The sequence below is a fragment of the Labrenzia sp. OB1 genome, assembly GCF_001624695.1.
Taxonomy (GTDB): domain Bacteria; phylum Pseudomonadota; class Alphaproteobacteria; order Rhizobiales; family Stappiaceae; genus Roseibium.
On sequence record NZ_JSEP01000005.1, the window covers coordinates 224,245 to 330,125 of the forward strand.

94 protein-coding genes, 1 tRNA gene and 2 pseudogenes (1 of these 97 running past the window's edge) are annotated in these 105,881 nt (G+C 60.1%); 63 read left to right on the forward strand and 34 right to left on the reverse strand.

The annotated features are described in order from the left end of the window. Positions 1–97 carry the start of a PAS-domain containing protein gene (locus OA90_RS09070; RefSeq protein ID WP_208986047.1) on the reverse strand. 1,859 nt of this gene lie to the left of the window's left edge, so the window shows 97 of its 1,956 coding nt (coding positions 1–97); the start codon lies at positions 95–97; its stop codon lies beyond the left edge, outside the window. 287 nt (positions 98–384) lie between these two features. Further along, on the reverse strand, positions 385–1,194 hold the full coding sequence (locus OA90_RS09075) for a class I SAM-dependent methyltransferase (RefSeq protein WP_068409625.1): 810 nt from the start codon (positions 1,192–1,194) through the stop codon (positions 385–387). A gap of 189 nt (positions 1,195–1,383) precedes the next feature. Here OA90_RS09075 and OA90_RS09080 point away from each other — a divergent pair, with 189 nt between their 5' ends. The 4 genes from OA90_RS09080 (at position 1,384) to OA90_RS09095 (ending at position 5,358) form a co-directional block, all read left to right on the forward strand. Further along, a complete protein-coding gene (locus OA90_RS09080; RefSeq protein WP_244274573.1) occupies positions 1,384–2,457 on the forward strand; it encodes an ABC transporter substrate-binding protein in 1,074 nt (357 codons plus the stop codon). Position 2,458: 1 nt separating this feature from the next. Further along, positions 2,459–3,523 (forward strand): iron ABC transporter permease, encoded by a 1,065-nt coding sequence (locus OA90_RS09085; protein WP_068409628.1) that lies wholly within the window; start codon positions 2,459–2,461, stop codon positions 3,521–3,523. After that, on the forward strand, positions 3,517–4,287 hold the full coding sequence (locus tag OA90_RS09090; protein WP_068409630.1) for an ABC transporter ATP-binding protein: 771 nt from the start codon (positions 3,517–3,519) through the stop codon (positions 4,285–4,287). The genes OA90_RS09085 and OA90_RS09090 overlap by 7 nt, the downstream gene beginning before the upstream one ends. Positions 4,288–4,440: 153 nt before the next feature. Next, a complete protein-coding gene (locus OA90_RS09095; RefSeq protein ID WP_208986048.1) occupies positions 4,441–5,358 on the forward strand; it encodes an alpha/beta fold hydrolase in 918 nt (305 codons plus the stop codon). Between the two features lie 36 nt (positions 5,359–5,394). Here the strand turns inward: OA90_RS09095 and OA90_RS09100 are convergent, their stop codons facing one another. Then, entirely contained in the window at positions 5,395–6,033 is a 639-nt protein-coding gene (locus tag OA90_RS09100; protein ID WP_068409631.1) for a VOC family protein, read from the reverse strand. A gap of 152 nt (positions 6,034–6,185) precedes the next feature. Between OA90_RS09100 and OA90_RS09105 the strand changes: the two genes are divergently transcribed. The 11 genes from OA90_RS09105 (at position 6,186) to OA90_RS09155 (ending at position 19,373) form a co-directional block, all read left to right on the forward strand. Continuing rightward, positions 6,186–7,193 (forward strand): LLM class flavin-dependent oxidoreductase, encoded by a 1,008-nt coding sequence (locus OA90_RS09105; RefSeq protein WP_068409632.1) that lies wholly within the window; start codon positions 6,186–6,188, stop codon positions 7,191–7,193. A 715-nt stretch (positions 7,194–7,908) separates the two neighbouring features. Then, the gene (locus tag OA90_RS09110) at positions 7,909–9,894 is read left to right on the forward strand and encodes an AMP-binding protein (protein WP_068409633.1); all 1,986 of its coding nucleotides are present in this window, start codon (positions 7,909–7,911) and stop codon (positions 9,892–9,894) included. Then, positions 9,891–10,718 (forward strand): ABC transporter ATP-binding protein, encoded by an 828-nt coding sequence (locus OA90_RS09115; RefSeq protein ID WP_068409634.1) that lies wholly within the window; start codon positions 9,891–9,893, stop codon positions 10,716–10,718. The genes OA90_RS09110 and OA90_RS09115 overlap by 4 nt, the downstream gene beginning before the upstream one ends. A 16-nt stretch (positions 10,719–10,734) precedes the next feature. Next, the gene (locus tag OA90_RS09120) at positions 10,735–11,688 is read left to right on the forward strand and encodes a branched-chain amino acid ABC transporter permease (protein ID WP_068409636.1); all 954 of its coding nucleotides are present in this window, start codon (positions 10,735–10,737) and stop codon (positions 11,686–11,688) included. Positions 11,689–11,698: 10 nt separating this feature from the next. Further along, entirely contained in the window at positions 11,699–12,775 is a 1,077-nt protein-coding gene (locus OA90_RS09125; RefSeq protein WP_068409638.1) for a branched-chain amino acid ABC transporter permease, read from the forward strand. 119 nt (positions 12,776–12,894) lie between these two features. Continuing rightward, positions 12,895–14,226: an ABC transporter substrate-binding protein gene (locus tag OA90_RS09130; RefSeq protein ID WP_068409640.1), complete on the forward strand. Its 1,332-nt coding sequence runs from the start codon at positions 12,895–12,897 to the stop codon at positions 14,224–14,226. 61 nt (positions 14,227–14,287) lie between these two features. After that, on the forward strand, positions 14,288–15,142 hold the full coding sequence (locus tag OA90_RS09135; protein WP_068409642.1) for an ABC transporter ATP-binding protein: 855 nt from the start codon (positions 14,288–14,290) through the stop codon (positions 15,140–15,142). 30 nt (positions 15,143–15,172) lie between these two features. After that, positions 15,173–16,411 carry an AMP-binding protein gene (locus OA90_RS09140; protein WP_068409644.1) on the forward strand — a complete coding sequence of 413 codons (1,239 nt, stop codon included), beginning with the start codon at positions 15,173–15,175 and terminating at the stop codon, positions 16,409–16,411. Between the two features lie 205 nt (positions 16,412–16,616). Next, the gene (gene hemH / locus OA90_RS09145) at positions 16,617–17,708 is read left to right on the forward strand and encodes a ferrochelatase (protein WP_068409645.1); all 1,092 of its coding nucleotides are present in this window, start codon (positions 16,617–16,619) and stop codon (positions 17,706–17,708) included. A gap of 226 nt (positions 17,709–17,934) precedes the next feature. Beyond that, positions 17,935–18,921, forward strand: coding sequence for an SPFH domain-containing protein (locus tag OA90_RS09150; RefSeq protein WP_068409647.1), 987 nt, complete (start codon positions 17,935–17,937; stop codon positions 18,919–18,921). After that, on the forward strand, positions 18,918–19,373 hold the full coding sequence (locus tag OA90_RS09155; protein WP_082836929.1) for an NfeD family protein: 456 nt from the start codon (positions 18,918–18,920) through the stop codon (positions 19,371–19,373). The genes OA90_RS09150 and OA90_RS09155 overlap by 4 nt, the downstream gene beginning before the upstream one ends. A 30-nt stretch (positions 19,374–19,403) precedes the next feature. On the opposite strand, the gene OA90_RS09160 is transcribed toward OA90_RS09155, so the two are convergent. The 3 genes from OA90_RS09160 to OA90_RS09170 all read right to left on the reverse strand — a co-directional run bounded on the left by OA90_RS09160 (position 19,404) and on the right by OA90_RS09170 (position 22,270). Next, complete coding sequence (locus tag OA90_RS09160) at positions 19,404–20,258, reverse strand: flagellar motor protein MotB (RefSeq protein ID WP_068409648.1); 855 nt, start codon at positions 20,256–20,258, stop codon at positions 19,404–19,406. Positions 20,259–20,323: 65 nt separating this feature from the next. Continuing rightward, entirely contained in the window at positions 20,324–21,091 is a 768-nt protein-coding gene (locus tag OA90_RS09165) for a MotA/TolQ/ExbB proton channel family protein (RefSeq protein ID WP_068409650.1), read from the reverse strand. Between the two features lie 171 nt (positions 21,092–21,262). Further along, positions 21,263–22,270, reverse strand: a complete 1,008-nt coding sequence (locus tag OA90_RS09170; RefSeq protein WP_068409652.1) for a KpsF/GutQ family sugar-phosphate isomerase — start codon at positions 22,268–22,270, stop codon at positions 21,263–21,265. 192 nt (positions 22,271–22,462) lie between these two features. Here OA90_RS09170 and OA90_RS09175 point away from each other — a divergent pair, with 192 nt between their 5' ends. The 5 genes from OA90_RS09175 to OA90_RS09195 all read left to right on the forward strand — a co-directional run bounded on the left by OA90_RS09175 (position 22,463) and on the right by OA90_RS09195 (position 30,513). Further along, complete coding sequence (locus OA90_RS09175) at positions 22,463–23,929, forward strand: outer membrane beta-barrel protein (RefSeq protein ID WP_068409654.1); 1,467 nt, start codon at positions 22,463–22,465, stop codon at positions 23,927–23,929. 166 nt (positions 23,930–24,095) lie between these two features. Next, positions 24,096–25,277 (forward strand): lytic murein transglycosylase, encoded by a 1,182-nt coding sequence (locus tag OA90_RS09180; RefSeq protein WP_068409657.1) that lies wholly within the window; start codon positions 24,096–24,098, stop codon positions 25,275–25,277. Between the two features lie 36 nt (positions 25,278–25,313). After that, positions 25,314–26,498, forward strand: a complete 1,185-nt coding sequence (locus OA90_RS09185; RefSeq protein WP_068409659.1) for a DUF459 domain-containing protein — start codon at positions 25,314–25,316, stop codon at positions 26,496–26,498. A gap of 311 nt (positions 26,499–26,809) precedes the next feature. Continuing rightward, positions 26,810–28,555, forward strand: coding sequence for a sigma-54-dependent Fis family transcriptional regulator (locus OA90_RS09190; RefSeq protein ID WP_068409662.1), 1,746 nt, complete (start codon positions 26,810–26,812; stop codon positions 28,553–28,555). Positions 28,556–28,713: 158 nt separating this feature from the next. Beyond that, positions 28,714–30,513, forward strand: a complete 1,800-nt coding sequence (locus tag OA90_RS09195; protein ID WP_068409664.1) for an NAD(P)/FAD-dependent oxidoreductase — start codon at positions 28,714–28,716, stop codon at positions 30,511–30,513. Between the two features lie 284 nt (positions 30,514–30,797). Here the strand turns inward: OA90_RS09195 and OA90_RS09200 are convergent, their stop codons facing one another. Beyond that, positions 30,798–32,228, reverse strand: coding sequence for a glutamate synthase subunit beta (locus OA90_RS09200; protein ID WP_068409665.1), 1,431 nt, complete (start codon positions 32,226–32,228; stop codon positions 30,798–30,800). Between the two features lie 86 nt (positions 32,229–32,314). After that, the gene (gene gltB, locus OA90_RS09205) at positions 32,315–37,042 is read right to left on the reverse strand and encodes a glutamate synthase large subunit (protein WP_156510439.1); all 4,728 of its coding nucleotides are present in this window, start codon (positions 37,040–37,042) and stop codon (positions 32,315–32,317) included. Between the two features lie 607 nt (positions 37,043–37,649). Here gltB and OA90_RS09210 point away from each other — a divergent pair. From OA90_RS09210 to OA90_RS09230, 5 genes are all read left to right on the forward strand, one after another. Beyond that, complete coding sequence (locus OA90_RS09210; protein ID WP_068409666.1) at positions 37,650–37,949, forward strand: DUF2282 domain-containing protein; 300 nt, start codon at positions 37,650–37,652, stop codon at positions 37,947–37,949. Between the two features lie 69 nt (positions 37,950–38,018). Continuing rightward, positions 38,019–38,915, forward strand: a complete 897-nt coding sequence (locus tag OA90_RS09215; RefSeq protein ID WP_068409667.1) for a DUF692 domain-containing protein — start codon at positions 38,019–38,021, stop codon at positions 38,913–38,915. Between the two features lie 2 nt (positions 38,916–38,917). Further along, positions 38,918–39,730, forward strand: a complete 813-nt coding sequence (locus tag OA90_RS09220; RefSeq protein ID WP_082836931.1) for a DNA-binding domain-containing protein — start codon at positions 38,918–38,920, stop codon at positions 39,728–39,730. A gap of 37 nt (positions 39,731–39,767) precedes the next feature. Then, a complete protein-coding gene (locus OA90_RS09225; protein WP_068409668.1) occupies positions 39,768–40,352 on the forward strand; it encodes a DoxX family membrane protein in 585 nt (194 codons plus the stop codon). A 178-nt stretch (positions 40,353–40,530) separates the two neighbouring features. Then, the gene (locus OA90_RS09230) at positions 40,531–41,589 is read left to right on the forward strand and encodes a low specificity L-threonine aldolase (RefSeq protein WP_068409669.1); all 1,059 of its coding nucleotides are present in this window, start codon (positions 40,531–40,533) and stop codon (positions 41,587–41,589) included. 90 nt (positions 41,590–41,679) lie between these two features. On the opposite strand, the gene OA90_RS09235 is transcribed toward OA90_RS09230, so the two are convergent. Further along, positions 41,680–42,126 carry an Hsp20 family protein gene (locus OA90_RS09235; RefSeq protein WP_068409671.1) on the reverse strand — a complete coding sequence of 149 codons (447 nt, stop codon included), beginning with the start codon at positions 42,124–42,126 and terminating at the stop codon, positions 41,680–41,682. 271 nt (positions 42,127–42,397) lie between these two features. On the opposite strand from OA90_RS09235, the gene OA90_RS09240 reads away from it, so the two are divergent. Then, the gene (locus OA90_RS09240; protein ID WP_068409672.1) at positions 42,398–42,811 is read left to right on the forward strand and encodes a hypothetical protein; all 414 of its coding nucleotides are present in this window, start codon (positions 42,398–42,400) and stop codon (positions 42,809–42,811) included. 112 nt (positions 42,812–42,923) lie between these two features. Next, on the forward strand, positions 42,924–44,012 hold the full coding sequence (locus OA90_RS09245) for an alpha/beta hydrolase (protein WP_208986049.1): 1,089 nt from the start codon (positions 42,924–42,926) through the stop codon (positions 44,010–44,012). 17 nt (positions 44,013–44,029) lie between these two features. On the opposite strand, the gene hisN is transcribed toward OA90_RS09245, so the two are convergent. Together hisN and OA90_RS09255 are read right to left on the reverse strand one after the other, a co-directional pair. Further along, on the reverse strand, positions 44,030–44,833 hold the full coding sequence (hisN, locus tag OA90_RS09250) for a histidinol-phosphatase (protein ID WP_068409674.1): 804 nt from the start codon (positions 44,831–44,833) through the stop codon (positions 44,030–44,032). Positions 44,834–45,099: 266 nt separating this feature from the next. After that, positions 45,100–45,963, reverse strand: a complete 864-nt coding sequence (locus tag OA90_RS09255; protein WP_244274581.1) for an N-formylglutamate amidohydrolase — start codon at positions 45,961–45,963, stop codon at positions 45,100–45,102. A gap of 564 nt (positions 45,964–46,527) precedes the next feature. On the opposite strand from OA90_RS09255, the gene OA90_RS09260 reads away from it, so the two are divergent. The 4 genes from OA90_RS09260 (at position 46,528) to OA90_RS09275 (ending at position 48,197) form a co-directional block, all read left to right on the forward strand. Further along, on the forward strand, positions 46,528–46,887 hold the full coding sequence (locus OA90_RS09260; RefSeq protein ID WP_068409675.1) for a response regulator: 360 nt from the start codon (positions 46,528–46,530) through the stop codon (positions 46,885–46,887). A 136-nt stretch (positions 46,888–47,023) separates the two neighbouring features. Then, positions 47,024–47,098 (forward strand) — tRNA-Val (locus OA90_RS09265). Positions 47,099–47,246: 148 nt separating this feature from the next. Beyond that, positions 47,247–47,372, forward strand: coding sequence for a type B 50S ribosomal protein L36 (gene ykgO / locus OA90_RS09270; protein ID WP_006932207.1), 126 nt, complete (start codon positions 47,247–47,249; stop codon positions 47,370–47,372). Positions 47,373–47,564: 192 nt separating this feature from the next. Next, positions 47,565–48,197, forward strand: a complete 633-nt coding sequence (locus OA90_RS09275) for a hypothetical protein (RefSeq protein WP_208986050.1) — start codon at positions 47,565–47,567, stop codon at positions 48,195–48,197. 91 nt (positions 48,198–48,288) lie between these two features. Here the strand turns inward: OA90_RS09275 and pyk are convergent, their stop codons facing one another. Together pyk and OA90_RS09285 are read right to left on the reverse strand one after the other, a co-directional pair. After that, positions 48,289–49,725, reverse strand: a complete 1,437-nt coding sequence (gene pyk / locus OA90_RS09280; RefSeq protein ID WP_068409678.1) for a pyruvate kinase — start codon at positions 49,723–49,725, stop codon at positions 48,289–48,291. Continuing rightward, complete coding sequence (locus OA90_RS09285; protein ID WP_208986051.1) at positions 49,722–50,210, reverse strand: DUF1036 domain-containing protein; 489 nt, start codon at positions 50,208–50,210, stop codon at positions 49,722–49,724. The genes pyk and OA90_RS09285 overlap by 4 nt, the downstream gene beginning before the upstream one ends. Positions 50,211–50,621: 411 nt before the next feature. Here OA90_RS09285 and OA90_RS09290 point away from each other — a divergent pair, with 411 nt between their 5' ends. From OA90_RS09290 to OA90_RS09300, 3 genes are all read left to right on the forward strand, one after another. After that, positions 50,622–51,431: an N-formylglutamate amidohydrolase gene (locus OA90_RS09290; RefSeq protein ID WP_068409679.1), complete on the forward strand. Its 810-nt coding sequence runs from the start codon at positions 50,622–50,624 to the stop codon at positions 51,429–51,431. 38 nt (positions 51,432–51,469) lie between these two features. Then, positions 51,470–51,766: a DUF1244 domain-containing protein gene (locus OA90_RS09295; RefSeq protein WP_068409680.1), complete on the forward strand. Its 297-nt coding sequence runs from the start codon at positions 51,470–51,472 to the stop codon at positions 51,764–51,766. A gap of 176 nt (positions 51,767–51,942) precedes the next feature. Next, the gene (locus tag OA90_RS09300; RefSeq protein ID WP_068409682.1) at positions 51,943–52,209 is read left to right on the forward strand and encodes a DUF2312 domain-containing protein; all 267 of its coding nucleotides are present in this window, start codon (positions 51,943–51,945) and stop codon (positions 52,207–52,209) included. A gap of 83 nt (positions 52,210–52,292) precedes the next feature. On the opposite strand, the gene OA90_RS09305 is transcribed toward OA90_RS09300, so the two are convergent. Continuing rightward, positions 52,293–54,107: a DUF882 domain-containing protein gene (locus OA90_RS09305; RefSeq protein WP_068409684.1), complete on the reverse strand. Its 1,815-nt coding sequence runs from the start codon at positions 54,105–54,107 to the stop codon at positions 52,293–52,295. A gap of 310 nt (positions 54,108–54,417) precedes the next feature. Continuing rightward, complete coding sequence (locus OA90_RS09310) at positions 54,418–55,977, reverse strand: sigma-54 dependent transcriptional regulator (RefSeq protein WP_156510441.1); 1,560 nt, start codon at positions 55,975–55,977, stop codon at positions 54,418–54,420. Between the two features lie 189 nt (positions 55,978–56,166). Here OA90_RS09310 and OA90_RS09315 point away from each other — a divergent pair, with 189 nt between their 5' ends. The 5 genes from OA90_RS09315 (at position 56,167) to OA90_RS09335 (ending at position 61,676) form a co-directional block, all read left to right on the forward strand. Beyond that, positions 56,167–57,996 carry a M3 family oligoendopeptidase gene (locus OA90_RS09315; RefSeq protein WP_068409685.1) on the forward strand — a complete coding sequence of 610 codons (1,830 nt, stop codon included), beginning with the start codon at positions 56,167–56,169 and terminating at the stop codon, positions 57,994–57,996. Between the two features lie 19 nt (positions 57,997–58,015). Beyond that, positions 58,016–58,924 (forward strand): DUF3445 domain-containing protein, encoded by a 909-nt coding sequence (locus tag OA90_RS09320; RefSeq protein WP_068409687.1) that lies wholly within the window; start codon positions 58,016–58,018, stop codon positions 58,922–58,924. A 79-nt stretch (positions 58,925–59,003) separates the two neighbouring features. Next, positions 59,004–60,383 (forward strand): AarF/ABC1/UbiB kinase family protein, encoded by a 1,380-nt coding sequence (locus OA90_RS09325; protein ID WP_068409689.1) that lies wholly within the window; start codon positions 59,004–59,006, stop codon positions 60,381–60,383. A gap of 253 nt (positions 60,384–60,636) precedes the next feature. Then, positions 60,637–60,918 carry an aa3-type cytochrome c oxidase subunit IV gene (locus OA90_RS09330; protein ID WP_082836932.1) on the forward strand — a complete coding sequence of 94 codons (282 nt, stop codon included), beginning with the start codon at positions 60,637–60,639 and terminating at the stop codon, positions 60,916–60,918. An 86-nt stretch (positions 60,919–61,004) separates the two neighbouring features. After that, positions 61,005–61,676, forward strand: coding sequence for an RluA family pseudouridine synthase (locus OA90_RS09335; RefSeq protein WP_068409693.1), 672 nt, complete (start codon positions 61,005–61,007; stop codon positions 61,674–61,676). 46 nt (positions 61,677–61,722) lie between these two features. On the opposite strand, the gene OA90_RS09340 is transcribed toward OA90_RS09335, so the two are convergent. Both OA90_RS09340 and rpsU read right to left on the reverse strand, forming a co-directional pair. After that, positions 61,723–62,577, reverse strand: coding sequence for a tetratricopeptide repeat protein (locus tag OA90_RS09340; protein ID WP_208986053.1), 855 nt, complete (start codon positions 62,575–62,577; stop codon positions 61,723–61,725). A 168-nt stretch (positions 62,578–62,745) separates the two neighbouring features. Next, positions 62,746–62,976, reverse strand: coding sequence for a 30S ribosomal protein S21 (gene rpsU, locus OA90_RS09345; protein ID WP_068409696.1), 231 nt, complete (start codon positions 62,974–62,976; stop codon positions 62,746–62,748). A 391-nt stretch (positions 62,977–63,367) separates the two neighbouring features. Here rpsU and OA90_RS09350 point away from each other — a divergent pair, with 391 nt between their 5' ends. Then, positions 63,368–64,765, forward strand: coding sequence for an MATE family efflux transporter (locus OA90_RS09350; RefSeq protein WP_068409698.1), 1,398 nt, complete (start codon positions 63,368–63,370; stop codon positions 64,763–64,765). A 5-nt stretch (positions 64,766–64,770) separates the two neighbouring features. Here OA90_RS09350 and OA90_RS09355 read toward each other — a convergent pair whose 3' ends face one another. From OA90_RS09355 to OA90_RS09365, 3 genes are all read right to left on the reverse strand, one after another. After that, on the reverse strand, positions 64,771–65,865 hold the full coding sequence (locus OA90_RS09355; RefSeq protein WP_068409704.1) for a 5-(carboxyamino)imidazole ribonucleotide synthase: 1,095 nt from the start codon (positions 65,863–65,865) through the stop codon (positions 64,771–64,773). 28 nt (positions 65,866–65,893) lie between these two features. Continuing rightward, positions 65,894–66,388: a 5-(carboxyamino)imidazole ribonucleotide mutase gene (purE, locus tag OA90_RS09360; RefSeq protein WP_068409884.1), complete on the reverse strand. Its 495-nt coding sequence runs from the start codon at positions 66,386–66,388 to the stop codon at positions 65,894–65,896. Positions 66,389–66,576: 188 nt separating this feature from the next. Beyond that, positions 66,577–66,783 (reverse strand): DUF465 domain-containing protein, encoded by a 207-nt coding sequence (locus OA90_RS09365; protein WP_068409705.1) that lies wholly within the window; start codon positions 66,781–66,783, stop codon positions 66,577–66,579. A 457-nt stretch (positions 66,784–67,240) separates the two neighbouring features. Here OA90_RS09365 and OA90_RS09370 point away from each other — a divergent pair, with 457 nt between their 5' ends. After that, the gene (locus OA90_RS09370; RefSeq protein ID WP_068409706.1) at positions 67,241–67,423 is read left to right on the forward strand and encodes a DUF465 domain-containing protein; all 183 of its coding nucleotides are present in this window, start codon (positions 67,241–67,243) and stop codon (positions 67,421–67,423) included. Positions 67,424–67,617: 194 nt separating this feature from the next. Here OA90_RS09370 and OA90_RS09375 read toward each other — a convergent pair whose 3' ends face one another. Then, positions 67,618–69,252 (reverse strand): acyl-CoA synthetase, encoded by a 1,635-nt coding sequence (locus OA90_RS09375; RefSeq protein WP_068409707.1) that lies wholly within the window; start codon positions 69,250–69,252, stop codon positions 67,618–67,620. Positions 69,253–69,330: 78 nt separating this feature from the next. Next, positions 69,331–70,095, reverse strand: a complete 765-nt coding sequence (locus tag OA90_RS09380; RefSeq protein ID WP_068409710.1) for a sulfite exporter TauE/SafE family protein — start codon at positions 70,093–70,095, stop codon at positions 69,331–69,333. Between the two features lie 206 nt (positions 70,096–70,301). On the opposite strand from OA90_RS09380, the gene OA90_RS09385 reads away from it, so the two are divergent. Together OA90_RS09385 and OA90_RS09390 are read left to right on the forward strand one after the other, a co-directional pair. Continuing rightward, a complete protein-coding gene (locus OA90_RS09385; protein WP_068409886.1) occupies positions 70,302–72,209 on the forward strand; it encodes a propionyl-CoA synthetase in 1,908 nt (635 codons plus the stop codon). Positions 72,210–72,345: 136 nt separating this feature from the next. Then, entirely contained in the window at positions 72,346–73,137 is a 792-nt protein-coding gene (locus OA90_RS09390; RefSeq protein WP_068409889.1) for an SDR family NAD(P)-dependent oxidoreductase, read from the forward strand. 15 nt (positions 73,138–73,152) lie between these two features. Here OA90_RS09390 and OA90_RS09395 read toward each other — a convergent pair whose 3' ends face one another. Then, positions 73,153–74,955 (reverse strand): ABC transporter transmembrane domain-containing protein, encoded by a 1,803-nt coding sequence (locus OA90_RS09395; RefSeq protein ID WP_244274575.1) that lies wholly within the window; start codon positions 74,953–74,955, stop codon positions 73,153–73,155. A 322-nt stretch (positions 74,956–75,277) separates the two neighbouring features. Here OA90_RS09395 and rpmE point away from each other — a divergent pair, with 322 nt between their 5' ends. Further along, positions 75,278–75,502, forward strand: a complete 225-nt coding sequence (rpmE, locus tag OA90_RS09400; protein ID WP_008196026.1) for a 50S ribosomal protein L31 — start codon at positions 75,278–75,280, stop codon at positions 75,500–75,502. A gap of 175 nt (positions 75,503–75,677) precedes the next feature. Here the strand turns inward: rpmE and OA90_RS09405 are convergent, their stop codons facing one another. Continuing rightward, on the reverse strand, positions 75,678–76,208 hold the full coding sequence (locus OA90_RS09405) for a DUF1465 family protein (RefSeq protein ID WP_068409897.1): 531 nt from the start codon (positions 76,206–76,208) through the stop codon (positions 75,678–75,680). Positions 76,209–76,635: 427 nt separating this feature from the next. Continuing rightward, the gene (locus tag OA90_RS09410; protein WP_068409711.1) at positions 76,636–76,833 is read right to left on the reverse strand and encodes a DUF1192 domain-containing protein; all 198 of its coding nucleotides are present in this window, start codon (positions 76,831–76,833) and stop codon (positions 76,636–76,638) included. A 149-nt stretch (positions 76,834–76,982) separates the two neighbouring features. On the opposite strand from OA90_RS09410, the gene OA90_RS09415 reads away from it, so the two are divergent. The 4 genes and pseudogenes from OA90_RS09415 to OA90_RS09430 all read left to right on the forward strand — a co-directional run bounded on the left by OA90_RS09415 (position 76,983) and on the right by OA90_RS09430 (position 82,048). After that, positions 76,983–77,987: an NAD(P)H-quinone oxidoreductase gene (locus tag OA90_RS09415; RefSeq protein ID WP_068409713.1), complete on the forward strand. Its 1,005-nt coding sequence runs from the start codon at positions 76,983–76,985 to the stop codon at positions 77,985–77,987. Positions 77,988–78,140: 153 nt separating this feature from the next. Then, positions 78,141–78,821, forward strand: a pseudogene (locus OA90_RS09420) (cell cycle transcriptional regulator TrcR); the annotation flags it as partial. A gap of 337 nt (positions 78,822–79,158) precedes the next feature. Next, positions 79,159–80,115, forward strand: coding sequence for a TAXI family TRAP transporter solute-binding subunit (locus OA90_RS09425; protein WP_068409717.1), 957 nt, complete (start codon positions 79,159–79,161; stop codon positions 80,113–80,115). A 139-nt stretch (positions 80,116–80,254) separates the two neighbouring features. Further along, positions 80,255–82,048, forward strand: a complete 1,794-nt coding sequence (locus OA90_RS09430) for a TRAP transporter fused permease subunit (RefSeq protein WP_208986055.1) — start codon at positions 80,255–80,257, stop codon at positions 82,046–82,048. A gap of 156 nt (positions 82,049–82,204) precedes the next feature. On the opposite strand, the gene OA90_RS09435 is transcribed toward OA90_RS09430, so the two are convergent. After that, on the reverse strand, positions 82,205–82,681 hold the full coding sequence (locus tag OA90_RS09435) for an Lrp/AsnC family transcriptional regulator (protein WP_068409719.1): 477 nt from the start codon (positions 82,679–82,681) through the stop codon (positions 82,205–82,207). A gap of 87 nt (positions 82,682–82,768) precedes the next feature. Between OA90_RS09435 and OA90_RS09440 the strand changes: the two genes are divergently transcribed. From OA90_RS09440 to OA90_RS09485, 10 genes are all read left to right on the forward strand, one after another. Continuing rightward, complete coding sequence (locus OA90_RS09440) at positions 82,769–84,274, forward strand: aminotransferase class V-fold PLP-dependent enzyme (protein ID WP_068409721.1); 1,506 nt, start codon at positions 82,769–82,771, stop codon at positions 84,272–84,274. Between the two features lies 1 nt (position 84,275). Next, positions 84,276–85,586: an MFS transporter gene (locus OA90_RS09445; protein WP_068409723.1), complete on the forward strand. Its 1,311-nt coding sequence runs from the start codon at positions 84,276–84,278 to the stop codon at positions 85,584–85,586. A 32-nt stretch (positions 85,587–85,618) separates the two neighbouring features. Continuing rightward, positions 85,619–87,106: an NAD(P)/FAD-dependent oxidoreductase gene (locus OA90_RS09450; protein ID WP_068409724.1), complete on the forward strand. Its 1,488-nt coding sequence runs from the start codon at positions 85,619–85,621 to the stop codon at positions 87,104–87,106. Beyond that, positions 87,103–87,600, forward strand: coding sequence for a hypothetical protein (locus OA90_RS09455; RefSeq protein WP_068409725.1), 498 nt, complete (start codon positions 87,103–87,105; stop codon positions 87,598–87,600). Before OA90_RS09450 ends, OA90_RS09455 begins: the two co-directional genes overlap by 4 nt. Continuing rightward, positions 87,597–88,181, forward strand: a complete 585-nt coding sequence (locus OA90_RS09460; RefSeq protein WP_068409727.1) for a peroxidase-related enzyme — start codon at positions 87,597–87,599, stop codon at positions 88,179–88,181. Before OA90_RS09455 ends, OA90_RS09460 begins: the two co-directional genes overlap by 4 nt. A 14-nt stretch (positions 88,182–88,195) precedes the next feature. Next, complete coding sequence (locus tag OA90_RS09465; RefSeq protein WP_208986058.1) at positions 88,196–89,290, forward strand: NAD/NADP-dependent octopine/nopaline dehydrogenase family protein; 1,095 nt, start codon at positions 88,196–88,198, stop codon at positions 89,288–89,290. Between the two features lie 76 nt (positions 89,291–89,366). Beyond that, positions 89,367–90,473: an extracellular solute-binding protein gene (locus OA90_RS09470; RefSeq protein ID WP_068409728.1), complete on the forward strand. Its 1,107-nt coding sequence runs from the start codon at positions 89,367–89,369 to the stop codon at positions 90,471–90,473. A gap of 307 nt (positions 90,474–90,780) precedes the next feature. Beyond that, positions 90,781–91,788 carry an ABC transporter permease gene (locus OA90_RS09475; protein WP_068409729.1) on the forward strand — a complete coding sequence of 336 codons (1,008 nt, stop codon included), beginning with the start codon at positions 90,781–90,783 and terminating at the stop codon, positions 91,786–91,788. Beyond that, positions 91,785–92,579, forward strand: a complete 795-nt coding sequence (locus OA90_RS09480; protein WP_068409731.1) for an ABC transporter permease — start codon at positions 91,785–91,787, stop codon at positions 92,577–92,579. Before OA90_RS09475 ends, OA90_RS09480 begins: the two co-directional genes overlap by 4 nt. After that, the gene (locus OA90_RS09485) at positions 92,576–93,682 is read left to right on the forward strand and encodes an ABC transporter ATP-binding protein (RefSeq protein ID WP_068409735.1); all 1,107 of its coding nucleotides are present in this window, start codon (positions 92,576–92,578) and stop codon (positions 93,680–93,682) included. The genes OA90_RS09480 and OA90_RS09485 overlap by 4 nt, the downstream gene beginning before the upstream one ends. 163 nt (positions 93,683–93,845) lie before the next feature. On the opposite strand, the gene OA90_RS09490 is transcribed toward OA90_RS09485, so the two are convergent. From OA90_RS09490 to OA90_RS09510, 4 genes are all read right to left on the reverse strand, one after another. Further along, positions 93,846–94,880 carry a peptidoglycan -binding protein gene (locus tag OA90_RS09490; protein WP_068409736.1) on the reverse strand — a complete coding sequence of 345 codons (1,035 nt, stop codon included), beginning with the start codon at positions 94,878–94,880 and terminating at the stop codon, positions 93,846–93,848. Between the two features lie 4 nt (positions 94,881–94,884). Beyond that, complete coding sequence (locus OA90_RS09495) at positions 94,885–95,874, reverse strand: flagellar motor protein MotA (RefSeq protein ID WP_068409737.1); 990 nt, start codon at positions 95,872–95,874, stop codon at positions 94,885–94,887. A gap of 339 nt (positions 95,875–96,213) precedes the next feature. Beyond that, entirely contained in the window at positions 96,214–96,843 is a 630-nt protein-coding gene (locus OA90_RS09505) for a tetratricopeptide repeat protein (protein ID WP_068409741.1), read from the reverse strand. Positions 96,844–97,124: 281 nt separating this feature from the next. After that, positions 97,125–98,168 (reverse strand): quinone oxidoreductase, encoded by a 1,044-nt coding sequence (locus OA90_RS09510; RefSeq protein WP_199823653.1) that lies wholly within the window; start codon positions 98,166–98,168, stop codon positions 97,125–97,127. Positions 98,169–98,207: 39 nt separating this feature from the next. Between OA90_RS09510 and OA90_RS09515 the strand changes: the two genes are divergently transcribed. Continuing rightward, positions 98,208–99,047, forward strand: a complete 840-nt coding sequence (locus OA90_RS09515) for a LysR family transcriptional regulator (RefSeq protein ID WP_068409746.1) — start codon at positions 98,208–98,210, stop codon at positions 99,045–99,047. Between the two features lie 95 nt (positions 99,048–99,142). Here OA90_RS09515 and OA90_RS09520 read toward each other — a convergent pair. From OA90_RS09520 to OA90_RS09530, 3 genes and pseudogenes are all read right to left on the reverse strand, one after another. Beyond that, positions 99,143–100,078 (reverse strand): annotated as a pseudogene (locus OA90_RS09520) (glutathione S-transferase family protein). A 56-nt stretch (positions 100,079–100,134) separates the two neighbouring features. Next, positions 100,135–100,773 (reverse strand): isochorismatase family protein, encoded by a 639-nt coding sequence (locus OA90_RS09525; RefSeq protein ID WP_068409747.1) that lies wholly within the window; start codon positions 100,771–100,773, stop codon positions 100,135–100,137. Between the two features lie 31 nt (positions 100,774–100,804). Next, the gene (locus OA90_RS09530; RefSeq protein WP_068409749.1) at positions 100,805–101,497 is read right to left on the reverse strand and encodes a pirin family protein; all 693 of its coding nucleotides are present in this window, start codon (positions 101,495–101,497) and stop codon (positions 100,805–100,807) included. Positions 101,498–101,594: 97 nt separating this feature from the next. Here OA90_RS09530 and OA90_RS09535 point away from each other — a divergent pair, with 97 nt between their 5' ends. The 4 genes from OA90_RS09535 (at position 101,595) to OA90_RS09550 (ending at position 105,644) form a co-directional block, all read left to right on the forward strand. Then, positions 101,595–102,491, forward strand: coding sequence for a LysR family transcriptional regulator (locus OA90_RS09535; protein WP_068409750.1), 897 nt, complete (start codon positions 101,595–101,597; stop codon positions 102,489–102,491). Positions 102,492–102,870: 379 nt separating this feature from the next. Next, complete coding sequence (locus OA90_RS09540; protein WP_156510443.1) at positions 102,871–104,013, forward strand: DUF418 domain-containing protein; 1,143 nt, start codon at positions 102,871–102,873, stop codon at positions 104,011–104,013. A 211-nt stretch (positions 104,014–104,224) separates the two neighbouring features. Further along, complete coding sequence (locus tag OA90_RS09545) at positions 104,225–104,887, forward strand: GntR family transcriptional regulator (protein WP_068409754.1); 663 nt, start codon at positions 104,225–104,227, stop codon at positions 104,885–104,887. A gap of 190 nt (positions 104,888–105,077) precedes the next feature. Beyond that, positions 105,078–105,644 carry an aminotransferase class V-fold PLP-dependent enzyme gene (locus tag OA90_RS09550; protein WP_068409755.1) on the forward strand — a complete coding sequence of 189 codons (567 nt, stop codon included), beginning with the start codon at positions 105,078–105,080 and terminating at the stop codon, positions 105,642–105,644. On the opposite strand, the gene OA90_RS27975 is transcribed toward OA90_RS09550, so the two are convergent. After that, positions 105,604–105,881: transposase (locus OA90_RS27975; RefSeq protein ID WP_199823654.1), on the reverse strand; the 278-nt coding region annotated here is incomplete at its 5' end. The two genes, OA90_RS09550 and OA90_RS27975, sit on opposite strands and share 41 nt — an antisense overlap.

Genomic DNA, 105,881 nt, shown 5'->3' on the forward strand with positions numbered 1-105,881 from the left:
GGTTCCAGGCGACCAGCCGCATGTCCGTATCGAAGACCGAAAAGCCCTGATTGATGTGATCGAGCGCGGCCTGCATCAGATCAAGCTGCGTCTTCAACTGCTGTGTTTCCTCCATGGGGGGAGACTAGAACAAAAGGACGGTCGACTGAACAGGTTTGGCATAGTCCGAATGGAGGGGCATGGTTGGCTGCGGAAAGCGTGGGATTGAAAGACCATTCGCGCCGGGCCGGATGTCCCAGCCGGAGCTTCTTACCTGCAGGTCCTCCGCCCCGGCCTTGAGCAGGAGCGCCTGTAATACCCGGAGGGTCCCGGCTCAAGGCCTGGACGGCGGCGTTGTTCAATATCAAGGGCTGAACAGATGAGGGTGTGAGCAGTGCTGATCGGTTACACGGGCTTTTCCGCGCAGATCGCATAGCGGTGCTGGGCCGCCCGTTCCAGACCTTTCAGGAACGGGAAGTCGCGCGCTTGCGCCTTTTTCACAGCAATCAGATTTCTGTCGATTCTGATGTTGGAGAACCCTGCTTCGGCCAGAAGGTCTGCCACTGCTTCCGCGCGGGCGCCTTTGCTGAAATACACCCGCGACAGGATACTGCGATGCATGTCTCTCATGTCCGGCGAACCGCCGGCCGTCTGGACCGGGTTTGGCGAAGACAATTTTTCCAGGATACGGGACAGCCCGGCCATGAGCCTTGAGACCAGACCTGCGTTGACGAAGTCCCCGTCGACGACCAGCAACCTGCCGCCCGGTTTGAGCACCCGGTACCACTCGCGAAAAGCGGCGTGAGGGTCGACCAGCGTCCAGACAAGATGTCTGCAGGCGACAACATCATAGCTGTCCGCAGGCTCCAGGGTCCGTTCGGCGTCGCCCATCAGGAAATGGATCGGGCGCTGCCGTGCCTGCGCCTTGGCTCGGGCACGCTCCAGCATCGGCTCCGCCCAGTCCATTCCTGTCACCGTGAACTGGAGCTCATCGAGCAGGTGGGAGATGACGCCAGTGCCGCAGGCAAGATCGAGAGCCCTGCGGCCGCCTCCCGGTCCCAGGTGGCGCTGAAACAGACCGTGCCAGGCGTTTCTCTCCTTCTCGGAGAAGATTTCGTGGCCGGGTTGGGTGTCGAAGGTTTCCGCCCGCTTGCCCCAGTATTTCCTGATCTCTTCCCTTAGATCGAAATTCGCCAGCGTCCCCGTGCCGCTCATGTCTGGGTTGGCCCTGTATGACTTGGAATCGTTCCAGAAGATAGAACTTGACTCATATACTCAGGAAAAATAGGAGAAAACAAGAGTATAAAACTCAAGTTAAATTCCAGATCCGAGGCAGATGTGAGATACGAAAACGTTTTTGCGGCTACCGCAATGTTGGCTGCAGTTCTTTTCCCGGCGGAGCTTATGGCCGCGGACACCGTGACGGTGACCGATATTGCCGGACGGACCGTCGAGGTTCAGGCTCCGGTGGAGAAAGTCATTCTCGGCGAAGGACGCCAGATCTATTTCACCGCTGCGCTGGATAGCGAAGAGCCCTTCAAACGTGTCGTCGGCTGGCGGGACGATTTCGAGAAGGCCGACAATGACGGCTATCACCAGTACCTGGAGAAATTTCCGCAGATGGCCGACCTGCCGACTTTCGGCGGCATGAAGAACGGCACGTTCGACATCGAACAGGCGGTTGCCCTCGAGCCGGATGTCATCATCCTGAACATCGATGCCAAGGAAGCGACGGAAGACGGCGGTTACATCGAGAAGCTGGCGAAAGTCGGCATTCCGGTCGTTTATGTCGACTTCCGTGACAAGCCGATGGAAAACACCGAGCCGTCCATGCGCCTGATCGGCAAGATCTTCGGCGAGGAACAGAAGGCCGAGGACTTCATCGCGTTCCGCGCCGCCGAGATTGAAAAGGTGACGGGCAAGCTGGCGGAACAGAGCGATCTGACTCGCCCGGTCGTGTTCATGGAGCGGGCCGGAGGCTATTCCGATGACTGCTGCATGTCCTTCGGAAACGAGAACTTCGGCAAGATGGTGGAAATCGCCGGTGGCGTGAACTTGGCTGGAGACATCATTCCCGGCACCTTCGGCACCGTGAATCCGGAGCAGGTCATCGCGGCCAACCCGGACCACGTCATCGTAACCGGCGCCAACTGGGAACTTTATGTACCCGGCGGCAACTGGGTGGGTGTCGGCAGCGGTGCGGATCCGGAGGTTTCGGCCACGAAACTGGCCAATCTCATGGAGCGTCCCGGCTTTACGGGCGTCAAGGCGGTGCAGGACAACAATGTTCATGCCATCTGGCACCAGTTCTACAACAGCCCCTACCAGTTCGTCGCGATCCAGCAGATCGCCAAGTGGCTGCACCCGGAACTGTTTGCCGATCTTGATCCGGATGCGACCTTCAAGGAGCTGCATGAACGCTTCCTGCCGGTCGAATATCGGCCCGGCTATTTCGTGTCGCTGAAAACAGACGGCTGACATGCCAGTGACCGACACGGTTACAGCAGGGACGGGGCGCGGTCTTTACCGCGCCCTTGCCTTTCGGCGGATTGTTCTGATCTGCGGCCTGTTCGCGGCGCTGGCAACCACCTTCTGCATCGATCTGGCGCTCGGGCCGGCGCGCTACCCGCTGGAGGAAGTGCTCTCGGCGCTGTTTTTCCCGTCGGAGGCCGCGCTTCAGACGCGCGTGGTTATCTGGGACATCCGTATGCCGATCGCGCTGATGGCGGTGTCCGTCGGCGGTTGCCTGTCGCTGGCCGGTGCGCAGATGCAAACCATCCTTGCCAACCCGCTCGCCAGTCCGTTCACGCTCGGCATTTCCGCCGCGGCCGGCTTCGGCGCCGCGCTCGGATTGGTGGCGGGCGTCGCGATTTTTCCGGCTGCCGTGCAGTATATGGTGCCGATCAACGCCTTCATCATGGCGATGGCTGCCTCGCTGTTCATCTATGCCTTTTCCACCTTCCGGGGTGTGAGCGTGCAGACCATCGTGCTGCTTGGCATCGCCCTGGTGTTCACGTTCAACGCGCTGCTGTCGCTGCTGGAATACCTTGCCTCCGAACAGGCGCTGGCGGCTGTGATCTTCTGGACCATGGGCTCGCTTACCAAGGCGACCTGGACCAAGGTCGCAGCCACCTTCGCGGTGCTGATCGTCTGTGTGCCGTTCTTCGCCCGCCATTCCTGGGCGCTGACGGCCCTGCGGCTCGGTGACGTCAAGGCGGCAAGTTTCGGCGTCAACATCCGCTCGCTGCGCCTGAAGACCCTGATCGGTGTCAGTCTGCTGGCGGCCATTCCGGTGTCCTTCGTCGGCACCATCGGTTTCGTCGGCCTTGTCGGGCCGCATGTCGCGCGCATGCTGGTCGGCGAGGATCAGCGTTTCTTTCTGCCCGCGGCGATCCTGTGCGGATCGCTGATGCTGTCGGCAACGTCGGTGGTCTCCAAGATGCTGCTGCCGGGCGCGGTTCTGCCCATCGGTGTGATTACGGCGCTGGTCGGTGTGCCGTTCTTTTTCGCGCTCATCTTCGCCGACAGGAAAAACTCATGGTAGCGCTCCGCCTTGACGATCTCGGCGCGAAATACGGTGCCCGGAACGGTTCCGGGCTGGCCGTCGAAGGCGTCGCCACTCCGGAGCTTGCCGGTGGTGAACTGACCGCGGTGATCGGTCCCAACGCGGCAGGCAAGTCGACCCTGTTCAAGCGCATCGCCGGGCTTTTGAGCGGGCCGGGCATGGTGCATCTGGATGGTGCGGGCTCGGCGCCCCAGGACGCCATCCGCTATATGCCCCAGGACACCAGCGCCAATGCGGTGCTGACGGTCTATGAATCCATTCTGCTTGCGGCCAAGCAGGGCGGCGGCTGGCGGGTGCGCGATCATGAACTGACCGCCATCGATCATCTGCTGACGTCGCTTCAGATCACGGATATCGCCTTTCGCAATCTCGGCGAGTTGTCCGGTGGGCAGCGTCAGCTTGTCTCCATTGCCCAGGCCCTTGTGCGGGACCCGGAAGTTCTTTTGATGGACGAGCCGACGTCGGCGCTGGATCTCTATCGGCAGGTCGAGGTGCTGAGTTATATGCGCGGTCTCGCGCGGCAGAAGAACATGCTCGTGCTGATCGCCCTGCACGACCTCAACCACGCCCTGCGCTACTGCGAGAGCACACTGGTGATCGCAGGTGGCAGGCTGGTCGCGGCCGGCCCCAGCAGAGAGGTGATCACAGCCGACCTGATGCGCGACATCTACAGGGTCGAGGCGCGCATCGAGACCTGCTCGCGCGGTGAGGCGCATATCATTATCGACCGGTCGGCGGCGTGACGAGGCGACTGCAATAGTATCCGCTTCGCGCCAGCTACTTACTTGCAAGAAGGAAAAGCACGTCAAATGGGTCCCCATCTCCTGCAAATGCTCTATCGCAAACATGGCGAAGGCATGCGCCGTTCCGTAAGGAACAGGTGCGCGCTCTGCCTGATGTCATTGCTTCTCCCGATAGCGGCTGCGGCCGAGCCCGTGCATATCCCCGGTCCGCAGGGACATTTCGAGGCGGAAATGATCGCTGTCGAGGGGGCGGATCACGCCGTTGTCATCATCCCCGGATCCGGGCCGACCGACCGGGACGGAAATTCGGCGTCGATGGGGATGATGTCCGACAGCTACAAGATGCTTGCCGAAGACCTGTCCCGCCTCGGCGTGGCCTCTCTGCGCATCGACAAGCGCGGGTTCTTCGGCAGTGCGTCCGCCTTGTCCGATCCGAACGACGTGACCATCAAGGCTTATGCGGAAGATGCCCGGCGTTGGGTCGAAAAGGCGTCCGATCTCGCCCCTTGCGTATGGCTTGCCGGCCACTCGGAAGGCGGCCTTGTCGCGCTGGTGGCGGCCGTGGAACCGCCGGAGGCCCTGTGCGGGCTTGTCCTCATGGCGGCACCGGGACGACCCATCGGGCAACTGATGATCGAGCAGTTCGAAGCCACCCCCGGGGCCGCGCCGATTCTGCCCCAGCTCCGCTCCGTCGTCGCGGACCTGGAAGCAGGCCGTTACCAGGATCCGGAACAGTTATCGCCGATCCTGCGGCCGCTTTTTTCCACCGGATTGCAGCGTTACATGATCGACCTGTTTTCCCATGATCCGGCAGCCATCGCCGCGAAGTGGCAGGGGCCCGCGCTGATCGTTCAGGGCGATGCGGATGTGCAGGTTCGCATGGTGGATGCCGACCTGCTTCAAACCGCGCTGCCACAGGCGCAGCGGCTGGTCCTTTCAGGTGCAACCCATATGCTCAAGGCCGATGTGGCGGGGCAGCCTGCCGCCACTTACACAGACCGCACTCTTCCCCTGCATGAGGATCTTGTGCCGGGCATCGTCCGGTTTCTGGAAGAGTTTTCGAAACCTTAGGGTGGAGAGCGTCAACCATTCGATGCTGTGATCGGGTCAGGTCAGCTCGTTCACACCGGCCGGTGTTTCGATCTGAGCCCGGTAGCGGATTTCGCGGCCTTTCACGATCCTGGGCGGGCGATCGACCGCAAGGACGCGGTAAAGCTTTTCGATGGCGGCGGGATCCGGATGCTCGAGCGTAAGTGTACGAAGGCGTGCGCCCAATTCGGGTATGTCCTCCATCGACGTCGGGTCGTCGCGATGGTCGATCAGCGAAGGCAGGGCGCCGTCGGCGGGAAGCGTTCCGTTTTCGGGGATGGTAAAGGCGAAGGCCGGATTTTCCGGCGGCAAGGGAACCTCGCTGCCGAAGACCGCCCCGTGTGTCGCGACAATCGCTCTCAGATCATTCGTTGCTGCAACCCAGCCCCGCAGCCGCCTGCCTTCGTCCCAGTCCTGTCTCACCGCCTCCTGATCGTCCAGACCGAACCAGCGCGCCCGTCCGGGTGCTCTGCCGTCCGGGTCGAGCGCGACAATTTCCAGATAGACTCCGTTGCCAAGCTGAAGCCGGTGATTGTGGGTGCCCATGTAGTGGTGGCGGGTTCCGAATGGTACGTCGAGAGACAGACAGTCGCGGACATGGGCGACTCCTTCACGAAGTGTCGGGGCAATCACGGTGATGTGGTCAAACTTGAGCATTCGCGGTGGACTCCAGGGCGGCAGGGCAAGGAGATATGACCCCATTGCAATGCCTCTGGCCAGAGCGGAGACCGTTCTGATCTTCAGTAAATGCCGTTCCGGCCCTTGCATTGGCCGCTGCGGATGAATAGCTCCGGAGCAAGGAGCTTTTCATGAAAAATTTCTCACTGCTCGATCTGTCGCCGGTGCCGGAAGGCAAGACTGCCGCCGATGCCCTCGCCAATACGGTCGATCTGGCCCGTGCGGCGGAGAAGGCCGGTTATCATCGCTACTGGCTGGCCGAACATCACAACATGCCCGGCATCGCCAGCGCGGCTACCGCCGTGGTGATCGGCCATGTCGCGGCGGCCACGAGCACCCTGCGCATCGGTGCCGGCGGGATCATGCTGCCCAACCACGCGCCGCTGGTGGTAGCCGAACAGTTCGGCACACTGGCAACGCTCTATCCCGGCCGGATCGATCTCGGCCTGGGCCGCGCGCCGGGCACCGACATGGCAACCGCACGGGCGCTGCGCCGGCACATGGCGCCGGAGGACAGTTTCCCGCAGGATGTGGCGGAACTCATCGGTTATTTCGGCGACGCGGAGGAAGGTTCTTCCGTGCGGGCCATCCCGGGTGAGGGCACTCATGTGCCGGTCTGGATCCTTGGTTCAAGCCTTTACGGCGCGCAGCTTGCCGCCTATCTGGGTCTGCCCTATGCCTTTGCCTCGCATTTCGCCCCGGACATGCTGGAAGAAGCGCTCTCGATCTACCGCTCCTCGTTCCAGCCCTCCGAAACGCTTGCCGAACCCTATGCGATGATGGCGGCAGGCGTCTGCGCGGCGGAGACCGATGAAGAGGCTACCTACCTGCGCTCCTCGCAGATCCTCGCCTTCGCCCGTCTGCGCAACGGCCGCCCCGGCACGCTGCCCCTGCCAACGGATGATCTTTCGACCGAGATCCCCGCGCCGGTGATGGCGCAGGTCAACCACGCCCTGTCCTGTTCCGCGACAGGGTCGCCGGCTACCGTGAGGGACCGGCTGCAGAGCCTGATCGAAACCCACCGGCCGGACGAACTGATGGTGACGGGCATGATGCACGATCCGGCGGCAAGGGTGCGCTCGTTCGAGATCGCGGCGGAGGTCCTGGCGGACTTGCGCGAGGTGTCAAAGGTGGCATGAGCCGGAGGTGCATGCCGCTGGTTTTGCTCGGCTCAGCAAACCGGCTGTCCTGCATGACAAAGACCTGGATTGCTCGAAATCAGCGTCCCATTCAAAATCGCCAAACCATCGGGTTTTTCAACGGAATACCCGCACAGTCGCCCTTGGTGCATCTTGCCGCGAACGACAGCTTTTCAGGCCGACCCGAAAACCAGCAAGCGACCGATCTGAAGTCACGGCGCAGAGGTAGGGTGGACAGGTGTTTGATGTCTGTCCCGGACCGACAACGACCGCCTAGCGGACCTTCGGGAAAGGCCGCTTCGCCGGTTGATGTTCAAACCTGCCTTTCCCCGCGCCTTCTCCTCCCACCCCTTCGCACCCGCAGCGCAATTGCAACAATTCGACATGATTGAAACATACTGCTGCAAATCCGGACCCCTAGCTTCCTGTCGTCGGCCGTGAAACGGGCTGTTGCGCAACTTCCGGCAAATTACCGGTTGAAGGTTGCGGCGGCAGGGCGTTTCATGGGCAGGCAGGAAACGATCCCGGAAAAACCGGGGCACTTTCAGAGATCAACCTGCGGTCATGCAATGGGCGCAGATAAGTTGATCGGGATAAAAACGAGATCAGCCCGCACCTGGTTTCCGGGTGCGCAAAATCTGATCGCACAAGAATGGATGAAGCGTCTGGTCCGTGCTCCTTCGAACGCGGGATGCTTCAGGGGAAGAAACGACATATGGTTGGGTCGGCCAGCGCGTCAGCGCGTGGGGAGGACACCTTTCCGAAAATTCTGCTGCACAACGCGCAGGTGTTCGGGGACCGGACAGCGTTCCGGGAAAAGGATTTCGGGATCTGGCAGAGCTGGACCTGGTCCGAGGTGGCAGAAGAAATCCGCGCATTTTCCATCGGGTTGCAGTCGCTCGGCCTCAAGGCCGGAGACAAGATCGCAATTGTCGGAGCGAACCGGCCGCGGCTCTACTGGGCCATGGTTGCCGCACAGGCGATCGGGGCGGTGCCGGTGCCGGTCTATGCCGACAGCGTCGCGGAAGAAATGGCCTATGTGCTTGGCCATGGGGAAGTCGTCTTCGCGATCGTCGAAGATCAGGAGCAGGTCGACAAGCTCTTGTCCATGTCGGAAGAAGTGCCGTCGCTCAAACACGTGATCTATGACGAGGCGCGCGGCCTGCGCGACTACGATCACAGCCACCTCCACAGCTACGCATCGGTCCAGGACAAGGGGCGCGTCTTGCAAGGCCAGTTCGCGTCTCTCAAGGTCGAGTGGGAACAGGGTTTCGCGACCGGCAAGGGCTCGGACATTGCCGTGATGCTGTATACGTCGGGCACCACCGGCCGCCCCAAGGGCGTCATGCTGTCCTTCGACAATCTCGTGATCTCGGCGCGCAACGGCAATGAGTTCGACCAACTTGACGAGACCGAGGAAGTGCTCGCCTATCTGCCGATGGCCTGGATCGGCGATCATGTGTTTTCGCTCGCCCAGGCCTTCACGGCCGGTTACTGCGTCAACTGCCCGGAAGGCATGGACACGATCGATGTCGACAGGCGCGAGATCGCGCCGACCTATTTTTTCGCGCCGCCGCGGGTCTTCGAGACCATGCTGACGATGATCATGGTCAACATGGAAGATACCGGGAAGGCCAAGCGCGCCATGTTCGATTACTTCATGGGGGTGGCGCGCAAATTTGGCGAGAAGATCCTCAACGGCGAAGACGTTTCGCTAAAAGGCCGGCTGCTGTACCGGCTCGGCGAGTTCTTCGTCTACGCCCCGCTCAAGAACCGTATGGGCCTCACCCGCATGAAGGTCGGCTACACCGCCGGGGAGGCGATCGGGCCGGAGATCTTCCAGTTTTACCGCTCGCTCGGCCTGAATCTGAAACAGCTTTACGGCCAGACGGAAGCCAGCGTCTATATCACCCTGCAGCCGGATGGCGAGATCTTCGCCGACACGGTTGGCAAGCCTGCGCCGGATGTGGAGCTCAAGATCGCCGAAAGCGGCGAGGTCATGTATCGTTCGCCGGGGGTTTTCGTCGGCTATTTCAAGAACGACGCGGCCACCGGGGAAACCAAGACGGCGGATGGCTGGGTGCATACGGGCGATGCCGGCATTATTGCCGACAACGGTCATTTGAAGATCATCGACCGGGCCAAGGACGTCGGCAAGCTGACGGGCGGCGCTCTGTTCGCGCCCAAATATATCGAGAACAAGCTCAAGTTCTTCCCCAACATCAAGGAAGCCGTGGCGTTCGGTCACGAGCGGGACCGGGTCGGGGTGTTCATCAACATCGATCTGACCGCCGTCGGTTCCTGGGCGGAACGCAACAACGTCAATTACGCCTCCTATCAGGAACTGGCCGCGCATCCGGATGTCTACGCGATGATCGAAAGCCATGTGGAACAGGTCAACCGGGACCTGTCGCGCGAGCCGATGATGGCCGGCGCCCAGATCAGGCGTTTCCTGATCCTGCACAAGGAACTGGATGCGGATGACGGTGAACTGACACGGACCCAGAAGGTGCGCCGCAGTTTCATCGCTGAGCGCTACGGGCCCCTGATCGAGGCGCTTTATGATGGCTCGGCCAGCAAGTACGTCAAGACGGAAGTGACCTTCGAGGACGGCCGCAAGGGCGCGATCGAGGCGACGGTCGAGATCCGCGACATGGCTTTCCATGACGCCGGAACGGCCAGCAGGGAGGCCGCCGAATGAACGCTTTTGTTGCCGACGAGGCATTGACGCCGGCGGGCCCTGATGCAAGCGGAGAGCCCGAGGTTCTGCTCAGGGTCGACAACGTGTCGCTGGCCTTCGGCGGAGTGAAGGCGATCACCGATATCTCCTTCGATATCCGCAAGGGCGAGATCCGGGCGATCATCGGGCCAAACGGCGCCGGCAAGACCTCCATGCTCAACGTCATCAACGGCTTCTATCATCCGCAGGAAGGCACCATCACCTGGCGCGGAAAAGTCCGGCGCAAGATGAAGCCTTATGAGGCGGCCAGCCAGGGAATCGCCCGCACCTTCCAGAATGTGGCGCTGTTCAAGGGCATGACGACGCTGGACAACATCATGTCCGGCAGGACCCTGAAAATGCATCGCAACTTTTTCTGGCAGGTCCTGTGGCGCGGTCCGGCGGAGCGCGAGGAGATCGAACACCGCAAGAGGGTCGAGGATATCATCGACTTCCTGGAAATCCAGGCGATCCGCAAGACGCCGGTCGGCCGGCTGCCTTACGGTCTGCAAAAGCGGGTCGAGCTCGGCCGGGCGCTTGCCATGGAGCCGGAGCTGCTGCTGCTCGATGAGCCGATGGCAGGCATGAACCTGGAAGAAAAAGAAGACATGAGCCGTTTCATCATCGATGTGAATCAGGAATTCGGCACCACCATCGCCCTGATCGAACACGACATGGGCGTCGTCATGGATCTTTCCGACCGGGTGGTCGTGCTCGATTACGGCAAGAAGATCGCGGACGGGCCCCCCGAAGAGGTTCAGGCCAGCCAGGCCGTCATCGATGCCTATCTCGGCGTCAGTCACTAACGAAGGGGGTAACGTCATGCTCTACGACATATTCATCGATCCCTTCGTACAAATGTACGACATGCCGGATTTCTTTCTGCAGGTGCTGTGGGAAGGCTTCGTCGCGGGAATTCTCTATGCGTTGATCGCGCTCGGTTTCGTGCTGATTTTCAAGGCGTCCGGCGTCTTCAACTTCGCACAGGGCATCATGGTGGTGTTCGCCGGGCTGACGCTGGTTGGCTTTCACGAAAACGGCGTGCCGGCCTATATGGCCCTGGTCCTGACCGTCATCGTGATGGGCATCCTGGCCTACGGGGTGGAACGGATCGTCATGCGGCCGCTGGTCAACCAGCCGGAGATCATCCTGCTGATGGCGACCATCGGGCTGACCTATTTTCTCGTCGGTTTCGGCGAGTTCGTCTTCGGCGGTGAGCCCAAGCAGATGATCACCGAGGAACTTGGCCTGCCGACCGGCTCGACGGCGTTCGAGATCGGCGAGCGCGGATTGATCATCCTGCAGCATATCGACATCGCGGCGGCCGTTATCGCCGTGATCATGGTGACCGCACTCGGCATCTTCTTCAACAAGACCCGTATCGGTCGGGCGCTCAGGGCCGTGGCCGACGATCACCAGGCGGCATTGTCGGTGGGCATCTCGCTCAACCAGATATGGGCGATCGTCTGGTTCGCCGCAGGGCTGGTGGCGCTGGCGACAGGCATCATGTGGGGCGCGCGTTCCGATGTGTCCTTCGCCCTGGAAATCGTCGCCTTCAAGGCACTGCCGGTGCTGATACTCGGTGGCTTCACATCGATCCCGGGCGCCATCGTCGGCGGCCTGATCATCGGCTTCGGCGAAAAGATCGGCGAGCTTTACTGGGGCGGCCTCGTCGGTGGCGGCATCGAATCCTGGCTCGCCTACATCATCGCCCTGGTCTTCCTTCTGTTCCGGCCGCAGGGCCTGTTCGGCGAACGCATCATCGAGCGGATTTAGAGAGCCTTACATGTTTTATCGCGAAGCCGGACAATTCAAGACGAGCTACAAGGCGGATCAGGCGCTGTTCCCGATCCTGCAGGACCGGATCGGCATTGCCGTCATCCTTATCATTGCCTTTGCGGTCATTCCCGCCTTTGCCAATGATTTCTTCCTGACCTCCATCATGATCCCGTTCCTCGTGTTCGCTCTGGCGGCGATCGGGCTGAACATTCTGACGGGCTATTGCGGACAGCTGTCACTGGGGACAGGGGCCTTCATGGGCGTGGGCGCCTATGCGGCCTACAAGCTGACGTCCATCTTTCCGGATGCCAATGTCATCGTCATGGTGCTGGTGTCGGGGGTCTTCTCCGCCGCCATCGGCGCGGTGTTCGGCCTGCCGAGCCTGCGCATCAAGGGGCTTTATCTGGCCGTGACGACGCTGGCGGCGCAGTTCTTCCTGGAATGGTGCTTCATCCGCATTCCGTGGCTCTACAACTACAATGCCTCCGGCGCGATCGAAGTGCCGCGCCGGGAAATGTTCGGCTTTATCGTCACCGGCGCGGAAGCGCTACCGATCACCCGCTATTTCGTGGTGCTGTGCATCACCGCCGGGATTGCTTTTCTGATGGCGAATGTCCTGCGCGGACGGATCGGCCGCTCGTGGATGATGATCCGCGACATGGATATCGCCGCCGAACTGATGGGTGTGCGGCCTCTGCGAACCAAATTGATGGCCTTTGCGGTGTCGTCCTATATCTGCGGTGTCGCAGGCGCCATGATGGTGTTCTTCTGGCTGAACGCGGCGGAACCGTCTTCCTATTCAATCCGATTGTCCTTCCAGATCCTGTTCATGGTGATTCTGGGCGGACTCGGCAGTCTGGGCGGCGCGTTCATGGGGGCGGCGTTCATCTGGATCCTGCCGGTGCTGCTGAAATTCGTTCCCGGTCTGCTGGGCATCGATATCGCTGCGGAAACCGTCGAACACGCCACCTTCATGATTGTCGGTGCGTTGATCATCTTCTTTCTGATTGTCGAGCCGCACGGGTTTGCGCGGCTCTGGCAGATCGCAAAACAAAAGCTCAGGGTCTGGCCGTTCCCTTACTAGGTCAAGGCCTGGGACTGCCAGTCTTTTCGTAACGCCATCCGGACCCTGGACCAGGCCGGTGAGGAATGGCGCAACAGGTCCGGCGGCGTTTATTGATTGCGCCGTATGGGAGGAAAAACATGAAAGACTTCAAGCAACTCGCGATCGGAGCGGCCGTTGCGCTCGGCGTCGGTCTGACCGGTGTCATGGCGCCGGTGGCCCAGGCGCAAGACAGCAACTACGTACCGCTGCTGACCTACCGCACAGGACCCTATGCCGGGTCCGGCATCCATATTGCCAACGGCATGCATGACTATCTGAAAATGCTGAACGAGCGCGATGGCGGCATCGGTGGTGTCAAGCTTGAGCTGGAAGAATGCGAGACCGGCTACAATGCCCAGAAAGGCGTCGAGTGCTATGAGGCCACCAAGGGCAAGGGCGCTCTTGTCTATAACCCGTATTCCACCGGCATCACGCTGCAGCTGATCCCGAAAGCCAGTGTCGACAAGATCCCGGTCCTGTCGATGGGCTACGGCCTCTCGGCCGCCGCGGACGGCAACGTCTTCCCTTGGGTGTTCAACGTTCCGGATACCTACTGGGATGGCGCGTCGGTGGTGATCAAGTATATCGGCGAGCAGGAAGGCGGACTTGAGAACCTCAAGGGCAAGAAGATCGGCTACATCTTCCTGGATGCCGGCTACGGCCGCGAGCCGATCCCGCTTCTGGAGCAGCTTGCCGAGAAATACGGTTTCGAACTGCTGCAATATGCGGTGCCGGGCGCCGAAATGCAGAACCAGTCCTCTCAGTGGCTGAACGTGCGGCGCGACCGTCCGGACTACATGGTCATGTGGGGCTGGGGCGCGATGAACCCGACCGCCATCAAGGAAGCCGTCAAGATCCGCTTCCCGATGGACAAGTTCATCGGTGTCTGGTGGTCAGCGGGCGACGATGACGCGGCAGCAGGCGGCGAAGGCGCCAAGGGCTACAAGGCGATGAACTTTTCCGGTGTCGGCAGCGACTTCCCGGCACTCGCCGACATCCAGAAGCATGTCATCGACGCGGGCCTCTCCTCCACGGACGCGGCTTCCGTTGGTGGAACGCTCTATAACCGGGGCGTCCTGAACTCCGTCATCATCGCGGAGGGCATTCGCACCGCGCAGGAGCTGACCGGCAAGAAGGTCATCACCGGTGAGGACATGCGGATGGGTCTGGAAGCCCTCGATCTCGACGAGGCCCGCCTCGAAGAGCTGGGTCTGAAAGGCTTCGCCCATCCGATGAAGGTGACCTGCGAAGATCATGCCGGCAGCCATCCGGTCTTCATCCAGCAGTGGAACGGCGAGAAGTGGCAACAGGCGTCCGACTGGATCGAGCCGATGACCGACCTTGTCCGTCCGCTGCTTGAGGCCGCCGCGAAGGAGTACGCGGAGAAGAACGCTCCTTGGCCGGCACGCACCGAACCCTGCCCGAACTGATCGGCAGTCTGCTCCGCCGCGCGTGAAACGCGCGCGGCGGAGCCTCTCAGGAGAGCATGGAATGACACTAGCGGATATCGAACAGAACGGACCTGACACGGCGGCGGAAGCGGCCGAAACGATCCTGACGGTCAACAATATCGAGGTCATCTACGATCACGTCATTCTGGTGCTGAAAGGCGTTTCGCTGACGGTTCCCAAGGGCGGTATCGTGGCACTTCTCGGTGCGAATGGCGCGGGCAAGACAACGACCCTCAAGGCGGTATCCAACCTGCTTGGGGCGGAGCGCGGCGAAGTGACCAAGGGAAAGATCGTGTTCGAGGGGGAGGAAGTCCAGGCGCTTTCGCCCAATGACCTGGTCCGCAGGGGGTGTATCCAGGTGATGGAAGGCCGGCACTGTTTCGGGCATTTGTCCATCGAGGAGAACCTGCTCACCGGAGCCTATACACGCAAGGACGGTTACAGCGCGGTGAAGGCCGACCTTGAGATGGTCTACAATTATTTTCCGCGTCTGCGCGAACGCCGGCAAAGCCAGGCCGGTTACACCTCCGGTGGCGAACAGCAGATGTGCGCGATCGGCCGTGCCCTGATGAGCCGTCCGAAGATGATCCTGCTCGACGAACCCAGCATGGGTCTGGCGCCGCAGCTGGTGGAGGAAATCTTCGAGATTGTCCGTCAGCTCAACAAGAACGAAGGCGTTTCCTTCCTGCTGGCCGAACAGAATACCAACGTCGCGCTGAAATACGCCACCTATGGCTACATTCTGGAATCCGGCCGCATTGTTCTGGACGGCGACGCCAAGGCGCTGCGCGAGAACGAGGACGTGAAAGAATTCTATCTGGGCGTGGGCGGCGAAGGCCGCCGGTCGTTCCGAAACGTCAAACATTACAAGCGGCGGAAGCGCTGGCTGGCCTGATCTATCGGGTTCTTACAGGCGGAGACAACCATGAGCGACACTCAGTTCGACGCGCGCGAGCGGCAGGCACCGGCTCAGCGCGAGCAGGCTCTTTTTGCAAGATTGCCTGACCTGCTGGCCCATGCGGTCGCCAATTCTCCGGCCTGGGCGGCGCAGCTGGACGGTCACGAAATCGGCTCCGTGAAGGACCGGGCGGACCTCGCCAAGTTGCCGATCCTGCGCAAATCCGCGCTTCTGGAAAATCAGCGCGCCAACCCGCCTTTCGGTGGCTTTCTGGCGGGCGATCTCTCTCTCGCCGCCAGGGTGTTCATGTCTCCCGGCCCGATCTGGGAACCGCAGGCTCCCGGGCTTGACCCGTGGAACGGCGCGCGCAGTCTTCACGCGGCAGGATTCCGCAAGGGCGATGTGGTCCTGAATGCGTTTTCCTATCACCTCACGCCAGGCGGCTTCATTCTGGATCACGGGGCGATCGCGCTCGGATGCACGGTGTTTCCGGCCGGGACCGGCAACACGGACACATTGGCGGAAGCCGTGGAGATCCTTGGCCCATCGGGGTTCGTCGGAACACCGGATTATCTCAAGGTGCTTCTGGACCGGGGGCGCGAGCAGGGCCGGAACATGTCTTCCATCCGAAAGGCCCTCGTCTCCGGCGGCGCTCTGTTTCCCTCGCTGCGCGCGGAATACGAAGCGCAGGGCATCGCTGTCGGCCAGTGCTATGCCACGGCGGATCTCGGCGTCATCGCCTATGAGAGCGAAGCCCGGGAGGGGATGGTTGTCAACGAGGACTACATCGTTGAAATCGTCCGTCCGGGAACCGGGGAGCCGGTTGCCGAAGGCGAAGTGGGTGAACTTGTCGTGACCAACTTCAACAGTCTTTACCCGCTGATCCGGTTTGCCACGGGAGACCTTTCCAAGATTATTTCGGGCCAGTCGCCCTGCGGGCGCACGAACATGCGGCTTGCCGGCTGGATGGGCCGCGCGGACCAGCGTACCAAGGTCAAGGGCATGTTCGTCGATCCGGCGCAGATTGCGCAGATCGTGTCGGCGCATCCGGAAATCTACAAGGCGCGTCTTGCGGTGAGCCGGCTGGGAGAAATGGACGCAATGACGCTTGCGGTGGAAACCGACGAGACAGGCAACGGCCTTCCCGAACGGATCGCGGCCACACTGCAGGAAGTGACCCGGTTGAAAGGGGAGGTGCAGCTTGTCTCTCCCGGTGGTCTGCCGAACGACGGCAAGGTGATCGCCGACGAACGGGAATACGGCTGACCAACACTCCCCAAGGCGCGTCTCGAAGGATGAGCGGCAGCTTGACTGCTTGCGGTGCTGCCGCTTGCGCTGTCCAATACAAAAGGCTTGTTGTCTGTGATCCGCGTGAATTTTCGGGCGTATGCTCTTTGCCGCATTGGCCTTCGTCCCGGCCTGAACTATGTAAAGCGGCACAGCGTCAAAAAATTCAGGATAATCCCCACCCATGACCGTTCAACCACCTCGCAGCCCGGCACAAGATCCGGCGTCCGATCTGACCGGAGAGTATCGGAATGTCCGTCTGCCTCAGGGCCACCCGGTCGTCAAAAGCGGCAAGGTAGGTGTTCTGCTGGTCAATCTCGGCACACCGGACGGCACAGATTACCGGTCCATGCGCCGCTACCTGCGGGAATTCCTCTCCGACAAGCGTGTTATCGAGTGGCCGCGGGCGATCTGGTATCCGATCCTTTACGGCATCGTGCTGATGACCCGTCCGGGTAAATCCGGCAAGGCCTATGAGGAAATCTGGAACCACGAGAAGAACGAGTCGCCACTGCGTACGATCACACGCAACCAGTCCGACCGCTTGGGCGAAATGCTGGGCGACGATGGCGGCCGTCTGAAGGTCGACTGGGCGATGCGCTACGGTCAGCCCTCCATTCCGGACCGGCTGAAGGCGCTCAAGGAGGAGGGTTGCGACCGTATCCTGGTGTTTCCGCTCTATCCGCAATACGCGGCGGCCACCACGGCGACGGTCAACGACGTGGTGTGCCGGACGCTGCTGGACATGCGCTGGCAACCGGCCATTCGCACCGTGCCGCCCTATCACGACGATCCTGTCTATGTGCGTGCGCTGGCGAAGTCCGTCGAGCGGCATGTGGAGGGCCTGGACTTTACGCCGGACGTGGTCCTGACCTCCTATCACGGTATTCCCCAGTCGTACTTCAAACGCGGCGATCCCTATCACTGCCATTGCATGAAAACCACACGCCTGATGCGCAACGTGCTCGACTGGGACGAAGACAAGCTTCGCGTCACGTTCCAGTCGCGTTTCGGTCCGGAGGAATGGCTGCAGCCCTATACGGACAAGACCGTGGAACAGCTGGCAAAGGACGGGGTAAGGAATATCGCCGTCATGAATCCCGGCTTTGTTGCCGATTGTCTCGAAACGCTTGAGGAAATCGCCGGGGAAGCGGCCGAGATCTTTGAAGAAAACGGCGGCGAGAATTTCAGCCATATCCCGTGCCTCAACGAGAGCGACCTGGGTATGGAAGTGATCGAGCATGTTGTGCGCCGGGAACTTGGCGGCTGGATCTGATCCGAAACCGGGCGTCGTCAGTGCGCGCAATTCACGTGTTGAACGCCTCGAGTGAAACTCCGGAAGGGTCATGATCGTCACACGTTTGTGGCGATCGGTCTTCAGACTCGTGCTGCGATCGCGGCAATTGCCTGGCGATGTTGCCTGTCTCGGGAAATGCGCTGGTACAGCGTCTTGAAAATGCGCATAATGCCTGTTCTATTTTAAGAGCTTATGGGAGTTTTTAATGCCACTCGCGGGATTTGATATTTTCCTGATTGCCCTCCTGGTGCTTGTCGTTCTGGTGTTCTTCGCCGGGGTCAAGACAGTTCCACAAGGCTTCAACTACACGATCGAGCGCTTCGGGAAATACCGGAAGACCCTGATGCCCGGTCTGAATTTCATCATTCCGTTCATCGACAAGGTCGGCCACAAGCTGAACATGATGGAACAGGTGCTGGATGTTCCCTCGCAGGAAGTCATCACCCGCGACAACGCGAGCGTTACGGCTGACGGCGTAACATTCTATCAGGTGCTCGATGCGGCGCGGGCGTCTTACGAGGTTCTGGGACTGCAGAACGCAATCCTGAACCTGACCATGACCAACATTCGATCGGTCATGGGGTCGATGGACCTGGACAGTCTTTTGTCGAACAGGGACGAGATCAACGCTCAGATCCTGCGCGTCGTCGACGCTGCCGCGGAACCCTGGGGCATCAAGATCACCCGTATCGAGATCAAGGATATCAATCCGCCACGCGATCTGGTCGATGCGATGGGACGGCAGATGAAGGCGGAACGCGAGAAGCGTGCCTCCATTCTTGAGGCTGAAGGAAAACGCCAGTCGGAAATTCTCAAGGCGGAAGGTCAAAAGCAGTCGCTGATCCTTGAGGCCGAAGGCCGGCGTGAATCCGCGTTTCGCGACGCGGAAGCCCGTGAGCGTGAGGCAGAGGCGGAAGCCAAGGCCACCCAGATGGTCAGTGCGGCAATCTCGGCCGGGGATATTCAGGCGATCAACTACTTCGTCGCCAACAAATATGTTGAGGCTTTCAAGGAACTTGCCACATCGCGAAACCAGAAAACGCTGATCCTGCCGATGGAGGCAACGTCGCTGCTTGGCGCTCTCTCCGGGATCGGGGAAATCGCCAAGGAAGCTTTCAGCGACGACAGGCGTATTGACAAGAGCGCATCGGGCATTCCCGATACAGGCGGTTCCGACGGAGAAAACGCGTGAGCCTGACGGAAAGCATCATCGCTTATCTGGGCCCCTGGAGCTGGTTTGTTCTGGGGCTCATCCTGCTGGGGCTGGAGATCCTGGCTCCGGGCACGATCTTCCTGTGGTTCGGAGTTTCGGCGCTGGTTGTCGGTGTCGTGGCGCTGGCCTTCGGCTTCGGCTGGCAGGTCCATGTCGGGTTGTTTCTGGTGCTGTCGCTGGTGAGCCTTTTGATCGGCCGGCGTCTGATGGCCCGGCTGTCATCCGAAAAAGGCGATCCGGGACTCAATCAAAGGGGCAGCCGCTACATCGGCCGGGAATTCACGCTCACCAAGCCCTTGAATGAAGGGGCGGGAAACCTCTCCATCGACGATACGATCTGGCGGGTTACCGGTCCGGACCTTCCCGCAGGCACAAAGGTGCGTGTCGATGCGATCGATGGCGCACGGCTGGTCGTCTCTCGAGCCGAGTGACGTTCAAGGCGATGGTGCCGAGCCTGTATCCTATGGGTTGTGACCTACCGGTAAGGGCGGCTCTTCCGATTTCAGGAGAATGCCGATCCGCCGGTTGGCTGCAAGATAGGGATCGTTTGGAAAAAGCGGTTCCGTGTCCGACTTTCCGATAACCGCGTAGAACTGATCTTCCTGAACGCCGTATTCGGACAGGATCTGCCGCGCGATATTCGCGCGTTCGCTTGATAGATCCCAGCCCGTATAACTCGGATCGGCGGTCATCTGGCCGGACGTCGTATGGCCGGAAATTTCGATGCGGTTGGGCATCTGCGCCAGAATCGGAGCCATTTTGGCAATCAGGCGGCGGGTGGTTTCATAGGGATATTTCGACCCTTCCCGGAACATCGAGCGCCCGTCCTGATCGACCAGCATGATGTTCAGCCCTTCATCGGATTCTTCCAGAATGATGTTGCTGGATATCTCCGTGATTTCAGGCATTTCCTGCCAGGCCTGCCGCAAGGATGCCGCCGCCGTCGCAAATTGCCGGGGTTTTTCGATCTCGGCTTCCAGCGTGTCGTGGGTATTTGCTTCCGGGCCCTGCGCCTCCCGTTTTTCGTGGCGCTCCTGGGCGAAATCGGAATCCAGTTCCTGATCGACCTGACTGACATCCTTCATGTAGTCGCGGATCGGTATGCCCTCGACTTCGATGATGCCGGTTTTACGGGCGGTATCCTTCACCCCGAAGGCCTCGCGCATGGACCCTGCGACGACCTGAAGCTTTTCCTTGTCCTGGATGGAGAAGGAAATAATCAGAACGAAGAAACACACAAGCAGCGACATCAGGTCGGCGAATGTCACCAGCCAGTCAGGCGCGCCGCCTCCACCTTGTGGTTTTTTCCTCGCCATTGCCTAGAGTCCTTGCTGTTTCATGCCAGCGGTTTTGAATAAATCTCTGTCAATTGCAGTCGGCATCAAGCCGCTTCCGCCAGTTCCGCGCGGATTTTTTCCGGAAGATAGGCCACGAGCATTTCCTTGATGAGCGCCGGGCTCTTGGATTCGCGGATCTGGCATACGCCGTCGATGATCAGGGTCTGATTGAGTTCATCGACATCGAACTTCGCATCCAGCTTGTCCACCAGCGGCAGACAGATGATGTTCGAAATGAGCGCTCCATAGAGCGTGGTCAGAAGCGCGATGGCCATGGACGGGCCGATGGCGGCCGGGTCGTCCATATTCGCAAGCATCTGCACAAGACCGACCAGCGTGCCGATCATGCCGAATGCCGGTGCGGAATCTCCCAGCGCCTTGAAGACGCGCTTGCCTTCGGCGAGCCGCGAGAGCTGAAGGTCGCGCTCGCGCTCCATGGACTCCTTGATGAACTCAAGTTCGTAACCGTCGGCGATGTACTGAACGCCCTTTGCCAGGACCGGATCGGATACATCGACATTTTCCAGCCCCAGAGGGCCGGACTTGCGAACGATCTCGCCAAGATTGGTGATTTCCGAAATCAGGTCGCGAGGTTTTGCTCCGGCGCCGGCGAGGGCAACCTTGAAACCGGTCACGAAAGCGGTGGCTATGTCCGAGAGCTGAAACCTGATGAGCGTTGCCGCGAGGCCGCCGCCAATCACGATCAATATCGAAGGAACATCGACGAATTGCCCGAAACTGCCGCCAATGAAAATTGCGGTAATGACGATGCCGAAGGCACCAACAATTCCAATTAGGGTCGCCAGATCCATTCTGTACACACACCAAGGTCTGTGGCTCTAAGGCCTTTGAAACTTGGACGCAGTGTAAGAGGCCTATGGCTAATCAAATCCTAATGCGGCACGCATTCTGACGCCGGAAAGTAACTTTTTCCGGACGTGATGGCATTTTTACGGAGAAAATACCGCCGTCGGGGAGAGAGATCAGGCGGCCCCGATCCGCAGCAGGTCGTGCAAATGGACAATGCCGACCGGACGACCGTCCGAAACGACGAACACAGACGTGATCGCCAGACTGTTCACCAGTTCCAGGATGGTGGCGGACAGCGTGGTTGGCGACACGGATTTCGGAGCCTGGGTCATGATTTCACCGGCAGTCTTTTCCAGAAGATTGGAAGAGACGTGGCGGCGCAAGTCACCGTCGGTGATGACGCCGATGAGCTGTTTCAATTCGTCCGTGACACCCAGGACACCAAATCCCTTCTGGGTCATGAGAACGATGCCTTCGCTCATCGGGGCGGAGGCGGACACCAGGGGCATCCGGTCGCCGGAATGCATGATGTCCTTGGCGGTTTTCAGGCTCGCACCGAGCTTGCCGCCCGGATGGAAGACGCGGAAATCCTGTGCCGTGAAGCCGCGGCCTTCCAGAAGCGCCACCGCGAGCGCATCGCCGATCGCGAGCTGTATGAGCGCCGATGTCGTCGGGGCAAGCCCGTGCGGGCAGGCTTCGGCCACGCTCGGCAGTTTCAGGACCAGATCGGCCGAACGGCCCAGGGTGCTGTCCTGGCGCGACGTGATGGCGACCAGCGGAACCTTGAAGCGCCTCGTATAGCTGACGATGCTTGCAAGCTCCTGGGTTTCCCCGGACCAGGAAAGCGCAAGGACGACGTCACTTTCCGTGATCATGCCCAGATCGCCGTGGCTCGCCTCGCTTGCATGCACAAAAAAAGCGGGCGTCCCGGTGGACGCCAGGCTGGCGGCAAGCTTGACGCCGATATGTCCGCTCTTGCCCACGCCTGTCAGAATGACGCGGCCCTTGCTGTTGCGAATGAGATCGAATGTCTGCTGAAACGGCCCGGCAAGACCGTTTTTCAATGCGGCACGCACCGCACTCAACCCGGCGATTTCCGTTTCCAGCGTGCGCTCGGCGGAAACCAGGCAGAGCGATGTCATGTCCACGTCATCGATAGGGTCGAGCAAAGGATTTGTCATAATATGCGATCTTTTTATTCCTGTTACCTTAGCTCTAGGCTACTCCCTGCTCGGGATCAAGAAGCTGTCAGTTTCTAAATGGATTTAAACGATATAGTTCTTTCCGCATCCACATTGCGAAAAAGAAACGAAGGATTAACCATCCTTCTTCAGTTTGAACCTGATCCTGAAACCCACCGGTTCTGACTGTTCATGCGCGTTATCCTGCTCCTTATACTCTGTTCAGCCTTCCTGCAGGCCATGCCGGCGGCTGCTCAGACGGCCGTGTCGGACCTGAGGGGCGCGGGCGATCCGGAAGATCCGCTGGCCGCGGACGATGCAGAAGCTGCGGTGGCGCAGAGCCAGACGCGTAATCCCACGCAAGCCGATATCTATCCGCTTAGGAGAACGATCAACAGCGCCGAGGCGGAAACAGGTTCGAGTGGACTTGGAACAAACGGACGGGTTCAATCCGTCAGGCCCTTTTCCGATCGCCTTGCCGCGGTCGACCGGGCCGTTCCCCTTTCGGAAACTCTGGTCGATGCGACTGTCTTCGACGGCGATACGTCCTTCGACGCGGCGGATGGTATACGTCTGGGCTCGTTCACCCTGACGCCGCAGCTGACGGTGTCCTCGGGCTGGACGGACAATACCTCCGGGTCGGCGAACGGAACGTCCGGCGGGTTGTACAATCTGTCACCGGATGTTTCGTTGACGTCCGGCTGGTCCCGGCATCAGCTCGACATGTCCTTTCGCGGTTCCTTCACTGGTTACCCGGAGTCGCCTGACGACAATGACACCTCTGTCGCGGCAGTGGCCAATCTGCGCCTCGATGTCAGCGAAGCGACGCAAATGAACGGCGGGCTGGGTTATACCTATTCCAGGGAAGAGGACAGCAGCGCGGAATCTTCCTCCGGCACGGATCATGTCCAGACGATCTCGGCCAGCCTTGGCGCCACGAGAGCCATCGGCCTGGTCGCGGCAACCGCCTCTTTCGACGCTGATCGCAATACCTACACAACCGATGGCGGCAGCTCGGAAAGCGGACGCGACAACACGCTCTATTCGGCAAATCTGCGGCTGGACGGCAATACCGGGAGTGTTCTGTCGCCCTTCGTCGAAGGCTCGCTGCTTTTGCGGCGCTACGACCAGAGCTGCAGCGACAGCCTGTGCGAGAAGCGCGACGCCAACGGCTATCAGTTGCGAGGCGGCCTGACCGTGGCCTCAGGCCCGAAAATCACCGGCGAACTGGGAGCCGGCTGGCGGATCGAGGACATAGAGGACAGCAGGCTGGATAACCTGTCCGGCCTCGTGGTGGACGCCTCGTTGGTCTGGTCGCCGAGCCGCCTGACGACCGTCACGGCGGGTGCGGGAACCAGCTTCGAGGCAACCGATATCGACGGGTCGAGCGGCTCGATTATCTATTCCGGCGATGTCCGCCTCGCCCATGCCTTCAGCGATCGTTTCGTCGCGGAGACCGGCTTCGGTTACAGCTACCGAACCTATGAGGGCGTTTCGATCGAGGAAAACACCCTGAGCGGCTTCGGCGGACTGACGTTCGCCCTGACCCGCAACGTGGCGTTGACCGCCAATTACACCCACAGCCGATTTGACAGTTCCCAGTCGGACAGCGACTATTCGGAAAATGCGGTTGAAGCCGGCTTGAGATTCCGGCATTAACTCTACGGTAACCTAAACAAGACCAATTATGGTGCGGGGGCAGAAGCGAATACGGAACGGGCTGAAGGAGGCCCTTATGCGGACACCTATGCGTCATTTAGCAAACGTAAATTTCTCTGCGCCCTTGGATGCTCTTCTGAAAACGGTCTTGCCGCGTTCTCTTTGCATGGCAGCCCTTGCAGCCGGTCTGATCGTCTGGGCTCTGCCGGCGCAGGCCGACGCGGGCTTCAAGCGGTTCGTTTCCGGGTTCTGGCCGACGGCGAAGGCGGCCGGAATTTCCTCCCAGACTTATAACGCCGTCTTCTCAGGCATGCAGCCGGACGACGACACGCTGCGTCTGATGAGCAAGCAATCGGAATTCGTCAAACCGATCTGGGACTATCTCGACAGCGCGGTGTCGCAAGACCGGGTCGAGAAGGGCCGCAAGCTGCTGAACGAGTACGGGCCTGTCCTGAAGCAGATCGAGGCCCGTTACGGGGTCGACCGCGAGGCGGTGCTGGCGATCTGGGGCATGGAAACCAATTACGGCGGCTTCATGGGCCGGCACAATGTGGTGCAGGCGCTGGCGACGCTGGCTTATGCCGCGCCGCGCCGCAAGAGCTTCTGGAAAAAGGAGCTGGTCACCGCCCTTGGCATCGTTCAGGCCGGGCATGTCCGCTTTAAGGATATGGAGGGCTCATGGGCCGGAGCCATGGGACATACGCAATTCATGCCTTCCAGCTGGAAGGCCTATGCGGCCGATTATGACGGCGACGGCCGCCGGGATATCTGGACCTCCATTCCCGACGCGCTGGCCTCCACGGCGGCCTATCTGCGCAAGCACGGCTGGCAGACAGGCAAAACCTGGGGCTACGAAGTCAAGTTGCCGGCCGGTTTCGACTATCACAAGGCCGACGGCGACAAGACGCTGACGCTGGCCGAATGGAGCCGCTACGGCATCAGCCGTTCGAACGGCAAGAATTTTCCGCGGCCTTCGGACAACGCCATTCTGGTGCTGCCCGCCGGAGCCAACGGACCTGCGTTTCTGATGCTGCGTAATTTCTATGTGATCAAGCGTTACAACAACGCGACAGCCTACGCTCTTGGGGTCGGCCTTCTGGCGGATCGGATCATCGGTGGCGGCACGCTGGAAGGCGACTGGTCCCGGGAACATATGCCGCTCAACCGGTCCGAGACGGCGGAACTCCAGGCGCTGCTCAACCGCCGCGGATTTTCCGTCGGGACCGCCGACGGCAAGATCGGACCGGCGACCCGGCGGGGCATCCGCGCCTATCAGAGCTCCAGAGGACTGGTTCCGGACGGTTATGCCTCGGTGGTTCTGCTGGCGCATCTGAAGATGGACGGGTAAAGTCAACCCGAGACCCATTTCCATCTGGAGCCCGGTGTGACCATCCGAACCTGGAAAAACAGAGGCAGCCAGGCAACAAGGTTGATTGCAGGGCTGGCTGTTGCTTTTTCACTCGTTGTCTTCAGCGGCGAGCTTCCTGCTGCTCTGGCGCAGGATGCGCCGGGCAGGGAAATTATTGTCGCGCAGAACGGGGTGTTCGGCGGGTTCAATCCCTTCGCGCCTCTGCAGCGGCTCTTCGGCGGCGGTCGGGAGCGCAAACCCGCACAGAAGCAGCCTTCCAGCACGCGCAAACGGCAGGTGGCCCGCCCTGCCGGAACGCCGCCCAAATTCGAAGTCATGCCGAAGGATCCGGATGCGGGGCTGATCCTGGTGGTCGGCGACCGTATGGCGCGCGGGGTTGCCGACGGTCTCAGGTACACGCTGGCGGACAAACCGCAGATCCGCATTGAAGCGGTTACGGAAGACAAGGCCGGTTTTGCCGGGGATACCGCGCCCGACTGGGCGTCCCAGGTGCTGTCCAGGATACGCGGAGCGGACGTGAAGGCCGTGGTCGTGATGATCGGCCAGCAGGATATAGGCAAATCCTTTCCCGGCGAGCCGCCGGTGGAATTCATGACCGCCGAGTGGCTGGACATCTACCGCAAAAAGATCGACGCGCTAATCCGTGTGGTCCGACAGGAGAGAAAGCCGATTGTCTGGGCCGGTTTGCCGCCCACCAACCAGGAACTCCTCAACGGCGATTTCACCCAGCTCAATTCGATTTTCCAGAGCGCGGCGGAAGACCGGCGTGTCCGCTATGTCGACATCTGGGACATTTTTCTGGCCGATGACGGTAGCTATTCCTCCTATGGACCGGATGTCGACGGCAAGAACGCCAAACTGCGGGCGAATAACAGGATCGATTTCACCTGGGCCGGGTACCGAAAGGTGGCGTTTTTCGTCGAACGGGAGTTGTCGCGCCTTCTGGGCGGCTACGGCGGCCTGGCCTTTGAAGGGGTCGAGGACGATCCGAACTTCATCGTTCTGACCGGCCGCACGACCTCGCCCGAAACCCTGCTCCTCGGCGGCGAAGAAGACGCGCAAATGGATCGAGACAGCGCGGCCTACGGCCTCTTCGTCATCGGCAAACCGCTCCCCCCGGTCCCCGGCCGCGTCGACGATCCGCGCATGCCGGTGGAGGGAGCTTCGGCGCTCGGGGACGCTGTGCCGAGCGGGTCGTAGAAGCGTGACCTTCGACCGTCACTCCATCCGACATGCCCAACACTCCACGCCGTCCCGGACTTGATCCGGGACCAAATCAGCCTGCTGAGGGCCGATTTTAACAAGAGATCCGGCTTGAAGGGCTTTCGGTAAAAAGGGCCGGGGCCGCTGCTTGCGAACAGCGAGACTGCGTCCTCAAGTCAGCCGTTCGGGGCTCCGCGATGTGATCGCGGTCAGTCCGGTTTTTGGCTATGTCCGACCACCTTTGTGCGGGCATGGCGCTGATCCGGTCAACGCGCTATCCTGACCGCGGGCAACCGTGGGAGGACGGGATGCGTGATCTTGAACATGTCGATGAAATCGACCGTGTGCTGCGCGGGGTGGAAACCGGGCGCGACAGCCTGGTTACGGAGAGCTGGAGGCGTTGCGTTCAGAGCTATGGCATGGATCCCTCGCGGCCGGACCCCGCCCATGTCGTTACCGAGTCCGAGCTGCGCGCGCATCGCGAGCAGTCGGAACGGCTCATCGCCACGGCCCGCTCGGGCCTCCAGACACTTTTCCAACAGGTTGCGGGACAAAACTACGTGTTGCTTCTCGCCGATGCAAAGGGCGTTTGCGTCGATTTCTTCGGCGATCCGCGTTTCGAGGATCAGTTGCGCCAGGCCGGGCTCTATCTTGGCTCGAACTGGACCGAGGACCTGGCCGGCACCTGCGGTGTCGGGTCCTGCATCGTCACCGGGAAAGCTGTCACCATCCATCAGAGTGATCACTTCGGGCTCGCGCATATACCGCTGTCCTGCACTGCTGCCCCAATATTCGACACCAAGGGCGAGTTTTCCGCGGTGCTCGATATTTCGCTCTTGCGCTCGCCTTCGCCGAAATCCTCGCAGTCCCTCGCCATGGGGTTGGTGACCGCCTCGGCGCGGCGGGTCGAGATGGCCAACTTGATGGCGACGACCCGGCGGGAATGGGTGCTTCGCTTCTCGACCAGCCCCGAGTTCCTGGAGGTCGATCCCGAAGCCGCGGTGGCGCTCGACGGGTCTGGCCGGATCATCGGTATGACATCGGGGGCGCGCAGGGCGCTGGATCCCGGGATGGGCGGCAGCCTGATCGGCTCGCGGATCGACGATTGGCTGGAATTGTCGATGGATAACCTTCCGGACCTCATGCGTGGACGCCCCACCGAAGAGCGGGTGTTGCGGCTGAAGGACGGGCGCTGCCTGTTCGGCCATGCCATAGCCCCACAGACACCGACGACGATCTCCGCGCTCAGGCAGCGCGAAACGGCCCTGCCTGGAGCACTGGGCAGCTTCGCCGGGACTGATCCGGCGTTGCGGCGTCTTCTGGCGCAGGCGGCGCGCCTGGCGCCGACGGAGGTGCCGCTGCTGATCATCGGCGAGACCGGCACCGGGAAGGAAAGACTGGCCCGCGCCATCCATGTGGCCGGCCCCAGGGATCGCGGCTTTCACGCCGTTCGCTGCACCGGGCCGGGCACGATCGAACTGCTTGCGGATGCGAAGCCCGGCACGTTGTTTCTGCGCGGAATCGAAGACATGCCGCCGGGTGGGCAATCCGCCCTGCTGACGCTGCTCGACCGGCGGACCGATCTTCGCATTGTGGCGTCCTGCCGCTGTACCGCCTTTGAACTGTCGGACATTCTCCGCGACGACTTGTTCCATCGCGTCGCGGGCGCCACCTTGGCATTGCCGCCGCTGCGCCATCGGGCCGACCTGGACTGGCTCATCGACCGTCTGCTTCGCTGGCGCTGCACTGCAAATATACGCCTGTCCCCCGCAGCCCGGGCCGAACTGAAATCGCGCATCTGGCCCGGGAATATCCGGGAACTGGAGCAGGTTCTGGACGTCGCCGTTGCCATGTCCGAAGGATTGGTCATCGACTTGCCGGACCTGCCCGCCGCGCCGAAGCAGGTTGAGCCTGAAGCGGATGGTATCGACGATCTTGAAGCGTTGCTGGCGGCCTGCGGCTGGAATATGGCGCAGGCGGCGCGGCGGCTGGGCGTGAACCGTTCGACCATGCTGCGGCGCCTCCGCAAGGCAGGCCTTACGCCACCGACCTGATGCAACATTGCCGTTGCGCGCCGTTGCACGCGCAACGGCCACGCGGGGAGCGTCCCTATTTGCCCTGCGTCGGGACCGGATACCGTTGCCTGCCGGCGCTTTCCCTTGATAGGCGTGGGACCGGAGGACTGACTTCAAAAACGAAAAGGGAGGAATACATGCTCGATACGACCGTTGCCGGCCGGACCCAGGCTTTTCTGGATGGTTTCGACGCCGCGCTGACTCAAAACGACATTGCCAAAGCGCGGGACATGTTCCTGGACGAATGCTATTGGCGCGATCTTGTTACGTTCACCTGGAACGTCAAGACGGTTGAGGGCAAGGACCAGGTCGAGGACATGCTGAAGCACCAACTGGCCACGACCAAGCCCAGAAACTGGCAACTGGCCGAGAGCGAGACCCCCACCGAGGACGATGGTGTCACCACCGCCTGGATCCAGTTCGAGACCGAAACGGCGCGGGGCTATGGTCTCATGCGGTTGAAGGACCGCAAGATCTGGACGTTGCTGACCACGATGGTCGAGTTGAAGGGGCACGAGGAACCGGCGGGTTTCATGCGCCCGCTCGGAGCCAAGCACGGCGCCGGGAAGAATCGCGAGACCTGGAAGGAAGAACGTGAACGCGAGGCTGCCGAGCTCGGTTACAAAACCCAGCCTTACTGCGTGATCATTGGTGGCGGTCAGGGCGGCATCGCGCTCGGCGCCCGCTTGCGACAGCTGGGCGTGCCGACAATCATCGTCGAGCGCAACGACCGGCCCGGCGACAGTTGGCGCAAGCGCTACAAGTCGCTCTGCCTGCATGACCCGGTCTGGTACGACCATTTGCCCTATATCAAGTTCCCCGAGACCTGGCCGGTATTCGCCCCGAAGGACAAGATCGGCGACTGGCTGGAAATGTACACCAAGGTGATGGAGCTGAACTACTGGAGCCGCACAACCGCCAAGTCCGCCAGCTTCGACGAGAAAACGGGGGAATGGACTGTCGTGGTGGATCGCGACGGCGAAGAGGTCGTGTTGCGTCCAAAGCAGCTTGTCATGGCGACCGGCATGTCCGGCAAGAAGCGGATGCCTGCTTTCCCCGGCATGGACAGGTTCAAGGGCGTGCAGCAGCATTCGTCGGAACACGACGGGCCGGACAAGTGGAGCGGCAAAAAGGTGGTCGTCATCGGCTCCAACAATTCGGCCCATGACATCTGCGCCGCACTCTGGGAACACGACGCGGACGTGACCATGGTGCAGCGGTCTTCCACACACATCGTACGGTCGGACACGCTGATGGAGATCGGACTGGGTGCGCTCTACTCCGAGGAAGCTGTCCGTAACGGTATGACGACCGAAAAGGCCGATCTGATCTTCGCCTCGCTGCCCTATCGGATCCTGCACGAGTTCCAGATACCGGCCTATGCGCAGATGAAGGAACGCGATGCTGCGTTCTACGAGGGCTTGGAAAAGGCTGGTTTCTGGCTCGACTGGGGGGACGACGAGTCCGGCCTGTTCATGAAATACCTGCGCCGCGGCTCGGGCTATTACATCGACGTGGGCGCGAGCCAGCTCATCATCGACGGCGAGATCAAGCTCAAGCGTGGCCAAGTCGTATCGCTTGACGAGACCGGCGTCGCTCTTGACGACGGCAGTCATCTCGAGGCCGATCTCATCGTTTACGCCACCGGCTACAACTCGATGAACGGCTGGGTGGCGGACCTTATGGGGCAGGAGACGGCGGATGCCCTTGGCAAATGCTGGGGCCTTGGCTCAGATACCACCAAGGATCCGGGACCCTGGGAAGGCGAACAGCGCAACATGTGGAAGCCGACGCAGGTGCCAAACCTGTGGATGCATGGTGGCAACCTGCACCAGTCGCGCCACTACTCGCAGTTCCTGTCGCTGCAGATCAAGGCACGGATGGAGGGTATCCCGACACCTGTCTACGGGTTGGAGGACGTCCACCACCTGAGTTGACAAAGCGCATTGATGAGATCTGTCTTTTGAGGTCGGGCACGCACTTTCGTTGCCTTCGGTGAACCGGCGTGCCCGACCAATCGTTGCCGCAGTGCTTTGGTGCCATCGCGTATCGGGTCGAATGATTGTTCATTCGACCCGCCTGAGCCAAACGCCATATCGCTCATGTACCGGACAGGTTCGAGCGCTTCCCAATCGTACGGTCGTTTTGGGTTCGCCCACACCAGCTCCCAGGCCCCGGTGGGAGGCCGGGGCGGCGGGGAAAACGTGAGACGCGAAAAACTCTAGCGCGGCAGGTCGGTGGAACCGGTCAGGAATTCATCGACGGAGCGGGCCGCCTGGCGGCCTTCGCGGATGGCCCATACGACGAGGGACTGGCCCTTGCGCACGTCGCCGGCGGCGAAAACCTTGTCGAGGCTGGTCCTGTAGGTTTCCGTATCGGCCTTCACGTTGGTGCGCCCGTCGAGTTCGAGCATGTCACCAACCTGGGCGATGTAGGTTTCCAGCAGCGGTCCGGAAAAGCCGATGGCGGCGAGGACCAGATCGGCGCGCAGGATGAATTCCGTGCCCTCGATCGGGCGGCGCTTTTCATCGACGCGGGCGCATTTCACGCCGGTCACCTTGCCGTCTTCGCCGACAAGGGCGAGGGTGGCTGCGGAAAACTCGCGCTCCGCACCTTCTGCCTGCGAGGACGAGGTACGGAATTTGGTCGGCCAATAGGGCCAGACGGCGAGCTTGTCTTCCTTGAGCGGCGGGATGGAGCGGATGTCGAGCTGGGTGACGGACAGCGCGCCCTGACGAAAGGCCGTTCCGACGCAGTCGGAGGCGGTGTCGCCGCCGCCGATGACGACGACATGTTTGCCGCCCGCCCAGATCGGTGCCTCGTCGCCTTCCGGTTCGCCGCCGACACGGCGGTTCTGCTGGACCAGATAGGGCATGGCCCAGTGGCAACCTTCCAGTTCCATGCCGCCGACACCCGGATCGCGCGGGCGCTCGGCGCCGGCGCACAGGATGACCGCGTCATGACGCTCGGCGAGTTCTTCCAGGCTGACGGTCACGCCGACGTTGACGCCGTAGTGGAAGCTGACGCCTTCGGCTTCCATCTGGCCGACGCGGCGGTCGATATAGTGCTTTTCCATCTTGAAATCGGGAATGCCGTAGCGCAGCAGACCACCGGCTTTCGGTTCACGCTCGTAGACGTGCACGGTATGTCCGGCGCGCGCCAACTGCTGGGCCGCGGCCATGCCGGCCGGGCCGGAGCCGACGATGGCAACGGTCATGCCGGTCTTGGTGGCGGAAGGTTCGGGAACGATCCAGCCTTCTTCCCAGCCCCTGTCGGCGATGGCCTGCTCGACGCTTTTGATGTTGACCGGAACATCTTCCAGATTGAGCGTGCAGGCTTCCTCGCACGGCGCCGGACAGATCCGGCCGGTGAATTCGGGAAAATTGTTGGTCGAATGCAGGTTGCGCAGGGCGATATCCCAGTCACCCTGATAGACGAGATCGTTCCAGTCCGGGATCTGATTGTTGACCGGACATCCGTCGGGACCGTGACAGAACGGGATGCCGCAGTCCATGCAGCGTGCTGCCTGGTTGACGACTTCCTGCTCATTCAGCGGAATGGTGAATTCGCGGAAATGGCGGATACGGTCAGACGCAGGCTGATACTTCTGCTCCTGCCTGTCGATTTCCAAAAAACCGGTTACCTTCCCCAAGGCGACCTCCTCAATCTGTGTGCGTCCTCAAGTGGCTGCAATCGGCCGCGGAATGCGGCCGAGAGCCCTGTCGTTCGATTGACCCGTTATTCGGCCGCGACCATGCCGAGCCGCTGGTCTTCCATTTCACGAAGCGCGCGGCGGTATTCGACCGGCATCACCTTGACGAACTTCGGCCGGTAGGCCGACCAGTCGTTCAGGATGGCCTCCGCCTTGGCGGAACCGGTCAGTTCCAGATGCTTCGCGAGCATCTGACGCAGACGTTCGTCGTCGTGGCGGGACATGTCACAGGACAGGTCGACCCGGCCCTTGTGCTCGATGTCGCCGCCATGGTGGTGCAGCTTTTCAAGGAGGTCGTCTTCCTCGGTCACCGGTTCCAGCTCGACCATGGCAAGGTTGCAGCGGGATCCGAATGTGCCGTCCTCGTCGAGAACATAGGCAATGCCGCCGGACATGCCGGCCGCGAAGTTGCGTCCGGTCTGGCCGATAACGACGACGACACCGCCGGTCATGTATTCACAGCCGTGGTCACCCACGCCTTCCACAACGGCAATGGCGCCGGAGTTGCGGACAGCGAAACGTTCGCCCGCCACGCCGCGGAAGTAACATTCCCCCTCGGTGGCGCCATACAGAACGGTGTTGCCGACGATGATCGAGTTTTCGGCAACGATACGGCTGTTTTCCGGTGGACGCACGATGAGCTTGCCACCCGACAGGCCCTTGCCGACATAGTCGTTGGCATCGCCGGCCAGATCGATGGTGACGCCGCGTGCGACAAAAGCGCCGAAAGCCTGCCCTGCGGTTCCCTTCAGATTGATTTTCAGGGTGTCCGGCCGCTTGAGCCCCTTGTTGCCGTAGCGCTTGGCGATCTCGCCGGAGAGCATGGCGCCCACCGACCGGTCGACCGAGCAGATGGTTTCATCGATCACGGTCGGTTCCCTGTTGTCCAGCGCCGGCTTGGCTGCCGCTATCAGGCGGCGATCGAGAATATCGTCGATCGGATGCTGCTGGCGCATTGTCCAGCGGGTTTCTTCCGGCGCGGCTTCCGGCTGGAAGAAGATCCGGGAGAAGTCGAGCCCCCTGGCTTTCCAGTGTTCAAGCGCGGCATTCTTGTCGAGGAAGTCGGACCGGCCGATAAGATCGTCCAGCGTGGAGACGCCAAGCCCGGCCATCAGTTCACGCACTTCCTCTGCGACAAAGAAGAAGTAGTTGATCACATGCTCCGGGGTGCCCTTGAACCGTTTGCGCAGAACAGGGTCCTGGGTGGCGATGCCGACCGGGCAGGTGTTGAGATGGCACTTGCGCATCATCAGGCAGCCGGCGGCGATCAGCGGTGCTGTCGAGAAGCCGAATTCGTCCGCGCCGAGCAGCGCGCCGACAATGACGTCCCGTCCGGTGCGCAACCCTCCGTCCACCTGAAGGGCGATGCGCGAGCGCAGGCCGTTCAGCACCAGGGTCTGCTGGGTTTCGGCAAGGCCGATTTCCCAGGGCGACCCGGCATGCTTGATGGAGGTGAGCGGAGAAGCGCCCGTGCCGCCGTCATAACCTGAAACGGTGATATGGTCCGCCCTTGCCTTGGCGACGCCGGCGGCCACGGTGCCGACACCGACCTCGGACACCAGCTTGACGGAAATGTCCGCCTGCGGATTGACGTTCTTCAGGTCGTAGATGAGCTGTGCCAGATCCTCGATGGAGTAGATGTCATGGTGCGGGGGCGGCGAGATGAGGCCGACGCCCGGCGTGGAGTGGCGCACCTTGGCGATGACCGCATCCACCTTGTGGCCCGGCAACTGCCCGCCTTCGCCGGGCTTGGCGCCCTGGGCGACCTTGATCTGGATCATGTCGGCGTTGACCAGATATTCGCTGGTCACACCGAAGCGGCCGGAAGCAACCTGCTTGATGGCGGAGCGCTGCGGGTTCATCGAGCCATCGGGCAGCGGATTGAAGCGCTCGGGCTCCTCACCGCCTTCGCCGGTGTTCGACTTGCCGCCGATCCGGTTCATGGCCACCGCAAGCGTGGTATGGGCCTCGCGGGAAATGGAGCCGAAGGACATGGCACCGGTGACGAAGCGCTTCACGATGCTCTCCGCCGATTCCACTTCGGAGATGTCGATGGTTTTGCGGCCGATTTCTTCCGCGCTCTTGATGCGGAAAAGTCCGCGAATGGCGTAGCGGCCGCTTTCCTCGTTCACCTGTTTGGCAAAGGCCCGGTACATGTCCGGCAGGGCCGAACGGACCGCATGCTGAAGGGTGGCGACGGAATCCGGCGTCCACATGTGGCTTTCGCCGCGGGTTCTGAAGGCGTATTCGCCGCCGACATCCAGCGAGCGGCGCAAAATGGCGACATCGCCGAAGGCCTCGGCGTGACGCCGGACCGTTTCCTCGGCAACTTCCTCAAGCCCGATGCCCTCGATCATGGTGGCGGTTCCGAAGAAATATTTCTTCACGAACTGCGAGGACAGGCCGACAGCGTCGAAGATCTGCGCGCCGCAATAGGACTGGTAGGTCGAGATGCCCATCTTGGACATGACCTTCAGGATGCCCTTGTCGATGGACTTGATGTAGCGGTAGACGACCTCGTGCTGATCGACTTCCTGCGGGAAGTCCATCTCCATATGCATCGAAAGCAGCGTCTCGAAGGCGAGATAGGGGTTGATCGCTTCCGCGCCATAGCCGGCCAGAACGCAGAAATGATGGATTTCGCGGGCTTCGCCGGTTTCCACCACCAGGCCGACAGAGGTTCTGAGGCCCTTGCGGATCAGGTGATGATGGACGGCGGCCGTGGCGAGCAGGGCCGGGATCGCGATCCTGGACCGGCTGATCAGCCGGTCGGACAGGATGATGATGTTGTAACCGTCCGTGACCGCCTTTTCGGCGCGCGCGCACAGTTCCTCGACCGCGCCCGCCATGCCGCCGGCGCCCTTTTCGGCATTATAGGTGATGTCCAGCGTCTTGGCGGAGAACTGGTTGTCGGCGATGTCACCGATAGCGCGGATCTTCTCCAGGTCCTCATTGGTGAGGATCGGCTGACGCACTTCCAGCCGCTTGGAAGTCGACAGGCCTTCCAGGTCGAAGAGATTCGGGCGTGGGCCGATGAAGGAGACAAGGCTCATCACCAGCTCTTCGCGGATCGGATCGATCGGCGGGTTCGTGACCTGGGCGAAGTTCTGCTTGAAATAGGTGTAGAGCGGCTTGGACTTGTCGGACAGGGCCGAGAGCGGCGTGTCCGTTCCCATCGAGCCGATGGCTTCCTGGCCGACGGTCGCCATAGGCGTCATCAGAAGCTTGATGTCTTCCTGAGTGTAGCCGAAGGCCTGCTGACGGTCGAGCAGGCTTTCGCCCGCCACCGGCGCGCGCTGGCGTACGCCCGGCAGATCTTCCAGAACGATTTGCGAGCGGTGCAGCCAGTCCTTGTAGGGATTGGCGGTCGACAGCTGGCGCTTGATCTCGTCGTCGGAGACGATCCGGCCTTCGTCCAGGTCGATCAGCAGCATCTTGCCCGGCTGCAAGCGCCACTTCTGCTGGACGCGTTCCTCTTCGACCGGCAGAACGCCGACTTCCGAGGACATGATGACATAGTCGTCGTTCGTGACGATGTAGCGGGCCGGACGCAGGCCGTTGCGGTCAAGCGTCGCGCCGATCTGGCGGCCGTCGGTGAAGGCAACGGCGGCCGGGCCGTCCCACGGCTCCATCAGTGCGGCGTGGTACTCGTAAAAGGCCCGGCGGTTGTCGTCCATCAACGGGTTGCCGGCCCAGGCTTCCGGGATCAGCATCATGGCTGCATGGGCAAGGGAATAGCCGCCCATGACAAGGAATTCCAGGGCGTTGTCGAAGCACGCGGTATCGGACTGGCCTTCATAGGAGATCGGCCACAGCCTGGAGATATCGTCGCCCAGAAGCGTGGAGGAAACGGAGGCCTGACGGGCCGCCATCCAGTTGACGTTGCCGCGCAGCGTGTTGATCTCGCCGTTGTGCGCGACCATCCGGTAAGGATGGGAGAGGTCCCAGGACGGGAAGGTGTTGGTGGAAAAGCGCTGGTGCACCAGAGCAAGCGCCGAGGTGAAACGCTCGTCCTTAAGGTCGGCATAATAGGCGCCGAGCTGATAGGCGAGGAACATGCCCTTGTAGACAATGGTGCGGCTGGAGAGCGAAACGATATAGAAGCCCTTGCCGACCGCATCGGTTTCGGCGCGCACCCGGTTGGAAATCACCTTGCGCAGCACGTAAAGTCGGCGTTCGAAGGAATCCGCATCGTCACCGTTGGTCTTGCGGATGAAGACCTGACGGGAGTTCGGTTCGGTCGCGGCGATGTCCGGGGACTTGGAGAGCGAGGAATTGTCGACGGGAACGTCGCGCCAACCGATCAGCTCCTTGCCTTCTTCCTCGATGATGCTCTCGATGATTTCTTCGCAGCGGGCACGAAGGGAAGGGTCCTGCGGCATGAAGATGAAGCCGACGCCATAGTCGCCGAATTCCGGCAGCGCGCTGCCTGCTTTTTGCATTTCCTCTTTGAAGAAGTCGTGCGGGATCTGCACAAGCATGCCCGCGCCGTCACCCATGAGCGGGTCGGCGCCGACCGCGCCGCGGTGGGTCAGGTTTTCCAGAACCTGCAATCCGTCGGCGATGATCCGGTGGGATTTCACACCCTTCATATGGGCGACGAAGCCAACACCGCAGGCATCGTGTTCGTGCGCACTGTCATAGAGCCCCTTGTCGGCGGCCGTGTACAGTCGATCGGCAAGTGTGGCGGTGGTTTTCAAATCCACGCCTCCTGCCTCGATGGCTGTGCTGGTCGTCAGCTCCGTTTTTCTCATGTGCGCCCTCACTGTTAACCCCAGTGCCACCGTGGCTTGAAGCGTCCGGTTCCGTTCGGGTCGCATTCCTTCAAGAATGCGGCTCGGCGAACCCTGGCTTTCCCGCCCCGGCTCTGTTGTTGTATTTACTGCGCCGGTCCGTGAAAACCAACCGTCGCAATGACACAGCGGTATTCCCGCTGTCGAAACTTTCCGTCTCGCCGCTTCGCAAATCCTCCCCGGATTCGCAGAATGGTCAGCCTGTCCGCTGCTCCTGGCCCGGTATCGTCAATCGCCGGTAGGTCCGCAGTAAATGGGACAGTATCGCTGTCCTATTACAGGCGGCGCGACCATGACAGATTTCTCAGTCAGGAGCAAGAGCGTTTCTTGTAGCAGGTATTATAATTGTTTCGCGCAAAAAGTGCCATTCGTCTTGAATTGTCGAATCCGGAGCTTTTTGAGTAAGAATGTTGCGTCTCTTAAAGATTTCTTAGTGCGGCTCGCAAAAGAGTAACACGCGTTTGATTTCCTATTTATCGTCAAGACGTTCATTTACCTTCTGTAGCCGGGCCGCTTTTCGGGTGGCACGGTTGATACAGGATCCGAGGAACGACCAGAGGAGAACAAGATGAAGCATAAAGCGATGTCCGCGGCGATTGTCGCCGGTGCCGTTGCGACCGCGGTTGCCGGTCTTTCGTCCACCGTGCCGGCTCACGCGCAGGCCAAGGAGAAATGTTACGGCGTTTCTCTCAAAGGCCAGAACGACTGCAAGGCCGGTGCAGGAACCACGTGCGCTGGAACGTCAACTGTCGACTATCAGGGCAATGCCTGGACCCTTGTGCCCAAGGGTACATGCGTTACCATGGATGTCCCCGGCGATCGTCACGGTTCCCTGACCGAACTGAATCGGGATCTGCCGAAAGCCTGATCCGGTCTTCTCGGGCAGACGGAGTTTCTGCCGTCTGCCTGACATCTGTTTTCCGCTCTGGAGCCCGTCATGATTTCCAAGGCCACGCCATACCGACAGTCCCGTGTCGATGCCGTGATCCCGGCGCGCGCCGGAGCGGGTCTCAAGCCGGAGCATATTTCAGAAATTCTGGCAGACCGTGCGGACGTCGGCTTCTTCGAGGTTCATGCGGAGAACTATATGGGCGCGGGCGGACCGCCGCACCGCCAGCTGGAAGCAATCCGGCAGGACTATCCGCTGTCGCTTCACGGCGTGGGTCTGTCCATCGGTGGCGAGCAGGCTCTGGACAAGGCGCATCTCCAGCGCCTCGCCGAACTGAACCGGCGTTATGAGCCCGGTCTTTTCTCCGAGCATCTGGCCTGGTCGACCCATGAAACCTCTTATTTCAACGATCTTCTGCCGGTTCCCTATGACGAAGCGGCGCTTGATCGGGTGTGCGATCACATAGATGCGGTTCAGGAGACGGTCGGTCGGCAGATGCTTCTCGAAAATCCGTCGACCTACATCTCCTTCGAACAAAGCACGATGAGCGAGCTGGACTTCCTGAAGCAGATCACGCGCCGAACCGGCTGCGGACTTCTTCTCGACGTTAATAACGTCCATGTCTCCTGTACCAACCACCAGCAGTCGGCGGCTGATTATCTCAGGGATTTTCCCCTCGAAGCAGTCGGTGAGATCCATCTCGGCGGTCATGCCCCCGACATCGATGACGCCGGCCGGCCGCTGCTGATCGATGCGCATGACCGCGAGGTCGATGCCGCTGTCTGGAACCTTTACGAGCGCGCCGTTCAAAACAACGGCCCGTTGCCGACCCTGATCGAATGGGACAACGAGGTTCCCGCCTGGCCTGTTCTTTTCTCGGAGGTCAAGGCTGCGGAGCAGATCCTTGCTCGGGCGGCGGAACCCGGCCTCAGGCGCGCGGTGTGACAATGGCCGCGCCCAATTCACTTTCCGGCACAGGCAACCCGACAGGCGCCGGAGCCGGATCCGGCTCAAGGGAGTTCAGCAAGGCTTTGCTGGATCCCGATGCCGCACCGCCATCCGGTCTTGTCGGACCGGACGGCAAGGCGGCTCCCAAACGCTTCAATGTTTACCGCAACAATGTGATCGTCAGTCTCAGCGAAGCCCTCGGGCAGAGCTTTCCGACCATTCTGTCCCTGGTCGGGGAAGACTATTTCAACGCGCTTGCACGCACCTTCGTGACGCACCACCCGCCCGAGACGCCGGTGCTTATGTGGTACGGCGACGGATTCGCCGCTTTCCTGGAGAGTTTTCCACCGCTCGCTGCCTATCCTTATCTGGCGGATGTCGCCCGGGTGGAATGGGCCTGGCTTCAGGCTTATCACGCCGCGGACGCCGCACCGCTGGATCCGGCAGACTTGGGCGCGGTCGCGCCGGAAAAGATCGCATCGGTCAGGTTCGCGCGCCATCCCGCGGCGGCCATCGTCACCTCGAATTGGCCTGTTCTGGATCTCGTACGGGCCAACAGGTTTGCAACGGACACGGTGGTCAACATCGATCTTGACGAGCCGCAATCGGTGCTGGTCACCCGGCCGGATATGGATGTGAGTGTCTTTTTGTTGCGGCCGGGAGGCGAAGTGTTCTTAAGTGCCTTGTTCGAGGGCACCACGCTGGAGGAGGCCGCTGCCTCGGCTCTGGAAAAGACTTCGGAATTTTCATTGGCCGACTGCTTGTCGGACTGCCTTTCAAGCGGTGCATTCGCCGCTATAGAGGGATATTGAGCCCGGCTGGTCCGGGACGCTTTGAGAGGGGGATTTCATGGGTGCGCTGATCGGTTTCTTCGTTAGATTGTACACGCTGGTGTTCGGAGCGCTGGAACGGCTGACCAATGGCTGGTTTCTGGGGCTGGCCGCCCGGTTTGTTTTCGCGGCGATCCTGTTGCAATTCTTCTGGAATTCGGCGCTGACGAAAATCGGCGGGAACATCATGAACATCTTCACGCCAACGGCGGGCGCCTATGCGCAGATGTTGCCGAAGATGATGGAACAGGTCAGCTACGATATCAGCCAGATCGCCTTTTTTCCCTATGGCCTGATGGTGCTTCTGGGTACCTGGGGGGAGTTTATCCTTCCGGCGATGGTGGTTGTCGGTCTGTTCACCCGGTTCGCCAGCTTCGGCATGATCGTCTTCATCGGCGTCATGACCTATGTGGACGTCTATGGCCACGGGGCGGATGCCAAGACAATCGGCGGACCGTTCGACGGCGAACCCTATGCGATCATCTCGGACGACCGGCTGCTGTGGATCTTCCTGCTGCTGGTGCCGACACTCAAGGGCCCTGGCGTGGTTTCCCTGGACTGGCTGCTCGGACGCTACTACCGCCGCCGGGAAATGTACTACTAAACCCGGCCGCTTTCCCTTGGTTCCTGTGGGCACGGAGTGTTTCGCGTCCACAGGAGCGACCGGAGCCTGAACGCGAAAGGGCGGGTACCGGCACGGAGCGAAACCGAACAGTTCGGCCGGAATTCCGGCAAACGGGAAATCGGTTGCCGCCTGTGCGAACAGATGCTTAAACCGCCTCATGAACTTCGCAAGCGACAATTGGGCGGGTGCGGCTCCGGCGGTGATGTCGGCTCTGACCCGCCATAACTCCGGCTTCGCGCCGGCCTATGGCACGGACCCGCTGACGGACCGTGTCTCGGAAAAATTCAATGAAATCTTCGAGCGGGAGGTGGCCGTCTTTTTCGTGGCGACGGGTTCGGCCGCCAATTCGCTTGCGCTGGCTGCCTATGCCAGGCCCGGCGGCGTCATCTTCAGTCATAGCGATGCTCATATTCAGGTCGATGAATGCAATTGCCCGGAATTCATGACCGGAGGCGGCAAGCTGGCCGGCATTGCGGGGGCGGATGGAAAGATCGCGCCACAAGATCTTCGCGAGGCGATGGCAGCTTATCCGGACGGGGTCGTGCATCACGGCCAGGTGGCGACGGTCTCGATCAGTCAGGCGACGGAAAGCGGCACGATCTACACCCTGGAGGAGATTGCCGCCGTCAAGGAGGCTGCCCGCTCGCGCGGCGTGCCACTGCATATGGATGGCGCGCGCTTTGCCAACGCCCTTGTGACGCTTGGCTGCACACCGGCGGACATTACCTGGAAGGCCGGTGTCGATGTGTTGTCCTTCGGGGCGACCAAGAACGGCTGCTGGTGTGCCGAAGCCGTGGTGTTTTTCGATCCACAGGCCGCCAGCGGATTTGAATATCTGCGCAAGCGTGGCGGGCACCTGTTTTCCAAGAGCCGCTTTGTGGCCGCGCAGCTCGATGGTTACTTCCAGGACGACACATGGCTTGCGGCTGCGGGCCACGCAAATGAAATGGCAGCCAGACTGGCGGACGGAGTCCGGAACCAGGGTGGGCGAACCGCCTGGGCGGTGGAAGCCAACGAGGTGTTTCCGATATTGAAACGCAGGCAGTTCGAGGCACTGGAGGCGGCAGGCGCCATGCTCTACGAATGGCCCGCGAAGGGCCTCTCCTCCAATATCGCTCCGGCGGAAGATGAGGTCTGCCTGCGCATGGTCACCAGTTTCGCGACCACTGAAGAAGATGTGACGACGTTCCTGAAGGTGTTGTCGGAAACTGTCTGAAGGACGGTATGGGGTACATTTTGTGCCGGAAGGGCGCCCGGTTTCCCGGGCACCCCGTGTTTCGGCACTCTTCACTTGAAGGCAGCAGCCCTAGTGAGCGGTGGTTTCGATCTGCTTTGCCGCACCGGAGCTGATTTCGATCTTGCGCGGTTTCATTGCTTCCGGGATTTCCCGGATGAGATCCACATGGAGCAGTCCGTTTTCCAGGCTTGCGCCTTCGACACGAACGTGTTCGGCGATCTGGAAGCGGCGCTCGAAAGTGCGCGACGCTATTCCGCGATAGAGAATTTCCTGTTCGGATTCGTCTTCCACCTTCTCACCCTTGATGGTGAGAACATGTTCCCTGGCTTCCACGGAAAGCTCATCATCGGTGAAACCGGCAACCGCCATGGTGATGCGGTAGGTGTTTTCGCCGGTCCGTTCGATGTTGTAAGGCGGATAGCTTGGCGCTTCGCTGCCAGCGCTGTCCAGCATCGAGAAAAGCCGATCGAAACCGACAGTGGACCGGTAAAGGGGAGAAAAGTCTAAGTGACGCATGTGTCTGTCCTCTCTTTGAGCAACTGATACTTCACTGGGTATTGCGTTCCTGCGGTCCCCCGGAATGGCGGGACTGGAGCGCGCTGCAGACCCTTTTCGGCGCCTGCACAGGAAAGGTGGTTACTGGGTTTTTTCATTTCAAGGGGCAGTGGGGGACGTCAGCAGAAGATGAATGCGAGATGAATGGGGCCTTCCGGTTTGGTTCAACCGGCAGGGTGCATCTTCCGGTCAACGTCAGCGACGGGCTGGCGGCAAAGACAGGAGATCAACGATGTTTGCCAATGTTTCGAAATTTTCCGCCCCGATCGCCGGCGCCATTTTTCTGGTATCCGCCGGATTTATTTCTTCAGCCGTTGCCGCTCCCCAGGCCGCCGGGCTGAAGGGCCAGACGGCGCAGTCCGAGCTTGTCGTGCAGATCGATCACCGCAAGGGCGGTCACGGGCGCAAGGGTGGTCGTGGCTGGCAGGGCGGTCATGGCTGGAACCAGTATCACATGGGGCCGCGTCAGATCCGCCGCAGCCTGCGTCACCGGGGGTTTCACCGTATCCAGATCGTAAATCGCCGGGGCCCGATGTATATCGTGACCGCGAATGGCTGGCGGGGCATGCCGGTTCGGCTGGTCGTCGATTCCCGCAATGCGCACATCGTTCGCAGTCACCCGATTGCCCGTGGTTACCGCTGGTAACGCGGACGCCAGGCTTTTCCGCCAACTTCTTTCTGGGCCGGTGCATGTTCAGTGCCGGCCCGAAGTCTGTTGTGAGCCCGGACGAAGCCGGGTATCAAAAGGCGTCTCCTGAGTGAACCGGATCGCCATGAACCTGATAGATCTTCCAGACAATCCCGTGCCGGACGGTGCGACGACCGGATATATCGACGCACCTGACGGCGTCAGTATCCGTTTTGCGCACTGGCCTGCGGGTGGGCGGCAGCGAATGGGAACGGTGACCCTGCTGCAGGGGCGTGCGGAATACATCGAGAAATATTTCGAGATAATTTCGGAACTGCGCGAACGCGGCTTTGCGGTCGTAACCTTCGACTGGCGCGGACAGGGCGGTTCACAACGGTTGACCGGCAATCCGAAACGCGGTCATGTTTCGCATTTCGGCAAGTTCCGGCTCGATTTGCGCACCGTGCTCAAGAACATATCTCTGGCCACCTATCCGGGCCCGCATTTCGCGCTGGCGCATTCCACCGGTGCCCTGGTGTTGTTGTCCGATTCGGAGCGGCTGCGGACAATGCTTGACCGTGCCGTGCTGATCTCGCCGCTGCTCGGCCTTCCATCCGGCGCCTTGCCTCCCAATTTGGGTGGATTTTCCCGCTCCGCGTTGAAGATCCTCAGTCTCGGGCGGCTCGGGCGTCCGGCGCATGAGACCAGGGCTCGCAAGGGTGCGGTCTTCAGCGAGCGGGTCGGATTTCCTCTTGCGCGACTGTGTTCGGCGATCGGATTGGGACGGTTGTTCCTTCCCGGAGGAAACAGCGAGATCCGTGTGCCGTTCGAGACGAACCGGCAGACCTCGGACAAAACCCGGTTCGAACGCTTCAACAAGGTGCTTGAAGCCGCGCCCGAGCTCGGTCTTGGCGCGCCGACCTTCGGCTGGCTGAATGCCGCGGCACGTACGATGCTGGCCCTGCGGAAAAGAGATGCCGGTCCGAACATGAAGCTTCCGTGCCTTATTCTGGCGGCGGGCAGCGACAGGATCGTCTCAACACCTGTTACCGAGGATTTTGTCTCTCGGACCAAGGCGGCGGCCTATCTGGAAATTCCGGGTGCCAAACATGAGCTGATGATGGAACGCGATGTGTTCCGAGATCAGTTCTGGGCGGCGTTCGACGCTTTTGTTCCGGGGCTGGAAGCGGAGCAGGAAATGCGACGCGCCCATCTCTGAAGGCGCGTCACCCGGGATTACGCGACCCGGGCGAGTTCCCGCAGAAGAGTGTCATGAAGACGCGGATCGCCGGAGGCGACGATCTGCCCGCCGTCCGCAGGTGAGCCGCCTGTCCAGGTCGTCACCACGCCGCCGGCACCTTCGACAATCGGAACGAGCGCGACGATGTCATAGGCCTGCAGGCTGGATTCGATGACAGCATCTCCATGGCCGGCCGCGACCATGCAATAGGCATAGCAATCTGTTCCGTAGCGGGCGAGCTGGACAGCGTCCTCGACCCGGTCGTAGGCTGCCCGCTCCGTGTCGGTGAAGAGGGCAGGCGTTGTGGTGAAGATCGTTGCGTCCTTCAGCCGGTCACAGGGGCGGCACTCGAGTTTCCTGGAGCCGAGCGAGCCGTTGTACCAGGCAGTGTGGCAATCCCCGGCGAAGCGTTCGCCGATATAGGGCTGAGCCATCATGCCGAGGCTGGGCTTGCCGTTGGTGCGCAGGCCGATCAGCGTTCCCCAGGTCGGCAGTCCGGTGATGAAGGCGCGAGTCCCGTCGATCGGGTCGAGTACCCAGACGTTTTCCGCGTCCAGATTTTCCGGACCATGCTCTTCACCGAGGATGCCGTGGGACGGATAGGCGCGGTTGATGAGCGTCCGCATCGCCGTTTCGCCGTTTCTGTCGGCAATGGTCACCGGGTCGAAGCCGCTGTCCCATTTGTTGTCGACTGCAAAACCCTGCCGGAAGTGCGGCATGATCGCTGCGCTGGCGGCATCCGCGAGCTGCTCCAGAAACGGGGAGAATTCACTCGAGCTGTCTGTCTGGCCCTGGGTCATCGATACCTTCCGCGTATCAGGAGGTTGAATTTCTTCGATTTGCGAAAAAATCCGGATTGTCGCTTATATAACCGTGTTTGCTGAAAAATGAATCTCTAAAACCGGCTTTTTTGCCCAATGTTTGATCAATATCAAAGCCTTCGCGAACTTGACTTTTGTGCGCTGCGGTGCGATTTTATTGCGGTGCGATACGTTGTATTGCACCGCCCTCCTTGGGCGTTTCCTCCCTAGACTTCAGGCCGCCTCATGTGAGTGCGGCCTTTTTTTTATTCTGCTGCGATGGAGTCGGCCGGCAGGGCCGCGTCGGGCATGGAAGTGAGCTCGCGGGCGAAATTGCGCAAGTTATGGAACAGGTCGGCAAATCCGGCGGAAGGCTGGTGGGATGCCTCGTCCATGTAGAGGCCGCGATTGATCTCGATCTGGAGGGCATGCAGGCCGCTTGCAGGCCTGCCGTAGTGCTCCGTGATGAAGCCGCCGGCATAGGGTTTGTTGCGCGAAACGCTGTAGCCCATGTTTCTGAGAACGGAACAGGCAAACTCCGTCAGGTCGCCGCTGCAGCTTGTGCCGTAGCGGTCGCCGAGAATGAAGTCGGGGCGCGCGTCTGTTGTCTGGCACTTCACGCTAGACGGCATGGAATGGCAGTCGATCAGGACTGAATAGCCGAAGGTCACATGGGTCTGCGCTAGCAGGCGCCGCAGGGTCGAGTGATAGGGTTTGTAGATATGCTCGATCCGGCTCAGCGCTTCTTCCACCGGCAGCTTGTGACGGTAGATCTCATGATTTTCGCTGACAATCCGCGCGACCGTGCCCAGTCCTCCAGCCACCCGGATGGAACGGCTGTTCGCATAGGCCGGGAGCCGGCCGTCGAACATCTTCGGATCAAGTTCGTAGGGTTCCCGGTTCACATCCAGATAGGCTCTTGGAAAATGCGCCCGCAGGAGCGGCGCACCGAGAGGCACCACATGCGCGAAGAGGTCGTCCACATAGGCATCTTCGGAACGCCGGATGGAATTTTCATCCAGACGCGAGGACGCCAGGAAGTTTCTGGAATACTGGCGGCCCGAATGGGGGGAATTGAAGATATAGGGAACCCGCTGATCGGCGGGGCACAGGACTTCAAACGCGGGCAGGCCGTTGAAATCAGCTTCAAAGGGCGTATGAAAATCAGGCCGCTCGTCGTCCGTCAAATGATGTGTCCCGTGTGATCTTCTCCCATGGTGCCAAGGAATCGGCCGACAGTCCACTGTCACGAACGTAAAAGCCCGCATCATTGCGGCATTCTTCCCCTGTTTCGCGCCATACACTGTGCATCGTACCGGGTCAAAGGACTTTCCGGCGAAGTCCTTCAGCGCTCCGTTGAATGGTTTCAACGAGATGGATCCTCCGGTTTGCCTCCTGTCGAGGGTGGGGCAGATCGGCGGAAAAATGCAGCGTCACAAAGGATTGGGCGGGATTGACCCTGGCGGGGGCGGTCAATGCTGGCCGAAGCCCTCCCGCCGGTCCGGGTTTCCGTCTCCGCCACCATCTCCGCCTTGTGTTGGTCCACGATAAAACTGTGTAAACCAGCGCGGCAGTTCTATCCACACGGCTGCCTGCAAGAACCGATTCTCGCTATCATTCTCTGGAATTCGAGCTATAACCGGCAGCTAGGAAATCGCACAGCCAACGCATACCAAGGAGATTGGTCGATTACGATGCCACGTATCCTGCTTGCCGAAGATGATAATGACATGCGCCGCTTTCTGGCGAAGGCGCTGGAAAATGCCGGTTATGATGTCGTTTCGTTCGATAACGGCAAAAGCGCCTATGAACGCCTGCGTGAAGAGCCTTTCTCCCTTCTCCTGACAGATATCGTCATGCCGGAGATGGACGGGATAGAATTGGCGCGCCGGGCAACCGAACTTGATCCCGATCTCAAGGTGATGTTCATCACCGGTTTTGCGGCTGTGGCGCTCAACCCGGAATCGGATGCTCCCAAGGATGCGAAGGTTTTGTCAAAACCCTTTCATTTGAAAGATCTTGTGCAGGAAGTGGAGCGGATGCTGGCCGCTTGAGACGGGCTCTGGAAACGGCGTCAAAAGAGCCTGGAAATTTTGCCGGATCGGTGAAAAGAGGGGTTGCACAGATCGGCGTTCCCCGTTATATCGCACTCCACCACGGCGTTGGGGCGTCGGAGGTCCGAATAAATTCGGGCGTGTAGCTCAGCGGGAGAGCACTTCGTTGACATCGAAGGGGTCACAGGTTCAATCCCTGTCACGCCCACCATTATAGCGCTGATTGAGGTTTCATGAAGCGTGGGTTGATCTGAAGCCGGCGCAAATTATGCAGCTGCTTCGTGAACAGCCGGAAGCACCCGGGCGCCTCTGGCGCTCATTTGGTTTAAAGAAGCAGGACCCTCTCGGGGGACAGTGACATGAAGATCAAGAATTCGCTCAAAGCACTGATGACGCGCCACCGGGACAACCGTATGGTACGCCGCAAAGGCCGCGTGTACATCATCAACAAGAAAAACCCGCGCTTCAAGGCACGCCAGGGCTGAAGTCCTGTTGCCGCGTCTAGCGCTGCGGGGTTGTGAAAAACCTTGCGGGTGAAGCACTTAACGCGCCGATCCCGGCGTAGTGACAGCCCCGGTAGCCAGTGCGCACGAAGATGTGTCAAAATCCCGGATTGACCGCCGCATTCAACGATCCATAATCGTTGTATGCGGATTTTTGTTTTTGCACTCCTGTATATGTTGAACGTGCCCCTGGCCGGCGCGCAGACCGTTCCCGACCTCGGGCCGGAAGTCGAGCCGCCGTCCGCGGAAGATTTCAGCCCGTTGCCCGAAGAGCTTCCTGAAGAGGGAGGCAAGGTGGTTGTCGAGGAGGCGGATCCGGACGCGGAAAAGTCCCGGCTGGAGCGCCTTTATTCCGATCTCGCCGAGGCCAAATCCCCGAAAGAGGCGGAGCGGATCGCGCGGAAGATCCAGAGAATTTGGATGGCTTCAGGCAGCGATACGGTCGATGTTCTGATGTCACGTGCCGGAAGGGCCATTCAGTCGGAAGATCCTGCCCTCGCCCTCGATTTTCTCGATGTGGTCGTCACCTTGAAACCTTCCTACGCGGAGGGCTGGAACCGTCGGGCGACCGTGCATTACATGCGTGAGGATTTCGGAAAGTCCCTCGTCGACATCGAGCGCACGCTCGCCCTTGAGCCTCGGCACTGGGGAGCGCTGTCCGGACTGGCCATCATCCAGCGCCGCCTGGGTTTCGAGGATGACGCGCTGGATACCTTCAGGAAGGCGCTGGACGTCAATCCCGGACTTGAGAACGCTGCCAAGGCGATCGTGGATCTTGAAAAGGACGCGGAAGGCGAAGGGGTCTGAGGACCCGAAGCTACCGGAAAATCAACACTGCATCCCGGAATGAAAAAGGCGGCTCGTTTGAGCCGCCTTTTTCATTCAACCAAGTGGGTCTTCAGATCCCGCCCTGTCCGTCGCTGCCGACAAAGGCAATACGCAACATGTTGGTGGAACCGGGGGTGCCGAAGGGCACGCCTGCGGTGACGATGATCCGCTGGCCGGGCTTGGCGTATTCTTCCAGATAGGAAATACGGCAGGCGCGGTCGATCATGTCCTCTTCGTTGGCTGCATCCTCACTGACGACGCAGTGAAGGCCCCAGGCGAGGGACAGCCGGCGGGCGGTTGCCAGAACGGGAGAGAGCACGATCACGGGGCAGGCAGGGCGCTCGCGGGAGGCGCGAAGGCCTGTGGCGCCCGAGGTGGTGTAGCAGACGACGGCGGCCAGATTGAGGGTCTCGGCTATCTGCCGGGCTGCTGCGGAAATCGCATCCGCACCGGTGGCTTCCGGCTCGGTCCGCTGTGCATAGATGATGTTCTGATAGTTCGCGTCCTGCTCCACCTCGTCGGCGATCTTGTCCATCGTGGACACGGCTTCGATGGGAAAATCACCGGCGGCGGATTCGGCGGACAGCATTACCGCGTCGGCGCCCTCGAACACGGCTGTCGCCACATCGGAGACTTCCGCACGCGTGGGGACAGGAGACGTAATCATGGACTCGAGCATCTGCGTTGCCACGACAACGGGCTTTCCGGCGCGGCGGCAGGCACGGGTGATGCGCTTCTGGAGGCCCGGAACCTGCTCTAGCGGCATTTCCACCCCAAGGTCGCCACGGGCCACCATGATGGCGTCGGAGAGCTCTATGATTTCGTCAAGGCGGCCAATGGCCTGCGGCTTTTCGATCTTGGCGAGAACACCGGCACGGCCGCGGGTGATCTTGCGGACTTCAGCAAGATCGTCCGGACGCTGCACGAAGGAAAGGGCGACCCAGTCGACATTCTGATCCAGCGCCGCGATGAGATCACGGTGATCCTTTTCCGTCATGGCGCTGGTGGCGATTTCGGAATCGGGGACGCTGACGCCTTTGCGGTCGGACAGCTTGCCGCCGACGATCACTTCCGTGACTGCGCTGGTGGCGTTGGCCTCGACGACCTTGAGCTGTATCTTGCCATCGTCCAGCAACAGACGGTGACCCGGCTCCAGGGCCTGCAGGATTTCCGGATGGGGAAGGTGGACCCGATTACCGTCGCCTCCGGACGTGTCGGCATCCAGGGTGAAGGATGCGCCGTTTTCAAGCGTGACCGGCCCTTTTGCGAAAGTTCCGACCCGTAGTTTCGGCCCCTGAAGGTCGGCCAGAATGCCGATCGGTCGTCCTACTCTTTCCTCGACAGAACGGATGCGTTCCACAAGCATCTTCAAACGATCATGATCTGTATGGCTCATGTTGATGCGGAACACATCAGCACCGGCGCGATACAGTTTTTCAATGATGTCTTGTTCTGAGGAAGAGGGACCGAGAGTTGCTAGAATCTTGACTCGCCGGTTACGCCTCATCGCCCACCTGTTCCCTGTTGCACGGGTTCGGTCAACTGAACTGTCCAGCTGCTCTGTTCTCCCGTGTCGATTTCAAAAAAGCCTGTCCGTTCAAAGCCACGGGCCACACAGTCTTCGATTCCACGAATGGTGAATTCTTTTTCCCGGGTGCACATGAACGCCCGGCCGCCCCATTCACCGAATTGGTCATAATCAACTGCGTAGATGTAATAGTATCGTGAAACCAATGCACCCGGCACCAGCGTTTCGCAGGAATTGGAGGAAAGGTTCCACCATCCTTCTGTGACCCAGTCGGTCTTGTCCTTGTAACCGATGGCCACGCCAACCTGACTGTCGGTCTTGTTGCAGAGCCGCAGGTCAGCCTTCGCCTTGTCGCTTGTTGCCGGGAGAAACAGCAAGGCTAGAAAAGCGGCACAGACAGTCTTCAGGGGCACGCCTATACGTGCCCGAGACCCTTCCTGGTTCCGTTCCCCAACCTCAAACATATGCAGTCGTTCACTTTGCTGCTTTACAGACATTCGCTTTTTGCGTTGACGAGGAGTGCTTGTCAACGTCGTTAACAGGATCAGGAGCGCTTTCGCCCAATCTTGACACCGGAATCCGCACCCTCACTTCTGCCCCAAGGCGCGGTCTCCCTCTATGAGGCCAGAAATGGGGCGGTAACATGACCGGACCTTCCATGTGAGAATTTAGCCGTCGATAAAACTTATACAGGTTGGTCCGTCATTGGCAAAATTGCCTGTAAATCCAACGCTCAATGTCTGGCCTGACCAAAGCTCAGGCGTTGCGAATCGCCGACCGGATTCTGCCTGAAGCGGCTTGGTTCCCGCGCCGGTTTGCCGTAAACCTGTCGGCCTGTACCTTCGCAAGTCCGATGACCTTCCACGAAGCGAGAAATGACAAAACCAGCAGACGTGGCCGAAGAGGCCTTTCAGCCGACGGAATACATCGATGGCGACCCAGGTTCGGGCATCCTGCTCCTGTGCGATCATGCGTGCAACGCGGTGCCGTCCGCCTATGGGAACCTCGGTGTTCCGCCCGAGCAGTTCGAACGTCACATCGGTTACGACATCGGCGCACGCGCGGTCACGCTCGAACTGGCCAGGCGGCTTGGCGCACCTGCCTGCCTGACGACATTTTCCCGTCTGCTGATCGATCCGAATCGCGGCGATGACGACCCGACGCTGGTCATGCGCCTGTCGGATGGGGCCGTCGTTCCCGGCAACGCCCGGGTGGATGCCCAGGAGCGCTCCCGCCGCATCGAAAGGTTTCATCGCCCCTATCACCTGCTGATTGACCGCACACTCGACGCGATGCTGGAGAAAGCCGCGCCGCCGGTGATTTTCTCTATCCACAGTTTCACGCCCGTTTGGCGCGGCGTGCCGCGGCCCTGGCATGTCACGGTTCTCTGGGACAGCGATCCGCGAGCCGTCGAGCCGCTGCTGGAGGGGCTGCGCGCGCAGGACGGGTTGATCGTCGGGGACAATGAGCCCTATGACGGCGCTCTCAAAAACGACACAATGTACCAGCACGCAACGCTCCGTGGATTGTCTCAGGCGTTGCTCGAACTGCGTCAGGATCTTATCGCCGATGCGGCCGGCGCTCGGGAATGGGCGGACCGTCTGGAACCTGTCATGAGAGATATCGCCCGGTTGCCGGACTGCCGGCAGACCCGGTATTTCAAATCACGCTGCGACACCGACTGAGTGCACACAGCCCGTTACGGCAAAGGGAGTTCATGAGTATGGACGAGCAAACCAGAGTGGAATTGGAAGCGGCGGTGTTCAGGCGCCTGGTGGAGCATCTGCGCGGCCGCTCGGATGTGCAGAACATCGACATGATGAACCTGGCCGGGTTCTGCCGGAACTGCCTGTCCAACTGGTATCAGGACGCAGCGGTGGAAAAAGGCCTGGATCTGGACAAGGCCGGGGCGCGCGAGATCGTTTATGGTATGCCCTATGATGACTGGAAGACAAAATATCAGGCGGAAGCCACAGCGGATCAAAAGGCCGCATTCGAAAAGACCAAACCGCAGCATTAGATCCGCGTCGCGGGTCGCGGACCCGAGGCGGTCGCGGTTTTGCACCGGTACCGCTTGACGGCTTTGCGCAAGTCTGGCACGGCACGGTCGGATTTTAGGGGCAGCCAGGGTTTCGCATCTGGAACCGGCGGCCGATTTCAACGAACCAAGAAGACGAAAAAAGGAGAACTGAATTCATGTCCGATCCGGGTGGAGTGGCAGCCGATCAGCTGCGTGCATTCGTGGAACGCATCGAGCGCCTTGAAGAGGAAAAGAAGGTCATTTCCGATGACATCAAGGACGTATACGCCGAGGCAAAGGGCAATGGCTACGACGTGAAAATCCTGCGTAAGGTCGTGTCGCTGCGCAAAAAGCAGCCGCATGAACGCGAGGAAGAAGAAGCCGTGCTGGACCTTTACATGCACGCGCTCGGCATGGCTGCTCAGGCGCCGTCCGAAGGCTGATTTTCTCCAGGGTGCAAACTCATGGTTGAGAACGAAAAAGAGCGGCGCAACGGCCGCTCTTTTTTGTTCGTATCAGGCAGACCTCAGCGTGCGAACCGGACAGGAAGAACCACGATGGCGGGGCCCTCGAACCGGTCGGTCCGCAGACCGGCATAGGGATCGCGCTCGAAGCTTGCGGCAACGAAGCGGTTGCCCGGCATCATGACGTTTTCCAGTTTGCGCTGGTTGGGGTGGCTCAGCCCGGCAAAGGTACGATTGCGTGTGGTGCCCGCACCCGACAGCAGCGTCGCTGCGGATTTGTCCGGAAGGCTGGCAAATCCGGCAAGCGGATCGATGATCTGGTCTCTGGGAATGCGCCCGGAAACGGACGGCAGCTTCCGTTCGGCTGCAGCGGGTGTCGCCGGGCCGGCACGATTTAAGGATTTTTGCTGCGGCACGCTTTTGGAGGGACGCAGCGAGCGGCTCAGGCTTTGCGGTACTGCTGCGCTCGCGGAAGCATACGCGAGGGTTGTTTCAGGGCGCGGCGCCGGCGATGGCGACGGGACGGTTCCTGTCGCCGCGGCAATTGCCGCCACCGGATCGGAAGCGGGAACGGTTCCGGAAAGGCCGAGAGTTTCAGCTGCAGCTCTGGCCGCGTTGCTCAGGCCGGTATCGGGTTTTTGAACCGGGGCACGGGCAACCTGAAACCGCGTATCGATCACGTCTTTTGTCGAAGCCGGCTGGCCGGTTTCCAGCGAGAACCGTTGCGCATCGAGGGTGTTCGGCGCTGGGGCCGCCGGGACCGCAGCCGGGGGAACGGGGGAGGCAAGCGCAGTTGCGGCGGCCGCCGGTGCCACGGGAGCCTGCTCGACGAGGACCGGTTCAGCACTGGCGACAACGATCGGCTGCTCCTGCGGGGCCGGTGTTGCCGGTTCGCTCTCCAGCACCTTGCGGGTCGGGATCGGCGGATTTTTCAGGACCGGCGAAGCATCCGCAGTCAAGGCCGCGGGCGGCTTGTTGCCGACCGCGCCCGGGCGCTGGTTCTGCTCACCGCGATTGTTGCCGCCGAACAGGCTCGCGAACAGGTTTCCGCCAGCGGCGGGTCTGTCGTTGCTGGCGGTGGCCACGGGGATCGGCGTGCCGGGTTTGGTCAGGCTCTGGTCCCGGGTGCTGGCGGGGCGGCTGCTGGAGGTGGAGCGATTGTTCGAGGCGACGATTGTCGGCTTAGACGAACTGCGTCCACCGGATCGCGATTCGGCGAGGGCGACCTTGTAACCGCTCATCGGCTTGCCGTCGGAAGGAATGTGAAGGGTTTTGCCGTTCGGGAAGACCTTGGCGAGCTGGGAGCGGCTCATGCGTGGCCAGTGTCGGATGGTGCCAGTGTCCATGTGGACGAAGGGCGATCCGGAACGGGGATAATAACCGACGCCGCCTACTTCCTTGCGCAGGCCGGCTGCCCGCAGCTTGGCGAGATTGACGCCGGGAATATAGAAGTCCATCGCCCTGCCGAGTGTGTGCTGGCTGTTTTTCGCAACGCCGGAAGACCGCTTGCGCAGCATGTTGTTGGTTGCCGGAGACCGGTAACTGGAAACGACGTTGATGGGCTCGCGTGCGCGAACGCTCTGGTAGACCTCCCAGACCAGATCCAGAAGTTCCGGATCCATCTTGATGATCTCGTTGCGCCGCCAGTCGCGCAGGAAGCGGTTCGCCTCGCGCAGACCTTCGGGCAGGTAACGGCCGTTTCTCTTGAAGGTGATCGAAACACGCTCTTTCGTATGCGTGTTGTAAAGTTTCAGCGTACGGGTTTCCGCTTGCGCGGCGCTCGTGGGGAATGCACACACAACAGCCAGCACGCCAGCGACCGTAGCGGCGTGCTTCAGCCATCCGACGGCGTTGAAATCAAACAACCGTTTACGCAAAATCTGTCTCGCCGTTTTTGATGGCATCACCCATCCCGTGCTCCCCAGCAGGAGCTCCACACTAGCCGCAGCAAGTTAAGAAGTTTTTACCCTGATTTCATTAGCGCGATAATCGTTGCGGAATTGCAACGGCGCAACAGGAAATTCGATTAAAAGCCCTCCGCAGATCTGCATATCGGCAGAATGCGTCAAAAAATCGTCCGAATTCCTGTGAAAAGGCGTGGCGGTCAGCTTGGCGGGAGCTTGAAGGCAAGACCCGGGACCGTCCTGGAAGGCCGGACCCTCGAATCCAGGGGCTCTTCAGCCGGTCTCAGGCAGCGTTTTCCTCGCCGCCTTCCTCCAGACCGTATTCCTTCAGCTTGCGGTAAAGTGTCGAGCGGCCGATGCCAAGGCGCTTGGCAACTTCCGTCATGCGGCCCGAGTAGTGGTTGATCGCGGCACGAATCAGCTCTTCCTCGATATCCGCGATTTTGCGCACATGGCCTTCCGGATCGAGATTGCGCATGAACCCGAAGGGGGCCGCCTGCTCGAAGCCGGACCGGGGCGCGGGATGCGCGGCAGAGTCATGTGGTTTTGCGGTGACGGGCGGCGAAGAAACGGCCGCGGGAGCATTTGCTTCGCCATTGCCCGGAAGATCGGCAGGGGCAGGGGTGGGGGAGACTGCCGCCGGCTGATCGACGGCTACGGCGACCTGCGGGAAATCGTGCACCGTCAACTGGGCGCCGTCACACAGGACGACGGCCCGGAAGACGGCATTTTCAAGCTGCCGGATATTGCCTGGCCAGTGATAGGCCTGCAGCATGTCGAACGTTTCCGAAGTCACTCCGGCCACCTGGGGCTTGCGCTCTTCCGCGGCGAACCTGGCCAGGAAGTGCCGTGTCAGGGCTGGAATGTCCTCACGCCGGTCGCGCAGCGGCGGTATCCAGATCGGAAAGACGTTGAGACGGTAATAAAGATCCTCGCGGAACGCGCCATCCTTGACCTGATCGATCAGGCGCCGGTTGGTCGCGGAAATCAGCCGGAAGTCCACCTTGACCGGACGCCTGGCACCGATCGGGTCGATCTCGCCCTCCTGGATGGCGCGCAGCAGCTTGACCTGGACCTCCTGCGGCAGTTCGCCGACCTCGTCGAGAAACAGCGTGCCGCCATGGGCTTCCTGAAACTTGCCGACATGTTTGTCGACGGCACCGGTGAAGGCACCCTTTTCGTGGCCGAACAGAATCGATTCGACGAGGTTTTCCGGGATGGCGCCACAATTCACCGTCACCAGGGGTTTGGATTTGCGGTCACTGGAGCCCTGGATGGCGCTGGCGATCATTTCCTTGCCGACACCGCTCTCGCCCTCGATCAGGATGGGAATATTTGAAGCGGCGGCGCGCTTGCCGAGATTGATCACGCGTTCCATGGCCGGGGAATGGGTGATGATGTCCGCGAACGTCAGCGTGCCGGAGGCCTGCTTGCGAAAGCGGGTGATCTCGTCCTCGAGCGCCGAGGTCTTCAGGAGATTCCGGATCGACACATTGAGCCGTTCGGGGGCTACCGGCTTGACGGCAAAGTCCTGGGCTCCGGCATTCATCACACTGACGACGGTGTCGATGCCGCCGTGGGCGGTCTGGACGATGACCGGCGTGGCGATCCTGTCGCCGCGCAGGCGCTGCAGGACACCGAGGCCGTCGAGTTCCGGCATGACCATGTCCAGGATGATCAGGTCGATTTCGCTGGCTTCCGGCCCTGTCATGATGCGCACGGCTTCCGCGCCGTTTTCCGCTGTCTTGAAGCGGTAGCCGAATTTCACAACAGCTTCCTGAAGCAATCTCCGCTGGATCGGATCATCGTCTACAATAAGAATTTTACCGCTGATAGCTTGCATTTGCCGGCCAGACCCGTTCCGATTTGTCTCGTTTCGAACCATTCTGGTCGCAATTGGGTAAACAAATCGTCCAAGGTGGGGCAAAAAAGTTTGGCATTTGCGATTGCGGCGCGGCGTCGGCCCGGCCTACAAATTCTGTAGCTGAACTACCATGGCCTTCCGAAGGCGACCGTTTACCCGGAGTAAGTAATGCCGAAGCTGCCGCACCCCGTTTTCGCGCCTCAGTCTTCTTCGTCCGCCGATCTCGGGCATCTGCCAGAATGGGATCTGACGGATCTTTATCCGGCTCTGGACGCTCCGGAGGTGATCGCGGACCTGAAAGAGTGCCTCGACCGGTCGAAAACCTTCGAGACCTCCTACAAGGGGCGCCTTGCCGAAATGGCGCGGGACAACGTGGCGGCGCTTGTCGTCGCGATCCGGGCCTATGAGGAACTGGAAGATCTCATGGGCCGGCTTGTCTCCTTCGCAGGGCTGGTCTACGCGGAAAACACCGTCGATCCTGCATCACAGAAATTCTACGGCGATGTGCAGGAGCAGATCACCACGGCCAGTTCTCATCTCCTGTTCTTCACGCTGGAACTCAACAAGATCGACGACGCCATAATGGAGACTGCTCTTCAGGATCCGCATCTTGGCCATTATCTTCCGTGGATCGAGGATCTGCGCAAGGGCAAGCCCTATCAGCTTGAGGATCGGGTCGAGCAGCTTTTCCACGAAAAATCGGTCACCGGGGCAGGCGCCTGGAACCGTCTCTTTGACGAGACCATGGCGTCGCTGAAATTCGATGTCGGCGGCGAGGAGCTCGCCATCGAACAGACGCTCAACCTGCTGGTCGATCCCTCCCCGGAAAAGCGCCAGATTGCCTCGCAGGCACTGACGACGACCTTCAAGAAAAACCTCAGTACCTTCACGCTCATCACCAACACGCTTGCCAAGGACAAGGAGATTTCCGACCGCTGGCGGAATTTTTCCGACGTCGCCGACAGCCGCCATCTGGCGAACCGTGTGGAGCGGGAGGTGGTGGACGCAATGGTCGGTGCCGTCCGGGACGCCTATCCGCGGCTGTCGCACCGCTATTACAAGATGAAGGCCAATTGGCTCGGCATGGACCAGCTCAACACCTGGGACCGCAATGCACCGCTTCCGGATGCAGATACGCGGACCATCCCCTGGGATGAAGCCAAGGCAACGGTGCTGTCAGCCTACGGCTCCTTCTCACCCGACATGGCCGAGATCGCAGGGCAATTCTTCGACAAGGGCTGGATCGATGCACCGGCCCGGTCCGGAAAGGCGCCCGGAGCCTTCGCGCATCCGACGGTGCCGAGCGCGCATCCCTACGTGCTGCTCAATTACCAGGGCAAGGTGCGCGATGTGATGACGCTGGCGCATGAGCTTGGCCATGGTGTCCATCAGGTTCTAGCCGGGCCCAACGGGCCGCTGATGGCGCCGACCCCTCTGACGCTGGCGGAAACCGCGAGCGTCTTCGGTGAAATGCTGACGTTCAAATCCCTGCTGGCGAAGGCGGACAATCCGAAAACCCGCAAGATCATGCTGGCCTCCAAGGCCGAGGACATGATCAACACCGTTGTGCGGCAGATCGCCTTTTATACGTTCGAGCGCAAGGTGCACACGGAACGGCGCAACGGCGAACTGACTGCGGACAAGATCGGTGAGCTTTGGCTGTCCGTCCAGGGCGAGAGCCTCGGTCCGGCGATCCGGCTGAATGAAGGCTACGAGCCATTCTGGACCTATATCCCGCATTTCATCCATTCGCCGTTCTACGTCTATGCGTATGCGTTCGGGGATTGCCTGGTGAACTCGCTTTATGCGGTTTACGAGGAGGCCGAAGCGGGATTCCAGGAGAAATATTTCGATCTCCTGAAAGCCGGAGGCACCAAGCACCATTCCGAGCTGCTTGCACCTTTCGGTCTCGATGCCACGGATCCCGACTTCTGGAAAAAGGGTCTTTCGGTGATTGAACGCATCATAGACGAACTGGAAGAACTCGATCAGGCCTGAGACAGGAAATCGGCAGCGCATGGAAACAAGACCTAATCCGCCATTCACGCATTCGCCTTATGACGGATCCAGCCAGCCTTTCGCGGTCGGACTGAAGCCGGTCGATGAAGCGGTCTTTCTGGAACCTGACACGTCGCTCGGTGCTTACCTGACCGAGAAGGAGCGCTTGTTCTCGCGGGATCTAGAGACGGTGTTTCGGCAGGAGGCCGACACGGAGGCCGCGCAGGCGGAAGTTCTGGATCTCGTCACCGGCAACCTGGAGCGTTTCCACGGCGGCACGTATCGCTTTGGTTCCGGCACGGTCGAGATCCCCGGCGCAGGGCGTGTCGTGAGCCTGTCGGAAGGGCCCTTTCTTCTCACCGCATCGCGGCTCGTTCAGGAAGACCTCATCATCATGCGGCCGGGACCTGAAGGCTATCGGCTGGTTGCGGCGTCCCTGTGTTTTCCGTCTTCCTGGTCGCTCGATGAGAAATTCGGCCAGTCGATGCATGGCATTCATGAAAACGTGCCGGGCTTCAACGGTGCGCGCATGGGCCAGACCGTGGCGCGTCTTTTCGACAATCTGAAACCGGAACAGCTTGTCGGCAGGTTCAACTGGTCGGTCTACCCGGACGGCAATCTGCATCATCCGCGCCCGAAACAGATCCGCCCCGAGATTTCCAACGGCGGCCTCGCCCGGCTGTTCCTGCGCGTCGAGCGCCAGACCCTTCGGCGGCTGCCCGGAAGTGGCGATATCCTGTTCACGATCAAGGTTCATCACGACCCGCTGGCTGCGCTGGAGATCCACGAAGATCGCGAGAGGCTCGCGGCGGGGCTCCGGCAGCAGCTTGTCGATCTCGATGTGGACCAACTCGCCTACAAGGGGCTGGTCAGCACCCGTGATGCGCTTGTGAAAGCTCTCGAAGGTCTTTCCGTCGCAGCGCAATAGCGGAGGCAAGGCTGGATATTGCCAGCGCTCCGCATATTTAGTCGATGACACTGCGCCTCGAAATGGAGCCTGAAGCCACATGCCGAATTCCAAAGACCGGGAAAGCAACCGGTTCAGCGCCCGGATGGGCCGCTATGCCAGGGTAGGCACGAATGTGGGCGGCATTGCTGCCAAGGTTGCCGGCGCCAGGCTGTTCGGCATGGATCTTGACAATGCCAAGAATGCGACCGAGTTGGCCGCCGCGCTGGGTGGTCTCAAGGGGCCGCTCATGAAGGTCGCCCAGCTCCTGTCGACAATCCCCGATGTGCTGCCGCCCGAATATACGACCGAGCTTGCCAAATTGCAGGCTAATGCTCCCCCGATGGGCTGGGCGTTCGTCAAACGCCGGATGCGGGCGGAACTTGGTGCCGACTGGCAAAGCCGGTTTGAGGACTTCGGCAGGGAACCGGCAGCGGCCGCCTCGCTGGGACAGGTGCATCGCGCAGTCGGTCATGACGGCAGGGTCCTTGCCTGCAAGCTGCAATATCCGGATATGGCCTCTGCCGTGGAAGCGGATCTCAAGCAGCTGCAGATGCTGTTTTCCGTACACCGGCGCATGAGCCCGGCGATCGATACACGGGAGATCGGCAAGGAAATCAGCGCCCGGATGCGGGAGGAACTCGACTACGTCCGCGAGGCAGCGCATATCGCGATGTACCGGCGGATACTTGCCGAAAGCAGCCGTATCCGTGTTCCGGAAGTGGTCGAACCGCTTTCGACCGGACGCCTCCTGACAATGGGCTGGCTCGCCGGAAGACCGCTTCTGGACTTCAAGGAGCACAGCCAGGAAGAACGGAACCTTCTGGCGGAGACCATGTTTCATGCCTGGTGGCATCCGTTCAGCCATTTCGGCGTCATTCACGGCGATCCGCATCTGGGTAACTATACGGTTTTCGAAACGGACGGTGCGCCGGCAGGTATCAACCTTCTGGACTACGGCTGCATCCGGGTCTTTCCCGAGAGCTTTGTCGAAGGCGTGGTCGATCTTTATCGCGGGCTTCTGGAAGGCGACGACGAGCGTGTCGTGTCGGCCTATGAGCGCTGGGGCTTCAAGAACCTCAAAAAGGAGGTGATCGAGGTTCTCAACATCTGGGCGGGCTTTATCTACGGTCCGCTGCTGACCGACCGTGTCCGCTCCGTCGCCGACGGTGTGTCGGCGGCTGAATATGGCCGCAAGGAAGCCTTCCGGGTGCATAGCGCGTTGAAGGAACTCGGCCCGGTTACGGTACCGCAGGAATTCGTTTTCATGGACAGGGCGGCCATCGGCCTGGGCGGTGTCTTTCTTCACTTGCGGGCCGAAGTGAATTTCTTCCGCCTGTTCAACGAACAGATCGATGGGTTCGAAGCTGCGGCGGTTCGCCGCCGTCAGGACGAGGTGCGTGCCGCCGCCGGGCTCGGCACAGCGCCGCACGCGGCCTGAGGCGAGGATCAGGCCGGATAAAGCCGGTTCGGGATGCCCTCCGGCAAAAAGTCGCGCCTGCCGGATGGGTTTGTTCACATGGGAACATTGCCGAACCGTGAAACTTTATTGTATGAAGGCAACCGGCCAGAGCGTCCTGCATTCAGATGAACGCAGACCCGGTGCTCTTGAAACTTTGAGACCGATCAACTTCGGACACCTTGCCGCAATCAGGCGGACCGTCCGTTGATCCAGTGAATTCCTGGGGGACTTTATGTCTGAAGATAACGCTCCTGCGATGGACTATGACGCTCACGAGCGGACTTACGAAGGGTTCATCAACTTCTCCAAGGTCGGCACCATCGCGGTTCTGACCATCGTCGTATGTCTGATCATGTTCAGTTTCGGCGGTACCGCCGCAATCGTCTTCGGCTGGTTGATGCTGATCGCAACGATGGCCGCTTCGGCAATAGGCCTTGCCCTTGGGGCATCCGGCTGGATCCCGCCCACGATCGTTTTCGTGCTGACCGGCATTCTGGCGATTCTGACGGTCTGATATTCTGCCAAGGCAGTCATGTTTTCAGGAAGGCGCGGTCCGGACCGCGCCTTTTTGTTGACCGCCAGACATTATAAGCAGATGCCATGAACTCGTCCGCGCTCGTTCCGTTTGTCTACGATCCTCCTTCGGAGCCGTATCTGACCGTCGTCCATATGGACGAGGATCTGCTTGTCGTCGACAAGCCGAGCGGGCTTTTGAGTGTTCCGGGCAAGGCTGCGGAGCATTCCGATTGTCTGGAATACAGGGCTCGAGCAGCCCACGAGAAGGCGCGTATCGTTCATCGGCTGGATATGGATACATCCGGAGTGATGGTCCTGGCGATGAACCCACAGGCACATCGCCATCTCGGCCTCCAGTTCGAGCGCCGCAAGACCCTCAAGACCTATATCGCCGAGGTCTGGGGGCACCCGGACGCAGAGGAAGGCCAAATCGATCTGCCGCTGATCTGCGACTGGCCGAACCGGCCGAAGCAGATGGTCAGTGCCGAACACGGCAGATCGGCGCTGACGCGCTGGAAAGTTCTGGAGAGGCGGGACAGAACGACTCGGGTCAGGCTGTTTCCCCATACGGGCCGGTCGCATCAGCTCCGGGTGCACATGCTTTCCCTCGGCCATCCGATTGTCGGAGACAGGTTTTACGCTTCAGGAGAGGCTCTGACTGCTTTCGGGCGCCTGGCCCTGCACGCGGAAAGCCTGGAGCTGCATCATCCTGCCGATGGTATACGGGTTCTCTTTGAAAGCCGCTGCCCATTCTGAGTTGGCTGGAGGCGGTCTTTCCCGTCTTGCGATCCGTTCCGAAGACTCAGCCCTGGCCGACGCGGCCCATTCCTTCACGTGCGAGCTGGTTTGAATTGTCCAGTGTGATCGCCTTGGAGTAATTGCGGCGAGCATCTTTCTGCTTGCCGAGCATTTCCAGCGCAAGGCCGCGGTTTGCCCAGGCAATGGAGGAGTCGCGGTTAAGGTTGACGGCCATGGACAGATCGGAGAAGGCGGCGTTGGGGTCGTTGACCGCGATATAGGCGATCCCGCGGGCGGTATAGGGGGCCGCAGCCTTCGGATTGAGGCCGATCGCGGTGGCGAAATCCTCAATCGCGCGGTTGTTCTGATTCTGCGCCTGGAAGATCAGGCCGCGGTTGTAGAACGCGCGGGCATCGCTGCTGTCGCGGGAAATCACGGAATTGAAATCAGCCAGTGCGGCACTGAAATTGCCCTGCTGGCGATAGATGTTGCCGCGCCCGACATAGGCGACATCGTAGTCGGGTTTGATGTTGATCGCACGGGTGTAGTCGGCAACGGCAAGGTCGTTCCGGTCCAGCCGGCGGTAGACGAGCGCCCGATTGGCATAGGTCTGATAGGACTGGGGATCGAGCTGCAGCGCCCTGTTGAAGTCTTCCGTCGCCTGATCGAGCTTGCCCGCCTTGCCATAGGCTATCCCGCGTGTGGAATAGGCATTGGCATCGGAGGGATTGGCTTCGATCACCGCTGTCAGCGACGCGATATTGGTGGAGGAACCGGCGGATGTATCGATGGGCACATCGTTATAGACTCCGCCGGTGTTGCACGCCGCCAGCAATGTGGACAGGCAGACCAACGCGGCAAAAGGCAGAAGTTTGCGCAAGCGGCACATGTGATCTCTTATCGTCAAGGAACTGAACATGCCGTTCTTCTGCCTCCATTAGGGCGTCAATGTGGCTTTGCTTCGACGAACTGCCTGTGTCAGGGGTATTCTCTTCAAAACGCCAAAAAGCCGACCGTGCCTCCGGTCGGCCTTACGGCAGTCTTGAATGAGGGCGGTGGTCCATACCGCCAGGCACGCTCAAGCCGTTTAGCGGCGAGCGGCCGGCTTGCCCGGAAGAAGACCTTCACGCTGTGCCCGCTTGCGAGCCAGCTTGCGCGCGCGGCGAATTGCTTCAGCCTTTTCACGCGCCTTCTTCTCGGACGGCTTTTCGAAATGACCACGAAGTTTCATTTCACGGAAGATGCCTTCGCGCTGCATCTTTTTCTTGAGCGCCTTCAGCGCTTGATCGACATTGTTGTCGCGAACCAGAACCTGCACGCGTTTTTTCCCATTTTCGTTGCGCTGCGACCGATCCGCAGCCAGAATTGGACTTGGCCAGTATTGGACAATGATTGAAGCGAGGTCTTGCCAGCGGTTTCTGCAGCCGCCCTGAAGACACGCAGCCAACGCCTATCTCGTTTACATGTGTATCGAGCAGCACATGTTAACAGAAACCTGATCGCCGCTGACGCGTCGCTCACTTTGGGCGGGTTAATACCAGAGCGGCCGGGTCGTGTCCACAGTCATTCGAAAAGAAACAGCCGGCGCCAGCGGCCCGGCCTCGAACAGCGGTGTCTGACGATGGCTGTCGAACATGTGTAGACACCACTCGTCAAGGGGACTAGAGGTGAGACCCTTCCATTGCCAACCCTGACTGCTGGAGGAAACAATGGCGCAGCTCGCGTCAAGGGCCCCCGATTCGCACAAGGGTGTTTCCCTTTGGCGAAGCGATATTCTCCCCACACTTGCGCTTGGTCTGCCGCTGGCAGGCGCGCAATTGGCGCAGATGGCGATCAATACCACGGATGTGCTGATGATCGGCCGGTTGGGAGCGGAAGAGCTGGCGGCATCCGTGCTGGCATTCAATCTTTACATGCTCACATGGTTCTTCGGCATGGGCGTGCTGCAGGCGGTTATCCCGCTTGCGGCCAGGGCGCGCGGCCAACGCAAGCCGCGGGATCTGCGCCGGGCTGTGCGCATGGGCTTCTGGGTGTCCGTGCTTTTCTGCATTCCGGTCTGGAGCGTTCTCTTCTTTACCGAAACCATTCTTCTGGTGCTCGGACAGGAGCCCGACCTGGCCGCGACGGCAGGTCTCTACATGCGCTATCTGCAGTGGACGATGCTGCCGGCGCTTCTCATCATGGCCGTACGCGGTTTCCTGACTGTCATGGAGCGCACGCAGGTGGTGCTCTGGGCCACAATTGCCGGTGCGGTCGTCAACGCGATCCTCGACTATCTGCTGATTTTCGGGGAATTCGGATTTCCGCGCCTGGAGCTTGTCGGAGCCGGGATCGCCTCTGTGTTCAGCGCGTCGACCACGTGCCTGTTTCTCATTCTCTACGCCATCTGGCATCCGAAACTGCGCCGTTATCATATCCTTGGCCGGATCTGGCGCTCGGACTGGCCGGTGTTCTTCCAGATCGTCCGGCTGGGAACGCCCATCGCCCTGACGATCATTGCGGAAGGAGCGCTGTTCACGGCGTCCTCCATCATGATCGGCTGGCTCGGAACCCTGCCGCTGGCGGGGCACGGCATCGCGCTCCAGATCGCGTCGCTCACCTTCATGGTGCCGGTCGGCTTCTCTGTTGCGGCAATGACCCGCGTCAGTCTGGCGGCGGGGCGCGGCGATCATGTGGCGGTCGGTCGGGCAGGCTGGACGGCGTTGGGGGTGACCATGATCTGCATGGGCAGTTTCGCAGTTTTGTTCTGGAGCCTTCCGGAAACCCTCGTCGGCTTCTATCTCGATCTGGAAGATCCGCAAGCCAGCGAAGTCATGGCCTACGGTGCCTCGTTCCTGGTCGTCGCCGCGATTTTCCAGCTTGCCGACGGTGGGCAGATCATCGGGGTCAACAATCTGCGCGGGCTGGGAGACACCACGATCCCGCTGTTTTATGCGCTTTTCGGATATTGGGTGGTGGGAATCAGCCTGTCGCTCGGCCTCGGGTTCGCTGCCGGCTGGGGTGGCGTAGGCGTCTGGTCCGGGTTGGCCGGGGGGCTTGCCTCGGTGGCCCTTCTGGCGAACCTGCGCTTTGCGCGCCGCAGGAAACTGGGACTTGTCGGGCTCTGATCGCGTCAGGCGGTTCTGGGGAAAATCCGGTTCACATGACCCATCTTGCGGCCTGCGCGGGTCTGTGACTTGCCGTAAAGATGCAGCCGTGCGGCAGGCTCCTCAAGCACGCTCTGCCAGCCGTCGGCCTCGAAACCGATCAGGTTCTCCATCACCGCGTCGGAATGGCGTTCGCCCGACCCCAGCGGCCAGCCGGCGACCGCACGGATATGCTGGTCGAATTGCGAAGTCAGGCAGGCATCCTGCGTCCAGTGGCCGGAATTATGCACCCGTGGCGCGATCTCATTGACCAGAAGCCGTTCTCCGGCCCCGTCGCGGACCAGAAACATTTCCACCCCCATCACGCCGACGTAGTCGAGGCCGCTGACGATGCGTTCGGCCATCGTCCGGGCCGAGGCAGCGGTTTCTGAGGAGACACCTGCCGGAACGGTTGAGGTTTTCAGAATGTGATTTTCGTGGTGATTGCGGGCGATGTCATAGCTGGCGCAGGTGCCGTCCAGATCCCTGGCGACAATCACAGAGACTTCGCATTCGAACGGAATGAGCTCTTCAAGCACGGCGGGGACCGCGCCGATTTTCTCAAACGCGCCGATTGCGTCTTCCCGGCTGCGGATCATCATCTGACCCTTGCCGTCATATCCGAAGCGGCGTGTTTTCAGGACCCCCTGGCCGTCGAAGGCGGACATGGCGGATTCCAGATCTTCTTGCGAGTCTATTTTCGAAAAACCGGCTATCGCGACACTGGCGCCGGTCAGGAACTGTTTTTCGGTCAGGCGATCCTGCGCGACCTGCAGCGCACGAACGCCCGGTCTGACCGGTACCTTGGCATCGAGATGCGCGGCAGTCGGGCCGGGGACGTTTTCAAATTCGTAGGTGACAGCGGACACCGCTGCGGCGAACCGGTCGAGAGCGTCGATATCGTCATAAGGGGCAAGCGTGAAGTCGGCACAGACGTCGAATGCCGGGCTGTCCGGGTCGGGGCAGAAGATATGCGCCTTGAGGCCGAGGCTGGCAGCCGATTGCGCCAGCATGCGGCCGAGCTGTCCGCCACCGAGAATTCCGATCGCATCGCCAGGGATCAGCCGGGTTTTTTCGCTCATGCCTGAAATCCTGTTTATGCGGGAAAACTCAATGCGCCTCGTCGGAAGGAACTTCGGCGACTGCTGCTGTGCGTTCGGCGCGGAAGACATCCAATGCGGTCTCGACATCCGGATCGGTCAGGGCCAGTACTGCCGCGGCAAGCAGGGCGGCGTTGGTCGCACCCGCCTTGCCGATGGCCAGTGTTCCGACCGGGATGCCGGCCGGCATCTGCACGATCGACAAAAGGCTGTCCTCCCCGGAAAGCGCCCGGCTTTCAACCGGAACGCCGAAGACCGGCAGCGGTGTCAGGGCTGCGACCATTCCCGGAAGATGGGCGGCGCCGCCGGCACCGGCGATGATCAGCTTGAAGCCGTCCGACTTGGCGCTTCTGGCAAAGTCATACATGCGGTCCGGCGTGCGATGGGCGGAGACGATCCTGGCCTCATAGGTCACACCGAGCTGATTGAGTGTATCGGCTGCATGTTTCATTGTCGGCCAGTCCGACTGACTGCCCATGATGATTGCGACATCCGCGTTGGCCATGTGTTGCTCCACCATCCTGGGAACGATCGTACTTTTGGCGTTCGGTTTTTCCGGCCGAACGTCCGTCGATCTCGAAGAGCGGCGGAGTATAGGCAGCGCGCCGTTCATCGCAAGCCGGAATTGCCGGAAAAAGTCCGCGCCGCGATTCGCGGAGTGCAGATGGACGGATCGAATGCCCTGAACGCCCGCTAGGCGATGATGTCGGGGAAAAACTGGTCTTCCAGCGCGCTGATCCGGTCCTTGATCATCAGCTTTTTCTTTTTCAGCCTCTGAAGCTGCAAGGCGTCATGGTTGGACGAGGCCGCCAGCGCCTCGACTGCAACGTCAAGATCCCTGTGCTCCTGACGGAGCTGCGCGAGCTCCGCTCGCAAAGCATCATTGTCCATTTTCGCCATCTGTATTCCCCGGAAACGGGATCAGTTCCAGAACATCTTTCCCATGTCGGGCCGACTTCAGGAGAGATACCCTCATACGTCAAGAGCGATCACCTTTTCCGCTTTCATGTGATTCCACAAGCGGGCAGGGCGAAGTCGTCCACTTTTCCGCCGACGGGAAAGACAGGATCCGAGTCGGGGACGGCCGAAAATCAATCATGCCAGAGACGGGGGCGACCATAAACCGCACAGGTTTTTACCCTTGGGAAAACCTGTGAACCGGCACAATTCCCAAGGAGAAAATTGGTGAGTTTAGAAGCGCTTATTTGATGCGCGATTTTTAGAGTTTTCTAACGATAGCAGCGGGAATGCGCATTTTGACGGCGAAACGATCGAGATATGCAGAATCGGCAATCGACAAGGCCGGATTCCCTATGGCACGATGATCGTGTTGAGCCAACCGACAGGAGGTTTATCCATGTCCATGCAGTCACATCTCGCAGAACTTGAGCGCCGTCACGCGGAAATGGAACGCAAGATTGAAGATGCAAATTTGCACCCGAGTACGGACTCCCTGGAATTGGCTGGCATGAAACGACAAAAACTGAAGATCAAGGACGAGATCGAGCGAATACGGCAGGACGACGTGACGCTTCACTAGGCGCGTTTGCCAGATGTTTCGAGAACGCCGCGCTTCGTCGCGGCGTTTTTTTTATAGTTCTCCGACGGCTGTAGTCTGGATCTAAAGCGTGTCGCGTTTAGGCGGGCACAGCTATTCTGGAAAACGCCCGAGGCAGCGTTTGCATTGCAAATGCGTTCTGGTGGTTTCCGGAATTCAATTAAACACGACAGGCACTAAAGCGCCTTCGCCTGCTCGCGAAGGGTGAACTTCTGGATCTTGCCGGTTGAGGTTTTGGGAAGTTCACAGAATACGATTGTCCTTGGAGCCTTGAAATTTGCAAGGTGCTCCCGGCAGAAGGCGATCAGATCCGTATCGCTGGCCGTCGCGCCCTGCCGGAGTTCCACAAAGGCGCAGGGTGTCTCGCCCCATTTTTCGTCCGGCCGGGCCACGACCGCGGCGGCCTGTACATCCGGATGTTTGTAGAGCACTTCCTCCACCTCGATGGACGAGATGTTCTCACCGCCCGAAATGATGATGTCCTTGGACCGGTCCTTGAGCTGGATATAGCCGTCAGGATGCATCACCCCGAGATCGCCTGAATGGAACCAGCCACCGGCAAACGCTTCTTCGGTGGCAGCCGTGTTCTTCAGATAGCCCTTCATCACCACATTGCCCCGGAACATCACCTCGCCGAGGGTCTGGCCGTCGGCGGGAACGGGTTCCAGAGTCTGCTGGTCGAGCACGGCCAGATCTTCCAGGGCGACATAGCGCACGCCCTGGCGGGCCTTCTTTTGCGCCTGCCTGTCCAGCGGCAACGCATCCCATTCCGCCTTCCAGTCGTTAACGACGGCGGGGCCGTAAACTTCGGTCAGGCCGTAGAGATGGGTGACGTTGAAACCGGCTGTCTTCATGGCGGCAAGAACGCTTTCCGGCGGCGGCGCGGCGGCGGTGAAGAATTCGACCGGATGATCCAGCGCGCGTTTCTGGTCGGGTGCCGCGTTCAGGAGCGTCGACATGATGATCGGCGCGCCGCACAGATGGGTGACCTTTTCGTCGGCGATCAAATCCCACATCGGTTTCGGCCTGACCCAGCGCAGACACACATGGGTGCCGGCAACCACCGACAGCGACCAGGGAAAGCACCAGCCGTTGCAGTGAAACATCGGCAGGGTCCACAGGTAGACCGGGTGCGAGGTCATGGCGGCGGTGATCACATTGGCCTGGGCCAGAAGATAGGCACCGCGATGGTGATAGACAACGCCCTTGGGATTGCCCGTCGTCCCCGAGGTATAGTTGAGAGCGATCGCATCCCATTCATCCTCGGGCAGTGACCAGGAATAGTCCGGATCGCCGGATTGCAGGAATTCCTCGTAGTCGAGGGTGCCAAGACGTGCGCCATCCTGGGGGAACTCGGGATCGGAGTAATCGATCACGGTTGGGCGGACACTGGCGAGCGACAGTGATTCCTGCACGACCGGAGCATATTCACGGTCGGTAATCAGGACCTTGCAATCGGCGTGATCCAGCTGGAAGGCGATGACACCCGCGTCCAGGCGGGTGTTCATGGAATGAAGCACCGCGCCCGACATGGGCACACCGTAGTGGGCTTCGAGCATCGGCGGCACATTGGGAAGCATCACGCTGACTGTGTCGTTCCGCCCGACACCGAGGTTGGCGAGTGCGGAAGCGAGCTGGCGCGCACGGCGGTAAAAGCTGCGGTAATCGGTGCGCTGATTGCCATGAATGATCGCGGTGGTGTCGGGAAACACATCCGCGGCCCGTGCCAGAAAGCTGAGCGGACTCAGTGCGGCATAGTTCGCGGTTGTCTTATCGAGCCCCCGGGCGAACGGGCTGACACTGGCATCCATGGTCTTCCTCCCTCAATCCTTTTTCCGAAATCAAAACCGGAATCCGGACAGCACGCAATGCCTCATTGGCAACCGCGCCTAGACGAAGAACACGGAAATGCCATCATAGGTCAGTTTGACGCCGATCACCGCCATGAAGACGTAGATGATGCCGTAGAAAGTTTCCGCCTTGACGATACGCACCAGGCGAACCCCGGCCAGAGTGGCGATCAGGGCCACCGGAAAAAGCGTAACCGAGGTCGTCAGATTTGTGGAATCGAATTGGCCGAGAAGAAAATAGGGCACCAGCTTGATGGCATTTATGGTGGCAAAGAAAATCACGGCCGTACCGGCAAACAGCATTGGAGCGAGGCGGAGCGGCAGCATATACATCTGGAACGGGGGGCCGCCCGTATGGCTGATAAAGCTGGTGAAACCGGCGACAGCCCCCCAGAAGGTGCCCTTGGGCACATTGTGGCCCGGTGCGGTGGTTTCCTTGCGCCGAACAAAGACATAGTCGGCGACAAAGGCGATGGAAATGACGCCGACCAGCAGGGTGACGAAGGAATCGTTGACGTAGGCGGCGGCGGCCCAACCGGCACCGATTCCCACGAGGGCTGCCGGAAACAGGATGATCAGGCTTTTCCAGTCGGCGCGTCCCTTGTAGGCGAGGAGCGCGATCGCATCCATGACGATCAGGATCGGCAGCATGATGCCCGCTGCCTGCAGCGGCGAAACGACGAGCGCCATGACCGGGACGCCGAGCATGGCGAATGTGCCGCCGAAGCCACCCTTGGAAAGGCCGACGAGAAACACGGACGGTATGGCGGCGGCATAAAACCAGGGATCTGTAATCGGGGACATGAGCTTTGAAGGCGGGATCTGGGATCAGGACAGGACCGGCAGACAAGCATGCCAGAATGATTACGTAAAGTCCCGACCACCGAATTGCTTATACGCGGAGGCTTGCATTTCCGCATGCCCTTACAGCACTCTATCGGGCAAAAGCCCGGTTCGGTTCCCATCAGATGATTGCGGCCGTGGCGGGAGGCTATCTGGGAGGAGAGGTCATGGCGAGCCGGTATCACGAGGTCTATCAGGGCTGGAAGGACGATCCGCTGGCATTCTGGAAGAATGCGGCCTCGGAAATCGATTGGATCTCGACATCCGACCGGGTGTTCGATACCGATGAGGGGCGATACGGAAGCTGGTTCCCCGACTGGCAATGCAACACCTGCTACAATTGCCTTGACCGTCATGTCGAGCGTGGGCGGCCCGGACAGCCGGCGCTGATCTATGACAGCCCGATCACCGGCAGAACCGCAACCTACACCTATTCGGAACTGCTGGAGGAGGTCGAGGCACTTGCCTGCGTTCTTGCGGACCAGGGACTGGAGAAGGGTGACCGGGCGATCCTCTACATGCCGATGACGCCGCACGCGGTGATGGCGATGCTCGCCTGCGCGCGCCTGGGTGTCGTTCATTCCGTCGTCTTCGGTGGTTTCGCCGCAAATGAACTGGCGACCCGCATCGACGATGCCACCCCGAAAACCATTATCGCCGCGTCCTGCGGCATCGAGCCGGGCCGGGTGATCGCCTATAAACCGCTGATCGATGCGGCGATCGAGCAGGCGAGGCACAAGCCGGAAAGCTGTCTTGTGTTCCAGAGAGAGGAACTGACAGCCGGTCTGGTGGAGGGCAGGGACCATGATCTCGGCGCCCTGCAGGAGGAGGCAAAGACAGCCGGCCGGCGAATTGCCCCGGTTCCGGTCAAGGCCACCGACCCGCTTTATATTCTTTACACTTCCGGCACGACCGGCCAGCCGAAAGGAGTGGTGCGCGACAATGGCGGCCATATGGTCGCGCTCAAATGGTCGATGAGCAATCTCTACGATATCCAGCCGGGGGAGGTCTTCTGGGCCGCGTCCGATGTCGGCTGGGTGGTCGGTCATTCCTACATCTGTTATGCGCCGCTGCTGCATGGCTGCACGACTGTCGTGTTCGAGGGCAAGCCGGTGGGCACGCCTGACGCGGGTGTCTTCTGGCGGGTGATTTCGGACCACGACGTGGTGTCGCTCTTCACGGCACCGACGGCCTTCCGGGCGATCCGCAAGGAAGACCCCAACGGGGAACTGATCGAGAAATACGACCTGTCACGATACCGGTCGCTGTTCCTGGCCGGCGAACGCGCCGACCCCGAAACTGTCAATTGGGCGATCGACAAACTGCAGGTGCCGGTTATCGATCACTGGTGGCAGACCGAGACCGGCTGGTGCATTGTCGGCAACCCGCTCGGTCTCGGGCAATTGCCGGTGAAACCCGGTTCCCCCACGGTTCCCATGCCCGGATACGACGTGCAGGTGCTGGACGATGCCGGCCATCCGCTGGGAACGAACACGCTGGGCAACATCGTTGTGAAACTGCCCTTGCCGCCGGGCGCGCTGCCGACGCTCTGGAATGCCGACGAGCGGTTTTTCGACGCCTATCTGGCGGAATTTCCCGGCTACTACAAGACATCCGATGCCGGGGTGATCGATGACGACGGCTATCTGTCGATCATGGCGCGGACAGACGATATCATCAATGTTGCCGGCCACAGACTGTCCACCGGTGGCATGGAAGAGGTTCTGGCGGGCCATCCCGATGTTGCCGAATGCGCGGTGATCGGTATTGCGGACAAGCTGAAAGGCCAGTTGCCCTGCGGGTTCGTGGTGCTGAAATCAGGCGTTGACCGCTCCCATGACGAGATTGAAAAGGAACTTGTCAAACTGGTGCGCGAGAAGATCGGACCTGTTGCCGCCTTCAAGATCGCGATTACGGTGGAGCGTCTTCCCAAGACCCGGTCAGGCAAGATCCTGCGCGGCACGATGCGCCAGATTGCTGATGGCGAGACCTACAGGATGCCGGCGACCATCGATGATCCGGCGATCCTGGATGAAATCAGCGACGCCTTGAAAACACACGGTATTTCCGTTTGATAAATCGAAACGCCGGTGACGGAGGCCAATAACGGCCATCGACAGCGCCTGTTTTGCCTCTTAATGTCGGGCCGCCGCGCAGCGGCCCGTGTCTCTGACGCGGTGCGAATTTACTCAAGCAGCCGTGAGGGTTTCCGTGTCTTTGGAAAATAAGGTCGCCATCGTAACCGGTGCAGCCCGGGGTATAGGGCTCGCCATCGCCAGGCGTTTCGTCATGGACGGCGCGAAGGTCGTGATCGCCGATGTTGACGATGAGGCCGGAGAGGCCGCGGCCGGGGATCTGAGTTCCCTGGGCGATGCAATGTATATCCACTGCAATGTTGCCGAGCGCCTGGACGTGCGCAATCTGGTCGCAGAAACGCTGAACGCCCATGGCGACATCGATGTTCTGGTCAACAATGCCGGAATTGTCGCCGGGGCCGACTTCCTGGAGCTGGAAGAAGATGATTTCGACCGGGTTCTTTCCATCAACCTGAAGGGGGCCTTCCTGTGTTCGCAGGCGGTTGCCCGCCACATGGTCGAGAAGGTGGAAGGCGGCGGCGCTCCGGGTTGCATCGTCAACATGTCGTCGATCAATGCGGTTCTGGCGATCCCCAACCAGATCCCCTACTGCGTCTCCAAGGGGGGGCTGTCGCAGCTGACCAAGGCGACCTCGCTGTCGCTGGCCCAATATGGCATCCGGGTCAACGCGGTCGGTCCGGGATCGATCATGACCGATATGCTCGCAAGCGTGAACGATGATCCTGCCGCGAAGAACCGCATCATGTCCCGCACGCCAATGCTGCGGATCGGCGAGCCGTCCGAGATTGCCGGCGTTGTCGCCTTCCTGGCGTCCGAAGATGCCAGCTACGTCACCGGGCAGACCGTCTTTGCCGATGGCGGCAGGTTGCCGCTGAACTATACGGTCGCCGTGCCGGACGAGGATTAAGCGTCTTCCTGCCGCTTAAGCCATTTCTTCCTCGGCTCCGAACTGGAGCCGGGCGAGCTTGGCGTAAAGGCCGTCGGCGGCGCTGAGTTCAGCGTGGGTTCCGGTTTCGACAATCCGTCCTCCCTCCATCACCAGGATCCTGTCGGCTTTCAACACGGTTGCAAGCCGGTGGGCGATCACCAGCGTGGTGCGGTTTTCCATCAGCCGGTCGAGTGCCTGCTGGACGAGGTTCTCGCTTTCCGCATCGAGAGCGCTGGTGGCCTCGTCAAGGAGCAGGACCGGGGCGCTCTTGAGGACAGCTCTCGCGATGGCGATCCGCTGGCGCTGGCCTCCAGAGAGGGTTATGCCGCGCTCGCCCACCATGGTGTCGTAGCCGTTCGTCATTGTTTCGATGAAAGGCGCGGCAAGGGCTGCCTGCGCGGCGGTGATGATTTCTTCCCGGGAGGCGCCGGGCCGGCCATAGGCGATGTTCTCCGCAATGCTTGCACCGAAAATGGCCGTGTCCTGGGGGACCAGGGCAATGTGCCCGCGCAGGTCTTGCGGATCGAGCTGTCTTATATCCACGCCGTTCAGCCGGATGCATCCCGCCGTCGGGTCGTAGTAGCGCATCAGAAGGCTGAAGAGTGTTGATTTGCCGGCTCCTGACGGGCCGACCACCGCCACGGTTTCACCGGGAGAAACCGTCAGCGCCAGGTCGGTGAGAACGGGCAGGGACTTGCTGTTTTCATATGCGAAGGAAACGTGGTCGAAGGATATTTCGCCCCTTGGCGTTTCGGGCAGGCGGACGGGATCGGCGGGCGCGCTGATTTCCGGCTGGATTTCCAGAAGTTCGGAGAGACGCTCGGCGGCGCCCGCTGCCTGGGAGAGTTCACCCCAGACCTCCGACAATGCAGCCAGGGATCCGGCCGCCAGGATCGAGTAGAGCAGGAACTGGCTCAGCTCACCGCCGGTGATGCGGCCGGAGAAGACATCGCTGGCACCGATCCACAGAACCGCGACAATGCTGGCGCCGATGACGAAAATCGCAAAACCGGTCAGTGCCGCACGGGCCATGATCGCCTGGCGGGCCGCCTGAAACGCGGCCTCGACTGCGCTGCGGTAATGATCTGCACTGCGGCTCTCATGGGTGAAAGCCTGCAGGGTGCGGACCGCGCCGAGCATTTCGCCGGCGAAGGCGGAGGCGTCCGCGAGCGTGTCCTGGGCAAAGCGGGACCTTTTGCGCACCTGGCGTCCGAAGCCCAGAATCGGAACAAGAATGACGGGGATTGCCGCCAGGACAATGACGGAGAGGCGGGGGCTGGTGACGACCATCATCACCGATGCGCCGGCGAACATGATCAGGTTGCGCATGGCAAGCGAGGCGCTCGCGCCGAAGGCCGACTTGATCTGCGTCGTGTCCGCTGTCAGGCGGGAGAGGATTTCTCCGGATTTCGCGCTGTCATAGAAGGCGGGGCTGAGCCGGGTCAGATGGGCAAAGACATCCGAGCGGACGTCGCTCACCACCCGTTCGCTGATCCACATCACCAGGAAATAACGGATGGAGCTTGCCAGGGCCAAAGCGCAGACGACCCCGACAAGGACGGCGAAGTAGGAGTTGACCAGAGCCGGGTCATCGGCCCCGAACCCGAAGTCGATCATCCGGCGGACGGCAGCGGGCAGGATCAGGGTGATGACGGCCGCAGAAAACAACGCGACGATCGCGGCTGTCACGAAACCCTTGTGTCTCAGCAGATAGGGCAGCAGCCGGGTCAACGGCCTGAGCGACTTTCGCGATGATCCCGCTGGGGAGTTTATGTCTGTAGCTTGGGCGTCGGCCAAAGGGGTCTCCTCGTCGTTTGCGACCGTCTTTAACATGTTCGGCGACGGGCTCAATGCCATAGGTCAAGTCCGGGTGCACGGTGGGGGTGGCCATGCCCCGGGGAGCCCGGGAGAAGTGTAGGCGCACACGCCGCTTTCTTTCCGGAAGACAGGAGAAGATTGCCGGATTTTGCCCCTTGTCTTGCCATGCGCCTTGGGGTATATCCCCGCTTCATGTTTCTGAGGGCGGCGTCCGCATCCGGATCGGCGGCCCTTTATCTCGTTTGCGCTGACGTTGCGACTTTTACGGAAAGACGTTTCGAGGCGTTTGAAAGGACCGGTCATGAAAGCGGATATCCATCCCGACTACCACACCATCAAGGTCGTCATGACCGATGGTACCGAATTCACCACCCGCTCCACCTATGGTGCGGAAGGCGACACCCTGCAGCTCGACATCGATCCGACGTCTCATCCGGCCTGGACCGGCGGCGACCGTCAGTTGATGGACCGCGGCGGACGCGTGTCCCGCTTCAAGAACAAGTTTGCTGGTTTCCTGGGTTCCTGATCAATCTTCGACAACTGCTTCGTTTTCGAAAAACCCGGCCTCTGGCCGGGTTTTTTTGTTTTTAAAAGCTGCGCGGAAACAGGCTACCTGCCCGCCACTTTGAAATCGATCTGAAACGGGCAAACTAAAAAAGCCGCCCGGAGGCGGCTTTTTGAGTGGAACTTCCGGAACGGCGTCAGCCGATGTTGCCGAAGGCAGCGTTGAGCTGGCTGATCTGCGATGCGACCGGATTGTCGTTGTTGGCTTCTTCGGACCGCTCCGTCTCATCCTTGCGATAGAGCATCTTGTCGAGATGCACCACGCGTTCCTGAAGGCGGGTCGAACGTTCGACGAGATCGCGCAGGGTATCGGGAAGCTCTTCCCAGGTCGGGCCGCCGGACGCGCTGCTCAATTTGTCGAGGCGAACCTTGTTCTTGTCGCTACCGGCCTGTTCGCGGGACATTTCGCCCTCGTTCACGGCCCGCTGCAGCAAAAGCCAGGAGGCGAGTTGCATCAACCGGGTCGTCAGGCGCATGGATTCGGTGGCATAGGCGAGCGAAGTCGGGCGCGGAAGCTGCTTGGCTTCCTCGCGGCCGGCTCCGTCCAGATACATGGCTGTTTCTTCCACAAGCGACATGCCTTCCTGAAACAGGCTCTGAAAGTTGTCGGAGCTGGCCAGGTGATGCGCTATGTGTACCGTTTCAACAGGACCACCAGCTTTTTTCATGTCTTCCGTCATAGGATTACTGCGCCTCAATTGCTCTTCCGGTTGAACCATGCATCTCTTCAAAAACTGACCCAGGATAATACACCCGGGACAATGTGTTCTTTTTTGGAACAATGCAGGTCTTCATGCCATTTACTGAGCAATCCGTGTGCCATTTACAAAGGTAAACAGCCATTAACCAGAACATCGACACTGTACTATGAGGTTGAGGTAAAAAAAAGAGCCGCTGGAATGCGGCTCTGAGTCATTAACAGGGAGGCGTCAAACAGAGTGGACAGGAGCCACTCGTATCCAGATGACTGGATGTATAAATTTATAATTTGGAAAGATTAACAGGAGGTAAACAAGTTAATTTTTATCTGTTCCGTTTACTGCAGAATTCGGATGCGGGTGGAGTTTATTTCAATTTTTACAGAAATTTGCCAAGTTATTTCTGAAAAATAGAGTTGGCTGCATCGCGAATATTCTCACGTTGCTCAATTTCTCGCTGGGTGCGGTTAATTTCGTCGGCCAGCGCCTCGATCCGCTCCGCAAGATCGGTCTCTGAAAGTGTGGACAATTCTTCGCCAACGGTGATTGTGCCGGAGGCGGGTTTCCTGGGGACATCTTCGTCAAACAGACCCATTGTGGCATTCCCTCACGCATGACCGGCGAATTCGTTCGCTGGCGCTTGTCTGATCCGCAGTCTTTCAAATAGGTTCATAGCGAATTTACCATATGCCAGGCACGGATCGCCTAGCCAGTCCCAAAATGAACCAAAAACGAGAGGGTGCTATGCAAATTCTGCCCCACAGCATGACAGCGGTGGCGATATCCGAACCTGGCGGTCCGGAGGTGCTGGTGCGCGAAACCCGTCCGCTGCCGAAACCGGCTGCGGGCGAGATCCTGATCCGTGTCGCTGCCGCCGGCGTGAACCGGCCGGATGTCCTGCAGCGCGCGGGAGCTTATCCGCCGCCGAAGGGCGCTTCCGACCTTCCCGGTCTTGAGGTTGCCGGGGAGGTGGTGGCCTGCGGTGAGGGGAGTGGGCGTCACGCGATCGGCGACAAGGTCGCGGCTCTGTGTCCCGGAGGCGGTTACGCGCAGTATTGCAAGGTAGTGGCAGGTCATGCCTTACCAGTGCCGACGGGCCTGTCATTGGAAGAAGCCGCGGCGTTGCCGGAAACCTTTTTTACCGTCTGGAGCAATGTGTTCGACCGCTGCGGTCTGAAAAGCGGTGAGCGGTTTCTGGTTCATGGCGGAACCTCCGGAATCGGGACGACCGCGATCCAGCTTGCCAGGGCCTTCGGAGCCGAGGTTTTCACGACGGTCGGATCGCGGGAAAAGGCGGAGGCTGTTCGTAAACTCGGCGCTGACCACGTCATCGTCTACCGTGAGGAGGCGTTCGAAAAGGTCATTCTGGATGTCACGGGCGGCGAAGGCGTTGACGTCATTCTGGATATGGTCGGCGGCGATTATGTCGAACGGAACTGGAAAGCGGCCGCGGTCGAAGGGCGGATCTGTCAGATCGCGACCTTGAACGGAGTGTCGGAAAAGGTGAATTTCTCACGCCTCATGGTCAAGCGGCTGACGCATACGGGGAGCACGCTCAGACCGCGCAGCGATGCTTTTAAAACCGCGATCGCGGATGCCCTTGAAGCGAAGGTCTGGCCTCTGATCGAATCAGGACAAATTCGGCCGATCATGGATTCAACCTTTCCGCTGGTCGAGGCCGCGGAGGCGCATCGACGGATGGAAAGCTCTGGACATATTGGCAAAATCGTCCTGACCGTGGGAGGCTGAATTCCCAAGGAAGGCGCGAGGAAATGCCGGAATGCAAGTGCGTTGCGTTTTGGCGACATTTCTCCTATATTCCGCCCACTTCCCTTGAAATGGAATTCGAACACCGCTTTTTTGCCCTGCCGGGCGAGGGAGCAGACGAGAGGAATTTATCCGATGGCGAACACGCCGCTGATGCCGAAGGCAACCGCTGTCTGGCTTGTGGACAATACCGCGCTGAGCTTCACCCAGATCGCCGCGTTCTGCAAACTTCACCCGCTGGAAGTGAAGGCGATTGCCGATGGCGAAGCCGCGCAGGGAATCAAGGGCCTCGATCCCATCCTGACGGGACAGCTGACCCGCGAGGAAGTGGAGAATGCGCAGGCTGATCCGAACTACCAGCTGAAGCTTCAGGGTTCGAAGGTTGTGGTGCCGGAATCCAAGCGCAAGGGACCGCGTTACACACCTGTCTCCCGCCGTCAGGACCGCCCGAACGCCATTTTGTGGCTGGTGCGCAACCACCCGGAGCTGAAGGACGCGCAGATCATGCGCCTCGTCGGCACCACCAAGCCGACCATCGCCGCGATCCGGGATCGTACCCATTGGAACTCGTCGAACCTGACCCCCTCCGATCCGGTCACGCTCAGCCTGTGCAGCCAGCTTGAACTGGATATGGAAGTTGAGAAGGCCGCCAAGAACGCACCACAGCCGGTCGCCGGCGGTCCTGTCGAAACGCTGATGCCGGTTGAGGAATCGACCAGCGATGATGCCCTCGCCGCTGCCTTTTCGTTCGGTACGAGCAAACCTGCCAAGCGTGAAGAAGAAGAAATCGACGCGGAAGCTGTCTTTGCGAACCTTGGCATGCCGAAAAAGGTCAGCGAAGACGAAGCCGGTGCTGCCGACGACGAGGTACAAGCCGAAGCCGAAGCAGAGGTTGTGGCCGAAGCTGAGGTGGAAACAGCCGCAGATGCGGAAACTGAGGCAGAGCCTGAAGCTGTTGACGACACGGAAACTGACGAAGCCGTCAAGGAAAAGTAAGGTTTCAATCCGTTTCGTTGCGAGGTGTCAAACCGCCGGCCGATACAGCCGGCGGTTTTTTGTGGTTCTGCAAACCTGGTTTTCCGGATGCGCGGCGAAAACGCGTTGCCACGTTGCCGATCAGGACATAGTCTGCCGGCCTTTCAGGGAGAAAACGATGTCTAACAAAATGCTCAAGCTGGGCTTAACGCTGGCTCTTGCCCTTGGTGTCACACAGGCACAGGCCGAAACGCGGATCACCTACAAGTCCGCGAAATCCACTTCCTCCTACTATCAGATGGGCGTTCAGATCGCCGAAGCCGTCAAGGCCGGAAGCGATGGCGAGATGATCGTGACCGTCGAGGAGAGCCAGGGCTCCGTCCAGAATGTGATGGAAGCCAAGGCAAGAGGAGGAGACTATGTCTTCACCACTCCGCCGGTGCTGGTGTCGCTGGCCCAGGGCGGGAAAGCGATGTTCGAGGGCAAGGGAGATCCGAAGTTCGACGAGATCCGCGCCCTGTTTCCGATCCCGTCGCTGACAATGCATTTCGTGATGTCGGAAAAAAGCGGTGTGACGGATTTCGCGGGCATGGAAGGCAAGACCATCCTGCTCGGCAAGGGCTCGTTCGGAGCCACGGAAGGCGCAAAATATCTCAAGCTCTTCGGCCTGGAAGGCAAGTTTGATCTTGCCGAGGTCGAGCTGTCGAACGCGGTTGCGGCCTTGAAAAACGGTCAGATCGACGGTTTTGTAACCGCCGGTTCCTGGCCGGCACCGAATGTCATCGAGGCCGCCGCGTCCTCCGATGTGCATGTCCTTTCCCTCGACGACGACCAGATCGCACAAACGAAGCGCGCGAAACTGGTGATCCCGGCGGGTACATATGCCGGTCAGGAAGAAGACATCGCGACCACCTCACTGCCGGTCGCCGCCTTCACGACCACGGCCATGGATGACGATACGGCCTATACGCTCACAAAGACCTTCTGGGAGCAAAAGGCCGGTATGGGCGAGGATGCGCCCTGGTGGAACGGTGTCGATCAGGCTCTGATGGCGAATATCACCGGCAAACTTCATCCCGGTGCTGTCCGCTACTACAAGGAAGCCGGCATCGACCTCACCGACGCGCAGCAGTAATCCGCGCGAGAAGTCTTGAAACGTCCGGCGCACGGCCGTCAGCAGCTGCTGCCAGCCCCGTGCGCCGGATCCTTTTGGCCGGACGTGCCGACCGGCGCCGGCCAATCCTCATTCCAATCTCGGTCAGACAAGCAATTCCATGATCCGCAGCGAACCTGCAAACACGCTCTTCTGGCGAACGGCGATGATCGTTCTGGCCGTCACTCTCGTGGCCTTTCACCTTGGGTTGATCTTTTCAGGGCTTGTTCCCAATCTTGTCAGCCGGCCGTTGCATCTTGCTCTTGCACTGCCCTGGATTTTCATTTTCGCGGGCGGCGGTGCCATCCGGCGGGCGAGCGGCGCACTTTTCTGCGCCGCAGGAGTTGCCGCCTGCCTCTGGGTCGCGGTCAATCAGTCCGCGCTGTCCGACCAGTATGGTTTTCTGGAAGGCAACTTCCAACGCGTGATTGCCGTCGTCCTGCTGGTGACGGTTCTGGAAGGGGCGCGGCGCGTCATCGGCTGGCCGTTGCCGATTGTTGCCGCCCTTGCCCTCGCCTACGGACTTTTCGGGCAATACATTCCCGGTGAGTTCGGTCATTCAGGAACGCCGGTTGCCAGCTTTCTGGGAACGCTGACAATCGCGGAAGGCGGTATCTGGGGGAGTCTGACCGGTGTATCGGTCAATGTCGTGGCGATCTTCGTGATCTTTGGCGCGGTGCTGAACGCGGGGGAGGCGGGACAGGGCTTCATGAATGTTGCCGCCGCCGCGGCGGGCCGTCTGAAGGGGGGAGCGGCCAAAGTGTCGGTCCTGTCCTCGGCGCTGTTCGGATCTATCTCAGGCTCTGCTTCCGCCAATGTCGCCTCCACCGGCGCGATCACCCTGCCTGCCATGACCCGGCTCGGCTATCCCAAGAGGCTAGCCGGCGCTGTCGAGGCCGTGGCCTCCTCGGGCGGTCAGATCATGCCGCCGCTGATGGGGGCCGGTGCCTTTGTCATGGTCGAACTGACCCGCGTACCCTACACCCAGATCATGGCGGCGGCGCTGCTTCCGGCCGTCCTGTATTTCTTTGCCGTCTGGGTGGGGATCAATGCCTATGCCCGCCGCTTCGACCTTGCTTCCGTCGCACGGGAAGATCAGCCGCGCCTGAGGCAGGTTGCCATCACTTCGGCGTTTTTCCTGGTGCCGTTCCTGGTCCTGCTCCACGGCATGTTTGTTGCCAACTATACGCCGCAATATGCGGCCTGCATGGCCATCCTGGCCGGGTTCGTGCTGCTCTTTTTCAATGCAAGGGGCACCTTCGATCCCAGGGAAATTCTTCGCAGGATGGAAGAAGCATTCTTGAACGCGGCGCGGCAGGTCTCCGTCATCGCAGCCATCATCATCTGCGCGTCAATCATCATCGGCGTTCTCGCGATCACCGGGCTCGGGGTCAAGATCACGTCCCTGATCCTGTCCGGTTCGGGCGGGTATCTGTGGCCGTCGCTGTTTCTGACGGCGCTTGCCTGTCTTGTGCTCGGCATGGAAGTGCCGACGACCGCCGCTTACGTCATCTGTGTATCCGTTGCCGGTCCCGCGCTGATGCAGCAGGGGCTGGAGCCGCTGCAGGCGCATCTCTTCGTGTTCTGGTTCGCCCTGCTCTCGACGATCACGCCGCCGGTGTGCGGAGCCGTATTCATTGCAGCAGGCATGGTCGGGGAGAACTGGCTCAAGGTCGCGATGACGGCGATGGCGCTTGGAATTGGCCTCTATGTCATTCCGCTTGCCATGATCGCCAATCCGTCCGTCATCCAGCTATCGACCGCGCCGATCGCCGCTGTGGCGTCGGCGGTCAAGATCGGGGCGGGTCTCGGGCTCGTGTCGTTCGGCATCATCGGCTATCGGAAGCCATGGAAAAGGCTGCTGTCGGCAGGCGCCGGTCTTGCTTTGATTTTTGTCGGGGGCAACCTGATATAGATCGCAGGGAAGAGCCGGAGATCCAGAGAGTCCGGGAGTCGGCGCTCTTGGCGTTTCGGCAGGCCCGGTCCATTTGGTTCCGGTGTTTGCCGGTGGTTGACTCACGCGTCAGGGGGAATTGCCAGCGCGCTCCTCATTCATGCATGGCGCCGTGATTTAATCCTCGTCCGCCCGGTGAACCGGAAACGGCCGCTGCTCCGCGATGGCTTCCATGGCGAAATAGGAGGTCACGTTCTCCAGTTCGACCTCGGATATGAGACGCTGATAAATCGCGTCATAGCTGGTCATGTCGCGCGTTACTACCTTGATAAGGTAGTCATAGTCTCCGCCGATCCTGTAAAAATCCACCACATTCGGGATGGATGAGACGTGATCCCGGAATGTTCCCAGCCAACCCGAGGAATGGTGCCGGGTCCTGACCATCATGATGACCACGAGACCGGCGCCCAGTTTCTCCCGGTTTAACAAGACCGTGTGATTGCGAATGGCGCCCGCGGCTTCCAGCGCCTTGAGGCGCCGCCAGCAGGCGTTTTGGGAGAGCCCGATACTGTCGGCCAGTTCCCGCTGGGACTGGGCCGCGTCTCGCTGGAGCTCTTCAAGGATGCGGCAATCGATTTGATCTATTTTTAACATATATAGCGGTTCATATGACCCAACGTGACGGCGTATCAGCTAAAAATATGTGATGAATTCATTTAATTCGAATGTCAAGATTACTTTATGAATGAAAGAATAAATGCGACGGGATTCAATCCGGCTGCCCCAGGCCAGGAGAGCGTCCTGGATGGGTTTTTGAACACCTTGCGTGACCCGAATCTTGTTGAAGCATTGCGCGATGGCCTGATCGGCGAGGATGCCCTCGTGCCAGGTCTTGATGGCCCGAAAAAGCTCGTCTATGCGGATTATGTCGCCTCGGGCCGAGCCCTGAGCCAGATTGAAGACTTCATTCGCGACAAAGTGCTTCCCTATTACGCCAACAGCCACACGCAGGCTTCTTTCTGCGGTGCTTTCATCACTCAATTGAGGACGCGGATCCGGGCGGAGATCGCGCGGATCACCGGGGCGGGCGATGGTTATTCGGTCGTCTTCACCGGGTCCGGTTCGACGGCCGGCCTGAACCGGATCGTCATGCTTCTCGATATTCCGCAGGTCGTTGCTTCCGGCAAGCGTGCTGTTGTCCTGATCGGTCCTTATGAACATCATTCAAATCTGTTGCCCTGGCGGGAAAGCGGAGCCGAGGTGATCGAAATCCCGGAAAGCCCGGGTGGTGGCGTGGACCTGAATGCGCTTGAAAGACATTTGCGCGCGAGTGCCGGTGCGGACCTCATCGTAGGCGCATTTGGAGCTGCGTCGAATGTCACCGGCATACTGACCGACGACCTTGCCGTGACGCGTCTGCTGAAGTCCTACGGTGCCCTGGCGGTCTGGGATTTCGGCTGCGCCGGTCCCTATGCGCCGATGCGCATGGATGCCGGCACAGATGCCGCCAAGGACGCAATCGTCTTCTCGCCACACAAATTTCCGGGTGGCCCGGGCGGGTCCGGCGTCATGATCATCCGCGATGCCATCGCGCGCCGCAAGACACCGACCTTGCCGGGTGGCGGCACGGTGTCTTTCGTCTCTCCATGGGATCACATCTATTCCACAAGCCTTGAACACCGTGAAGAAGGCGGGACGCCGAATGTTCTGGGAGACATCCGGGCCGGTCTTGCGCTGATGGTCAAGGATGCGCTCGATGCGACCTGGCTCGCCGAGCGTCAACAGGACTTGCGGGCCCGGGCGCTGGCCGTCTGGAAGCACAATCCGCATCTTGAACTGCTTGGCTGTCAAGACGCGAGGGCCTTGCCGATATTCTCGTTCCAGGTGCGCGACGCGTCCGGGAAACGGGTTCATCATCAACTCTTCACAAGGATGCTTTCGGATGTTTACGGGATCCAGGCGCGGGGTGGCTGCGCCTGCGCCGGATCCTATGCCCATGCGCTGCTCGATATCGACCAGGAGGCTTCCGCCGGTATCAAGAAGTCTCTCGATGCGGGTGAAGAGATTGAAAAACCGGGATGGGTCCGGTTAAACTTGTCGCCATTGATGCGCGATGAAAAAGTCGATTTCATCATCGCATCGGTGGATCGGCTGGCCCGGGAACAGGCGGCTTTCTCGCGACATTATGTGGCCGACATCTCAAATGGCCGGTTTTCTGCGACGCTTCTTGAACAAACCGGGCCCTGAAATGCTGAACCCGCTACGCCACAGTACCTTCCGCTTTCTATTCGCATCGCAGGTTCTGTCTCTCACGGGCGTCGGGTTGATGACGGCGGGACTGTCGCTGGCGGCATGGCGGATCGGCGGAGCGAGCCACGCGGGGCCTATACTGGGACTGTTCTTCGCGCTCAAGATGATTGCCTATGTCGGCTTTTCACCTCTGGCCCAGGCGGCCCTGACCAGAATTCCGCGCCTGCGGGCTCTGGTCGGTCTGGATGTGGCACGGCTTCTGTTCATGGTGCCGCTTGCCTTTGTCTCCTCCTGGTGGACGATCGCCGGTCTGGCTTTCCTGTTTTTCGCGGTCTCCTCGGCCTTCACGCCGCTGTTTCAGGCCATGATACCCGCCGTTTTACCCGACAAGGAGACGTATTCGGAGGCGCTCGCACTCTCGCGGATCGCCTACACGCTGGAGAGCATTCTGACGCCCATCCTGGTCGGGGCGGCGCTGTTGTTCTTGCACACGGAATATCTCTTTGCCCTTGCCGCGCTGGGCTTTATCGGCTCCGCGGTCTGTCTCCTGCTGTCCCGCAGCGGAAAAGAGGTGCGGGTTCAAAATCAGGATCCATTTCTCACGCGCGCGGTGCGCGGGCTCTGGATCTATGCACGGACGCCCCGGCTGCGCGGATTGTTCGTCCTGAATTTCGGTCTGTCCCTGGTCATGGCCTGGATCCTGGTCGACACCATCGTCTATGCGGGAACACGGTTTGAAGACGCCGAGCAGGTCTTCCCCTGGCTGATGGGAGGTTACGGTGTGGGTGCTGCCCTGATGGCTTTCGCGCTGCCGGCTCTGCTGCGGGTTTTTTCTGAGCGCCGGGTCATGGCGGCGGGAACCTTTCTCTTTGCCATGCTGTCTCCGTTGATCCTGCTGCAACCAGCCTTGCCGGAACTGGTGGTGCTGTGGGCGTTGTTCGGGGCCGCCTGCACACTGACACTGACACCCGGCGGTCTGATTCTGACGCGCTCGGCTTCCGATGCCGACCGGCCGGCCGTTTTCGCGGCGCAGTTTTCCCTGTCCCATGCGGGCTGGCTGGTCGCCTATCCCCTTGCAGGCTGGCTGGGTGCGGCGTTTGCTCCCGCGACCGCGCTGATCATATTGGCGATCCTGGCTGTCCTGGTGACACTTGCCGGGCTGGCGGTATGGCCGGCAAAGGATCCGGATCTGCGTGAACACAGTCATCCGAACCTTCCGCCCGATCATCCGCATATTGTGACCTCTCACCGGGGCGTTCATGCCCATCCCTTTTACATCGATGAATTGCATCCGCGCTGGGATGCCTGAAAAGAACGCCATTCGGCATGAAGGATTGACTGATGTCTGACTCGAGTTCCACGTTCCCCCTGGACGGCGCCGGCCTGACGGTTCTCGAAGAGCGTTTGCGGGAAAACCTGGAATATCTTTGCTGGCCGGGCAAATCCTGGGTGCCGCCGAAACAGGTGAACGGGGAAACGGCAAGTGATGTCGTCGTCATTGGCGGCGGCATGTGCGGAATGGTGGCCTGGCTGGCGCTGCGCACCGGCGGCGTTGCCAACATCCGGGTTCTTGACCGAAGCCCTGAAGGTTTCGAGGGGCCCTGGCTGAATTACGCCCGGATGGAAACGCTGCGTTCTCCCAAGACGTTGACAGGCCCGGCCTTTGGCCACGGTATGCTGACGTTTCAGGCCTGGTACAGGGCGCAATTCGGCACGGAAGCCTGGGACACGCTGGACAAGGCCCCGCGTCCCATGTGGATGGACTATTTGAAATGGTACCGGAAGGTCCTCGACATTCCGATTGAAAACGGCGTCGCCCTGGAGCGGGTGGAGCCGGAAGGCGACTTTTTGCGTCTTCATCTGACTGGCGCCGAGACGGGTTCGATCCTGACGCGCAAGCTGGTCATGGCAACGGGCCGGGACGGAACCGGTGTCCCGAACATTCCGGTGTTCATGGACGGGATTTCCCGGAAATGCTGGGCCCACAGCGCAGAAGAGATCGATTTCGCGGCGCTCAAGGGGAAAAAGGTTGCTGTGATCGGCGTTGGCGCCTCTGCCGTGGACAATGCCGCTGAAGCGCTCGAACATGGCGCCGCCGAGGTCCGGCATCTGGTCCGCCGCAAGGAAATGCCCACCATCAACAAGATGATGGGTATCGGCAGCTACGGGTTCACGGCGGGCTTCAGCGCGATGTCGGACGAATGGCGCTGGCGCTTCATGAATTATTCCTTCGTCACCCAGACCCCGCCGCCGCACGGCTCGACACTGCGGGTTTCCCGTCACAAGAACGCCCATTTCCATTTCGATCTGCCGGTTCGAAAGGTGGAAGAGGCCGCCGGCGGCCTGAAGCTGAGCCTTGGCGAGAATTCCGTGTATCATGCAGACTATCTCATTTTGGGCACCGGCTTTTGCATCGATCCCATGGCGCGGAGCGAATTCGGTCCAGCGGCCGGGGAGATCGCCCTCTGGCGCGATGTCTATCAACCTCCGGAAGGAGAAGAAAATCGCGATCTAGGGCATTTTCCCTATCTGAACCCGGACTTCACATTCCGGGAAAGAACACCGGGCAAAGCGCCCTGGCTGTCCAGCGTTTACTGCTTCAACTACGGCGCGACCGCGAGCCTGGGCAAGGTTTCTGGCGATATTCCGGGCATCTCCGATGGTGCTGGATGGCTGGCGAAGGCGATTGCCGCCGAGCTCTATTGCCAGGACATAGGCGCGCATTGGCAGGCCTTGCAGGACTACAGCACCCCGGAGCTGACCGGCGAGGAATGGACACCCATCCCGTTACCGCAACCCGAACCGGAAGCCGCCGAGGCCTTGTCGTGAGCACCGAAACATTGACGAAAAGCACTCTTCGAGAATTGTCGGCCATAGCTGAAGGCAGCGCGGCTGCAGCGGCCATCGACGGGCGCTCCAACATCATGTCCTTGTCGCAGACGACCGAGGATGCGGTGCTCAAGCCGCAGGAGACAGGGGCGTGGTCCCATGATGTCCGTGCGGCGCTTGCTGCCCGTATCGCGGCGCTGAACGGCGAAACCGCCCTGGCCGATCGCTATTGCGCACTCATTGAAGATGCGCGTGTCGCCGATGTGGCGGATCCTCTCCGGTCCGGCAAAGCGCAGGGTCTGGAAAAGATATGTGATTTCATGGACAAGGTGGCGGTACAGACGCGCGATATCGATGCGCAAGACATCAATGCTCTGCAGGATGCCGGCATATCCGACGCCGATATCGTCCGGCTTTGCGAAATCAATGCCTTCATGGCCTATCAGGTGCGTGTCCTGGCCGGTATCAGGTTGATGACGGAGGGCCGGACATGAGCGATGTCATCCGCAAATTCACCCGCTCCGTTCCCGACTGGCGGCCAAGGGTCGAGCCGATAAAGCTGGAGGATGCTACGCCGGAACAACTGGAGGCGCTGCAGGTGACGCCCTCCAATACGAAAATATCCGCCTATGTGCTGACGCTTGCCCATGACGTGGAGACCCTGAAGGTTCGCTCGCCGCTGTTCAACGGCATCATGTATGACAAGGGGGGGCTGTCGCGCGAGGAACGCGAACTCGGTGCCCTGGCGGCCTCCATGGTCAATCATTGCATTTACTGCGCGGCGGTTCACGCCAGCCGCCATGCACAGATTGCGAAGGACACATCCGTCACGGACGAGCTCTTCGCGAAGGGAACGAAGGCCGACCTTTCACCGCGCAACCGGGCGATTTTCGATTTCGCCCATGCCCTGTCCCAGACGCCTTCCGAGGCGAGCCCGGAGCAGATGTCGGCGCTGCGCGCCGCCGGGCTGGACGATGCGGAGATTTTTGATCTCATCCTGTCCAGCGCGCTGTTCGGATGGGCGAACAGACTGATGCATGTTCTTGGCGATCCGGTCCGCAAAGGCAGCGAATGATGAAAGGCGATCCATTGAAAGTGGGCATAGCAGGCGCGGGATCGATCGCGCTCGGGACAGCAGCGCTGCTGCATCAGATGGGACATGCTCCTGTGCTCTGGTCACCGTCGGGCGCGGGAACCGCCGGGCTGCGCGCGAGCGGCACGCTCAGGGCGACGGGTGCGATCGAGGCCGAATTCACACCGGGGATTACCGGAGATGCCCGCGAGCTTGCGGCAGAAAGCGACGTGATCGTCCTGGCCATTCCAGGCTACGGCCACAAGGCCGTGATGGACAGCCTGGTTCCTCATTTGCGCGCTGGCCAGCCCGTCATCATTTCCTCGCATGCCTCTTTCGGCGCGCTTTATCTTGCCGACAGGCTGAAGGCGAGGGGCGTCGAATTGCCGATTACGGCATGGGGCACCACGGCGGTCACCGGCCGCAAACAGGCGGGTGATCACGTACAGGTCAACACGGTGCGGTCCCTTGTCGACCTGTGCACGGTTCCGGCTTCGGAAAGCGACGCCGGCAAGGTCCTGTGCGAGCGCCTGTTCGGAGAGCGCTTCAATCTTCGCGACGGGCTGCTGGCGATCACCCTGTCCAACCTCAACCCCCAGAACCACATGGGCATTGCCCTGGCGAACGCCACCCGGATGGAAAAGGGCGAGACATGGGGCCAGGGGGACAATGTGACGCCGAATGTCGGCCGTCTTCTGGAAGCCCTCGATCAGGAACGTCTTGCCATTGCGGACAAACTTGGCCTGTCCGTCAGGACCATCTTCGAACACTTTCATCTGTCGTTTCATGTGCCGGTGGCGTCCATCAGCGAAATGAACCGGGAAATGCATGAAAAGGGACGCGGCGGCGTGGGCCCGGCGACAGCGGACAGCCGCTACGTGACCGAGGACGTCCCGTTCGGTTTGGCGGTTACGGTTGCGCTGGGCCGGATGGCGGGTTGTCCTGCTGTCCTGCACCAGGCGGGGGTTGAAATTTTCTCAGCCATGTACGGACGAGACTTTTTTGGAGAGAATGACCTGCTTCCGGCCATCGGCCTGGAGCACATGAATCTGGACGACTTGTGTCAGGCGGCCTCGACCGGCCGCCTGTCGGAAGAGGGCGAGCGGGCATAATCCGGCTCGGCCATAAGAGGGGATCGGTCCACCAAATATAAAAGATCATAGCGTGGACAAACAGTGGAGAAATTGCATGAAAAAGTTGATACTAAATCGTCGGACTTTCCTTGGTACAGCGGCTGCAACGGGAGCCACTCTGGCTTCTCCGGCCTACCTGCGCAGCTCTTATGCGGCCGGTGGTGAAGTCAATATCTGGACCTACGCCAACTTCGTTCCGGATAAGTTCAAGGAGCAGTTCGAGAGCGAAACCGGAATCAAGGTCAATGTCCGGCTGGTCGACGACCAGGGCAAGCAGTTCAATCTGCTGGCCGCGGAAGCTTCCGATCCCACCGTCGACATCGTGACGGTTGCCGGCCACCGATTCCTGCAGTTCATCGACAGCGAACTGCTTGCTCCGATGGACACCTCCCGGCTGTCGAACTGGGGCAGCATCAATCCGGTTTACTCGGAAAGCGACTGGTCGACGATCAACGGCAACAAGTGGGGCGCGCCGATCCTCTCCGGGATGGAAGTGTTCGCCTATAACACCGAGGAAGTCTCTCCCGAGGAAGCGACCACCTGGGACACGCTGTTCTCCGAGAAATATGCCGGTCAGACGGCCTATGTCCTTCAGGACATGCTGTCCATCGTCATGCTGAAGATGGGCTATGACGGCAACATGGTCGCCTATCTGGACGATCCGGAAAAAGCTGCGGCGATCGTCGCCGAAGCACGGGACTTCCTGATCGAGAAGAAGCCGCTTGTGCGCAAATACTATGACGGCGGCGCCGAAGTGCAGCAGATGTTCGTCAACCAGGACATCGCTCTTGCCTGTGCCTGGAACGGTCCGATCGCCGCGCTCATGAACGACGGCTTCCCGGTCGCAATGTCCATTCCCAAGGAAGGCAGCTACGGCTTTGTGTATACCTACAACATCGCCAACAACGCTCCCAACCAGGACAACGCCTACACCTTCCTGAACGCCATTCTGGCGTCAGGCGAGATCGGTGCGTCCATGAGCCGGGCGTCGGGCTTCATCTCCACCTACAAGGACGCTTCGCAGCATCTTACGGATGCCGAAAAAGCCTCGACCAGCTTCCCGGAAGAAGAACTCGCGAACATGAAGTTCTTCCGGGCGGAAGCCAACAAGATGAAATACGAGCTTGTCGATCCGGCGGTTGAAGAGATCAAGGCCGCCTGATCCCTGACGAACGGCTTTCAGGTTTCTGACGGCAAGTGCATCGCCCCGGGCACGTTCTCGCAACGCTCCCGGGACGACGCGCCGGCAAAGACGAACTTCCGGAGGTGCATCCTGCGCCTCCGGCGGCTTGGCCGGACTGCATTCCGGTTTCGGGCGGGCTGCCGGGCGATTTGCCGCCTGGTCCATTGCGTTCAACCTTCGAGGGGAAGGCGTCGCGCGATCGGCTACGGCCTGTTTCGAATTCCGGAAATCATTCTTGTGACTGTGGTCTCCAGCTGAGCCCGCAGTCTTCTTCGAAGGAAAAACAATGTCTGGAAAGGTTCAGACCAGCGCTGCGACACTGGCGGGAGAGCGCGGCGCCGGGAACCGGCAGGGTGGACGGGACGGGCGCTCCTTCTGGGGGGCTATCGCGGCGTCCCGGCTCTATCAGGCGTTCTCGAATGCGCTCCTGAGCTCACCGCGACGCCAGTTCGCCATACTGCTTGCATTTCCCGTGCTCTGGGTGCTGACCCAGCATCTCGGCCCCATGCTGCAGATGTTCTACGTCAGTTTTGTCGACGCCTATCCGGTTTCGCGTGGCTATGAAAACGAGTTTACCCTCGACAACTACACGCGGTTCTTCGGCAGCTCCATATTCATCATGCCGTTTTTCCGGACGCTTGCCTTCGCCGCCACGCTGACACTGGCGACGCTTGTGCTGACTTATCCGGTCGCCTATTTCCTTGCCCGACACGTCAAGCGCTCCAATCAGATGGTCTTTCTGCTGTTGCTGCTGATCCCGTTCTGGGTCGGAGAAATCGTGCGCACCTACGCGATCATGATCCTTCTGGGCAACAACGGTGCGGTGAATCTCGCGCTCAAGTGGCTGGGTCTGATCGACCGGCCGATACCGTTCATGTACACGGGCTTTTCCCTGTCGGTCGGCATCATCTATCTCAGCGCGCTCTACATGCTGTTGCCGCTTTATTCGGCTTTGGAGAAGCTGCCGCGCAGCTATACCGAAGCCGCGGCCGATCTGGGCGCCGGGCCCTGGACGCGCTTCTGGAAAGTGACCCTGCCGCTGTCGCTGGAAGGTATTTCCTCCGGTGCGACGCTCGTCTTCCTGATCTCGACGGGATATTACGCCACGCCGGTTCTGCTGGGCGGTCCGTCAACGACGGTCTTTGCGGAAACCATCGCCGGCTTCTTCCACACAGCCGGTGACGAGTGGCCGACGGGCGCGGCTTTCGCGTGCCTTATGTTCGTGACGGCGCTGGCGATCAGCCTGGCCTTCGGGCGTCTGATGACCCGTTTGCAGAAGGGAGTGCGCAAATGACCCGCCACACTCGTCTTGTGATGTCGATGATTTATTGGGCGTTCGTCCTTTATATCTTCGTTCCCCTGATCCTGATGGTCACGATGGGGTTCAAGGATTCCAAATTCATCGGCTTTCCGATCCGCTCCTGGACGCTCGACTGGTATGTGGAGGTCTTCAAGGATGCCGAAGTCCTCTCGGCCTTCGGCTACTCCATGCTGATCGGCGTGTCCTCCACGCTCATCTCGCTGGCTGTCGGCATCTGGATCGCGGTGCTGCTCAACGGGCGTGGCTTCATCGGCAAGGGCCTCATCTACGGGCTGACGCTGCTGCCGGCGCTTATTCCGGGCATCATTTCGGCGATTTCCTTCCGCATCTATGCGCAGCTCTGGGGCATTCCACCTGGAACCGGCGCCATCATCTGGTGCCATGCCGTGCACAATGTGCCTTTCGTGGTGCTGATCGTCGCGGCCCGGCTGAGCACCCTGCCGAAGAGCCATCTCGACGCGGCCCGGGATCTCGGCGCCGATCCGATCATCGCATTCATGCGGGTCACCTTGCCGTATCTGCGGCCGGCTCTCATTGGTGGCGGCATCTTCTGCATGCTGATCAGTTTCGATGACTTCGTCCGGTCCTTCTTTCTGGGAGGCTACCAGCCGACGCTTCCGGTGCTCATCTTCGCCAAGCTGCGCTCGGGAATGTCACCGGAAATCAATGCAATCGCGACAGTGGTTCTGGTTCTGACCGGCCTCCTCGGCATCTGGGCCGAACGGACCACGCGCCGTATGAAACAAGGGAAATTACAATCATGACAGACTCCCAAGAAAACGGTGCCGGGGAGATTGTTCGCCTTGAGGCGATCAACAAGCGCTTTGGCGACACGGAAGCGTTGAAAAGCCTGAGCATGACGATCAAGGAAGGTGAATTCGTCACCTTCCTTGGACCGTCTGGCTGCGGCAAGTCGACGACCTTGCGGATTCTCGGCGGCTTCGAGACGCCCACCTCCGGCCGGGTCATCGTCGATGGAGAGGACGTCACGAAACTTCCGCCCAACCGCCGCAAGGTCAACATGGTGTTCCAGGATTATGCGCTGTTCCCGCATATGACGGTTCGCCGCAACATTTCCTTCGGACTGGAACTCAAGGGCCTGAGCAAGAGGGATATCGTGCAGCGCTGCGATGAATTGATGGAGTTTCTCGAACTCTCTCTTCTCGCCGACCGTCTTCCCGATCAGCTTTCAGGCGGGCAGCGCCAGCGCGTGGCCCTTGCCCGGGCACTGGCGCCCGATCCGGCGCTGCTGCTGCTTGACGAGCCGCTGGGTGCGCTGGACGCCAAGTTGCGGGGGCAGGTTCAGGCGGAGCTGAAGTCGATCCAGCGGCGGACGTCGAAAACCTTCTTCTTCGTGACCCATGATCAGGACGAAGCGCTCACCATGTCCGACCGCATCGTTGTCATGAACAACGGCGTGGTGGAGCAGGACGGCACGCCGGAAGAGTTGTATTTCCATCCCACGTCGCGCTTCGTCGCGGAATTCGTCGGCGAGACCAACCTGATCGAGGGGCGCGTCGATGCCGTCAGCGGCGCTGATGTCACCCTCGACTGGAAAGGTCTGAAACTGGCCGGGCGCCCGCCCATGTCCGGCGGATTGCAGGCCGGTAACCAGGTTGCCGCCTCCATACGTCTGGAAGGCATGAAGCTTTCCCTCGACAGGCCGGAGGATCAGCCCAACGCGGTTGCCGTGCGGATTGCCGGGCGGACGTTCAAGGGAAGCCGGACCGAGTTGGACCTGCGCGCGGAAAATGCGCCTGATTTCGCGATGCGGGCCTATGTAGACACGTCTCTCGCCAACGGACTGGGAGAAGCCCCCGTGTGGGCCAGCTGGTCGCAGGAAGCCATGGCGGTTCTGCGGGACTGAACCATCCGGTGAACCGAACCCTGGTTGCCGTTCACCTGATGAAACGTGAGACGGCGCGCCCGAATGGAAGCTGCCTCACGAAACGGCCCTTGCCGGTCGGGAGACAACAAACGGCAGACTGCCCGATCGGCTCCGGCTCAAGTCCGCTTGAACGCGAAACACTCTAGCGTTCCGTGAGCTTCAGCTCGATCCGGCGGTTCTTTGCCAGCACGTCAGGTGTTTCACCCTCTTCCAGGGGCTGGAATTCGCCGAAGCCGGCGGCGACGAGGCGCTTCGGGTCGACACCTTTTTCGATCAGGTAGCGGACCACGGAAATCGCGCGGGCGGCGGACAGCTCCCAGTTGTTGCGCAGGCGGCCGGTGCCCGACAGCGGGCGGGCGTCCGTATGGCCATCGACACGCAGCACCCAGTTGATCTCGTCCGGGATCTGCAGGCTGAGTTCCTGGATTGCTTCGGCGAGCTTGTCGAGTTCCTGCTCGCCGTCCGGGTTGATGTCCTCCTTGCCGCTGTCGAACAGCACTTCGGACTGGAAGACGAAGCGGTCGCCGACGACGGAAATGTCGGAACGCTGGGACAGGATTTCACGCAGGCGGCCGAAGAAGTCGGACCGGTAGCGGGAGAGTTCCTGAACGCGCTGGACGAGGGCGGCGTTCAGACGGCGGCCGAGGCTGGCGATCTTGGCCTGGCTCTCCGATTCCTTGGCTTCGGACGCCTCAAGCGCGGCATTGGCGGCGGCGATCTGGCGTCTCAGGGCGGCGATCTGCTGGTTGAGAAGCTCGACCTGTGCGAGCGCCTCCTGGCTGACCTGGCGTTCGTCGTCGAGAAGGTTTTCCAGTCTTGCCGCCCGGCCACCGGCGGTGTCTGCCGCGCCGGAGCTGCTGTCGAGCAGGCCCATCAGGCGGGTCTGCTCGGCTTCGGCGTCGGAGAGGCTTGCCTGGAGGCCGAGGATCGTATCTTCCAGTTCACCCGAGTTGGCCCGTTCCAGCGCCAAAAGCTCGGTCAGTTCGCTGATCTGGATGTTCAGGCGGTTGAGCACCGTGTCGCGGCCCGAGAGCTGCTGCGACAGGAAGAACTGCGCGATCATGAAGATCGACAGCAGGAAGATGATGACGAGCAAGAGCGTCGCCATGGCATCGACGAAGCCGGGCCAGTAATCGGTCGACTGGGCCCGGCGGCGCGAGCGGAGGCTTCCTGCCATCTGCCTACTCCTTCGCGCGCTCGAAGGCGGCGGAGATGGAGGAGAGCAACCCTTCGATGCGTTTTTGCTGCTCGCCCTGGGCCTCGGCCCAGTCACGCATCATCTGCTGTTCGGAGCGCACATGCTTGACGAGGCCCTGGATGCCTTCGGCCAGATTGGCCATCGCCTGATTGGCGTTCTTGCCACCGCCTTCCTCGACGCTTTTCTGAAGCGCGGAGATCGACGCCTGTATGTGTTCCACGCCCGGCGAATCCGGAGCGCTGAAGAGGCTGTCTTCCGGGTCGATATCAGTGACCGTGGAAAGCCAGTCTTCCAGCTCGTTGTAGAAGCGGTTCTGCGCCTGCCCGGCCTGCAGGTCGAGAAAGCCGAGAACGAGAGAGCCGGTGAGGCCGAAGAGCGAGGAGGAAAACGCCGTCCCCATGCCGGACAGTGGAGCTTCGAGGCCGGCTTTCAGGTCTTCGAAGATAACGTTCGCATCGCCGGAGCCGACATCGAGCGACTGGATGGTCGCGCCAACCGAACTGACGGTCTGCAGCAGGCCCCAGAAGGTGCCGAGCAGGCCGAGGAAAACCAGAAGGCCGGTCAGATAGCGCGAGATTTCGCGCGATTCCTCAAGGCGCATGCCGATGCTGTCGAGGATCGACCGGGCGGTCGTCGGGGTCAGCGCCATGTCGCCGCCCTTGTTGCCCAGAAGGGCCGCCATCGGGGCCAGCAGGACCGGTGAACGCGTGTCGAGAGCCGGGTCGCCGATGCGGAAACTGTTGACCCAGGTGATTTCCGGAAACAGCCGGATCACCCGCCCGAACAGCAGCATCACGCCGAAGAGCCCGACCAGAACAATCAGGCCGTTGAGGCCCGGGTTGCTCACGAAGGCTGTTGAAATCTGCGGAAACAGGATGAAGGCGATAAAGGCCACGATCACCAGAAAGATGATCATGAAGGTCAGATACGCCCGCGGGCTGGACAGGCTGTAGGGGTCGAATTCTCGGGCCATATTGCGCTATCTGTCGCCTGTTGAGGAGCTAACAGATTGATAGCGTGATTTTTAACATGTTGGAAACCTCTTATCGGAAGGAAAGCGGGAATAAGGGTGGGAAAGGGCGTGTGAAGGGGGAGTTTGCGCGACGGGCAGAGGGCAGGGAACCGGGGCGGCTTGCGAATTTCAGGTGGCGTAAGCAGACATCCGACCTGACGAAACGCACGATGGATTCGGGCCCGTTGCTGGCGGAGGGAACGGCCGCCGGGCTTGCCGGGGTAGGCGAGGGCGGCTGGATTGGTCTGCACCTGTATTCAGGGCTCGGATGAGAGGAATTGGCGATTGAGGGACTGAAGCCTATTGGTTGGGCTTCCACTCGCTCGCTATCTTTTGCGCTGTGGCAATCTCTTCAGCTGTAATGTTGCCGGCAGCAATCTTGAGGTTTTCACGGCTGTTGTCATTGCCTTGCTCCACGGCCAAACTGAACCACATGTGGGCAAGCACGTAGCTCTGATCCACGCCTTCACCAGTGGCATAGGCAGTGCCAAGGTTGGTCTGCGCGCTGGCAAGTCCCTGTTCGGCTGCGCTGAGATACCATTTTGCGGCTTCGGCGGAATCCTGTGGCACTCCGTCACCGCTGTCATAGGCAATGCCCAGATTGTATTGCGCCAGGGCAATGCCCTGCTCAGCTGCCCGGTGATACCATCTTGCCGCCTCAACCGAATCCTGCGGTACCCCTAAACCGCTGTCATAGGCAATCGCCAGATTGTATTGCGCTCTGGCGTCATTTTGCTCAGCTGCACTGCGAAACCATTTTGCTGCCTCGACATGATCCTGCGGCACCCCTTCTCCATTGTCATAGGCAATGCCCAGGTTGTATTGCGCTCTCACATCTCCCTGCTCCGCAGCCAGCCGAAACTGTTTCAGCGCCACCGGGTAATCGCCTCTTTCATAAGCGGCCCAGCCATCCTCAAATAGTCCTGTCATAGCTAGGCCCTGTGAATGGTTTTTGTTGCGGTGTAGGTTTGGTCAGAATGGACCTTGGCCGCCTGCCAATATCAAGAGCCACAAAACCAGCATTATCTGCTTCATCAGAAACCTTCATGCCGACCGAACCCAGTAAATCAATACCAGGGGTAGTCTCGCTGTCAAAATCCGGTATCGCGGCGGGCGGTGTGGGCAGGGGTTGCTGTGGAATAGTTTGTGGGGAGCGCCATAAGTCTGTCGTCAACACGGCTGGCGGGCCAGGCCAGACTTTCTGGTCGCTCTCAGATCACGAGGAGTGGTGTGCCGGTGGTGGTGCCGTTCTCCAGGGAAGACTGGGCGGCGCTGGCGTCGGAAAGCGGGAATTGCGGCCCCTGTGATGTTGGCGCACCGGCTTGCAAGGCCTCTATGGCCTCTTTGGCTACCGCTTCGTAGCGCACCGGGTCCGCAAGATAGGCCATCACGCTCGGCGTGTGAAACGCAAGGCTTCTCTGAGGACCGAAGTCTTTCGCTGATAGCGACTTAAGGCCTCCCCCTGCCTGACCAACGCTTGCGAAGGTGCCGAACTTCGCGGTGGCCTCCAACGATGCCCTGAACGTCGGCTCGCCAATGCCATCTATCGTGAAATCAACGCCGCGACCGTCCGTCCAATCCCGGACCTCTTTGGCGATTTTCGCGTCGCGGCCGACAATGACTTTCTCGGCCCCATGCGCCAGAGCGCGTTCCGCCTTCGATTCGGTGCCGGCCGTTGCAATGATCTTTGCGCCGAGCCGCTTTGCCCAAGGTATGACAATGCTTGCCAAGCCACCTGCGCCAGCATGGATCAGGATCGTCGTTCCCGGTGTTATCTCATGAACTTTGCAGAGCAGCATATGCGCGGTGCAGGCACGCAGCAGGCTGCTGGCGGCGAGGGCGTCGGAAAGATTATCCGGCAGCTTTACAGCGCGCCAGGCAGGCAGAATCCGCGCTTCGGCGTATCCGCCCACGATGCCGGCGTATGCGACACGATCCCCCACCGTGACATGGGTAACATCTGCACCAATGGCTTCCACCACGCCTGCGCCTTCCACACCAAGAACGGCAGGCATGGGAAGCGGGTAGATGCCCTTTCGTTGATATATGTCGATGAAGTTCACGCCTACGCCTGTCTGACGCAAACGGATTTCTGCGGGCCCGGGGACACCGGGGTCGCGCGAAATGAGTGACAGGTTCTTTACTCCGCCGGGGGTAGATAGCTCAATAATTTGGGTCATGCTGCACCTCTTTCGGTTCTGGTGAAGCGAAATATCGGTGACACCAAAGTCTTTTTGAATGCATAAAACATGCATATATTTGCTGCATAAATGCATCCATGGGAGCCTGAACTGATGGATTGGGAAAATATCCGCTTCTTTCGGGCACTGGTCGAGACCGGCAGTGTCGCTGCCGCCGCGCGGGACATGGGCGTCGAACGGACGACAGTCACGAGGCGCATTCAGGCGCTTGAAAGAGACACGGGGCTCACTCTGTTCGACCGGCGCGGACGGTCATTGACCCTGACTGCGGCAGGGAGCGATTTTGCCGATGCGACCCGGCCGATGATGGAGGCGGCTCGTGAAGCGGCCAGGTGCGCGGCGGGGATGCGCCCAGGCATGAGCGGCCGCGTCAAGATATCGGCTCCGCCCGCCCTTGCTAAGGCCCGATTGATTGCCCCGATTCTGGCGCTCGGGTGCAAATTCCCCGACCTGGAACTTCAGGTGACCGGTGAGATCGGCTTCGTCTCTTTGCAGCGCGGTGAAGCCGATATTGCAGTGCGCCTTTCGCGACCGGAAAAGGGAGATCTGGCGATCTCCAAGCTTGGCTCAATCGCGTTCCGGCTTTATGCGCACCGGGATTACCTTGAGAAGACCTCGGAACAGGATCGTTTATATATTGGCCAAGGGGACGTTCCGGACGCTATGCCACAACAGGTCGCGCTCAACCGGATCGCCGGCGGCAGGTTCGCTTGCTATACGGATGACCTCGACTTGCAACTGACGGCGGCTCTTGAGAGAGGCGGTATCGCGGCGCTTCCCGATTTTCTGGCGGCGGACCGGGATGAGCTCATGCAGGTAGGATCGGCGGAACCGCTTCTTGTCCGCGACATCTGGTCCGTAACCCATAACTCGCAGCGCCATCAAGAACGGATCAGGCGAACGATCGAGGTTCTAAGGACGGCGTTCACATGATGTGCCGCCACTGCGAAGGCGGACAGTCGAACACGGAGCGGCCTCTTTCGTCTTGGGCTCAATTGTGGCCGTTCGCCGCAAGTGATCTGGATCGCTCATAGAGCCAGCTCCGGTCCGGCAGGTACAATCCCACTTGGATTCACGCCGCGCAGGCTTGCCCAGTAGTGGGTTTTGATCTGATCGAACTTCACGGTCTCGGCGACACTGCCATGCTCGTAGAGCCGCTTGCGCAAGGCCGAGAGGTTCGGATAGTCCGTGATCCGTCGAATGTTGCATTTGAACAGCGCGACATAGACTTGATCGAAGCGGATTAGCGTGGTGAACAATCGCCAGTCTGCTTCGGTCAATTGGCCGCCCACGAGATAACCGCTGCCTTCCAACCGTGCCTCAACCGTGTCCAGTGCCGTGAAAAGATCAGTGACGGCTTCTTCATATGCAGCTTGGGTTCCAGCAAACCCGCAACGGTACACACCATTGTTGATCTTGCTGTAAACGAGGTCATTCACTTCGTCGATTTCCGTCAGATGGGCTTCGGGTGCAAAATTGGTGTCGTTGCCTGCGATGCCAACAAAGGCCGAATTCTACATCCGAGCAATTTCGGCAGATTCATTGCTCACAATGGTGTTCAACTTTTTGCCCCACAGAACCGGCACACTGACGCGGCCCGTATAGGTCGGGTCAGCGCGTGTGTAGATTTCATGCAGGTACTCTTTTCCCGACAGGTGATCGGGAAACCCACCATTGGCATCGCTGAACTCCCAACCGTCTAGATTGACGACAGGCGAAACCGGCGAGACTGAAATTGCATGTTCCAGCCCCTTGAGGCTGCGCATGATCAATGTGCGGTGTGCCCACGGGCAGGCATAACTAACATAGAGGTGATATCTTCCGGCCTCAGGCGCAAACTTTGCACCGGATTCAGCTGATATCCAGTTGCGGAAATCGGTTTCCTGACGACGATAATGCCCGTCTTCCGAAGCCAGAATGTCACCTTCACGTGTCCAAACGCCATCGATCAACCTGCCAGCCATTTTCGGTTCCTTGTTTGGGTCCATCCGATGAAGTTGTCACCGTGGGTAATGCGCATCTATTCCGCAGTTTCAGGTTCTGGTTGCGTTGCGAGGTAGCTCTCATAAACCAGGCCATAGGCGGTATGGCCGGCCAAAACGCCTCCGAGCGGATATCCTTGGTTGGAGCGCCAGTCGTTCATGACTTCGGCCAGCACAGAGGCCCATGTTGTAACTTTCACTCCGGCTTGGCTCATACGCAGCATGGCCGCATCGCGGGTCACCTCGTCCCATGTTCCTGATGCGTCAACGACGGCATAAACGTCGTAGCCCTCGGCGACGGCGGACAACGCGGGGAACAGCAGGCAAACATCGGTGACGATCCCCGCCATGATGATCTTTTTGCGGCCGGTGGCTTCAATTGCGGTTTTGAATTCAGGCGAGTCCCAGGCGTTGATTTCGCCAGACCGGTTGATCACCGTTTTGCCCAGCACGTTGGTGATGTCTGACAAAATCGGGCCATTGGGGCCCTCTGCCAAAGAAGCCGTGACCACCGACGGAATGCCTGCGGTCTTGGCCATGTTGGTCAAGCCATTGATGTTCTTGCGCAGAGTTTCCGGTTGAATGTCTCGCACACTGGCAAGCAGGCCAGTTTGGTGATCGATCATTGCCAACACAGCGTTGTCGGGAGTCAGAAACTCCGAAAACTTGTCAGTCATGAATTGTGCCTTTGTTGGGAGGTTGTGTCGGCTAGGCGAGTGCGCCGACGAGAATGAATTGAACGTCGGTGTTGGCTGTGAACGTGCCATCGGCACCACGGATCAGATCCCCTGCCGTCAAATTCGTGGTTTCAAACTGCCCATCTCCCTTGGCGAGATAAGCCAGGTACGGAGTTGCCAGCTCAATGGACTGACCTTCTGTCAGCATGGCCACGTCGATGGTGGTGTTCGCCGCAAAGGACTGTGTGTCCTCGGGTGTGCCGCCGTAAATGCGAACCGTCTCGCCCCATGCTGGGCTGAACTTCTTGTATCCGGCTGGCTCACCCTTAACTTCGGGCATGGCCCAAAGCTGCAACATACGGTTCTTGGTTTCATCGGGGTTCACTTCGTTATGCGTGAACCCTTCACCGCCAGCCCGTTGCACTTGTGCATCGTTGGTCTCGAGCGATCCGCCGTGTTCCAAAGACCCCTGATGCGCAACGCGGCCTTCCACCATGACAGAGATCACGTCGATCTCTTTGTGCGGATGCATGGTGGTTTCGCCTTTGGGGTCGAACTGTGCATCCGCCAGATAGACGAAGTTGCCAATACCGTCCCAAGCGTCCGGATTGGCTCGGTCACCCCAGAGTTTTTTGCCAGTCACAAGACGGTGTTCCTTCAAACCGGCAAAACCGCCCTGGATGAGCGCATCACGGTGCAGGATTTCGAGGTTTTGAGATGTCATGGCATTTCCAATCAAGCGTATTGCATTGCTTGGTTGGCAATATGTATTTATCCTGTCATGGCTCAATTGAGCGAAAAAGCAAAAGAGAGTTCTATTTTTGGAGCGTCGTGACTTAAACGATTTGGCAGTTTTCGCAGCCATTGCTCAGGAGCAAAGCATTTCCCGTGCCGCTGAAAAACTGAAGTTGCCGAAATCGAATGTGAGCCGACGGTTGGCACGGTTGGAAGATCGACTTGGGGTCCAATTGATGGAGCGCAATACCCGCAGCAGTCGATTGACATCGATTGGTGTTTGTTACGCTGACTACTGCCGTTTGATGGTTGAGGAAGCAAATGCTGCCGATGCCCTGATCGAAACAAGTCTGGGGGAGCCGGCAGGGGAGTTAAGAGTCTCGGCCTCTGTGCTTGTCGGACAGGAAATCATAGCTCCCGCTATTGCGGCGTATGGCCAGCGATATCCAAAAGTGCAGGTCATCCTGGAACTGACGAACGCGCGGGCCAACGTCATAGAAGACGGGTTTGATCTGGCATTCCGCATTGGGAAAAATCAGGACTCCACACTCATGTCGCAAGTGGTTGCGACGTTTCCGTTTGGCGTTTATGCCAGTCCTGATTACTTGCGCCGCTCGAACAAAATTCAATCACCCAAGGACCTACAACAACATCGATGCCTGATCATGCGCGCCGGCGTTAAAACTTCACGGTGGAAATTAGGGCGGGCCGAAGAAGTTGAAGAAATCACGATACAGGGCGCGGTCGTCGTCAACGATTTCCTGACACTTCGAAATCTGGCAGTCGCAGGAGGCGGTGTAGCGATGCTTCCGGCCTACGCCGTTCATGCAGAATGCGCGTCCGACCTACTTTCCTCTGTCCTGCCAGATTGGACTGCTTCTGACGCGATATTGTCCGCGATCTACCCAAGTCGCCGTGGTGCGACACTTAAACAACGGGCATTCATTAATCAGGTCAGGGAAGTTGCCGAAAGTTTGGCGTAACTCTGGGCAATGGCGGCAAAGCTGGCCTTCGTGTGAGTGACAGCATCGCGCGAGATGGGCTCGAAGCTGCCTGCGGCGGCGCAGCAATGATCGCGTTTACACGCCTGCGCCAACGTCGTTCACAGCCCATTGCTGGCGTTCACCCGACTCAATGTCGCTGCGGTGCGGCCAGTCGAAGGAGACGTTCGCGGCAACTGCTAAACCAGGACACCCGGCAAAGTCGGCAGAGCGGACGAAGCGAGCCTTCATTCCAGTTGCGCCAAAGTCTGCGTGTCTATGCGTTTCCAGATAGAAGAGAATTTGTGTTCTGCCATTCTTTGACTGAGGTTCGTTCAGATTATTCCAGGAAACGGGACGAACTTCAGGCTTGGATGACTTATTGAAAGGACGTGACTTTATGCCCCCAGGCGACCGCTCGCTTATGCCGGATTATCTACGGTTAATCGCGCTTTTTGGCATTGTGATCGTCAACGTACAATTCATTGCGTTTTCTGCACTTCATGGGTTCACCGAACCGGCGGGTGAAACCTTTAGCGATGATCTGACCCTGTGGTTCGTTAACGGGCTGGCGCTGCTTAAGACTTATGGTCTGTTTTCCTTCATGTTCGGCGTTGGGCTTGGTTTTTTGGTGCGCTCAGCCGAACGGCGGGGTTTGCCGTTTGGCCGTGTCTATCGCAATCGGATGATTGGTCTGCTGCTATTGGGACTGGCGCATGGCTGCCTGTTCTTTCCCGGCGACATTCTTGTCATTTACTCCGTGACCGGGTCGGTCTTTTACTTCTTGCGCAACTGGCCTGTGGCAAGACTCGTAAAATTCGGGGCAGTGCTGCTTGTCTTGCAGCCGGTCGTAGGTTTGCCATTGCTCTCCGCCCCATCAGAAACCCCCGCAGAGATTTTCGGTTACGAAGCAGCCGCCTTGAGTCAGGGGTCATTCATCGACGCCGCTGTTTTCAGAAGTATCGGCTTTGCCTTTACTCTGCCGTTGTTCTTGTTTGTCCAGGGGATCTCTGCACTCGGCTGGTTCTGCCTTGGGTTGTCTGCGGTGAAGTCAGGCATGATTGACAATGCGGCCCATCCGCTTTGGCGGCGCGCACGGCGGGTGTGTCTGTTTCCGGGTCTCGTTCTGAGTCTACTAGGAGCCGGTATTTGGCAATGGGGTCCGGCGACACCGGGGGCCGCTTTGACGATCATCGTCGCCCCAGTCGCAACCCTGGGGTACCTTGGTCTGATTGCCGCGATATCGCGCCCTCCGGGGCCGATACTGGCCCGGACGCTGGTGGCTGGTGGATCAAGCCTAACTGTCTACCTCGGTCAGTCGATCCTCTTGTCTAGCGTTTTTTCAGCTTATGGAATGGGGCTCTGGAACCAAGTCGACAGGGCAACGGCCACGGCCATCGCAGTACTCGTGACGATCCTGTTGATCATCGCCCTGATCGTGTGGCGAAATTGGTTTAAGTTGGGTCCGATTGAATGGGTGTTGCGACGGATCACATATGCCGGGACGGTCGCGGGCTCACAGTGACACCGCAGGCACAGCAAACACTGATAAAGCGCATGGCATTGATCGCAAAAGGCTCAATGTAGCCGTTCGCTGCAATGACTTCCAACGGCAGTTTAGGGCCTCAAGTTACGGCGTGTGTCAACGGCGGCATAAAATCAGGCCACTTGAAGCGGACACGGATTGAATACAGATTACGGCCGACAATCATCAACCTTGAACTGAGGAGAACTGTGTGGCGCTTTTCGAAAAAATCACGGATGCAATCTGGGATGAGATATTGTCGGGCCGCATAAATGTTGGTGAAAAGCTCAAGGACACTGAATGGGCTGAACGGACAGGTGCAAGTCGGACACCTGTTCGTGAAGCGCTGCGGGAACTCGTCAGAGATGGGGTTCTCGTGCCACGCAAGCTCGGCGGATTTACACTGCGGCAGATAACTCCGGAGGAAGTTGAAGCGCTCTATCACTACCGGGCAGCACTTGAGGGAGCCGCCTTGAAAGATAGCAGCAGCAGAGCAAGTAGCGTCAACATTGCCGAGTTGGAACACAACATTTCCGCCGCCAGAAACGCCCTGATGTCTCGCGATTATGAAGCGGTTTTGGTCAAGAATTCGGAGTTTCATGGCCAGTTGCTTTCAAGCTGTCGCAACCAGTTTTTGAACACGGCGCTAAAGTCTGCAAGCAGAATGGTTCTCTTTGCAAGAAGGTCCGTGCTCCTGCGCACCTCGCTTGCCCGTGCAGGTGAATATGAGGCAAGCCTCAATGCAGACCTTGACGATCACGCGACTATTCTAGATCTCCTGAAAGAGTCGAAAATTGATTCAGCTGCGTCTGCCCTTGAAAACCATATTCGCAGAACCGGGCAGGACATGGCGGAAATGCTCTCGTCAACATAGAGACCGGCCTGCCAGGTGAACGGCTCTTCTTAATTCTCGACACTCTCAATCTTCATCAGAACCGAGTTGTTGACTGCGCCTTGATTGCCGCAATCGAGCAACCGTCATGACTCGGAAAAAACTTGTTGTGCCATTTTCATTTTTTGAATACAAAAATATTAAGTTTTGTATTCAAAATTGGACTTGAACCATGACCGTTGACGCCATTCCACCGAGTGCCGCACTTTTCCCTGCCGAGTTCGACCCTTATCAGATCTCGCAATCCGAGTTCTCCGCCCTGGGAGACAAGACCTACCTGGATGTTGCTTCTCGTGCCCCTTTGGCAAGGAGTGTCCGTGGCGCGATTGATCGCTATGTCGCCATGCGCAGTGTCGGTGGCGACAAGGATGCGATGTTTGAAACGGCCGAGCGTGTACGCGAAAAGGTATCTCGGCTCATCGGTGCAACGGCCGAAGAGATCGCCTATACGAAGAACGTCTCTGAAGGCCTCGGCATCGTGGCCACATCCTTAGGTCTTGGACGTGGAGATGAAGTTGTTTTCTGTCCCGAAGCAGAGCATCCAAACAACATCTATCTCTGGCTACATCTGCAAAAGTCTACCGGAATTAAGCTAACCGCTGTCCCGGCGAAGGACGGCTGCGTTGACGCTGAGGCCATTGTTGAAGCGATAGGTCCAGACACAAGACTTGTGACGGTCTCATACCAAACGACAAAATTCAGGACCGATGCGCCCAGTCACGCATTCCGATTGACATGATTTTCCATGGCTGATCGATGAGCGTGTTCCAGGCCCGGCAGCACAGGTCGACGATCTGGTCGTAGTCCTTGAAGACCCGGTTTGAGAGCCAGTTTTCTCGCATGTACTGCCATAGGTTTTCGACAGGATTGAGTTCGGGAGATCGGGGTGGCAAAGGCAAGAGTGTGATGTTGTCCGGGATGGCGAGCTTGTTTGACGTGTGCCATCCGGCCTGATCAAGGATGACCACGCCATGGG

Bases quoted from the DNA above. Each gene is read 5' to 3' on its own strand.
- OA90_RS09530 (WP_068409749.1), bottom strand. From the start codon at position 101,497: ATGACATCTCAAAACCTCGAAATCCTGCACCGTGATGCGCTCATCCAG.
- OA90_RS09415 (WP_068409713.1), top strand. From the start codon at position 76,983: ATGCAAATTCTGCCCCACAGCATGACAGCGGTGGCGATATCCGAACCT.
- OA90_RS09095 (WP_208986048.1), top strand. From the start codon at position 4,441: ATGTCATTGCTTCTCCCGATAGCGGCTGCGGCCGAGCCCGTGCATATC.
- ykgO (WP_006932207.1), top strand. From the start codon at position 47,247: ATGAAGATCAAGAATTCGCTCAAAGCACTGATGACGCGCCACCGGGAC.
- OA90_RS09225 (WP_068409668.1), top strand. From the start codon at position 39,768: ATGGGTGCGCTGATCGGTTTCTTCGTTAGATTGTACACGCTGGTGTTC.
- OA90_RS09405 (WP_068409897.1), bottom strand. From the start codon at position 76,208: ATGAAAAAAGCTGGTGGTCCTGTTGAAACGGTACACATAGCGCATCAC.
- OA90_RS09170 (WP_068409652.1), bottom strand. From the start codon at position 22,270: ATGACAAATCCTTTGCTCGACCCTATCGATGACGTGGACATGACATCG.
- hemH (WP_068409645.1), top strand. From the start codon at position 16,617: ATGACCGTTCAACCACCTCGCAGCCCGGCACAAGATCCGGCGTCCGAT.
- OA90_RS09175 (WP_068409654.1), top strand. From the start codon at position 22,463: ATGCGCGTTATCCTGCTCCTTATACTCTGTTCAGCCTTCCTGCAGGCC.
- OA90_RS09240 (WP_068409672.1), top strand. From the start codon at position 42,398: ATGTTTGCCAATGTTTCGAAATTTTCCGCCCCGATCGCCGGCGCCATT.
- OA90_RS09150 (WP_068409647.1), top strand. From the start codon at position 17,935: ATGCCACTCGCGGGATTTGATATTTTCCTGATTGCCCTCCTGGTGCTT.
- OA90_RS09355 (WP_068409704.1), bottom strand. From the start codon at position 65,865: ATGAGCGAAAAAACCCGGCTGATCCCTGGCGATGCGATCGGAATTCTC.
- OA90_RS09230 (WP_068409669.1), top strand. From the start codon at position 40,531: ATGAACTTCGCAAGCGACAATTGGGCGGGTGCGGCTCCGGCGGTGATG.
- OA90_RS09115 (WP_068409634.1), top strand. From the start codon at position 9,891: ATGAACGCTTTTGTTGCCGACGAGGCATTGACGCCGGCGGGCCCTGAT.
- OA90_RS09510 (WP_199823653.1), bottom strand. From the start codon at position 98,168: ATGCATGTTTTATGCATTCAAAAAGACTTTGGTGTCACCGATATTTCG.
- purE (WP_068409884.1), bottom strand. From the start codon at position 66,388: ATGGCCAACGCGGATGTCGCAATCATCATGGGCAGTCAGTCGGACTGG.
- OA90_RS09090 (WP_068409630.1), top strand. From the start codon at position 3,517: ATGGTAGCGCTCCGCCTTGACGATCTCGGCGCGAAATACGGTGCCCGG.
- OA90_RS09165 (WP_068409650.1), bottom strand. From the start codon at position 21,091: ATGGATCTGGCGACCCTAATTGGAATTGTTGGTGCCTTCGGCATCGTC.
- OA90_RS09425 (WP_068409717.1), top strand. From the start codon at position 79,159: ATGTCTAACAAAATGCTCAAGCTGGGCTTAACGCTGGCTCTTGCCCTT.
- OA90_RS09525 (WP_068409747.1), bottom strand. From the start codon at position 100,773: ATGACTGACAAGTTTTCGGAGTTTCTGACTCCCGACAACGCTGTGTTG.
- OA90_RS09505 (WP_068409741.1), bottom strand. From the start codon at position 96,843: ATGACAGGACTATTTGAGGATGGCTGGGCCGCTTATGAAAGAGGCGAT.
- OA90_RS09210 (WP_068409666.1), top strand. From the start codon at position 37,650: ATGAAGCATAAAGCGATGTCCGCGGCGATTGTCGCCGGTGCCGTTGCG.
- hisN (WP_068409674.1), bottom strand. From the start codon at position 44,833: ATGACCCAGGGCCAGACAGACAGCTCGAGTGAATTCTCCCCGTTTCTG.
- OA90_RS09100 (WP_068409631.1), bottom strand. From the start codon at position 6,033: ATGCTCAAGTTTGACCACATCACCGTGATTGCCCCGACACTTCGTGAA.
- OA90_RS09495 (WP_068409737.1), bottom strand. From the start codon at position 95,874: ATGGCCCGAGAATTCGACCCCTACAGCCTGTCCAGCCCGCGGGCGTAT.
- OA90_RS09320 (WP_068409687.1), top strand. From the start codon at position 58,016: ATGGAAACAAGACCTAATCCGCCATTCACGCATTCGCCTTATGACGGA.
- gltB (WP_156510439.1), bottom strand. From the start codon at position 37,042: ATGAGAAAAACGGAGCTGACGACCAGCACAGCCATCGAGGCAGGAGGC.
- OA90_RS09180 (WP_068409657.1), top strand. From the start codon at position 24,096: ATGGCAGCCCTTGCAGCCGGTCTGATCGTCTGGGCTCTGCCGGCGCAG.
- OA90_RS09330 (WP_082836932.1), top strand. From the start codon at position 60,637: ATGTCTGAAGATAACGCTCCTGCGATGGACTATGACGCTCACGAGCGG.
- OA90_RS09215 (WP_068409667.1), top strand. From the start codon at position 38,019: ATGATTTCCAAGGCCACGCCATACCGACAGTCCCGTGTCGATGCCGTG.
- OA90_RS09300 (WP_068409682.1), top strand. From the start codon at position 51,943: ATGTCCGATCCGGGTGGAGTGGCAGCCGATCAGCTGCGTGCATTCGTG.
- OA90_RS09130 (WP_068409640.1), top strand. From the start codon at position 12,895: ATGAAAGACTTCAAGCAACTCGCGATCGGAGCGGCCGTTGCGCTCGGC.
- OA90_RS09445 (WP_068409723.1), top strand. From the start codon at position 84,276: ATGCTGAACCCGCTACGCCACAGTACCTTCCGCTTTCTATTCGCATCG.
- OA90_RS09450 (WP_068409724.1), top strand. From the start codon at position 85,619: ATGTCTGACTCGAGTTCCACGTTCCCCCTGGACGGCGCCGGCCTGACG.
- OA90_RS09120 (WP_068409636.1), top strand. From the start codon at position 10,735: ATGCTCTACGACATATTCATCGATCCCTTCGTACAAATGTACGACATG.
- OA90_RS09375 (WP_068409707.1), bottom strand. From the start codon at position 69,252: ATGGATGCCAGTGTCAGCCCGTTCGCCCGGGGGCTCGATAAGACAACC.
- pyk (WP_068409678.1), bottom strand. From the start codon at position 49,725: ATGAGGCGTAACCGGCGAGTCAAGATTCTAGCAACTCTCGGTCCCTCT.
- OA90_RS09310 (WP_156510441.1), bottom strand. From the start codon at position 55,977: ATGCAAGCTATCAGCGGTAAAATTCTTATTGTAGACGATGATCCGATC.
- OA90_RS09340 (WP_208986053.1), bottom strand. From the start codon at position 62,577: ATGTTCAGTTCCTTGACGATAAGAGATCACATGTGCCGCTTGCGCAAA.
- OA90_RS09410 (WP_068409711.1), bottom strand. From the start codon at position 76,833: ATGGGTCTGTTTGACGAAGATGTCCCCAGGAAACCCGCCTCCGGCACA.
- OA90_RS09110 (WP_068409633.1), top strand. From the start codon at position 7,909: ATGGTTGGGTCGGCCAGCGCGTCAGCGCGTGGGGAGGACACCTTTCCG.
- OA90_RS09160 (WP_068409648.1), bottom strand. From the start codon at position 20,258: ATGGCGAGGAAAAAACCACAAGGTGGAGGCGGCGCGCCTGACTGGCTG.
- OA90_RS09430 (WP_208986055.1), top strand. From the start codon at position 80,255: ATGATCCGCAGCGAACCTGCAAACACGCTCTTCTGGCGAACGGCGATG.
- OA90_RS09235 (WP_068409671.1), bottom strand. From the start codon at position 42,126: ATGCGTCACTTAGACTTTTCTCCCCTTTACCGGTCCACTGTCGGTTTC.
- OA90_RS09480 (WP_068409731.1), top strand. From the start codon at position 91,785: ATGACCCGCCACACTCGTCTTGTGATGTCGATGATTTATTGGGCGTTC.
- OA90_RS09315 (WP_068409685.1), top strand. From the start codon at position 56,167: ATGCCGAAGCTGCCGCACCCCGTTTTCGCGCCTCAGTCTTCTTCGTCC.
- OA90_RS09385 (WP_068409886.1), top strand. From the start codon at position 70,302: ATGGCGAGCCGGTATCACGAGGTCTATCAGGGCTGGAAGGACGATCCG.
- OA90_RS09140 (WP_068409644.1), top strand. From the start codon at position 15,173: ATGAGCGACACTCAGTTCGACGCGCGCGAGCGGCAGGCACCGGCTCAG.
- OA90_RS09475 (WP_068409729.1), top strand. From the start codon at position 90,781: ATGTCTGGAAAGGTTCAGACCAGCGCTGCGACACTGGCGGGAGAGCGC.
- OA90_RS09460 (WP_068409727.1), top strand. From the start codon at position 87,597: ATGAGCGATGTCATCCGCAAATTCACCCGCTCCGTTCCCGACTGGCGG.
- OA90_RS09440 (WP_068409721.1), top strand. From the start codon at position 82,769: ATGAATGAAAGAATAAATGCGACGGGATTCAATCCGGCTGCCCCAGGC.
- OA90_RS09485 (WP_068409735.1), top strand. From the start codon at position 92,576: ATGACAGACTCCCAAGAAAACGGTGCCGGGGAGATTGTTCGCCTTGAG.
- OA90_RS09470 (WP_068409728.1), top strand. From the start codon at position 89,367: ATGAAAAAGTTGATACTAAATCGTCGGACTTTCCTTGGTACAGCGGCT.
- OA90_RS09105 (WP_068409632.1), top strand. From the start codon at position 6,186: ATGAAAAATTTCTCACTGCTCGATCTGTCGCCGGTGCCGGAAGGCAAG.
- OA90_RS09365 (WP_068409705.1), bottom strand. From the start codon at position 66,783: ATGGCGAAAATGGACAATGATGCTTTGCGAGCGGAGCTCGCGCAGCTC.
- OA90_RS09285 (WP_208986051.1), bottom strand. From the start codon at position 50,210: ATGTTTGAGGTTGGGGAACGGAACCAGGAAGGGTCTCGGGCACGTATA.
- OA90_RS09325 (WP_068409689.1), top strand. From the start codon at position 59,004: ATGCCGAATTCCAAAGACCGGGAAAGCAACCGGTTCAGCGCCCGGATG.
- OA90_RS09195 (WP_068409664.1), top strand. From the start codon at position 28,714: ATGCTCGATACGACCGTTGCCGGCCGGACCCAGGCTTTTCTGGATGGT.
- OA90_RS09515 (WP_068409746.1), top strand. From the start codon at position 98,208: ATGGATTGGGAAAATATCCGCTTCTTTCGGGCACTGGTCGAGACCGGC.
- OA90_RS09075 (WP_068409625.1), bottom strand. From the start codon at position 1,194: ATGAGCGGCACGGGGACGCTGGCGAATTTCGATCTAAGGGAAGAGATC.
- OA90_RS09085 (WP_068409628.1), top strand. From the start codon at position 2,459: ATGCCAGTGACCGACACGGTTACAGCAGGGACGGGGCGCGGTCTTTAC.
- OA90_RS09290 (WP_068409679.1), top strand. From the start codon at position 50,622: ATGACAAAACCAGCAGACGTGGCCGAAGAGGCCTTTCAGCCGACGGAA.
- OA90_RS09335 (WP_068409693.1), top strand. From the start codon at position 61,005: ATGAACTCGTCCGCGCTCGTTCCGTTTGTCTACGATCCTCCTTCGGAG.
- OA90_RS09370 (WP_068409706.1), top strand. From the start codon at position 67,241: ATGTCCATGCAGTCACATCTCGCAGAACTTGAGCGCCGTCACGCGGAA.
- OA90_RS09275 (WP_208986050.1), top strand. From the start codon at position 47,565: ATGTTGAACGTGCCCCTGGCCGGCGCGCAGACCGTTCCCGACCTCGGG.
- OA90_RS09490 (WP_068409736.1), bottom strand. From the start codon at position 94,880: ATGGCAGGAAGCCTCCGCTCGCGCCGCCGGGCCCAGTCGACCGATTAC.
- OA90_RS09435 (WP_068409719.1), bottom strand. From the start codon at position 82,681: ATGTTAAAAATAGATCAAATCGATTGCCGCATCCTTGAAGAGCTCCAG.
- OA90_RS09550 (WP_068409755.1), top strand. From the start codon at position 105,078: ATGACCGTTGACGCCATTCCACCGAGTGCCGCACTTTTCCCTGCCGAG.
- OA90_RS09080 (WP_244274573.1), top strand. From the start codon at position 1,384: ATGGCCGCGGACACCGTGACGGTGACCGATATTGCCGGACGGACCGTC.
- OA90_RS09220 (WP_082836931.1), top strand. From the start codon at position 38,918: ATGGCCGCGCCCAATTCACTTTCCGGCACAGGCAACCCGACAGGCGCC.
- OA90_RS09350 (WP_068409698.1), top strand. From the start codon at position 63,368: ATGGCGCAGCTCGCGTCAAGGGCCCCCGATTCGCACAAGGGTGTTTCC.
- OA90_RS09125 (WP_068409638.1), top strand. From the start codon at position 11,699: ATGTTTTATCGCGAAGCCGGACAATTCAAGACGAGCTACAAGGCGGAT.
- OA90_RS09190 (WP_068409662.1), top strand. From the start codon at position 26,810: ATGCGTGATCTTGAACATGTCGATGAAATCGACCGTGTGCTGCGCGGG.
- OA90_RS09295 (WP_068409680.1), top strand. From the start codon at position 51,470: ATGGACGAGCAAACCAGAGTGGAATTGGAAGCGGCGGTGTTCAGGCGC.
- OA90_RS09135 (WP_068409642.1), top strand. From the start codon at position 14,288: ATGACACTAGCGGATATCGAACAGAACGGACCTGACACGGCGGCGGAA.
- rpmE (WP_008196026.1), top strand. From the start codon at position 75,278: ATGAAAGCGGATATCCATCCCGACTACCACACCATCAAGGTCGTCATG.
- OA90_RS09260 (WP_068409675.1), top strand. From the start codon at position 46,528: ATGCCACGTATCCTGCTTGCCGAAGATGATAATGACATGCGCCGCTTT.
- OA90_RS09380 (WP_068409710.1), bottom strand. From the start codon at position 70,095: ATGTCCCCGATTACAGATCCCTGGTTTTATGCCGCCGCCATACCGTCC.